This window comes from Pseudoduganella rhizocola (assembly GCF_045984285.3).
In the GTDB taxonomy this organism is placed as follows: Bacteria; Pseudomonadota; Gammaproteobacteria; order Burkholderiales; family Burkholderiaceae_D; genus Rugamonas.
Map to the genome: position 1 here is coordinate 54,356 of NZ_JBJQIK030000001.1, position 112,841 is coordinate 167,196.

Here is a 112,841-nt window from a genome sequence, read left to right on the forward strand (position 1 = left end):
GGGCTGGACCTCATGCGCGAGCGGCGCGGCGTCGAGCAGGAGCGCCTGCTGTGTTCCGGTCCGGGCCGTTTGTGCCAGGCCATGGGCGTTACGCGCGCCAACAACGGCATGCCGCTGTGGCTGCCGCCGTTCGAACTGCAGCCGCGCAGGGGCCGGGTCACGATCGTGCAAGGCCCCCGCATCGGCATCTCGAAAGCGATGGACGTCCCCTGGCGCTTCGGCCTCGCCGGCTCCCCCCACCTCAGCAAACCTTTCAAGTAGAAATTGGGGACAGACGGGGGCGCCGAGCCCCGGATTATATGAACCGTATAATCCGGGGCTCGGCGCCCCCGTCTGTCCCCAATTTATTACGCGGCGTGGGCGCGGCGCATGGGGCTGTTGGGGGCGCGGCGCTCGGCTGCGGGCTTGCGTGGCGGGACCAGGGCGGGCGGCGGTGCCGCCGCTGCCGGCTGTTCGTCCAGTTCGAACAGGGCCACGGCGCGGCTCAGGTTGATGGTCTGCTCCTGCAGGCTTTCGGCCGCCGCCGCTGCCTGTTCCACCAGCGCCGCATTCTGCTGCGTGACGTCGTCGATCTGCCCCACCGCCTGGTTTACTTCCGCAATCCCCTGCGCCTGCTCGGCGCTGGCGGTGCTGATACGGTCGATGATGGCGTTGACCTGCTCCACCGAGGCCACGATGTCGCCCATGCTGTGCCCCGCCAGCCCGACCGAGGCCGCGCCGCTGTCGATGGTGGCGACCGATTCGGCAATCAGCTGCTTGATCTCCCTGGCCGCCGCCGCCGAGCGCTGCGCCAGCGTGCGTACTTCTGACGCCACCACCGCAAAGCCGCGTCCCTGCTCGCCGGCGCGGGCCGCTTCCACCGCTGCATTCAGCGCCAGGATATTGGTCTGGAAGGAGATGCTGTCGATTACTCCGATAATCTCCACGATCTTGCGCGAGCTGGCGCGGATCGAGTCCATGGTGCGCACCGCGTCCGCGACGGCATCGCCGCCTTTCTGCGCCATGCTGCTGGCCGTTGCGGCGAGGCGGCAGGCTTCGTGCGCATGCTCGGCATTCTGCCGCACGGCCGCCGTCAGGCTGTCGATGGCGCTGGCGGTTTCCTCCAGCGAACCGGCCTGTCTTTCAGTGCGCGTTGAGAGGTCGTGATTGCCGCAGGCGATTTCGTGCGATGCCGTGTCGATGGATTGCACGGCGCCACGTATCGTCGCCAGCGTGCGGTTCAGCTGCGCGATGCTGGAATCGAGCACGCGCGCCGTTTCCGCGATTTCGTCCTTGCCTTCATTGGCCGCGCCGCGCGTGAGGCGTCCCGCCGCCAGGCTGCGTACCACGTCGGCAATCGATGCGATATCGCGCAGCAGCGCCGCCCGCACCCGCATGGAGACCAGCAGGGACAGCGCAATCGACAGCAGGCACAGGCCCGCCATCATGCCGCCCAGCGTGCGGAATTCCGCCTTGGCCGCCGCATGCGCCTCCGTGCTCAGGCGCTGCTCCAGCGCCGTGAGCTGCGACAGCTGTTCATTCAGCGTGAGGAACTGGCGCTCCGCCTTGCCCATGGCATTGGTGGCGATGGACTGGTCGACCTGCGCCAGCTCGATGGTTTCCTGCACGCCCTTGCGGTAGGCCGCCAGCGCCTTCGACGACGCGGCCAGCAGTTCTTCTTCCTGCGGCTCGGCCACCCTGGACAGCGCCGCCAGTTCCTGCGCCAACTGGTGGTGCCGCGTGCGGATCTGCTGGGTCAGCGCATCGAGCCGGTTCTGGGCGAAGCTGCCGTTCACCCAGGCCAGCAGCTGGTAGATATTGGCGTGTGCAAAGCGCGCCTGGCCCGCCATATCGGCCGCGGCCTTCAGGCGCGCCGCACGCACCTGCACCAGGTTCTCCATCGACATGTTCTGCCGCACCATGCCATACCAGCCGCTGGCCGCGATGGACAGCAGCAGGACCAGCACCACGGCAGGCGCCAGCAGCAGTTTGGGACCAATTCGCAGTTGTTTCAGCATGGCGGGCTCCAGGGCTATTTCTTGTAGATGCCGGCTTCCAGCACCACATCGCCGACGCGCAGGATGTAGGTGGTCTTGGGCTCGATCTTGCCGCTCTGGGGGTTCTTGTACATATAGTCCACCCAGCCCTTGCCCTTCTTCGCCGCCAGCTCGATGATCTCGCGGCGGTACTTCTTGCCGCTGGCATCCGGCACGTCCGTCAGGTCCTTGCCCACGATGGTAGGGTTGTAGGGATGGGCGAGCACGATGCCGGTGCTGATGTCGCGCATGTCCACATACAGCGAACCCTGGACGAAGTCGGGATCCTTTGCCGTGATGCGCTTCATCATCTCGTCCTTGCCGTGCTGCTTGATGAAACTGGCGCCGCGTTCCGCCATCGCAATCGCGTCCTTCTCGCTCGGTTCCGTCGATGCCCATGCGCCTGCCATCAGCAGGCCTGCCAGTGCTGCCGTCATCAGTCGTTTCATGATCGCGTCCTTTATTGAATGAGGGAAAAACCCACTGCTAATGTAAGACGCTGCTGCTTGCAGGAAATTGCGTTGACGCAAGAGAAGAGTTTTATTTCCGGGTGGATATTGAGTTCGGGCAACGGCCGCGGACGGGCGCTGGCTAGCATGGAATTCCCGCAGCCCAACCTACAGGAGACTGACCATGATTGCCGCGCCAGCCAAGTTCAAGCCTTATACACGACAGAGCATCCGCCAGGCCCGCCAGTGGCAATGGCTGAGCGAAGACCTGCAGGAGGCGGTGCAGGTGGTGTCGCGCGTGCTGCCCTTCCGCACCAATGAGTATGTGCTGGAGCACCTGATCGACTGGAACCGCGTGCCGGACGACCCGATCTACCGCCTGGTCTTCCCGCACCGCGACATGCTGCGCCCCGACGAATATACGCGCCTGCGCGGCCTGGTGCTGTCTGAAAACGAGCCGGCCATCCAGGCCTGCGCCAACGAGATCCGGCGCCGCATGAATCCCCATCCCGCCGGGCAGATGACGCACAATGTGCCGAGCATGAACGGCATTCCGCTGCGCGGCCTGCAGCACAAGTACAAGGAGACCGTGCTGTTCTTCCCCAGCGCGGGCCAGACCTGCCATGCCTATTGCACCTTCTGCTTCCGCTGGCCGCAGTTCGTGGGCATGGACGACCTGAAGTTCGATGCCAGCGAAACGGCGGAGCTGGTGGCCTACCTCAAGCTGCATCCCGAAGTGACGGACGTGCTGATCACCGGCGGCGACCCGCTGATCATGAATACGCGCTCGCTGGCAGGCTTTATCGAGCCGCTGCTGGCGCCCGAGCTGGCCCATATCCAGAACATCCGCATCGGCACCAAGTCGGTGTCCTACTGGCCGCAGCGCTTCGTCAGCGACCGCGATGCGGACGATCTGTTGAAGCTGTTCGAGAAGGTGGTGGCGGCGGGGAAGAACCTGGCCCTGATGGGGCACTACAACCACGCGGTCGAGCTGCGCCAGGAGATTGCCCAGCATGCCGTGAAACGCATCGTCGGCACCGGCGCCACCTTGCGCATGCAGGGGCCGCTGATCCGCCACATCAACGAAGACCCGCACAGCTGGGCCGAGCTATGGCGCACCGGCGTGCGGCTGGGGGCCATTCCCTACTATATGTTCGTGGAGCGCGACACGGGGCCGCGCGAGTACTTCCAGCTGCCGCTGGCGCGCGCGCACGAAATCTTCCAGCAGGCCTACCAGATGGTGTCCGGCCTGGCGCGCACGGTACGCGGGCCTTCCATGAGCGCCTTCCCCGGCAAGGTGGTGATCGACGGCGTGGTGAGCATCGCCGGCGAAAAGCTGTTCGCGCTGCAGTTCCTGCAGGCGCGCAATCCCGACTGGGTGCGCAAACCTTTCTACGCGCAGTACGACCCCGATGCGCACTGGCTGGACCAGCTCAAGCCCGCCTTCGGCAAGGAGCGCTTCTTCTTCGAAACGGCGCCCACGCCGGATGAAGGGATCGGGCGCGTGATTCCGATCTCTCGCGCGCGCAGCTTTGCCACGCACAGCGACGCTGCATAGGGTGCTCCCATGCAGCGCGCCTGGACGCGCATCCTGTGGGCCGGGCGGCAGCGCGTGCCCGGCGAACTGCCGCCACTGGCTGTGCTGTGCCTTGTCTTCCTGCCCTTCGCGCTGGGCCACTATCTGTCTTGCCTGCTGCGCACCATCAATGCGGTGCTTGCGCCGCAATTGGTGGCCGCCGCAGCATTGACCCCGGCGCAGCTTGGCTTGCTGACCAGCGCCTATTTCTTCGCCTTCGCGGCGGCCCAGCTGCCGGTGGGGCTGGCGCTGGACCGCTTCGGTCCGCGCCGGGTGCAGGGCGTGATGCTGCTGGTGGCCGCCACCGGCACCCTGGCGTTCGCGGGCAGCGGCACATTTGCGCAGATGGTGTCCGCGCGCACCGTCATGGGCCTTGGCCTGGCGGGCTGCTTCATGGCGGCGGTGAAGGCGGTATCGACGTGGATCTCGCCCGCGCGCCTGCCCTCGGTGCAGGGCTATATGATCGCGGCGGGCGGCCTGGGCGCCGCTTCCTCCACCTTGCCGGTGCAGCTGGCGCTGCACCATATGGACTGGCGCTGGGTCTTCATCTGGCTGGCCGCGGCCTGCGTGCTGGCCGCCGTGGCCATCCTGCTGCTGGCGCCAACTCCACCGCCCGCACAGGCCAGGCCATTCCACCGCCGCATGCTGGTGGAGATCGCGCAGCATCCTGCCTTCCGTGAGGTGGCCGCGCTGGTGCTGGTGCCGCATATGGTGTTCTTTGGCGTGCAGGGCCTGTGGATAGGCCGCTGGCTGCATGATGTGGCGAAACTGGACGAGCGGGCGGTGGCCTGGCTGCTCTATCTCAGCATGGCGGCCGTTATTTTCGGCGCCATCGCGGTGGGCATGATCACGGAATGGGCAGCCCGGCATGGCGTGCCGCCGCTGACGCTTGCCTCGGTCGGCGTTGCCGTATTTATCGTGGTGCAAAGCGGCTTCCTGTTCGGCTGGGCGCCCACGTTCCCGATGCTGTCGGTGATGTTCACGCTGGTCGGCACCATCACCGGCATCGAGTACGCCATCGTGGCGCAATCCATGCCGCGCACACTGACGGGACGCGCGTCAACCTTCCTCAACCTGCTGATTTTCCTGGGCGCCTCCGCCGTGCAGGCAGGCTTCGGCGTGGTGCTGAGCATGTGGCAGCCGGATGCCGCGAACCGCTTTCCGGCCGCCGCCTACCAGGCTGCGTTCGGCGTGCTGATCGCCGCGCAGCTGCCCGGCCTGTGCTGCTTCGTTTTGCGGCAAAGGAGGCTTGTGCGCGGAACGCTGTAGAATCTGCACTTTGAACATAGCAGCAGCGATGAGCGCGCGTAGGAGATGACATGAAATTGGTGCGTTACGGCCGTCCCGGAAAAGAGAAGCCGGGCCTGATCGATGAAGAAGGCAAGGTGCGCGACTTGTCCGGTGTGATCAGCGACTTCCATGGCGCGAACCTGTCCGACAAGGTCTTGCGCAAGCTGGCCAGGATTCCGCATGACACGCTGCCTCTGGTGCGCGGCAATCCGCGTTTCGGCGTGCCGGTGGCGAAGGTGGGCAAATTCATCGGCATCGGCCTGAATTACGCCGACCACGCGAAGGAAGCAGGCATGCCGATTCCCACCGAGCCGATTGTGTTCATGAAGGCCATCACCTGCCTGTCCGGCCCGGACGATCCTGTCATGCTGCCGAAAGGCTCGAAGAAGACGGATTGGGAAGTGGAGCTGGGCGTGATTATCGGCACCCGTGCGCGCTACGTGAGCGAGGCCGATGCGGAGAAGTACATTGCCGGCTACTGTGTGGTGAACGACCTGTCCGAGCGCGAGTTCCAGCTGGAGCGCGGCGGGCAATGGGACAAGGGCAAGGGCTGCGATACCTTCGGTCCGGTCGGCCCCTGGCTGGTCACGCGCGACGAGGTATGGAACGTCGATAAGCTCGACCTCTACCTCGAACTGAACGGCAAGCGCATGCAGACCGGCTGCACCGACACCATGATCTTCAAGGTGCCGTATATCGTAAGCTACCTGTCGCAGTTCATGACGCTGGAACCGGGCGACATCATCTGCACCGGCACGCCGCCCGGCGTGGGCCAGGGCCGCGACCCGCAGCGCTTCCTCAAGAAGGGAGACTTCATGCGCCTTGGTATCGCCGGCCTTGGCGAACAGCAGCAGGACGTAATCGGCTTCCAGGAATTCTGACTACGCCGGGCGGATGCTGGACAGGGCGCGCGCCAGCGCGTCCTGCAGGCGCGACACCACTTCGCCCAGATCCGCCTCCGTCGCAATGAAGGGCGGCGCCAGCAGGATATGGTCGCCGCGCCTTCCATCAGCCGTTCCGCCCATCGGATACACCATCAGGCCGCAGCGCATGGCCTGCTCCTTGATGGCGGCATGCAGCCGCAAATCGGGATCGAAAGGCCGTTTCGAATCGCGGTCCTGCACCAGTTCCAGTCCCAGCATCATGCCGCGCCCGCGGATGTCGCCCACATGCGGATGCGAGCCGAAAGCCGTGCGCAGCATGCGGCGGAAAGTCGCGCCGTGCACGGTAACGGCCCCCAGCAGGCCGTCACGCTTGATAATCTTCTGCACTGCCAGCGCCGCCGCAGCCGCCACCGCGTGGCCGATATAGGTGTGCCCATGCTGGAAGGCGCCGCTGCCGGCGCGGAGGCAGTCGATGATGTGGCTGCGCACCAGCACCGCGCCAATGGGCTGGTAGCCTGCGCCCAGGCCTTTGCCGAGGGCCACGATGTCCGGCACCACATCGTCCTGTTCGAAGGCGTACAGCGTGCCGGTACGGCCCATGCCGCACATCACCTCATCCTGGATCATCAGGATGCCGTAGCGGTCGCACAGCGCGCGCACCGCCTTGAAATAGCCCGGCGTGGGCGGTGCGGCGCCCAGCGTGGCGCCGGCCACCGTCTCGGCGCAGAAGCCGATGATGTTCTCCGCGCCGATCTCGTTGATCTTCGTTTCCAGCTCGGCCACCAGGCTGCCGGTATAGGCGTGCAGGTCCTGTCCCGCCGGCCGGTGGCGGTATTCGTAGCAGGGCGCCACGCGCGCCACGTCCATCAGCAGCGGCTCGAACACGCGGCGCCGCGCCTCATTGCCGCCGAGGGCCAGCGCCCCCAGCGTATTGCCATGGAAGCTCTGGCGGCGGGCAATGAAGACCTGCCGCGAAGGCTCGCCGCGTTCCACAAAATACTGGCGCGCCAGCTTCATCGCGGTTTCCATCGCTTCGGAACCGCCCGAGACCAGGTAGACATGATCCAGGTCGCCCGGCGCATCGCCCGCCAGCCGCGCGCCCAGTTCCTCCGCCACTTCGGTGGTAAAGAAGCCGCTGTGCGCGTAGGCGGTGGTCTTGAGCTGCGCCTGCATCGCAGCCAGCACGTCCGGGTGGCCGTGACCAAGCGAGGACACGGCCGCGCCGCCGCTTGCGTCCAGATAGGTATTGCCTTCGCTGTCGCGCACGTACATGCCGAAGGCGCAGGCAACGGTGGGGGGCGTGGTATGCAGCTGGCGGTGGATCAGGCTTGTCATGGCATGCGCTCCTGTGGGTTGTGGACACATGACAGTAGCCCGCGCGCGGGCCCGGCTTTTTGATTTTTGCCGAGTCCTGTGCGAATATCGCTCCACCATGACAGACCGCCTCGGCCCCATCCCGCCCGAACAGATGACGCCCCAGCAGCGGGCGGCCGCGCAATCCGTGATCGACGGGCCGCGCGGCGCGCTGTACGGCCCCTTCGTGCCCCTGCTGCGCAGCCCCGAGCTGATGGAGTGTACGCAGCGCATGGGCGAATACCTGCGCTACCGCAGCGCCATCGGCACGCGCCTGTCGGAGCTGGCGATCCTCGTGACGGCGCGCGCCTGGAACCAGCAGGTGGAATGGGCGATCCACGCCCCGATTGCCGCGCAGGCGGGCATTGCGCAGGACGTCATCGACGCAATCGCCACCCGTCGCGAGCCGGCCGGGCTGTCGGTGGAAGAACAGGCCGTATTCGACTTCTGTACCGAGCTTCAGCGCGACAAAGAAGTCTCCGACGCCACCTATGCCGCGGCCGCCCACTGCTTCGGCCAGCACGGCGTGGTGGACCTGATGGGCCTCTGCGGCTACTACACCATGCTGGCAATGGTGATGAACGCGGCGCAGACGGCGGCGCCGCCATCGAGCGCGGCAGCCTTGCCTGTCCATCCCGCGCACGAACAAGCTTAATGATTCCCGGCGTCGCCATCCCTGCGCTGGATTTTCACCGGCTTGCGCTGTCCGGCCGGGCGGGCGATGACAACCCGGCGAAAGCCAAACAGCCTGGCGTCGATCGAAAAGGCTCCCGGTCCGATGAAGGCCAGGGAAAGTGAAGTGGCGGCAAGAAGGATGGAGGGCGGCGCGCAGCATTGAATGCCGATTGCGCCTGCTGCCGCAAGAATGGCCGCTGTGCGGGTCAGGATGCCGAGCAAAAGCGCAAGCCCCAGCATCAGGGAAGCTAATGCTGGCAGGCACACTGCATCGAACGGCATCCCGCAAGCGTCAAAGTATCTCCCGCCCTGAATGATTACGGCTGCGCCGATGGTGAAGCGCAGCAGCAGGAGTCCGGTGCCGGCTAATCCGCGCGGGAATGTCCAGGAAGGCCCAGATAGAGACATACCACTCCATGGATGGACGGATCACTTAATGGGCTTATGCTGGCATATCCGGCCCGCCCTGTGTATCCCTCATCCAGGGAATATCATTGCATGGATCAAAGCTGCATGATGCCGCGCCGTACCGCGATGACCACAGCCTCCGAGCGGTCGCTTGCGCCCAGCTTCTCCAGGATGTTCTTCATGTGCGCCTTGACCGTCTCTTCCGAAATGAACAGCTGGCCGGCAATATCCTTGTTGCGGTTGCCGCGGGCGACTTTGCACAGCACCTCGATCTCACGGGCCGTCAGGCCCGGCTCGCCGGTATAGTGGGCAAGCTGCACGGCTACATTCGGCGGTATGCAACGGATACCCCGGTGAGCCTGCCGGATGATTGCCGTAAGCTCTTGTGGCAGGGTACTTTTGAGGACATAGCCGCGCGCCCCAGCGTGCAGGCAGCGCTGAATGTCCACGTCGCCCTCCGCAGTGGTGAAGATGACGACGTTCGCTTTCGGGTTCTCCGCCCGTATTGCCGCCAGCACTTCGATGCCGGCAATATCGGGCAGGCGGAGATCGAGGAGCGTAATGTCCGGCGTGTGCTCGCGGTACAACGCGATGGCTTCCGCCCCCTTGGATGCCTGCGCTACAACCCGCATGTCGGGCTGATCATTGATCACCTTCGAAACGCCTTCGCGCAACAGCGGATGGTCATCGACGACGAGCAAGCTAATTTTGCCTGATTCGCTCATCACATATTTCCTTTGCATTGGCGTTGGCGGGCAGCCTGCGGGCAAAGATCGCCCTTATCCTGGCCCAGAGCCTTTCCAGAAGGCTTTCGTCTTGCGCCTCGTAGGCGTTCTTTCCCGGAACAAGCAGTTCCACAACCGTTCCCCCGTTGACGCCGCTCTCAATGTTCAGTTTCGCATTGATGCGGCGTGCGCGTTCCTGCATGCCAACCAGACCGAAATGCCCCGGTTTGCCGCTGCTTGCGATATCGGGCGGAATCCCTTTTCCATCGTCGGCGATACGCAGCACCAATTTGTGCGAATAGATTAACGCAATCTCCAGGGATGTTCCGTCCGAATGCCTGAGGCCATTGCGGATAGCCTCATTCCCTATGCGGTAAATCTCTTCGCGGACGATTGGATGCAGGTCGCGCGGCTTGCCTTCAACCGACAGCGTAAGGCGCATTGCAGAGGATACGCCGAACGACTCGGCGCTGCGCTGAAATGCCGTGGCAAGGTCGTTCTTTTCCATGGTCGACAGGCGCAGGTCGGTCAATGCCGCCCGCGCTTCCTGGGTCGCCTGCGCGAGCCAGTTCGAGATACTGACGATGGCTTCGTTAAGCTCTACAGGTTTTTTGGATGCCGCCTCGTGCCGCGCGTGATCCGCAATCAGCTTGGTCGCTTGTATCGACTGCAGGATCGTGTCATGCAGCTCTGCCGCAAGGCGGGTGCGTTCGGCGGTCCGTTCATTGAAACGTGCCGTGAGAGCGGTAGCAATTTGCCGCACCCGCATGCGGTATGCCACATAGAGAAACGTCACAGTCAGGGCGGCGGCTAAAGCATGGAACCAGGCCGTCTGGTAATAGGCCGGTGCGATGCTGAAGCTGAGCGCCGCGCCCGCTTCGTTCCAGACTCCATCGTTGTTACAGGCTATAACGCGGAAGCGGTAACTGCCTGGCCGAAGGTCATTGTAAAAAGCCTGGCGGCGGCTACCCGCTTCTTGCCAGGCGGTGTCGTGGCCCTCGAGCTTGTAACGGAACTTGATCTTCTGGGGCAGTGTATAGCTCAGTGCCACATAGTCGATCTGGATATCTTTCGTCAGCGCGGGCAGCTGCAAGCCGTCTGCCGGTGCATGGCGCCGGCGGTCTGCGACGATGGCTTCGATATGTACGGGCGGCGCGACGCGGTTATCGGGCAGGCGGTGCGGATCGATGACCTGCAAAAGCCGCTCGTTTGCGTACCACAGCCTGCCATCAGTTGACTTTGCGACGACAGGAGAGAAAGGCGTGCTACCGGAAACGTAGCCGTCCAATAAGCCAAACGAGCGTAGCTTTACCTCCATATCCGGACGGGCCCACCATGCGTTCAATTCCGCCGCGGGAATCGAGACAAGGCCGCAGCTTGCATAAACCCAGAGGGTGCCTGCATCGTCCTTGATCAATGAATCGATACTATTGCAGGGCAGTCCATTCTTGCGGTCCATGATCTGCAGGCGCTGGTCTTTCCAGCGCGCGATGCCGTGCGAGGTGGCGACCCACAATGAATCATCCGGTTCGATCCAGATCCCGCCAATTCCATTGTTTTCCCCTACGCTGGTCACTTCCGTCATTTGCCCGCGCGCGTAGCGCTGGAGTTTTCCACGCGCTCCCCCGATCCACACGCCTTGGCGGAGCCCAGCCCTGATTGCCCCGCCTGCCGCGGATTGTGGGATGGGAACGGATTCGACAGCTTTCGCGTCCTGGATCTTATGGAGTGTCTGGGGCCTTCCTGTCGTCACGGCCCAAATGTTGTGCTCCCCATCCTGTACAACGCTGATGACAACCCCGAGGGCGCTGCCATCGGACTTTGTCACCATCCGCGACCGCCCTTTTTCCCTCACCATCAGATTTTCGTCGACCCCATACCAAAGCCTGTCCTGGTCATCGATCAGCAATGCCGTCACTTGCTTTCCCCGAAGGTCATCTGCTGTGAGGGAGTAAACCCGCTTTCCATTTTCGAGATAATCCACCGCATTGCCATTTCCGACCCAAAGCCCGCCGGCGCGGGTGGCAGCCACGCTGGCCACTTTGTCACCGCTTAGCCCTTGCTGGGCAGAGACTGAGATCACCGGCGAATCACGGAAGCGGTCGAGACCTTGCGATGACGCGACCCAGATATTGCCTTCGCGGTCTTCAAAGAAAGCTTCCACAGACTCGCTGGCCAGTCCATCGCGATGGCTGAAATGATCTACCCCTTTGCTTTGCACGTGATAGATCCCGTCACGAACGGTTCCAATCCACAGGCCGCCGGAACGGTCGGTATGGAGCGCGCTGACGGCCCACGCTGTTCCATCGGCATTGTGGGCCCGGAAGTCGGTCCAGCGCCCGTCGCGCAATCGTTGCAGGCCAAGGTGCTGGCCGTTTTGGCCCACGCCGACCAGAACGCTCCCGTCGGGCTGGCGTGCCAGGGCCAGAACACCGGTAGCGCCCGATGCGGTAGCGAGGGATGGCGGTAAATGCCTGGATATCCCGGCCGGCGTCCAATGGTAAACGCCTTGCACCGTGCCTAGCCACAGGCCTCCTGATCCGTCATCGGCAATGGCCGACAAGCCGCTCAGATTGAGTGGGAGGCCTTCATCTGCGCCATAACAGGTGGTAGCAGCCTGCGTGATGCGGCAGAGCGGCGCTTCTTTTGGGCCGGCGAGCCTTGACATGGCGATCCACACGGCCCCGGCACTGTCCTCAATGATGTGATTGATTTGCGAGCGGAAGGGATATTTTTTTGAGACGCCGTTCTGCACACGGTATAGCGAGCGTGGGGTCCCGATCCACAGGCTTCCATCCCGTGCTCCCAGCAAGCTCAATATCGCGCATTCGCAGAGGGCATCTCCCGCCGGCGCTTGCCAGGGCACAAAGCGCACGCCATCAAAGCGGACCAGGCCCCCCTCAGTGCCAATCCAGAGGTAGCCGTCGGCCGTTTGGGTAAATGCATGTGGAATGCCGGGCAGTTCACCATCCGCCATGCGCCATGTGGTGTGGGCATATTGGGAAATGGAGCGGTCGGGATCGAGAGCGCGTGCGGTACGGGGAGCCAGCAGGGACAGAACAAGCATCCCGAGCAGCATCAAGTGTCCGCCTTTGAGCGAAGTTAGCACCATGTTCGCCTCTTCTTATGAAAGTCAGTCTACTGATCCTTGCAGTCTAACATTGAAAATTTGGCTTGTGATATGCCGTCCCACATCTATTCGCCCGCTCCGTGGCTAGCAAAAAATCACCCTTTCTCGGGATAGTCGCCCGCAAACGGCAGTGACATGATCGGCTCAGGTCTTTGCCGATTTTTATGTGTTGCCTAATGATGGAGGCGTACGATGAACAGATGTCTGAGAGCGGTTTTGGTGCTGCTGGCCCTGAGTGGCCCGTATTTTTGCGGCCTTGCCGCAGCGGCGGAGCAGAAGATTCCTTCCCTGCCTTCGAGCTTCAAGGCGCGCACGGTCGCTGCGCCGGATGGTACCTCGATTTATGTCCGGTCGGCCGGCGCCGGGCCTGTGGTGGTGCTCATTCACGGCTATGCAGAGAATAGCGATTCCTGGGCTCCGCTCGCGGCCGACCTGATGCGCGACCATACCGTGGTCGTCCCCGATCTGCGTGGCATCGGGCGTTCCTCGATTCCTTCAGGCGGCTATGACAAGAAAACGCAGGCGGGCGACATCCGCGCTGTCGTCAAGGCCCTGGGTTACGATAAAACAGCCGTGGTGGCGCACGATATCGGCAATATGGTCGCCTATGCCTATGCGGCGATCTATCCGGACAAGGTGGAACGCCTCGTGGTCATGGATGCGCCCATCCCCGGCATCGGCCCCTGGGAACAGGTCCTGCAGCAGCCGGGTATCTGGCATTTCAACTTCAACGGCCCGGAAGCTGAGCGCCTGGTGGCAGGCCGCGAACGGATCTACCTGGACCGCATCTGGAACGCCTTTTCGGCAAGCCCGAGCCAGCCCAATTCCGCCACACGGGACTTCTTCGCCAAGACTTACTCCCGTCCCGGCGGCATGCGGGCCGGCTTCGCCCAGTTCGCAGCATTCCGCCAGGACGCCAGGGACAACCAGGCGTTTGCCAAAAACAAGCTGACCATGCCAGTACTGGCAATGGGCGGTGAGAAATCGTTCGGCGCCCTGCAGGCACAGATCATGCGGGAGGTGGCAAGCAATGTGGAGGAGTCTGTCATCCAGGGTTCCGGCCATTGGCTGATGGAAGAGAAGCCAGCCGAGGCCGTGGCAGTGATCCGTAAATTCCTCACCTCCGCGCAAACCGCAGGGGGACAACCATGAACCTGGAACTGGCGGGAAAAACCGCGCTGGTCACCGGCTCGACAGCCGGGATCGGCCTGGCCATCGCTACGCGGCTGGCAAGCGAGGGGGCGGCCGTGATCGTTAACGGCCGCAGCGAGGAGCGGGTCAGCAAGGCGATCATTGCCAGCGGCGCCGTGCATGGCCTGGTGGCGGACCTGGCCAGCGAGGAAGGGCTGCGCCAGTGCATCGAGCGCTTTCCGAAGGTCGATATCCTGGTGAACAACCTGGGCATCTTTGAGGCCAAGCCGTTTGCCGACATCTCCGACGCCGATTGGCATCGTTTCTTCGAGACCAATGTACTGAGCGGCGTACGGCTGTGCCGCCATTATCTGGGCCCGATGCTGGAGCAGAACTGGGGGCGTATCGTATTCATCTCCAGCGAATCGGGACTGCAGATCCCGACGGAAATGATCCATTACGGCATGAGCAAAACAGCGCAGCTTGCCGTATCCCGCGGCCTGGCGGAGACGACTGCCGGCACCGCCGTGACCGTCAATGCGGTGTTGCCTGGCCCGACCAAATCGGAAGGCGTGACGGCCTTCGTTGAGCAGATGGCCAAAGAGGGCGGTCAGGGCAGGGACGCGTTCGAAAAGGAATTCTTCCAGACCGTGCGTCCGACCTCGATCCTGCAGCGCTTTATCACCCCGGACGAAATCGCGGCTGTCGTCACCTTTGTCTGCAGCCCATTGGCTGCGGCGATCAACGGCACCTCATTGCGGGCCGATGGCGGCGTGGTCCGCTCCATTGCGTAAAGCCATGAAAGTTCTCCACATTATCGCGATAGCCGCGTCGCTGTTTGCTGCGTCCGCGCACGCCACCGAGCCTATCTGGGATGGGAACAAAGTTGACATGGTCAGCGAGAAGCTCTATGAGGGCGTGTATGCCTACTACGCCAGCAACGCGAAGGAGCTGAACGCTAAAGGTGGCGCTGCTGCAACCAGCAGCGGGCTCATCGTCGGCACCAGGGGAGCGCTGCTTGTCGATACCATGCTGAACAAGCGCCTGAACGTCCAGGTGCAGGCCTTGAGCCGGAAGCTTGGCGGCAAAGCTATCCTCTACGCCGTCAACACCAGCTCGCATGGCGACCATACCTACGGCAATATGTATCTGCCGGCTGGAACCCTCATCATCCAGCATGAGCATACCCGCAGTTATATAGCGGGGCACCTGGCCGAGGACAAGGCGTTCATGATCAAGAACTTTGGCGCCGGCCGCGGCATCGAGCAGATCAAGGCGCGCACCGGTGATCTGCTGCTTGCACCTGGCGGCAAGCTGACGATTGACCTTGGCGGGAAGACCGTCGATATCATCGACTTCGGCTTCGCCCAAACCGGCGGCGATTTGTGGGTGTGGGAGCCGGAGGCAAAGGTGTTATGGACCGGTAATCCGATTATCGCCCAAAAGCCCGCGCTGCCCTGGCTGCTGGATGGCCACCTGGTCGCAACCCTGGAAACGCTTCGCCGCGTATATGAATTCCTGCCGGCGGACGCACGGCTTGTTCCAGGGCATGGCGCACCGATGGGCAAGGAGGGCATCAAGTGGCACATCGACTACCTGGATGCTGTGCGCCGCCAAGTGCAGGCTGCCGTGGACAAAGGCCTCGGCCTGGAAGAAACGGTAAGACAGGTCAGCTTGCCGGAATTTTCAGGCTACGTTCTCTTCGACTGGGTGCATCCGGCCCTGAACGTGCCCGCGGCCTACAGGGACCTGAGCGGCAAATGAGGCCGGCAGGAATTCAGGCGGCCAGCACTTTCTTCAGCCAGGCCGAGATATGGACCACTTCTTCCTGGCACAGCGAGTGCTGCATCATGTACTCGTGCCATTCCACCTGGTAGCCCAGCGACACGAGCAGGTCGCGCGAGGCGGTGGCGCGCTGGATCGGGATCACGGGGTCCATGCGGCCGTGGACGAGGAAGATCGGCGTCTGCTGGTTTGCCGCGCTGCGTTCGGCGGCGACCTTGTCGGCCAGCGGCACGTAGCCGGAGAGGCAGAGCAGGCCCGCCAGCTTTTCAGGATGGCGCAGGCCGGTCTGCAAGGTCATCGCGCAGCCCTGTGAGAAGCCGGCGAGGATGATGCGGTTGGCCGGAATGCCGCGCGACTTTTCGCGGGCGATCAGCGCTTCCACCAGCAGCTGCGAGTCGCGCAGGCCTTTTTCATCTTCTTGGCGGCCAAGGTCCGTGTGCACGATGTCGTACCAGGAGCGCATCACGTAGCCGCCGTTGATCGTCACCGGCATGGTGTTCGCATGCGGGAACACGAAGCGGATGCCCGGCAGGCCAGCCAGATCCAGCTCGTCCACCAGCGGCACGAAATCATTGCCATCGGCGCCCAGGCCGTGCATCCAGATGATCGCAACTTCCGGATTGTCCGACGTGGTGATTTCAATGTTGTCGAGGATCTTGGTCACGAGCTTTTCCTTATCGCGGATTTGGGGCGGAATGCCTTGCACACCGCTTCATTGGTTTCGATATACGGGCCGCCAATCAGGTCGATGCAGTAGGGCACCGCGGCGAAGATGCCGCCTGCAATTTGCTTGCCCTCGGCGTCCTTCAGGCCTTCCAGCGTCTCCTTGATGGATTTCGGCTGGCCCGGCAGGTTCATGATGAGGGCCGCGTGGTCCGGCGTTTCGCGGATCACGGCCACCTGGCGCGACAGGATGGCGGTCGGCACGAAGTGAAGGCTGATCTGGCGCATCTGTTCGCCGAAGCCCGGCATTTCCTTGGTAGCCACGGCCAGCGTGGCTTCGGGCGTCACGTCGCGGCGCGAGGGGCCGGTGCCGCCGGTGGTCAGCACCAGGTCGCAGCGCACATTGTCCACCAGGTCCACCAGCGTGGATTCGATCTGCGCGCGTTCGTCGGGAATCAGCCGCGTTTCAACGCGGAAGGGCGTCGTCAGGGCCTGCGCCAGCCAGTCCTGCAAGGCAGGGATGCCCTGGTCCTGATAGACGCCGCCGCTGGCGCGGTCGGAGATCGATACCAGGCCGACGACCAGTTCATTCCTCATCGTCTTCGCCTTCTTCCTCTTCCTCGGCCGCCTTCTTCGCCGCGCCCCTGGCCTTGGCGTCGATATCCTTCAGGATCTGGAAGATCTCGCGGTAAGCCTTGGGCGGCTTGTTCTCGGCCTGCTCCTTGCGCGCATTGCGGATCAGCGTGCGCAGGTGCTGTACGTCCAGCTCGGGATTCTCTTCCAGCAGGGTGGTCAGGGCCTTGTCGTCGGCCAGCAGCTTCTCGCGGCGGCGCTCCAGCGCGTGCAGCGCGGCCGTATCGGCCTTGGAGGCGCCTTTCCAGCCTTCGATGGTCTGGCGGATCACGGCCACTTCCTCATCCGTCAGCGTGCGCATTTTCTTGCCCACGAACTGCAGCTGGCGGCGGCGGCCTTCGTGATTCTTGATATTCTGGCATTCCAGGATGGCGTCGCGCACGTCCTCAGGCATCGGCACGCGTTTCACGCGGTCGCGCGGCTGCTCAACCAGTTCCTGGCCCAGGTCCTGCAGGGCGTCGGATTGGCGTTTGAGTTCGGTTTTGGACGGGCGTTCGTACTTTTCTTCGAATTCGGAAGACTGGAAGCCGACGGCGCCCCGGTTTGCATTTGGCATGATGAGTAGGGCGCGATAGGGAAACCGCGCCTGTAAAAACTGTAAACGGCTGCTATGATACCCGTTTTGAAGCCTTGCCGAGCCAAACACCCCATGAGCGAATCCCATTTCACCCACAGCCAGGACCAGTTGAAACAGCTTGCGCGCGACGTTTTGCAGTATGCGCGCGAGGCCGGCGGCAGCGATGCGGCCGTTGAGATCAGCGAGGGCAGCGGCCTGTCGGTGTCGGTTCGCAAGGGCAAAATCGAGACCATCGAGCAGAACAAGGACAAGGGCATCGGCGTGACCGTGTTCGTGGGCCAGAAGCGCGGCAATGCCAGCACTTCGGACTTTTCCAAGGCCTCGCTGAAGGCGACGGTGGAAGCGGCCTACAACATCGCCCGCTTCACGGCGGAAGACGACTGTGCCGGCCTGGCCGAGGAAGAGCTGCTGGAGAAGAATCCCAAGGACTTCAAGCTGTTCTACCCCTGGGATATCACGACGGAGGAAGCGGTTGAGCTGGCGCGGCGCGCCGAGCAGGCGGCCTTCGATGTGGACCCGCGCATCACCAACAGCGAAGGCGCTGGCGTGCATGTGCAACAGTCGCACTTCGTCTCCGCCAACTCGCGCGGCTTTATCGGCGGCTATCCGTATTCGCGCCACACGCTGTCGGCTACGCCGATTGCGGGCAAAGGCGCCCATATGCAGCGCGACGACTGGTATACCTCGGTGCGCGATCCGAAAAAAATGGCCTCGCCGGAAGCGGTGGGCCGCTATGCCGCCGAGCGCGCGCTGGCCCGCCTGCATGCGCGCCAGATGACCACCCGCACCTGCCCCGTGCTGTTCGAGGCGCCGCTGGCCGCTGGCCTGCTGGGCGCCTTCGTGCAGGCCACCTCCGGCGGTGCGCTGTACCGCAAGTCCAGCTTCCTGCTCGATACGCTCGGCCAGTCCGTGTTCCCTTCGCATATCCAGGTCGTGGAAGATCCGCACGTGATCGGCGGCATTGGTTCCGCACCGTTCGACGAAGAAGGTGTGCGCACCAGCCGCCGCGACGTGGTGAAGGATGGCGTGCTGCAGGGCTACTTCCTGTCCACCTATTCGGCGCGCAAGCTGGGCATGCAAACCACCGGCAACGCGGGCGGTTCGCACAACCTGTCGCTGACTTCCTCGCTCACCGGTCCGGAAGACGATTTCGCGGGCATGCTGAAGAAGATGGGCACCGGCCTGCTGGTGACGGAACTGATGGGCCAAGGCACCAATTACGTGACGGGCGACTACTCGCGCGGCGCTTCCGGGTTCTGGGTGGAGAATGGCGTTATCCAGTATCCGGTGGAAGAAATCACTATCGCTGGCAATATGAAGGAGATGTTCCAGCAGATGATCGGCATTGGCACCGACGTGCTGGTGCGCGGCACCAAGCAAACCGGCTCGATTTTGATTGAGAAGATGGTTATTGCAGGTAATTAAATATTTCCATACACTGTATTCTCCGTAGCGTAGAAAACCAAGGAGACCACAGGTATGGAACGTCGTTCATTTATCAAGAAGGCGGCAGTTGGCGCGGGTGCTGCGACAGTCGTGGCGCCGGCCATGGCGCAAGCCCTGCCGACCATCAACTGGCGCCTGGCATCCAGCTTCCCCAAGTCGCTTGACACCATCTTCGGCGCCGCCGATACCTTCACCAAGCGCGTATCCCAGCTCACCGGCGGCAAGTTCAATATCCGCTCGTTCGCAGCCGGTGAAATCGTTCCCGGCCTGCAGGTCATGGATGCGGTGCAGGCAGGCACCGTGGAGTGCGGCCACAGCGCCTCCTACTACTACTTCGGCAAGGACGCGACCTTCTCCTTCGACTGCGCCGTGCCGTTCGGGCTGACTTCGCGCCAGCACACCGCATGGTTCGACCAGGGCGGCGGCCGCGACCTGACGCGCGCCTTCTTCAAGGACTACAACATCATCAATTTCCTCGGCGGGAATTCCGGCACCCAGATGGGCGGCTGGTTCCGCAAGGAGATCAAGTCGGTGGCTGACCTGAAGGGCACCAAGATGCGCGTGGCGGGCTTTGCAGGCCGCGTGCTGGAACGCCTGGGCGTGGTGCCTCAGCAGCTGGCCGGCGGCGACATTTATCCTGCGCTGGAAAAGGGGACCATCGATGCGGCGGAATGGGTTGGTCCATACGACGACGAGAAGCTGGGCTTCTTCAAGGTGGCCCCGTTCTACTACGCGCCCGGCTGGTGGGAAGCTTCGGCGTCCTTCTCCTTCTACGTGAACATCAAGGAATGGGAGAAGCTGCCGAAGGAATACCAGGCTGCGATTGAAGCGGCCAGCTATGAGGCGCACGTGGGCATGCAGGCCGAATACGACGTGAAGAATCCGGCGGCGCTGGCGCGCCTGCTGAAGAACGGCGTCAAGCTGCGCAACTATCCGAAGGACGTGATGGATGCGTGCTACAAGACCGCACAGGCGGTGATGGACGAAGAGGCTGCGAAGAACGCCAAGTTCAAGAAAATCTATGATCCATGGAAGAGGTTCCGCCAGGACCAGAACCAGTGGGCATCCGTAGCCGAAGCCACGATGCAGAACTACCTGATCAACGCAGGCCGCGGCAAGTAAGTCGCCGCAACGGAGGGCCCCTGATCAGGGGCCCTTCTTTATTTGCAGAGCGCGCTTTTCGGCTCACCGCAGCTGATCATGCGTCCCACATCGGGATTCACCAGATAGTCGACATGTGCGCGGTCCGGCATCTCGATCAAGCCGAACCAGGCAGGCGCATTCGATACCAGCACATTGTGGACCGCCACCCCCTCAGCTGCGTAGCGCGCCTTCAGCAGTGTGTATGTCAGCACGTCGTTCGGGTCGGTGAAGGCCACCAGGGTGAGGCGCTGCGGCGCACGGCGCTGCCTGTCCGATGGGGCGCGCTTCTGCAGCAGCTTTTGCAGGCTGTCGCCGGAGGCGCCGGCGGCCAGCGTGCCGCCATACAGCGGCTTGTCCGCCAGCGACAGTAGCGGAATCTGGTTGGCGCCCATGATCAGGTAGGCGATGCGGTTCACCGTCTGCATTGCCGCGCTCCGGGTGTCGGCGTGCTCCGTCATCTCCAGCAAGGTATCGAACAGAATTTTGCTGCCCAGGCTTTCGGCGATAACGACCAGCGGCGCTGCGGGATCGGCATCGCTGGTGGCCTGCAGGATGGCGTCGCGCATGGCGCTGCGGATCTGGCCGCGCGCCACGCCCTGGTAGATCAGCGCATCGGGGAAGCAGTCGTCCACCAGCCAGTCTTTCACCCGGGCGTTCAGCTTTGCGCGCTTCGGGGTGAAGGCCGGGGCGCCGGTGCAGATGCCGGACTTGGTGGTCTGGTCGTAGCACAGCTGCTGCTTCAGTGGCGTGGTGAGGGGAGACCAGAGCAGCGCCTTGAAACGCAGCTCGCCCGCAGGTGTGTTGACCGACTCCGGAATGACCTCAACGCCGCCCAGCGTGGCGCGCAGGCCAGGGCCCGGTGAGGTGCCCGCATTGGCGCCCAGCTGCTGCGCCAGGATATCCACCGTTTCGGCGGCCCAGCCGGCATCGTGCGTGCACATGCCGTGCACCACGATGACGTCGGCCCGTTTCGATGCGGCTTGCGCCGCGAAGTCGATCAGGCCGGGAAACTGGCCAGGCTCGGTCAAGAGCGCAGGCCGGTAAGGCATGGTGCAGCCGGCGACAAGAGCCAGCAGCGGGATCATGAGCTTGTTCATAGGCGCCTCCTGTACGCCTATCTTGCGACGCTACACGGCGCTGCGCTTGATGCCGCTCAATTCACGGAGATGGTGAGCACGCGCGTGGCGGGATCGGTCTCGCGGACGAAGCGCGCCACGGCGCTGGTGGTGACGGTGTCGATCTGGCCCGCCATGCGGCGGTCAAAGGGATGGTCGTCGAAGGCCACGTTGGCGCGGAACATGCGTGCGCCGAGGCGCGTTGCGGCGTTGATCTCCACCGTGATGGGACGGAAGCGCGCGCTGCGCAGCCACTTCTGCGCTTCCTCGCGCGTTTCCACCTGTCCCTGCGGGCTGGCTGCGGCGGCGTAATTCTCCAGCACCCACTGGTTCGAGTTCTGGTACTGCGTGGAGAAGGCGTAGGACAGCATATTGTATTTGCGCTGGTGCAGGCGCACGGGGGTACGGCTGGCCAGCAGCTGCGCCAGGCGCTGCTGCGTGGCTTCGCTCGGGATGACGATCTCCGCCTCGTAGCGGAACATATCGTTCAGGAAGAAGTTGCCAAGGCCTTCGTTGAAGAGGCCCGATTCGGCGGAGCCGCAGTCATTCAGTTCATGCACCACGCTCCAGCGGCCCTCGGGGTGGTCGCGCCACACTATGCCCATATGCGAATAGCGCTGGCCATAGCGGGACAAGTCCTGTCCCGCGCGCGAGATCAGTGCAACCTGCGCGCCGCTTTCATCCAGCGCCTGGAAGCTGCGGTGTGCGAGATTGAGCGCCTTGACCACATCGGCCACGGCCATCGGTTTCTCGTCGCAGGCCTGGCCGGCCTGCGCGTCCGGCGTCATGCAGGTGAGCAGGAGGACCCAGAATGCGATGGAGCGGATCATGACTGCACGCGGCTGTGGTGGATCAGCGTCTTGCCGATTTCGTTGGGAATGAAGGCCAGCACCTTGCCGGAAGCGACCAGCAGGTGGCCAGTGGATACCGCCGTCACGCTGACCACGGTGCCTGCCGCAATCGACAAGCCTTTGGCCGCTTCGCCGCTCAGGCGGATGGTGGCGGTGCTCGCGTCCGAAGCGCCTTCCAGCACCACCTCCAGCCCGTCGCCGACGGCGTGCACGCTGGTCACTACCATGCTGCCGCCGACAGCGACCGACAGCACGGAACCCGCGACCACGGTGGCCGACAGCTCGCCCAGAGCCCGTGAAGGATTCGAGCCCTGCGAGCCATCGGCGGCGTGGGCAAGGCCTGCGCTCAGGCTCAAAAGGGTGGCGATCAGCAGTCGTTTCATTTTGTTCTCCTTGTTGTTGGTGACGCCATCTTGGCCGCACCTCGCCCTGCTGGCAACGGAAAACGATACCGTCGAAATGTTTTGATGGTTAAGTATCAAAAAATGATACTATCGCGTCGATATGTCGACGACTGCCCAACTAATCGATGCCCTGAAACGCGAGCTGAAAGCCAAAGGCATCACCTACGCCGAGCTGGCGCAGCGCCTCGGCATTTCGGAAGCGAGCGTAAAGCGCACTTTCGCGCTCAGGAGTTTTTCACTGGAGCGGCTGGAGCAGGTGCTGGCCGCAGTCGGCATGGACTTCATGGAGCTGGCGCAGGCCGCCACGGATGCGCCGCAGCTCATCACCCAGCTCACGCTGGCGCAGGAGGAAGAGATCATCGGCGACAAGCGCCTGCTGGTGGTGGCGGTAGCAGCGCTGAACCTGATACCGCTGGAGCACATCGTGGCGACCTACAAGCTGACGGAGGCGCAGGCCCTGGGCTACCTGCTGCGCCTGGACCGCATCGGCTTCCTGATACTCCGGCCGAACAATAAATACCGCCTGCTGGTGGCGCGCACCTTCAGCTGGATTCCCAATGGCCCGATCCAGACCTACTTCCGGACGGAGGCCTTCAGCGATTTTCTTGACAGTGAATTCAAGGCGCAGCAGGAACTGCTGCAATTGGTGAGTGTGATGCTGTCGCCGTCATCCACGCGGGCGCTGCTCGACCGGCTGCGCCAGGTGGCGGACGAATTCTCGCAACAGCACCAGGACGATGCGCGGCTGCCTTACGACCAGCGCCACTCGCTGACCTTCCTGCTTGCCGCGCGGCCCTGGATGCCGAAAGCCTTCCAGGGCCTGATGCGCTAGTCGTCCCCGCGCATGCGGGGAACCCAGGGGAGTAGCCGCGTCAACGATGGCTTCAGCCGCGGCGCAGTTTCTGCAGCACCGGCTGCAGGATGGCGGCGCCCAGCTTGGCGCTGCGCGCGCCGTTCCAGCCATTCACTTCATCCGGGTCGTTCGCGTTGTCCTTGAACGGCATCTCCAGCGTCAGCGACAGGCAGCCGAAGAGGTGAGTGATGTGCGGGGAACCCATGGTCAGCACTTCCGGCGTATAAGGCGCGTCCGGATAACCGAACTCGCTCTGGAAGTCAGGGCTCGCAATCTTGAAGTCGGCGATGAAGCAGTCTTGCTCGGCCTTCTGTTCCTTGGTGAAGTTCTCCAGCGAGTCGCTGCCCGCAACAAAGACATAAGGCAGGCCTTCGTCGCCGTGGATATCGAGGAACAGGTCGCAGCCGATTTCCTTCATCTTCTCCTTCACGAGGAAGACTTCAGGGCTGCGTTCCATGGTTGGCGTATTCCATTCGCGATTCAGGTTCGCGCCGGCGGCATTGGTGCGCAGGTTGCCGCGCACGGAGCCGTCGGGGTTCATGTTCGGCACCACGTAGAACACAGCCTCTTTCAGGCACTGGCTGGCGAAAGGATCGGCCGGGTCGAGCAGCGCTTCCAGCATGCCCTCAACGAACCATTCGGCCATCGTTTCGCCCGGATGCTGGCGTGCGATGACCCATACCTTCTTCTCCGCTTCAGGATCGCCGACGATCAGCATGTTCATGTCGCGGCCATCGATGGTGCTGCCCAGGTCCACGAGCTGGGTCAGTGGCGACAGCTGCGCGCTGTCCAGCAGCGACAGGTGTCGCTCCCACGAATAGGGCTCGAAGTAGGCGTAGTACACGCTGTCGAATTCAGGCGCGTGCTCGATGGTCATCACTTCGCCATCGAAGCTGGTAGGAACGCGGAACCAGGTGTCGCGGTCGTAGCTGGCGACGGCCTGGTAGTCCTTCCAGCCCTCCGCGTAAGTGGCTTTGCCTGCGTTCAGGAAGCGGATCGTCAGCGGCACGGCCTGCGCGCCCTGCACGCGGAAGTAGAACCACTGGATGATATCGGCGGCGTTATCCTTGCGGATATTGAGGTCGATATCGCCGGCGCTGGTAACGCTGACCACATCGATGGCGCCAGCGTCGAACTGGCTGCTGATCTTGATAGACATTGTGTGTCCTGTAAAAATAAACGGATGCGCCGTAGCGCAGAGGCGACATGATAGCGGCTTTGCGTCCGGTCCGCACTTTGCGCCGCACCAAAGCTACAATGCAGCAACATTTTCTTAATTGGGGACAGACCCTGATTAACTACGAGGAGACCCGCCGATGCAACGCCGTTCCTTCCTGAAGAAAACCGCCGCCGGCGCAGGCGCCGCCACGCTGGCCGCTCCCGCACTGGCGCAAACGCATCCAACCGTCAACTGGCGGCTGGCAAGCAGCTTCCCCAAAACGCTGGATACGATCTACGGTTCGGCCGAGCAGTTCGTGAAGCGCGTGGCCCAGCTCACCGGCGGCAAATTCGTGATCCGCCAGTTCGCGGCAGGCGAAATTGTCCCCGGCCTGCAGGTAATGGACTCCGTGCAGAACGGCACCGTGGAAATCGGCCACACGCCTGCCTACTACTACTTCGGCAAGGATCCCACCTTCGCCTTCGACTGCGCGGTGCCCTTCGGCCTGACTTCGCGCCAGCAGACCGCATGGTTCGACCAGGGTGGCGGCCGCGAGCTGCTGCGCGAGTTCTACAAAGGCTACGGCATCATCAACTTCTTCGGCGGGAACACGGGCACGCAGATGGGCGGCTGGTACCGCAAGGAGATCAAGTCCGTGAAGGACATGCAGGGCTTGAAGATGCGTGTGGCCGGTTTCGCGGGCCGTGTGATGGAGCGCATGGGCGTGGTGCCGCAGCAGATTCCCGCTGGCGATGTATATGCCGCGCTGGAAAAAGGCACTATCGACGCCGCCGAATGGGTTGGTCCGTACGACGACGAAAAACTCGGCCTCGCGCGCGTGGCGCCGCACTATTATTCGCCGGGCTGGTGGGAGGCGGGTCCGCAGCTGTCCTTGTACATCAACATCAAGGAATGGGAAAAGCTGCCCAAGGAATACCAGGCCGCGATTGAAGCCGCGAGCTACGAGTGCCACGTCGCCATGCAGGCCGACTACGACGCGAAGAACCCCGCCGCACTGGCCCGCCTGATCAAGAACGGGGCCAAACTGCACAACTTCTCCAAAGACGTGATGGACGCAGCCTGGAAGCATTCCCAGGCCGTGATGGAAGAAGAGGCCGCGAAGAACGCCAAGTTCAAGAAGATCTACGAGCCCTGGAAGAGGTTCCGCCAGGACCAGAACCAGTGGGCCTCCGTCGCTGAAGCCACCATGCAGAACTACCTCATCTCCGCCAGCCGCCGCTGAGATGATTTGCTGAGCTACCGCAATAGCATGGCACTGGGGCGCTGCTACTTTCGCGATTTTGGCGCGGGAGTAGAATATGACACCGACACTGTTCCACGCGAGCGAGGCTTCATCGTAAGGAGACCGAAGATGGTTGGGTTAAGCACTTCGGCGATCAAAGTCCTTGAGTTGAATATGCATGGCTGTATTCTGCAGATCGGAGGCGATACCGTTCCCTTAGCATTTGCAGACTTCCCATGGTTCAGGGGCCTTAGCGCGGTTCAAATCGAGGATGTCAGGTTGACCGGCCGTGAGCACTTCTATTGGCCAGCGCTTGATGTCGACCTCTCGCTTTCCTCGATCAGAAACCCCGCGGATTTCCCGCTGATCGCACGCTGAACTGGCTTAGTGCAGGCCGCCAAAACGGGTGAGGAAGCTGGCGCCGGACGGCGGCGTGAAAGGGGCTTCGCGCTGGAGGGCGGCGAGGATGTGCTCCGATGAGGCACGGTGCGTGCGCTGGTACAGCTCGCGCGCCAGTTCGTAGGCCACAGTGCCCGGCCACGGCGTCGGCAGCAGTTCGATCGGCAACTGCGGATCGTGCAGCTGCACCCGGCGGTAGGCGTGAATCACCAGCGTGCGCAGCATGAAGGCCTGTTGCGGGTTCGGGGTCTCCGCCGCCAGCAGCGCAAGCAGCGGCGAGAAGCGGGCCACGAAGCGCTCGTAGCCCTCAATCACTTCGGACAGATCCCATCCCTCGGCCACCAGGTCCGACAGCGGCTTGCTTTCCACACCGGGCAGTTGCGCCGCCTGGACCACATATACCTTGCCGCGCATGCCCGTGCGGCCCAGCAGCGCATCCAGCGCCTCCGCATCGCCTGCCGGATGGGACGCGATGCCCGGCGCGATCATGCTGTAGCCCTCCCACAGCAGTTCCTTGCGCAGCGCGGTGCGCTCGGCGGCAGAGAGGCTGTTCGCACCGAGCACCAGCGTCCAGCTGCCGTCCCAGTGCAGGTTCAAGGGCGCGTACACGCGGCGGAAGGCGCGCGTGAAACGGCGCATCGCTTCCGGCGTGATCGCGTAGGAACTGCGGCGGCCGTCGCGCTGCGATCCCAGCCAGCCCTCCTGCGCCAGCCGGAATACGGAAGTCCGCAGCAGCCGGTCATTCACGCCGAACGGTTCAAGCAGCTCGATCAGGCTGCCCAGCCATGCTTCGCCACCGTGCGGCGCAATGGCGTCGCCAAAAATCGTCATGACGAGCGACTTCGAGCGGGGCGGTTCCGCAGCCAGGAAGGCGGCGATCCAGCCGTCAAGGGAGTTGATTTTCTGCATGGATAGTATTTTACCCAGCTCAAGGCAAGGGATACGGATTTTTTATATGACACAAAAAAACCGTAGTCAAACAAGATTTTGTATCGTATGATGGACTGATACCAGATTGGAGACAAGCCATGTACGCACAAATGGTGGAGACCGGACTGAAAAACGTCCGTACCGTCGATGACATGAGCGAGGAAGAACGCGCCTTCCAGGCGCGGATCGACGCCGGCATCAAGATCGAAGCAAAAGACTGGATGCCCGAGGCCTACCGCAAAACCTTGATCCGCCAGATCTCGCAGCACGCCCACTCGGAAATCGTCGGCCAGTTGCCTGAGGGTAATTGGGTGACGCGCGCTCCGACCCTGAAGCGCAAGTCCATCCTGCTCGCCAAGATCCAGGATGAAGCGGGCCACGGCCTTTACCTCTACAGCGCCGCCGAAACGTTGGGCGTCTCGCGCGACGAGCTGCTGGCCGCCCTCCATTCGGGCAAGGCCAAGTATTCGAGCATCTTCAACTACCCAACCCTGAGCTGGGCCGACATGGGCGCCATCGGCTGGCTGGTGGACGGCTCGGCCATCATCAACCAGATTCCCCTGTGCCGCTGCTCCTATGGCCCGTACTCGCGCGCCATGATCCGCGTCTGCAAGGAAGAATCCTTCCACGCGCGCCAGGGCTACGACATCATGATGGCGCTCGCCAAAGGCACACCGGAACAGAAGGCGATGGCGCAGGACGCGCTGAACCGCTGGTGGTGGCCGTCGCTGATGATGTTCGGCCCATCCGATGCCGACTCGGTCAACAGCGCGCAGTCCAGCAAATGGCGCATCAAGCTGTTCTCGAACGACGAACTGCGCCAGCGCATGGTGGACCAGACCGTGCCGCAAGCCGAATTCCTGGGCCTGACCATTCCCGACCCCGACCTGAAATGGAACGCGGAGCGCGGCAGCTACGATTTCGGCGAAATCGACTGGTCCGAATTCCACAACGTCCTGAAGGGCAACGGCCCCTGCAACCGCGAGCGCCTGCGCACCCGCGTGAAAGCCTGGGACGACGGCGAATGGTTCCGCGATGCGCTGGTGGCGCACGCAGAGAAAAAACAAGCAAAGAAGGCTGCGGCCTGAGGAGACAAGAATGAGCAAGGAATGGCCACTGTGGGAAGTGTTCATCCGCAGCCAGCACGGCCTGGCCCACAAGCACGTGGGCAGCCTGCATGCGCCGGATGCGGAAATGGCGATCAATAACGCGCGTGACGTCTACACGCGCCGCAACGAAGGCGTGAGCATCTGGGTGGTGCGCGCGGCCGATATCGTCGCCAGCAGCCCTGCGGACAAAGGCGCGCTGTTCGAGCCGTCCAACAGCAAGGTATACCGCCATCCGACTTTCTTCCCGATGCCGGAAGAAGTGAAGAACCTGTAAGGCGGACGCCATGGATCACAAAGTCAATTACCTGCTGCGCCTTGGGGACAACGCACTGGTGCTGAGCCAGCGCCTGTCCGAGCTGTGCGGCAAGGGTCCGGCGCTGGAAGAAGATATGGCGCTCACCAATGTGGCGCTCGACCTGCTGGGCCAGGCGCGCATGTGGTTCACCTATGCGGGCGAACTGGAAGGCAAGGGCCGCGACGAAGACCAGCTGGCTTACCTGCGCGATGCACACGACTTCCGCAATGTGCTGCTGGTGGAGCAGCCGAACGGGAACTATGCCGACACTATGATGCGCCAGTTCTTCTTCGATACCTGGCATTACTTCCAGATCGGTGCGCTCACCAGATCGTCCGACGCGCGCATTGCGGAAATCGCGGAGAAGTCGCTCAAGGAGGTGACTTACCACCTGCGCCGCAGCGGCGACCTGGTCGTGCGCCTCGGCGATGGCACGGACACCAGCCATGCCTATGCGCAGACGGCAGCGAACGAGTTGTGGATGTACAGCGGCGAAGTCTTCAACTACGACGAAACGGACGAAGCGATGGTGGCGGCAGGGGTGGCGCCGGCTGCCGCGCCGCTGCGCCAGCAATGGTTCGACCACGTTGCCGACATCTTCGGGGAAGCCACGCTGACCATGCCCCCGGTGGATGCCTGGATGCAGAAGGGCGGCAAGCAAGGCCGCCACAGCGAGCACCTGGGCTACCTGCTGGCCGAGATGCAGTTCCTGCAGCGCGCCTACCCCGGCGCGGAGTGGTAAGCATGCAAGCCGCGCCTTCGTCGTTGCCGCGCAGGCGGCAACCCAGGAGCGCCGACGAGGTCTGGGCGCTGCTGGCAGAGGTCCCCGACCCCGAAATCCCCGTGATTTCGGTGGTGGACCTCGGCATCGTGCGCAATGTGGAATTCGATGCCGGCGGCTGCACCGTCACCATCACCCCAACCTATTCCGGCTGCCCCGCCATGCAAGTGATCGCCGATGCGGTGAAGGACGCCCTGGCCGCGCATGGCGTGCCGGACGCGCGCATCGTCACCCAGCTCTCGCCCGCATGGACCACGGACTGGATGAGCGAATCCGGCAAGGCCAAGCTGCAGGGCTACGGCATCGCGCCGCCCGCGCAGAAGGTCATCGACATCAGCGGCCTGCGCGGCGGCGCAACGGAGCGCGGCCCCGGCAGGCTCGAAATGCCGGGTGTGGCCTGCCCGAACTGCGGATCGCATCATACGGAACTCACCAGCCAGTTCGGCTCCACGCCCTGCAAGGCCCTCTACAAGTGCCTGGACTGCCGCGAGCCCTTCGACTACTTCAAGTGCCACTGAACACCATGAGCAAATTCTATCCCCTGTCCGTCGCCAAGGTGCACAAGGAAACGCGTGACTGCATCGCCGTTACTTTCGCCGTGCCCCCGGAACTGCAGGACAGCTTCAAGTACCAGCAGGGCCAGCACCTTACGCTGCGCGCCATGGTCAACGACGAAGACCTGCGCCGCTCGTATTCCATCTGTTCGGCGGTGCAGGACGGCGCGCTGCGCGTGGCCATCAAGCGCACGCAGGGCGGCGCCTTTTCCACCTGGGCGAACGACACGCTGAAGCCCGGCGCCACGATTGAAGTCATGCCGCCCATGGGCCACTTCAACGTGCCGCTGGCGGCCGAGCAACAGCGCAACTACCTGGCGTTTGCGGCAGGCAGCGGCATCACGCCGGTGCTGTCGATCATCAAGACCACGCTGCTCACCGAGCCGCGCAGCAAATTCACGCTCTTCTACGGCAACCGCGCTTCATCGTCGGTCATCTTCAAGAATGAACTGATGGAACTGAAGGATAGCTACCTTGAGCGCCTGAACATCGTGTACGTGATGAGCCGGGAGCAGCAGGACATTGAACTGTTCAATGGCCGCATCACCAAGGAAAAAACGCAGCAGCTGCTGCAGCACTGGATCGATATCGAAGACTACGACATCGCCTTCATCTGCGGCCCGGAAGACATGATGCACGGCGTATCGGAAGCGCTGCAGGAAGCAGGCATGCCGAAATCGAACATCAAGATCGAGCTGTTCGCCGCCAGCATTCCGAAGCACCAGCACAAGCCGCGCCCGCAAGCCGATGGCGCATCGCAGCAGACCGAAGTCACCGTTATCCTCGACGGCAATGCCGCCACCTTCACGATGGACAAGGAAAAGGAATCCATCCTCGACGCAGGCCTGAAGGCCGGCCTTGAAATGCGCTATTCGTGCAAGGGCGGCGTGTGCTCCACCTGCCGCTGCAAGGTCATTGAAGGCAAGGTGGATATGGACGTGAACTACGCCCTGGAAGACTACGAAATCGCGCGCGGATTTGTTTTATCTTGCCAGAGCTTCCCCGCAACAGACAAAGTTGTGATCGACTTCGACCAGGCCGAATAAGATCAGGGTCTGACCCCAATTAGGAAATATTACGGAGACGATATGGCTTTCGAGAACATTCTGTTTGAAATCACGGAAGGCGTAGCGCAGCTGACGCTGAACCGCCCGGACAAGCTGAACAGCTTCACCCAGGCCATGCACCTGGAAGTGCGCGAAGCGCTGGCCCAGCTGCGCGCCGATAGGACGGTGCGCGTGCTGGTGCTGACCGGTGCGGGCCGCGGCTTCTGCGCGGGCCAGGACTTGTCCGACCGCGCGGTGGAGCCGGGCGCGAAAGGCGTCGATCTCGGCGACTCCGTCGAGAAGTTCTACGCGCCGCTGGTGCTGGCGCTGCGCGACCTGCCCATGCCCGTCATCTGCGCCGTGAACGGCGTTGCGGCCGGCGCCGGCGCCAACCTTGCGCTGGCGGCAGACATTGTGCTCGCCGCCAAATCGGCCAGCTTCGTGGAAGTGTTCTGCAAACTGGGCCTGATTCCGGATACCGGCGGCACCTGGATCCTGCCGCGCCTTATCGGCCACGCGCGCGCCACCGGTCTCGCCATGCTGGGCGAGAAGCTGAGCGCCGAACGCGCCGAGCAGTGGGGTCTGATCTGGAAGGCCGTGCCGGACGAAGAACTGATGAACGAGGCGCTGGCCATGGCCCGTCATTTCGCCACTGCGCCCACCAAGGGACTTGCCTTCACCAAGAAAGCCTTCCAGCTCAGCTACGGCAACACCCTGGAGGACCAGCTGAAGCTGGAAGGGCAGATGATGCGTGAGCTGGGCAACAGCCACGACTACCGTGAAGGCGTGGACGCCTTCATCGCCAAACGCGCACCTCAATTCAAAGGAGAGTAAGGCATGGCAGCTATCGCACAGGGAAGTGTTGTCGCCGTCATTGGCAGCGGCGCCATGGGTTCCGGTATCGCACAGGTAGCAGCGGTGGCCGGGTATCAGGTCAAGCTGTTCGATATGCGCCCTGAAGCGGTGAGCAAGGCCATTGCCGATATCGGCGCGGTGTTCGGCAAGCTGGTGGAGAAGGGCAAGATGAGCGCCGCCGACGCGGATGCGGCGCGTGCCCGGCTGCACGGGGTGTCCGGCCTGGGCGATGTGGCCGATGCCGCGCTGGTGGTGGAGGCCGTCGCCGAAAATCTCGACGTCAAGCGTTCGCTGTTCGGCGACCTGGAAGGCATTGTGTCGGATGACGCCATACTTGCCACCAACACCTCCTCCATTTCCGTGACGGCGATAGCCGCGAAGCTGCGCCGGCCGCAACGCCTGGCAGGCATGCACTTTTTCAATCCGGTGCCGCTGATGGCGCTGGTGGAAGTGGTGAGCGGCCTTGCCACCGATCCCGCCGTTGCGCAGACGGTCTACGATACGGCTGCCGCCTGGGGCAAGAGCCCGGTGCATGCCAAATCCACCCCGGGTTTCATCGTGAACCGCGTGGCACGCCCTTACTATGCCGAAGGATGGCGCCTGCTGAACGAGCAGGCCGCCGATGCCGCCACCATCGACGCCGTGATGCGCGAGGCCGGCGGCTTCCGCATGGGGCCATTCGAGCTGATGGACCTGATCGGGCATGACGTGAATTTCTCCGTCACCCAATCCGTATTCAGCGCCTATTACAACGATCCGCGCTTCACGCCGTCCGTGCTGCAGCAGGAAATGGTGAACGCGGGCTTCCTCGGCCGTAAAGCGGGCCGCGGATTCTACCAGTATGGCGAAGGCGCCGCCGCGCCGCAGCCGAAAGCGGAAGCACCTCAGCCGAAGCCGGAATACATCGGCTACAGCATCGAACCGGGCATGAGCGGCAAACTCACCGAGCCCATGGTGGAACGCCTGCGGGCACGCGGCATTGCCGTCACAAACCGCAAGTCGGCCGAAGGGCATTCGCACGCAGAAGAGCCGGCATTCCACTGCAATGGCGCCGCCATCTATCTTACCGATGGCCGCACCGCGACCCAGCGTGCCGCAGACAACCGCCACCCGGACACGGTGGTCTATGACCTGGTATTCGACGCGGCATCGTCGCCGCGTATCGCCATCGCCGCGGCGGAGCAGTGCAATCCGCGCGCAGTGGATGCCGCCGTGGGCATGTTCCAGGCCGCGGGCTTCACTGTCACCCGCCTCGATGATGTGCCGGGCCTGGCCGTGATGCGCACCGTCGCCATGCTGGCCAACGAGGCGGCGGACGCTGTGCAGCAGGGCGTGTGCAGCGCGGCGGCGGCCGATACCGCGATGCAGAAGGGCGTCAACTACCCGCGCGGCCCGCTGGCCTGGGCGGACATGGTGGGTGTGAAGCATATCGTGAAAGTCCTCGACAATATGGCGCAGGCTTACGGCGAGGACCGTTACCGCGTGTCGCCGCTGCTGCGCCGCAAGCAGGCCAGCGGGGCGAAGATCCATGCATGACGCAGGCATTCCGGTGACGGCGCAAGCCCTGGCCGAAGCCGCAGGTGCGGCCATGTTCGCACGCGATACGGCGAGCAAGGGACTCGGCATGGAACTGGTTGAGATCCGTCCCGGCTATGCGCGCATGACGATGCAGGTGCGCGCCGACATGCTGAACGGCCACCTGAGCTGCCACGGCGGCTTCATCTTCGCGCTGGCCGACAGCGCCTTCGCCTTCGCCTGCAACAGCCACAACGTGGTGACTGTGGGTGCGGGCTGCACCATCGACTATCTGGCGCCCGGACGCCAGGACGACATGCTCACCGCCGAAGCGGTCGAGCGTGCGCTGGCCGGCAAGACCGGCATCTACGACGTCAACGTCACGAACCAGGAGGGCCGCCTGATCGCCACCTTCCGGGGCAAATCGCACCGGATCGGCGGCGAAGTGGCGCCCCTCCAGAGCTGAGAGGAGACCCGCAATGGTCCAAAGAAGTCCTGCTCCATCGGACCTGGAACCGATCGAGCGCGCCAGCCGCGATGAGCTGCAGGCGCTGCAACTGGAGCGCCTCAGGAAGTCGCTGCGCCACGCCTATGACAATGTGCCGCACTACCGCGCTTCCTTCGACGCGAAGGGCGTTCACCCGGACGACCTGAAAACGCTGGCGGACCTGGCGAAGTTTCCCTTCACCGACAAGAAGACGCTGCGCGACAACTACCCCTTCGGCCTGTTCGCCGTGCCGCGCGAGAAGGTGGTGCGTATCCACGCTTCCAGCGGCACCACCGGCAAGGCCACCGTGGTCGGCTACACGCAGAACGACGTGAATATGTGGGCCGATATGGTGGCGCGCTCGATCCGCGCGGCGGGCGGGCGCACCGGCGATATGGTGCATATCTCCTACGGCTACGGCCTGTTCACGGGCGGACTCGGTGCACACTACGGCGCGGAACGCCTCGGCTGCACGGTTATCCCAATGTCAGGCGGGCAGACCGAAAAGCAGGTGCAGCTGATCCAGGACTTCAAGCCATCCATTATCATGGTCACGCCGTCCTATATGCTGAACATCATCGAAGAGTTCCAGCGCCAGGGTCTCGATGCGGCGGAATCGTCGCTCAAGGTCGGCATCTTCGGCGCCGAACCCTGGACCGGCGCCATGCGCAGCGAGATCGAAAAACGCGCGGGCATCGATGCGGTGGACATCTACGGCCTTTCCGAAGTGATTGGGCCCGGCGTCGCCAGCGAGTGCATCGAGAGCAAGGACGGTCCGGTCATCTGGGAAGACCATTTCTACCCGGAGATCATCGATCCCGAAACGGGCGAGGTGCTGCCGGACGGCTCCGAAGGCGAACTGGTATTCACTTCCCTCACCAAGGAAGCGATGCCCGTTATCCGCTACCGCACGCGCGACCTCACGCGCCTGCTGCCGCCGACTTCGCGCTCCATGCGCCGCATGGACAAGATCACCGGCCGTTCGGACGACATGCTCATCATCCGCGGCGTGAACGTGTTCCCGACCCAGATCGAAGAACTGATCCTGAAAATGCCGAAGCTCGCGCCGCAGTACCAGCTGATCGTGACGCGAGACGGCCACCTGGACAAGCTGGATGTGGTCGGCGAACTGCGTCCCGAGCTGACCGGCAAGCTCACGGAGAATGAAACCGAAGCGCTGGCGCGGGAGCTGGAACACCATATCAAAACCTGTGTTGGCGTGAGCACCAAAGTGCGGCTGCTGGCCGCGAACAGTATCGAACGCACCATGACCGGCAAGGCCAAACGCGTGCTGGACAAGCGCCCGAAATAAAGGAAAAGAACCAATGAACGAAGCATTCATCTGCGACGCCGTGCGCACCCCCTTCGGCCGCTTCGGCGGCGTGCTGGCCCAGGTGCGGGCGGACGACCTGGCCGCCGTGCCGATCGCCGCGCTCATGCAGCGCAATCCCGGCGTGGACTGGTCGAAAGTCGATGACGTCTACTACGGCTGCGCCAACCAGGCCGGTGAGGATAACCGCAATGTGGGCCGCATGGCGGCGCTGCTGGCCGGCCTGCCGGTGGAGGTGCCCGCCAACACCATCAACCGGCTGTGCGGCTCCAGCCTGGATGCCATCGGCATCGGCGCGCGCGCCATCAAGTCTGGCGAAGCGCAACTGGTGATTGCGGGCGGCGTTGAAAGCATGACGCGCGCGCCCTTCGTGATGGGCAAGGCAGACAGCGCCTTCTCCCGCTCCGCCAAAATCGAGGACACCACCATCGGCTGGCGCTTCGTGAATCCGCTGATGAAGGCAAAGTACGGCATTGACAGCATGCCCGAAACCGCCGAGAACGTGGCCGAAGAATTCAACATCAGCCGCGCGGACCAGGATGCGTTCGCGCTGCGCAGCCAGCAGCGCTGGGCCGCCGCCCATGCGGCGGGACACTTCAGCACCGAGATTGTGCCAGTCACCATCCCGCAGAAAAAAGGCGATCCGAAAATTGTGGACACCGACGAGCACCCGCGTCCGGAGACCACGCTGGAACAGCTGGCAAAGCTGAAGGGGGTGGTAAAGCCGGAAGGCACCGTCACGGCGGGCAATGCATCCGGCGTGAATGACGGCGCCTGCGCCGTGCTGCTGGCTTCCGCCGCGGCAGTCGACCGTTACGGCCTGAAACCACGCGCCAAGGTGCTGGGCATGGCCACCGCCGGCCTGGCGCCGCGCATCATGGGCTTCGGTCCTTCGCCGGCTTCGAAGAAGGTGCTGGCCCAGCTGGGCCTTGGCATCGAGCAGATGGATGTGATCGAGCTGAACGAAGCTTTCGCGGCACAAGGCCTCGCGGTCACGCGCGACCTTGGCCTGCCTGACGACGCACAGCATGTGAACCCGACGGGCGGCGCCATCGCCATCGGCCACCCGCTGGGCGCATCCGGCGCGCGGCTGGTAACGGCTGCGGTGAACCAGCTGGAACGCACCGGCGGCCGCTATGCGCTGTGCACCATGTGCATCGGCGTCGGCCAGGGCATTGCGCTGGTGATCGAGCGGGTCTGAAGCCATGGTCAAGGTTTATGAAATCAACGGCGTGCGCCCTGTGGTGCATCCCACTGCCTATGTGCACCCCACGGCGGTGCTGATCGGCGACGTGATCGTCGGCCCCCGATGCTATGTTGGCCCACTGGCCTCCCTGCGTGGCGACTTCGGGCGCCTGATCCTGGAAGAAGGCTGCAATGTGCAGGATGGCTGCGTAATGCATGGCTTCCCCGATTCCGACACGGTGGTCGAAGCGGATGGCCATATCGGCCACGGCGCGGTGCTGCATGGCTGCCGCATCGGCCGCAATGCGCTGGTCGGCATGAACGCCGTGGTGATGGACAACGCCGTAGTGGGCGCGGAAAGCATCGTTGCCGCCATGAGTTTTGTGAAGGCCAATATGGTGATTCCGCCGCGCAGCATGGTGGTCGGCACACCGGCTCGCGTGCTGCGCGAGGTCAGCGACAACGAAATCAAGTGGAAGAGTTCCGGCACTGCGCAGTATCAGGAACTGGCCGAGCGCTCGCTGGCCACCATGCGCGAAGTGGAAGCCCTGGCTGAAGTGGAGCCCGGCCGCCAGCGCATGCAATGGGATAGCGCACTGCCGCTGCACCTGCACAAGAAAGCGTCCGAATAACGCAAGAACCCTGGAGACAACGATGTCCAACGTAGCAACCCTGCAAAGCTTCATCGGCGGCCGCTGGCATGGCAAGGAAGCCGCCACGCCGCTGCACAGCGCCCTGACGAATAGCCTGATCTACCACACGCACGCGGAATCGATCGACTTCGCCGAAGCCGTGAGCTATGGCCGCAAGACCGGCATTCCATCGCTGATGGCGCTCGACTTCCAGCAGCGCGCCGCGCGCCTGAAAGCGCTTGCGCTGTACCTGATGGAACGCAAGGAGGAGCTGTACAAGATTTCCCACCTGACCGGCGCCACGCGCGCCGACAGCTGGGTGGACGTGGAGGGCGGCATCGGCACCCTGTTCGCCTATGCCAGCATGGGCAGCCGCGAACTGCCGTCGTCCAATGTGCTGCACGAAGGCCCGGCCATGCCGCTGGGTAAACGCGGCGGCTTCTCCGGCACGCACATCCTGGTGCCGCGCGGCGGCATTGCGGTGCACATCAATGCCTTTAACTTCCCGATCTGGGGGCTGCTGGAAAAGTTCGCACCAAGCTTCCTCGCTGCGATGCCCTGCATCGGCAAGCCCGCGACGGCAACCAGCTACCTCACGGAAGCGCTGATCCGCATGGTGCACGATTCCGGCCTGCTGCCGGACGGCGCGCTGCAACTGGTGATCGGCAGCACGGGCGACCTGCTGGACCGCCTGACGGGCACTGACGCTGTTACCTTCACCGGTTCCGCCGACACGGCAGCCAAGCTGCGCGCCAACCGCAACCTGATCGCGAACTCGGTGCCCTTCACCGCCGAAGCGGACTCGCTGAACTGCGCCATCCTCGCACCTGACGTCACGCCGGACGATCCGGAATTCGACCTCTTCGTGAAAGAAGTGGCACGCGAAATGACCGGCAAGGCCGGCCAGAAATGTACGGCCATCCGCCGTATCATCGTGCCGCGCCAGCAGGCTGACGCCGTGGCGGAGCGCCTGCGCGAGCGCCTCGCCAAGGTATCGGTGGGCGACCCGTCAATCGAAGGCGTGCGCATGGGCGCGCTGGCATCGAAAGATCAGCAGCGTGACGTGGCGGCGCAGGTAGAGCGGCTCGCCGCCGGCAATGAACTGGTCTTCGGCGCCAATGGCGACCTGAAACTGATCGGCGAAGGCGTGGCGGATGGCGCCTTCTTTGCGCCGACGCTGCTCATGTGCCGCAACGCGATGGACAACGACGCCGTGCACGACGTGGAGGCCTTCGGTCCGGTCAGCACGATGATGACTTATGACGGCATCGACGAAGCGCTGGCACTGGCCGCGCGCGGCAAGGGCAGCCTGGTGTCCACGCTGGTAACAAAAGATCCGAAGACCGCGGCCTACGCGGTGCCGATGGCGGCCGCGCACCATGGCCGCGTGCTGGTGCTGGAACGCGAAGCCTCGGTGGACTCCACGGGCCACGGCTCGCCGCTGCCGCAGCTCAAGCACGGCGGCCCGGGCAGAGCGGGCGGCGGCGAAGAGCTGGGCGGCATCCGCGCCGTGAAGCACTTCCTGCAGCGGGCGGCGGTACAGGGCTCGCCCACCATGCTGGCCGCCATCACCGGCGAGTATGTGCGCGGCGCGGCGGTGAACGAAAGCGACATCCACCCCTTCCGCAAATACTTCGAAGACCTGCAGGTCGGCGACTCGCTGCTGACGCACCGCCGCACCGTGAGCGAAGCGGACATCGTCAACTTCGGCGGCGTATCGGGCGACTACTTCTACATGCACTTCGACGACATCGCCGCGAAGGACACGCAGTTCGGCAAACGCATCGCGCACGGCTACTTCGTGCTGTCGGCGGCCGCGGGTCTGTTCGTCTCCCCGGCGCCCGGTCCGGTGCTCGCCAACTACGGCCTGGACAACCTGCGTTTCATCACCCCGGTCGGCATCGGCGACACCATCCGCGCCCGCCTCACCTGCAAGCGCAAGGTCGACCGCAACCGCAAGGACGACAAAGGCATCGGCCAGGGCGTGGTGGCCTGGGACGTCCAGGTCACGAACCAGAACGACGAACTGGTGGCCAGCTACGATATCCTGACGCTGGTCTCCAAGCGCAGCTGACTTGAGCCAGCCAGCCAAAAAAAACGCGGCCCGAAGGCCGCGTTTTTTATTTCTTCTCCGGCTCCGGTGGAGGCTCCGGTTTCTCGACGTCGGAGGAGAAGTTGAGCTGGGGAGGCGCATCCTCGGCTGGGGTATCGGCTGCCGGGGCAGGGGTGCCGTAATCGGCCGGGGCTTCGATCTTCAGTTCCAGCTGCTCGTTCATATTGGTTTTCTGGTCGACCGATACCAGGCTCGGGAAGGCGATGATCAGCGCCACCATGACGATCTGGATGCAGACGAAAGGTATTGAACCCCAGTAGATGTCCGAGGTCTTCACTTCCTTCGGCGCCACCGAACGCAAATAGAACAGCGCGAAGCCGAACGGCGGGTGCATGAAGGAGGTTTGCATGTTCACGCCCAGCAGCACGCCGAACCAGATCAGGTCGATGCCCAGCTTCTCCGCCACCGGTCCCACCAGCGGCACCAGGATGAAGGCCAGCTCGAAGAAGTCGAGGAAGAAGGCCAGCAGGAAGAACATGATGTTCACCACGATCAGGAAGCCCGTGGTGCCGCCCGGCAGGCTGGAAAGCAGGTGCTCCACCCAGAGGTCGCCGTTCACGCCGCGGAACACCAGCGCAAACACGGTGGAGCCGATCAGGATGAAGATCACGAAGCAGGACAGGCGCGTGGTGGACATCATGGCCTGCTTCAGCAGGCTGAAATTCAGGCGCCGGTTCATCATGGCCAGCAGGATGGCGCCCATCGCGCCCATGCCGCCGCCCTCGGTCGGCGTGGCGACGCCGATGAAGATGGTGCCCAGCACCAGGAAGATCAGGGCCAGCGGCGGAATCAGCACGAAGACCACGCGTTCAGCCATGCGTGACAGCAGGCCAAGCTTGAAGTAGCGGTTGGCCAGCGCGAACACGAAGGCGCCGACAATGGCCAGCGCCGCGGAGAAGATGCCCACTTCGTCCTGGTGCGCCTGCGGATGCGCCGCATCGTAGAAGTGCGCGAAGGCGTAGGCGCCGGCCACCGCCGCCACCAGCAGCACGAACAGCGAACGCACGCCGCTGTCGCCGTTCGGTTCGCGCAGGTTGCGCGCTTCCAGCGGCAGCGCCGGCACATAGGCCGGCTTGAAGATGGACACCGACAGCACATAGCCTGCATACATGGCCGTCAGCAGCAGGCCGGGGATGAAGGCGGCGCGGTACATGTCGCCCACCGAGCGCCCCAGCTGGTCGGCCATCACGATCAGCACCAGCGAAGGAGGGATGATCTGCGCCAGCGTGCCGGAGGCGGCAATCACGCCGGAGGCCAGCTTGCGGTCGTAACCGTAGCGCAGCATCACGGGCAGCGAGATCAGGCCCATGGAAATCACGGAAGCCGCCACCACGCCGGTGGTTGCCGCCAGCAGGGCGCCGACGAAGATCACGGCATACGCTACGCCGCCGCGGATCGGGCCGAACAGCTGGCCGATGGTGTCCAGCAGGTCTTCCGCCATGCCCGAACGTTCCAGGATCAGGCCCATGAAGGTGAAGAAGGGAATCGCCAGCAAGGTATCGTTGGCCATGATGCCGAAGATGCGGTTCGGCAGGGCCTGCAGCAGCTCGGGTTTGAGCAGGCCCAGTTCAATGCCGACCAGGCCGAAGAACAGGCCGTTGGCCGCCAGCGCAAACGCCACCGGGAATCCCGACAGCAGGAAGATGACCAGCGCGCCGAACATGATCGGCGCCAGGTTCGCAATGAGGAAGGCTTCCATGTCTCTTGATCCGTTCTGTTTTAGTTGATCTGGTTAGCGGATTTGATCGCCTCGATCTCTTCTTCGGGCGTGGTAGCGTGCTTGGTGAAGGCGCTGGCATCGAGCTTGCCCTGCAGGTAAGCCACCCGTTTGATGAATTCGGAGATGCCCTGCAGGATCATCAGCGCGAAGCCGACGGCGACCAGGATCTTGGCCGGCCATACGATCAGGCCGCCGGCGTTGCTGGACATTTCGGCGCTGCGCACCGATTCGATGCCGAAGGGGATGCCGTAGTACAGGATGACCAGGGAGATCGGGAACAGGAAGAAGGTCAGGCCGAACAGGTCGATCCAGACCTGCGTGCGGCGCGAGAAGCGGCCTGCGACCACGTCGATGCGCACATGCTCGTCACGCCGCAGCGTGTGCGGCGAGGCGAGCATGAAGACGGCGGCAAACAGGTACCACTGGATTTCGAGCCACGCATTCGAGCTCATATTCAGCGAGTAGCGGATGATGGCGTTGCCGGTGCAGATGACGACGGCAAGCAGCAGCGCCCATGAGACGGCAGTGGCTATCCTGTCGTTCAGGGCATCGATTGCTCGTGAAAGTGGCATGAACATCTGAGAAGTCTCCTGTTATGAATTTTATGTCCCGGAAGTGCTGCTTGCCGCTGATGCTGCGTATTACATGGTGAGCTGCTTCCTCACGCGGGCGATGGCGGCGCGGACCTGGTTCGGGGCGGTGCCGCCCACGTGGTCGCGCGCGGCAACGGAGCCTTCCAGCGTCAGCACCTCGAACACGTCTTCACCGATCAGGGAAGAGAACTGGCGCAGCTGGTCCAGCGACAGGTCAGCCAGGTCGCAGTTCGCATCCACGCAGGAGCGCACGGCGTGCGCCACGGCTTCGTGCGCATCGCGGAAAGGCAGGCCTTTCTTCACCAGGTAGTCGGCCAGGTCGGTGGCGGTGGCGTAGCCCTGCAGCGCCGCGGCGCGCATCGCTTCCGGCTTGACGGTGATGCCGCCTGCCATGTCGGCGAAGATGCGCAGCGTGTCGACCACGGTGTCCACGGTGTCGAACAGCGGTTCCTTGTCTTCCTGGTTGTCCTTGTTGTAGGCCAGGGGCTGGCCCTTCATCAGGGTCAGGAGGCCCATCAGGTGGCCGTAGACGCGGCCGGTCTTGCCGCGCGCCAGTTCCGGCACGTCCGGATTTTTCTTCTGCGGCATGATGGAGGAGCCGGTGCAGAAGCGGTCCGCGATGTCGATGAAGCCCACGCGCGGGCTCATCCAGATCACCAGCTCTTCGGACATGCGCGACACGTGCGTCATGATCAGCGAGGCGGCCGCCGTGAATTCGATGGCGAAGTCGCGGTCGGATACGGCGTCCAGCGAGTTGTGGCACACATCGTCGAAGCCCAGCGTCTGCGCCACGCGCAGGCGGTCGATCGGGAAGGTGGTGCCGGCCAGCGCGGCGCTGCCCAGCGGCAGGCGGTTCACGCGCTTGCGGCAGTCGGCCATGCGTTCGGCATCGCGGCCGAACATCTCGACATAAGCCAGCATGTGGTGGCCGAAGGTGATCGGCTGCGCCACCTGCATGTGGGTGAAGCCCGGCAGGATGGTGTCCGCGTGTTGCTCGGCCAGGTCGGTCAGGGCGCTGCGCAGCTGGTGCAGCAGGCCGGTGATGTCATCGATGGCGGAACGCACGTAGAGGCGGATATCGGTAGCAACCTGGTCATTGCGGGAGCGGCCCGTGTGCAGGCGCTTGCCCGCGTCGCCCACCAGTTCGGTGAGGCGTTTTTCGATATTCAGGTGAACGTCTTCGAGGTCCAGCAGCCATTCGAACTTGCCGCTGTCGATTTCCTGGCTGATCTGCGCCATGCCGCGCTGGATGTCCGCCAGGTCGGCAGCGGGAATGATGCCCTGGGCGGCGAGCATCTCGGCGTGCGCCAGCGAGCCCTGGATGTCGGCCTTGGCCATACGGTTGTCGAAGAAGACCGAGGCGGTGTAGCGCTTCACCAGATCTGAGACTGGTTCGGAAAAACGCGCCGACCAGGCTTCGCTTTTTTTGGAGAGTTGTGCTGTCATGATGGAATCCGGTTGTTTTACCGATTATAAACAAGGTTGGGCGAGGGGGCTAAACCGGCCATTGGGGGGATATTGGTGTTATTGTTGCTTTTTTATCGTTCAAGGAAAAACCGATGAAGAAACTGGCAGTATTGACTATCCTGTGGGCAGCGATGTCCGGCGCCATGGCGCAGACCGCGAAACCGGCCGACGTGGCCACCGTGGACGGCATTATCGCCGCCTTGTACGACACGATCTCCGGCACTGCAGGCCAGCCGCGCGACTGGGACCGCCTGCGTTCCCTGTTCAAGCCGGAAGGCCGCATGGTGGTCCATGGCCCCAACAAGGAAGGCGGCATGACCACCCGCGTCCTGACGGTGGAGGACTACATCTCCCGCGCCGGCGCCAACTTCGCCAAGGAAGGCTTCTTCGAATCCGAGCTGTCCCGCAGCAGCCAGCAGTTCGGCCAGATTGCCCATATTTTCAGCACGTATGAAGCACGCCATGCCAAGGGCGACAAGCCCTTCATGCGCGGCATTAACAGCATCCAGCTGGTGAACGACGGCCAGCGCTGGTGGGTGCAATCCCTGCTGTGGCAAGCCGAGAGCGAGAAGAACCCGCTGCCGGCGGAGTACCTGAAGCCGCGCTGATGGCCACATTCGCCGTCAGCGACGACAGGGCGCGGCTGGACATTGCACTGATCCACCGCTTCCTCAGCGAACAATCCACCTGGGCCATCGGCATTCCGCGCGAACTGGTGGAGCGCAGCATCGCCAATTCCCTGTGCTTCGGCGGCTACCTGGACGGCAGCCAGGTGGCTTTCGCCCGCGTTATCACGGATGGCGCAACCTTTGCGTACCTGGTGGACGTATTCGTGCTCCCGGAACACCGCGGCCGGGGGTATAGTTTAGCCATGATGGATGCGGTCATGGCCCATCCCTCGCTGCAAGGCTTGCGGCGCTTCATGCTGGCCACCAGCACGGCGGCGCCCTTGTATGAGCGATACGGTTTCGCTCCGCCCGCGAAACCGCAGGCGCTGATGGAGCGGAATTTCCCGGACATTTATGAAAAGGGGTAATCCATGGTCAAGCTGCTGCCTGTTCGAACCATTCGTTTCTGGCTCGTTCTTGCTGCAATGTTGACCGTACCCCTGCACGCAAAAGAGGAACAGAAGCAGCCGTCCGCGCGCGCGACCAATGTTCCCCCGGTAGTGCCGCCAGGCCGGCCGGTGCTGCCGCCGGCCGCTGCGGTCCCCGCGACGACGCCGCCTTCCGCCGACACGCCCGCGCCAACGGCAAAGCCGCCGTCGGCCCAGGCGCAAGGGTCCCTGGTCATCATCGGGGGCGGCCTGCGAGGAGACAATGCCGACGTCTGGCAGCGCGTGGTGCAGCTGGCCGGCGGCAAAGGCTCGCGCATCGCCGTGTTCCCGTCGGCCGCGGGCAATCCCGAGCGCGCTGCCGCCACCATCATCTCCTATCTCAGGAAATACGGCGCGGACGCTTTCGCCGTGCCGGTCGCCGTGCGCCTCGCCGGCAGCGACTACCGCAAGGCGGCGGACGACGCGGCGCTGGCCAAGAAAATCCGCGACTCGGACGGCGTCTATTTTGCTGGCGGCGACCAGGGGCGCATCACCAAGGCACTGATCCGCGAAGACGGCTCGCACACCCTGGCGCTGGAAGCGGTGTGGGACCTGTACCGTCGCGGCGGCGTAATCGCAGGCACCAGCGCCGGCGCAGCCATCATGAGCAGCACCATGTTCTACAACCCGAAAGCAGTGCTCTCCATGCTGCGCAGCGGGATTACGGACGGCCACGAAATAGCGCCGGGCCTGGGTTTCATCGGCGACGACGTGTTCGTGGACCAGCACCTGCTGGTGCGCGGCCGCTTTGCGCGCATGATTCCCGCCATGCTGGCCAAGGGCTACCAGCTGGGCCTGGGCATCGACGAGGACAGCGCCATGGTGGTGAACGCGCAGCGCGAGGTGGAAATCATCGGCTACAAGGGGGCGCTGCTGATCGACATGTCGCGCGCCGAGACGGACAAGGACAACCCCAACTTCAACGTCAGCAACGTGGTCATCAGCTATCTGGACCGGGGGGACAAATTCAATATCGCCTCGCGCCGCTTCATTCCCTCGGCCGACAAGGCGGGCGGCCGGCTCGATCCGGCGCGGCCCTTCCTGCGCGGCCCGGTCTACAGCAACGATATCCTGGGCAACAGCGCCGTCATCGACCTGATGGAGCGCCTGATCGACAGCGACCAGCAGGAAGCCATCGGCATCGCCAGTGGCAACCCGCGCAGCGCAGGCCCGGAACTGGGCTTCGAATTCCGCTTTTCCCGAACGCCGGACAGCATGGGTTACGTCTCCAGCGTGGCTGAGGCATACTCCGTGCTCAACGTGCGCCTCGATGTGCGTCCCATTGAAATTGCACGGCCCCTGTACCAGTACAAATAACAAGGAAGACCTGAATGAAGAATGCACTGTTCGCGCTGCTGCTCTCGGCGGCAGCGGCGGGCGCGCTCGCTGCGCAGCCAGCCACCATGCGCCTCGACTATCTCCACACCGGCAATGCCCTCAGCGAAAGCTACGCCATCGAGCGCGTGGTGCTGGAGCCGTTGCCATGGCCCGGCGATATGGACCGCAGCATCGACGACACCAACCGTGGCGTCAACAAGGTGGAAGTGGTGGATATCAAGACCGGCAAGCTGCTGTATTCGCGCGGTTTCTCCACCATCTTCGGCGAATGGCGCACGACGGAAGAAGCATCGAAAACTTCGCGCGGTTTTGGCGAATCGGTGCGCTTCCCGAAACCTGAGCAGCCTGCGCGCGTGCGCATCCTGAAGCGCGATGAACGCAACGAGTTCTCGATTGTGTGGAGCGTGGATGTGGACCCGAATGCGCTGGACGTGGTGCGCAAGCAGCCGCCCGCGCCGGCCAAACCGATTGCCATCCGCGTCAACGGCCCTTCGCCGCAGAAGGTGGACCTGCTGATCATGGGCGACGGCTACACGAAAGCCGACCTGCCGAAATTCGAGCAGAGCGCGCGCAAGCTGGCGGACTACCTGTTCAGCGTGTCGCCGTTCAAGGAGCGCGCGAAGGACTTCAATGTGTGGGCGCTTGCCGTGCCAACCGAGGAATCCGGCGTAAGCCGTCCCTCGACGAACACCCATCATTCCTCCGCACTGAACACGCGCTACGATATCTTCGGCAGCGAGCGCTATGTGCTCACCACCGACAACCGCGCGCTGCGCGATATCGCCCAGCACGCGCCATATGAGTTCATCGAAATCCTCGTCAACAATGAGACCTACGGCGGCGGCGGCATCTACGGCCAGTTCAGCACGGCGGCAGCGAACAACGACTGGGCCAACTACCTGTTCGTACACGAATTCGGGCACCACTTCGCGGGCCTGGCGGACGAGTACTACACCTCGCCGGTGGCCTATCAGTCGACGGGCGAACGTCCGGAGCCATGGGAACCGAATGCCACGGCGCTGAAGGATCCGGCGAACCTCAAGTGGAAGAAGCACGTTCACGCCGGCACGGCGCTGCCGACCGCATGGCCGAAGGACGAGTATGAAACGCATTCGCGCGAATACCAGAAGAAGCGCGCGGCCCTGCGCAAGGAGAACCGTCCCGAATCCGAGATGAGCAAGCTGTTCAGCGAAGACCTGGCATGGAGCAATGCGCTGTTCTCGAAAGCGCCGAATGCGAAAGTGGTGGGCGCCTTCGAGGGTGCAAACTACGAGGCGAAGGGCTACTACCGTCCGCAGCAGCAGTGCGTGATGTTCGACCGCAGCGAGGCCTTCTGCACCGTGTGTGCCGAGGCCATCGGGCAGACCATCGACCTCTACTCACGTAAGTAAAGAAACAAAATGTTTCATGGTGCGGTGGCGCACAGTCCATGCTGCTGAGCGTGACTATTCTGGATGCGTGACAACAACAAAACGCATCCAGACCACTAAAGAAAGGCATCCATCATGAACAAACTGCTCGCAACCCTGATCGCCGGCGTATTCGCCTCCGCTGCTTACGCCCAAACCACTCCTGCAGTGAACCCTGACGTTGCCAAAGAGCAAGCCAAGGCCAACAAGGACATTGCCAAGGCTGAATCGAAGGAAGCGAAGAAAGCGGCTGAAGCCGACAAGGACGTGGCGAAAGCCCAGGCCAAGGCTGACGAAAAGAAAGCCAAGGCCCATGCCAAGGTCGACAAGGAACACGCCAAGGCTGCTGAAAAAGTAGCGAAGGCGGATCCGGAAGACAAGATGAAGGCCGAAGCCAAAGGCGACAAGGAAGTGGCCGAGGCGAACGCCAAAGCCGCCAAGGTTGACGCCAAGCAGGACGCCAAGGTAGCGAAGGAAATGGCCGAAGCCAACAAGGACAAGGCACAAGCCGCCGCCAAGACCGCCGAAGTCAAAGGCAAAGCCGCCGCCGACGTCAAAGCCGAAGCTGCCAAGCACTAATCGCTACGGCCCAGCCCGTGTCCACCTCGGGGTCAGACCCGAAAGTGGACACGAGCCGAACCGTAGTCAAGACAAAGCCCGTACTGCGATGGGGTTTTCCCCAGCAGCACGGGCTCTTTCGTATCTACGCCTGGGTTCGTGTCCACTTTCGGGTCTGACCCCGAGGTGGACACGGGCTCAGCTTTATCTGCTCTTACGAGTTCGGCAGCAGGCCGGTGGGCTTGATGCGGGTCGGCATAGGCTTGCCTTTGCGGGCGCGCTTGCCGATGTGCGGCTGCAGCGCTACCGCACCGAGCTTCTCTTCCTTCGGCTTGGAGGCGTTGCCGATGCCAAGCACCGTCACGCCTTTCTGCGTGATGGCGCGGGCGGCGACCAGTTTTTCCTTGTCGCCCAGGTCCATCAGTGTGACGCCGCGGCCGCCGTTGGATAGCACCTTCATCTCATCCATGCCGAACACCAGCAGGTTGGCTTTCTCCGAAATGACAGCAATCGCGCTGCTGCCTTCCGCAACCACGCTTGGCGGCAGCGGTTTGGCGCCGTCGTCCAGCGTAATGAAGGCTTTGCCGCCTTTGAGGCGGCTCACCATATCGCCAGCCTTCGCAATAAAGCCGAAGCCTGCATCGGATGCCAGCAGCAACTGCGTGCTGGCCGGCCCGGCGAAGTAGTGCAGCAGGCGCGCGCCACCGGACAGGTCCACCAGCGTGGTGATCGGCACGCCATCGCCGCGCGCGTTCGGCAGCGCGGCCACCGGCACGGAATACACCTTGCCGTTGTCGCCGAAGCCGAGCAGGGTGTCCACCGTGCGGCATTCGAAAGCGCCATACAGCGAATCGCCCGCCTTGAAGGTGAATTGCGACGGATCGTGGCCGATGCCGGTACGCGCGCGCACCCAGCCTTTTTCGGAAATAATGACGGTCACCGGTTCATCGGCCACCTTCTGCTCGACCACCGCTTTCTGCGCTTCTTCGATATGCGTGCGGCGCGCGTCGCCGAACTGCTTGGCGTCCGCTTCGATTTCCTTGATGATCAGGCGCTTCATCGACGATGGGTTGTCGAGCAGGTCCTGCAAGGTCTGCTTCTCCTTGCGCAGCTCGGCCAGTTCCTGCTGGATCTTGATCGCTTCCAGGCGCGCCAGCTGGCGCAGGCGGATTTCAAGGATGTCCTCGGCCTGGCGGTCGCTCAGGCGGAAGCGGTCGATCAGCGCCTGCTTCGGTTCATCCGAGTTGCGGATGATGTGGATCACCTCGTCGATATTCAGCAGGATGGTCTCGCGGCCTTCCAGGATGTGGATGCGGTCATCCACTTTCGACAGGCGGAACTGGGTGCGGCGCGTGACGGTGGAGAAGCGGAAGTCGATCCACTCCAGCAGCACTTCGCCCAGGCCCTTCTGGCGTGGACGGCCATCGCCGCCGATCATCACCAGGTTCATTGGCGCCGAGGTCTCCAGCGAGGTGTGCGCCAGCAGCATCAGCATGAATTCGGTCTGGTCCTGGTTCTTGGACTTCGGCTCGAACACCAGGCGCACCGGTGCAGCGCGGCCCGATTCGTCGCGGATGGTGTCCAGCGAACCGAGAATCAGCGACTTGAGCGCCAGCTGTTCCGGCGACAGCGCCTTCTTGCCCAGCTTGACCTTGGGATTGGTCAGCTCTTCAATCTCTTCCAGCACCTTCTGCGCCGAAGTACCCGGCGGCAGTTCGTACACCACGGCCTGCCACTGGCCGCGCGCCAGTTCTTCGATCTTCCAGCGTGCGCGCACCTTCATGCTGCCGCGGCCGGAGGCGTACATATCGGCGATCTGCGCCGCAGGCGTAATCAGCTGGCCGCCGCCCGGATAGTCCGGACCCGGCACAATATTCATCAGCTCCGCATGCGACAGCTTAGGATTGCGGATCAGCGCCACGGCGGCATCCGCCACTTCACGCAGGTTGTGCGAAGGGATCTCGGTGGCCAGGCCCACGGCAATGCCGGATGCGCCGTTCAGCAGCACCATCGGCAGGCGCGCCGGCAGCAGGGCCGGTTCTTCGGAGGAGCCGTCGTAGTTCGGAATGAAGTCCACCGTGCCCTGGTCGATTTCATCGAGCAGCAGGCGCGAGATCGGGGTCAGGCGGGCTTCGGTGTAACGCATGGCAGCCGCGCCATCGCCGTCGCGCGAACCGAAGTTGCCCTGGCCGTCGATCAGCGGGTAGCGCAGCGAGAAGTCCTGCGCCATGCGCACCAGCGCGTCGTACACCGACTGGTCGCCGTGCGGGTGCAGCTTGCCGAGCACGTCGCCCACCACGGTCGCGGACTTGCGCGGCTTGGCGGTGGCGGAAAGGCCCAGCTCATTCATCGAATACAGGATGCGGCGCTGCACCGGCTTCTGGCCGTCGCACACGTCCGGCAGGGCGCGGCCCTTCACCACGGAGATGGCGTAATCGAGGTAGGCGCGTTCGGCGAAGGTGGAAAGGGTCAGCGTTTCGCCGCCCTCGCCACCGTCGTTGCCGCCCGGCTGTTCCGGCTGCGGCTCGTCAAAGAGATTTGCTTGGGTCATAGTGTGTTCTTAAATCAGATATCCGCTTCTACTTCGTTGCCGTGTTCTTCGATCCATGCGCGGCGGGCGGCGGCTTCGCCTTTACCCATCAGCATATTGAAGCGCGCAGCGGCTTCGGTATGCGCGAAGTCGCCCAGCGATACGGGCAGCAGGCGGCGCGTGTCCGGGTTCATGGTGGTTTCCCACAGCTGCTCGGCGTTCATCTCGCCCAGGCCCTTGAAGCGGGAAATCGACCAGCTGCCGTCCTTCAGGCCGTCCTTGCGCAGCTTGTCCTCGATGGCGGTCAGTTCGCCGTCATCCAGCGCGTACAGCTTCTGGATCGGCTTCTTGCCGCGCGCCGGCGCATCCACGCGGTACAGCGGCGGACGCGCAATGCAGATATTGCCGTTCTCGATCAGCGCCGGGAAGTGGCGGAAGAAGAGGGTCAGCAGCAGCACCTGGATGTGGGAGCCGTCCACGTCCGCATCGGAGAGGATGCAGATTTTCCCGTAGCGCAGGCCGGACAGGTCGGGCGCATCGCCCACGCTGTGCGGATCGACGCCGATCGCCACCGCGATATCGTGGATCTCGTTATTGGCAAACAGGCGGTCGCGGTCCGTCTCCCAGGAGTTCAGCACCTTGCCGCGAAGCGGCAGGATGGCCTGGAATTCCTTGTCGCGGCCCATCTTGGCGGAACCGCCTGCGGAGTCGCCCTCCACCAGGAACAGTTCCGTGCGCGCGGTATCGTTCGATTCGCAGTCGGTCAGCTTACCCGGCAGCACAGCCACGCCGGAGGATTTTTTCTTCTCCACTTTCTGCGCGGAGCGCAGGCGGGACTGGGCCTGCTTGATCACCAGCTCGGCCAGCTTCTTGCCGTAGTCGATATGCTGGTTCAGCCACAGCTCCAGCGCAGGCTTGGAGTAGGTGGACACCAGGCGCACCGCATCGCGCGAGTTCAGTCGTTCCTTGATCTGGCCCTGGAACTGCGGGTCCAGCACCTTTGCGGACAGCACGAAGGAAGCGCGCGCGAACACGTCTTCCGGCAGCAGCTTCACGCCTTTCGGCAGCAGCGAGTGCAGCTCGACGAAGTTCTTCATGGCGCTGAACAGGCCTTCGCGCAGGCCGGATTCGTGCGTGCCGCCGTTCGGCGTTGGAATCAGGTTGACGTAGGACTCGCGCACGATCGCGCCTTCCTCCGTCCATGCCACTACCCACGATGCGCCTTCGCCTTCGGCGAAACCTTCCGCATCGGGGCCGGCGAACTGCTCGCCTTCGAACAGCGGCACCACGGTTTCGCCGTTCGAGGTCTGCGCCAGCGCTTCATTCAGGTAGCCGCGCAGGCCGTCGTTGTACTGCCATACCTGCTTGTCGCCGGTTTTGCCGTTGATGAGGGTAACGGTAACACCGGGCAGCAGCACGGCCTTGGAGCGCAACAGGCGCTGCAGCTCGACCTGGGAGATCAGCGGGGAATCGAAGTATTTCGGGTCCGGCCATGCGGTCACGCGCGTGCCGGACTTCTTGCCGTCTTTCGCGGTGGTTTCTGAAGCCAGCGGCTGCACCAGGTCGCCGTTCTCGAAGGCGAGATGGTGGTAGACATTGCCCTTGTCGTCCTTGCGCCATACCGAGATTTCAAGCCGTTTGGACAGCGCGTTGGTCACCGATACGCCCACGCCGTGCAGGCCGCCGGAGAAGGCGTAAGCGCCGCCCGAACCCTTGTCGAATTTGCCGCCCGCGTGCAGGCGGGTAAATACAATCTCCACCGTCGGCACGTTTTCTTCCGGATGCAGGCCGACCGGGATGCCGCGGCCATCGTCTTCCACGGTCACGCTGCCGTCGGCATTCTGCGTGACGATAATATTTTTGCAATGGCCGCCGAGCGCTTCGTCCGAGGCGTTGTCGATCACTTCCTGGATGATGTGCAGCGGATTCTCGGTGCGGGTGTACATGCCCGGGCGCTGCTTGACTGGTTCCAGACCTTTCAGGACCCGGATGGATGATTCGCTGTAATCGGAAACAGGTTTTTTAGTGGCCATACTAGAGAAAGCGGTTCTTGGTTAATGCGGACGCCTGCGCATTCTATCCTCAACGAGGTCAAATGGCCGAATCCGGGCGGGAACTGTGGTTAAATGCCGTAAAAACAACGTCAACATCGCATGTCCGCAGAGCAGACCGAGAAGTTCCCGTTCGCCGTGCGCCTGGTCGGCTTTCCGCCGCAGGCTGCCGCCGCCATCGCCAGCGGCCTGCAACGGGCGCCGGACAAGGGGCCGGCGTATTTTTGCCTGTCCGCGCACTCTTTGCAAGAGCCGGATTTATATTTAGCTAACGGAACCCACCTGTCCACGCTCGCCGCGCTGGATGGGCTCACGCAGGGGGATATTCGTCCCGCCCTGGTGCTGGGGGCGCCGGGCCTGGACCTGGCGCATCCCGATTTCCCCTATCCGAACCTGCGCCTGCCGGTACAGTGGGACAGCGTGTACCACGAGCTGGGCAAGCTGGTAGAGCGCCGAGCCGAAGCGCTGGCCGCGCGCGCCGCCAGCGGCCTGCCGCCCATGCCGGAGCGCCGCCGCGCGCCGCGCGTGGACCTCGACCTGACCGATCCCGCCGAATACATCGCCATGCGCCAGCCGCCGTTGCAGGGCGAGGTGCTGGTGCTGGACCGCAGCGATGCGTTTGCCCAGCACATCACGAGGCTGATGCGCCGCCATGGCGTCACCGCGTCGTGGGCCGCCGGCACTGACGATGCCGTCGCCGCCTGCCGCACGCGCCCCGTTGCCGTGGTGCTGATCAACACCTCGCTGGAGGATATGGACGCCTATGCTACAGCCGAGGCCGTGTCCACCTCGGGGTCAGACCCGAAAGTGGACACGAGCTCGGCTGTAGTGCTGATGCTGTCGGCGGGGGCGGTGTTCGACGAGGCGCGCGCGGCGGCTTGCGGCATCGCGGGCTCGCTGGACAAGCCGGTTTCGGATGCGACATTGCGTTCCGTGCTCAAACGGCTGATGCGTTTGCCCTGATTTTTACATTCCGTTTACGCCCCATCATGAAGTCTTTACGCCCTTTTTAGGCGCGTCCCGATAAGCTCGAATCCATCAAAACAGACCTGAAAGGGATCGCGATGGATGTCGTATTTATTGGCCTGATCGGCGCATTTGCGCTGCTGGCCTGGGCCATGGCCGCGGGCTGCGGCAAGCTGGGAGGGGAGCAATGACTACCTTCTATCTGATCGGCGCGCTGGCCGCCGCGGGCCTCATGGTGTACCTGCTCGTCGCCCTGCTGAAGGCGGAGGAGCTGTAAATGAGCGCACAATCCCTCCTGCTGCTCGCAGCATTCCTCATCGTCCTGCTGGCGCTGGCCTGGCCGCTGGGCGCATTCCTGGCGAAGGTCGGCGACGCGGACATCAAGCCGCTGCCGGGCTTCGGCTGGCTGTTCCGCGCCGAACAGGCGCTGTATAAACTGGCGGGCGTGAAGCCGCAGGAAGGCGGCGGCTGGAAGTCCTACGCCATTGCCCTGCTGCTGTTCAATACGCTGGGCGTCTTCTTCGTCTATGCCGTGCAGCGCCTGCAGGCATGGCTGCCGCTGAATCCCCAGTCCATGACGAACGTCAGCCCGGATTCTTCCTTCAATACGGCCGTGAGCTTCGTCGCCAACACCAACTGGCAGGGCTATTCCGGCGAGCAGACCATGAGCTATTTCACGCAAATGGTGGCGCTGGCCGGACAGAACTTCTTCTCCGCCGCGACCGGCATTGCGGTGGCCTTCGCGCTGATCCGCGGCTTCGCCTCGCGTTCCGGTAAATCCATCGGAAATTTTTGGACCGATATCACGCGCGCCACGCTCTATGTGCTGCTGCCGCTGTCGCTGCTGATGGCGGTGTTCCTCATGGGGCAAGGCGTGATCCAGAACTTCGACGGCTACAGGGAAGTGCAGTTGCTGGAGAAGGTGGACTACAGCGTGCCGAAGCTGGGCGCGGACGGCCAGTCCCTGAAGGATGAACAGGGCCAGCCGGTGATGGAGGCCTTGACGGCCACTACCCAGACCATCGCCATGGGCCCCGTCGCTTCGCAGGAAGCCATCAAGATGTTGGGCACGAACGGCGGCGGCTTCTTTAACGCTAACTCGGCGCATCCCTTCGAGAATCCGACTGCGCTGAGCAATTTCTTGCAGATGCTGGCCATCTTCGTGATCCCGGCCGGACTGTGCTTCGCCTTCGGCCGCATGGTGGGCGACCAGCGCCAGGGATGGGCGGTGTTGGGCGCAATGACCGTTATATTTGTCGTGATGACGCTGGTGATCTTCGCCGCGGAACAGCAGGCGCATCCCGCACTGCAGGCGCTGGGGATCGATCCGGCGGGCGGCAATATGGAGGGCAAGGAGACGCGTTTCGGCATCAGCGCCTCCGCACTGTTCGCTGCCGTGACGACCGCCGCCTCCTGCGGCGCCGTCAACGCCATGCACGATTCGCTGATGCCGCTGGGCGGCGCGGTGCCGCTGCTGCTGATGCAGTTCGGCGAAGTGATCTTCGGCGGCGTGGGCTCCGGCCTGTACGGCATGCTCATCTTCGCCATCATGACGGTGTTCATCGCGGGCCTGATGATCGGCCGCACGCCGGAATACCTCGGCAAGAAGATCCAGGCCTATGAAATGAAGATGACTTCCATCGCCATTCTGGTGACGCCGGTGCTCGTGCTGGCCGGTACGGCGGTGGCCGTGATGTCGGACCTCGGCACGGTAGGCATTGCCAATCCGGCGGCGCATGGCTTCTCGGAGATCCTGTATGCCTTCAGTTCGGCCGCCAACAACAACGGCAGCGCATTCGCCGGCCTGTCCGCCAACACGCCGTTCTACAACACCATGCTGGCCATCGCCATGTGGTTCGGACGTTTCGCCATGATCGTGCCGATCCTTGCCATCGCAGGCTCGCTTGCTTCCAAACCCCGCCTTCCCGTGAACGAGGGCACGATGCCGACCCACGGTGCGCTGTTCATCACGCTGCTGGTTGGCGTGGTGGTGCTGGTCGGCGTACTGAATTACGTTCCCGCGCTGGCCCTGGGCCCCGTGGTCGAACACCTGCAACTTTTCTCGAAATAAGAGGTTCCCATGTCACGCAACAAGCTGACACTTTTCGACAGCAAGCTGGTGGGCCCGGCCCTACTGGAGGCCTTCCGCAAGCTGCATCCGCGCGTACAGCTGCGCAGCCCTGTGATGTTCGTGGTGTACGTCGGCAGCATCATCACCACGCTGCTTGCCATCCAGGCAGTGGATGGCAAGGGCGAAGCGAGCTTCGGCTTCATCCTGGCCACCGCGGTCTGGCTGTGGTTCACCGTGCTGTTCGCGAATTTCGCGGAAGCGCTGGCGGAAGGCCGCAGCAAGGCGCAGGCAGAATCGCTGCGCGCATTGAAGCAGACCGTCATCGCGAAGAAGCTGTCCACGCCTCAGTACGGCACCACCTGGCTGCCGGTGCCGGCCACCGACCTGCGCAAGGGCATGACGGTGCTGGTGGAGGCGGGGGATGTCATCCCGGCCGACGGTGAAGTCATCTCCGGCATGGCTTCGGTGGACGAAAGCGCCATCACCGGCGAATCCGCGCCGGTGATCCGCGAATCTGGCGGCGATTTTTCCGCCGTCACCGGCGGCACGCGCGTGCTGTCGGACTGGCTGGTGGTACGCGTCACCGTCAACCCCGGCGAGGCCTTCATCGACCGCATGATCTCGATGGTGGAGGGCGCCAAGCGCCAGAAAACCCCGAACGAAATCGCGCTGACCATCCTGCTGGTGGCCCTCACCATCATCTTCCTGGTGGTGACGGTAACGCTGCTGCCGTTCTCGCTGTTCTCGGTGGCGGCTGCGGGAGCCGGCGCGCCGGTGACGATGACTGTGCTGATTGCGCTGCTGGTCTGCCTGATCCCTACGACCATCGGCGGCCTGCTGTCGGCGATTGGCGTGGCGGGCATGAGCCGCATGATGCAGGCGAACGTCATCGCCACCTCCGGCCGCGCCGTGGAGGCTGCCGGCGATGTGGATGTGCTGCTGCTCGATAAGACGGGCACCATCACGCACGGCAACCGCCAGGCGGCCAGCTTCCTGCCCGCGCCCGGCGTGAGCGAAGAGCAGCTGGCGCGTTCGGCAAAGCTGGCTTCCATGGCCGACGAAACGCCGGAAGGCCGCAGCATCGTGGTGCTGGCCCGCCAGCGCTTCAATATCCATGAGGCGGATACCGCCGTGGAAGGCGCCACCTTCGTGGAATTCTCGGCCCAAACGCGCATGAGCGGCGCCGATATCGGAGAACGCGAAGTGCGCAAGGGCGCAGCGGATACCGTGAAGCGCTATGTGGAAACGCTGGGCGGCAGCTATCCGGCCGAGGTGGCGCGTAGCGTCGATGCCGTGGCGCGCCGCGGCGCCACGCCGCTGGTGGTGGTCGATAATATGCGTGTAATGGGCGTGGTGGAGTTGAAGGATGTCGTCAAGGCGGGCATCAAGGAGCGCTTCGCGGAGCTGCGCCGCATGGGCATCCGCACCGTGATGATCACCGGCGACAACAAGCTGACTGCCGCCGCCATCGCCGCCGAAGCTGGCGTGGATGATTTCCTGGCCGAAGCCACGCCGGAAGACAAGCTGAAACTGATCCGCAGCTACCAGGCCGAAGGTCGCCTGGTGGCGATGACCGGCGACGGCACCAACGACGCTCCGGCGCTGGCGCAGGCCGACGTGGCGGTCGCCATGAACAGCGGCACGCAGGCGGCCAAGGAAGCCGGCAATATGGTGGACCTGGACTCCAACCCCACCAAGCTGCTGGAGATCGTTGAAATCGGCAAGCAGATGCTGATGACGCGCGGCTCGCTCACCACGTTCTCGATCGCGAACGATGTGGCGAAGTACTTTGCCATCATCCCGGCGGCCTTCGTCGGCACCTATCCGCAGCTGAAGGCGCTGGATGTGATGCAGCTGACCAGCGCCAATTCGGCCATCATGTCCGCCGTGATCTTCAATGCGCTGATCATCGTGGCGCTGATTCCGCTGGCGCTGAAGGGCGTGAAATACCGCGCCATTGGCGCCAGCCTGCTGCTGCGCCGGAACCTGCTCGTGTACGGCCTTGGCGGCATTGTGCTGCCTTTCATCGGCATCAAGCTGATCGACATGGTGCTCGCCGCACTCAATCTCGCATAAAGGAACAACCATGATTTCCCACCTGCGTCCCGCACTGGTGCTGTTCGGCGCCCTGAGCATCGTATGCGGCCTTATCTATCCCTATGCCGTCACCGGCATCGGCCAGGCGGTGTTCCCGGAACAGGCCAACGGCAGCCTGGTTCAGCGCGGCGGCATCACCGTCGGCTCGCGCCTGATCGGCCAGAGCTTCACTTCGCCGCGCTATTTCTGGGGCCGCCCATCGGCCACCGCGCCGATGGCGAACAATGCCGCCGGTTCGGGCGGCTCCAATCTGGGCCCCCTGAATCCCGCACTGGCCGATGCCGTAAAGGGCCGGGTGGACGCGCTGAAAGCGGCCGATCCAGGCAATACCATGCCGATTCCGGCGGACCTCGTGACCGCTTCGGCCAGCGGCCTCGATCCCGAGATCAGTCTGGCCGCCGCGCGCTACCAGCTGCGCCGGGTAGCGGCGGCACGCGGACTGCCGCAATCCGCCGTGGAGACTCTGATTGCACAACATGCACAGGAGGCCCTGTTCGGCATCTTCGGCGAAGCGCGCGTGAACGTGCTGGAGCTGAATCTGGCGCTTGATGCGCTGCACAAGTAAGATGTGAACATGCTTCCTCTCGACAGCCAACGCCCCAACCCGGATGACCTGCTCGCCCAGGTGCAGGCCCAGGAGAAAAAAGCGGCGCGCGGCCGCCTGCGCATCTACTTTGGAGCCTCCGCCGGCGTGGGCAAGACATACGCCATGCTGGCGGCCGCCCACAAGCTGCAGGCCGAAGGACTGCGCCCGCTGGTTGGCATCGTCGAGACGCATGGCCGCAGCGACACGGCGGCCATGCTGGCCTCCCTGGAAGTGCTGCCGCTGAAGCAGGTGGATTACCGCGGCAGGAGCCTGCCCGAGTTCGACCTGGATGCGGCGCTGGCGCGCAGGCCCGAACTGGTGCTGGTGGACGAGCTGGCGCATTCCAATGCCCCCGGATCACGCCATCCCAAGCGCTGGCAGGATGTGGAAGAACTGCTGGAAGCAGGCATCGACGTATTCACCACGGTGAACGTGCAGCATCTGGAGAGCCTGAACGACGTGGTTGGCGGTATCACCGGCATCCGCGTGGCGGAAACCCTGCCGGACAAAGTATTCGACCAGGCCGACGAAGTGGTGCTGGTGGATGTGCCGGCGGATGAACTGCTGGCCCGCCTGCGTCTCGGCAAGGTCTACCGCGCGGCGCAGGCGGAACAGGCGGCGCAGAACTTCTTCCGCAAGGGGAACCTGATCGCACTGCGCGAGCTGGCGCTGCGCCGCACGGCCGACCGCATCCAGGACGACGTACAGGCCTACCGCGTCGAGAAATCCATCAGCCCCCTGTGGAAGACCGGCGCCGTGCTGCTGGCCTGCGTGGGGCCGCGCGCCGGGGCCGAACATGTGGTGCGCAGCGCGGCGCGCCTGGCCGGGCAACTGAACGCCGAATGGCATGCGGTCTATGTTGAAACACCGTCCTTGCAGCGCCTGGCCGCGCCGCGCCGCGAGCGCATCCTGCAGGTGCTGAAGCTGGCCCAGGACCTCGGCGCGACGACTGCGGTGGTGACGGGGGATGATATCGCCGCCTCGCTCACGGCCTATGCCAGCGGCCAGAATATATCGAAACTGATCATGGGCCGCGCCGGCACCAATTATTTCTGGCGCCAGCCCCATCGCCTGCGCATTGCCCAGCTGGCGCCGGAGGCCGACCTGATCGAAGTCGGCGCATCGCCTTTCCAGCCCGGTGAGGCCGTGCGCGGCAATGCCGGTCCCGACATGCCGCGCAGCGAGGGCGAAGTGCTGCCCGGCGAGCACCGCCTGTCGCGCTATCACCGCTACGTGCTCGCGGCGATGGCCAGTATGGTGCTCGGCGTATTCGTGATGCCGCTCGAACGGTATCTTGACCTCACCAATATCGCGATGCTGTACCTGCTGGCCGTATTGCTGGTGGCTTTCAAGCTCGGGCGCGGTCCCGCCACGCTGGCCAGCGTGATCGGCGTGGCATGCTTCGATTTCCTGTTTGTGCCGCCAAAATTCTCGTTCTCGGTCAGCGACCTGCAATACCTCGTCACTTTCGGCGCCATGCTTGCCGTCGGCCTGCTGACAGGCCACCTCGCAGCCGGATTGCGCTTTCAGGCGCGGGTATCCGCGCACCGCGAAACACGCGCCCGCGCCCTGTATGAGTATGCGCGCGAGCTGACCGGCGTGCTGCAGACGGAGCAGATCTTCGAGATCACGCAGCGCTTCCTGCAGCGCTCCTTCCGCGCCCGCGTAACGCTGATGCTGCCCGATGCGGCTGGCCGTTTGCAGGTGGCGCCCGATGCAGGCGTGGATGCCGGGATTGCGCAATGGTCCTTCGACCATGCTGAGCGCGCCGGATTCGGCACCGACACATTGCCGTCTTCGCCGGTGTTCTATTTGCCCCTGATTGCGCCGATGCGCACGCGTGGAGTGCTCGCACTGGAGCCGCAGGACAGGCGCTGGCTGCTGATTCCCGAGCAGCGCCGCCAGCTGGATACCTTTGCCGCGCTGGCCGCGATTGCTCTGGAGCGCGTGCATTACATTGAAGTGGCGCAGGGCGCGCTGGTGCAGATCGAGTCTGAGCGGCTGCGCAATTCGCTGCTGGCGGCGCTGTCGCATGACCTGCGCACCCCGCTTACCTCACTGGTCGGGCTGGCGGAATCGCTCGCGATGTCGAAACCCGCGCTGGCGCCGGAACAGCTGGACCTGGCCCGTTCGCTGCAGGAAGAAACCCTGCGTATGAGCGCACTGGTGGCCAACCTGCTGGACATGGCGCGCATCGAAAGCGGCGCAGTGAAACTGAACCTGCAATGGCAGTCGCTGGAAGAGGTGGCGGGCAGCGCACTGCGCGCCAGCCGCGGCCTGCTGGCGCAGCACCAGGTGGCCACCCGCCTGCCCGCAGGCCTGCCGCTGGTGCAGTATGACGCCATGCTGATCGAGCGCGTGCTGTGCAACCTGCTGGAGAACGCCGCCAAGTACACGCCGGCCGGCAGCACCATCACCATCGCCGCTGCGCTTCCGGGGGAGGAATACTCGCATATCACCGTGAGCGTCAGCGACAACGGCCCCGGCCTGCCTCCGGGCCAGGAAACGGCCATCTTCGAGAAGTTCACGCGCGGTGAACGCGAATCGGCCAAGCCGGGCGTCGGCCTGGGCCTCGCCATCTGCCGCGCCATCGTGCACGCGCATGGCGGCAGTATCCGCGCCGTGCGTTCGGAAGAAGGCGGCGCATCCATCGAATTCACGCTTCCGCTGAGGACTCCGCCCGCGATGCCTGAGGAAACAGAACTATGAATCAAGTCCATAATCCGGCGCCGGTCGCCCTGCTGATCGAAGACGAACCGCAGATCCGCCGCTTTGTGCGCCTGGCGCTCGAAGGCGAAGGCTGGCAGGTGCAGGAAGCGGCCACCATGAACCGTGGCCTGATCGATGCAGGGACGCGCCGTCCCGACCTCGTCATCCTCGACCTCGGCCTGCCCGATGGCGACGGCATCGACCTGATTGCGGACCTGCGCAAATGGTCATCCGTACCCGTCATCGTGCTTTCGGCCCGCGTGAGCGAGGAAGAAAAGATCCGCGCCCTGGACGCAGGCGCGGACGACTACCTGACCAAACCTTTCGGCGTCGGCGAGCTGCTGGCCCGTGTGCGGGCTGCGCTGCGCCGCCAGCGCAAGCCGGGCGCCGATGCGGCGGGCGTGGTGCAATTCGGCGAGGTGAAAGTCGACCTGCCGAAGCGCCTCGTCACACGCGGCGGCCAGATGGTGCACCTGACGCCGACCGAATTCCGCCTGCTCTCGGTGCTGGTCAATAACGCCGGCCGTGTGGTCACGAACCCGCAGCTGCTGCGCGAAGTGTGGGGACCGTCGCACTCCGAAAGCGGCCATTACCTCCGCATCTACATGGGGCATCTTCGACAGAAGCTGGAAGAGGACCCCGCCCAACCTGCTTACCTGCTGACTGAAACCGCAGTCGGCTACCGCCTCCTGCTGCCGGCCTAGACGACAGCAGACCCACGCAGCAATGAAGCCAGCTGCGCCTCCCTCGCGGGCGGCGAAGGCTTCGCTCATCCCAACACTTTGAAAGCACATCATGAAACATTTGATTCTTGCCACCGCCATCTCCGCCGTTTTCGCCGCGCATGCGCATGCCGGAGACTTCAGCCTCAATGCCGCCGCCGTTTCCGACTACCGCTATCGCGGCATCTCGCAAACCCGCCTGCAGTCCGCACTGCAGGGCGGTGCGGACTGGGTGGACAGCGGCTCCGGCCTGTACGTGGGCGTATGGGCGTCCACCATCAAATGGACGAAGGACGCGGGCGGCGGCGGCAGCACGGAATGGGACATCTATGCAGGCAAGCGTGGCGACATCGCCGAAGGCGTGAGCTACGACGTGGGCGTGCTTGGCTATGCCTATCCGTCGAATGGCCTGAACCCCAGCGCGAACACCCTGGAGCTGTATGGCCAGATCGGCAGCGGCCCGTTCACGCTGAAGTACTCGCACTCCACCACCAACCTGTTCGGCTTCGCCGACAGCAGGCATAGCGGCTACATCGACGGCACTTTCAGCAAGGAGATCGGCGAGGGCTATGGCGTCAGCCTGCACGCCGGCCACCAGCAGGTGAAGCACAACAGCAAGGCAAGCTACAGCGACTGGAAGGCTGGCATCAGCAAGGATTTCGGCGTCGCTACAGTGACGCTAGCCTACGTTGGAACCAACGCGGACAGAAATGCCTATGCCTCGCCGGCGAACGGCAAATTCACAGGCAGGAACGCCCTGCAGCTGATGGTTGCCAAAACTTTCTGAGCGCTTATTTGCTCAGCGTGCGCATGGCCCGCTCAAGGCCTTCGATGGTGATCGGATACATGCGGTTGTTCATCAGCTGCCTGATCACGGAGATGGACTGGCGGTACTGCCACAGCCCTTCCGGCTCGGGATTCAGCCAGATGAATTTTGGGAAGGTGGAGGTGAAGCGCGCCAGCCATTCGGAGCCCGCCTCCTCGTTGTTGTATTCCACAGAGCCGCCCGGCTGCAGGATCTCGTAGGGACTCATGGTGGCGTCGCCGACGAAGATCAGCTTCGTATCGGGCGGGTATTTGCGCAGCACGTCCCAGGTGGGGAAGCGTTCCGAATTGCGGCGGCGGTTGTTCTTCCACAGGTAGTCGTAGACGCAATTGTGGAAGTAGTAGAACTCCATGTTCTTGAATTCGGTCTTCGAAGCCGAGAACAGTTCCTCGGTGCGTTCGATATGGTCGTCCATGGTGCCGCCCACGTCGAACAGCATCAGCACCTTCACGTTGTTGCGGCGCTCAGGCTGCATCTTGATGTCGAGGTAGCCCGCGTTGTTGGCGGTGGCGCGGATGGTCTGGTCCAGCGCCAGTTCCTCGGCGGCGCCTTCGCGCGCGAACTTGCGCAGCCGGCGCAGCGCCACCTTGATATTGCGGGTGCCCAGTTCGCGGTCGCCGTCGTAGTCCTTGTAGGCGCGGGCTTCCCACACCTTGACTGCCGTGCGGTTGCCGCCCTTGCCGCCGATGCGGATGCCTTCGGGATTGGTGCCGCCGTTGCCGAAGGGCGAAGTCCCGCCGGTGCCTATCCACTTGCTGCCGCCTTCGTGGCGTTCCTTCTGTTCCTTCAGCAGCTCGTTGAGGCGGTCCATCAGCTTGTCGTAGCCGAATTTCTCCAGCGCGGCCTTCTGCTCTTCGCTCAGTTCGCGCTCCATGCGCTTCACCAGCCATTCCAGCGGAATCGCGCTGCTGGTTTCGAAGGCGCCATTGATTCCTTTGAAATACTGCGCGAAGGCGCGGTCGAACTTGTCGTAGTTGGCTTCATCCTTCACCAGCGTGAGGCGGGAGAGGTAATAGAAGTCGTCCATCGACGGCGCGATGACGTTCTTTTCCATCGCTTCCAGCAGCGTGAGGAATTCCTTGATCGTGACGGGAATCTTCGCGTCCTTCAGCGTGAAGAAGAAATCGATCAGCATCAGCGTTCCTTGGTCAACAGGTAGTTCAGCTGCGCCTTCACTTCCGGCCATTCGCCGCGCGCGATGCTGTACATGACTGTGTCGCGCACCGTGCCGTCACGCCGCATCATATGGTGGCGCAGCACACCGTCTTTCTTCGCGCCGAGGCGTTCGATGGCGGCCTGCGAGCGGTGGTTGTAGTTATCGGTGCGGAAGCCGACCAGCGCGCAGCCCAGCGTTTCGAAAGCGTGCGTGAGCAGCAGCAGCTTGCAGGTGGTATTGACGTGGCTGCGCTGGCGGCTCTGGCCGTACCAGGTGTAGCCGATTTCGGCGCGCGAGATATTGGGTACGATGTCGTGATAGCTGGTGCTGCCGATCACTTCATCGGTGGTGGCGTCGATCACGGCGAAGGCGAGGCGGGCAGGGCGCATCTCCAGCGCGGTGGCGATATAGGCCTCCGCCTGGTCCGGCTCGGGAACGGAGGTGATGCGCAGCTTCCACAGTTCGCCGTCCTGCGCGGCGGCGCGCAGGCCGTCCGCGTGGCGCGGCGCCAGCGGTTCGAGGCGGATGCCGTTCAGCTCCAGCGTGACGGGCAGGGCGTCTTTCATCAGCGGTTGGTCCTCGACATGAACATCAGGCGTTCGAACAGATGCACGTCCTGTTCGTTCTTGAGCAGGGCGCCGTGCAGCGGCGGCACGGCGGCCTTGTTGTCGGGATTGCGCAGCGCTTCCGGCGGAATGTCCTCGGCCATCAGCAGCTTGAGCCAGTCCAGGAATTCGGAGGTGGAGGGCTTTTTCTTCAGGCCCGACACCTCGCGCACCTGGTAGAAGGTGTCCAGCGCCTGGGCCAGCAGCTCGCGCTTCAGGTTCGGATAATGGACCTGGACGATGGCCTCCATCGTGTCCTTGTCAGGGAATTTGATGTAGTGGAAGAAGCAGCGGCGCAGGAAGGCGTCCGGCAGCTCCTTCTCGTTATTGGAGGTGATGATGACGAGAGGGCGGTGCTTCGCCGTGACCATTTCGCGCGTCTCGTAGACGTAGAACTCCATGCGGTCCAGCTCACGCAGCAGGTCGTTGGGGAATTCGATATCGGCCTTGTCGATCTCGTCGATCAGCAGCACGACCGGCTCCGGCGCGGTGAAGGCCTGCCACAGCACGCCCTTGACGATGTAATTATGGATATCGCGCACCCGCTCGTCGCCCAGCTGGGAGTCGCGCAAACGCGACACTGCGTCGTACTCGTAGAGGCCCTGCTGGGCCTTGGTGGTGGACTTGATATGCCACTGCATCAGGGGCATGTTGAGGGCGGCCGCTACTTCCTCGGCCAGCATGGTCTTGCCGGTGCCCGGCTCGCCCTTGATCAGCAAGGGGCGCTGCAGCGTCAACGCCGCATTCACGGCCAGTTTCAGGTCATTGGTGGCGACGTAATTCTCGGAGCCTTCGAAGCGTGGCGCAGGCGATTGCATGGACGGATTTCCCGGTGAAAGTGGAAACTTCCGAGTATAAGACAGATCGCCAAACGGGGTCCTTGGCATGGAAGAAACAATGTGGACTTCCGGAACCTTCTCAGGTTAGAATCGCAGGTTGATAGTGCAAAAGTCAACTTTTGCGACGGCAGTATCCGATTACCATTGATGAAGCTAGCCAACATGATCAAAAATCTCTTCGCACTGCTCGCGCTCGCCGGTGCTGCTCAGGCAGTGACTGCGGCCGAAATCGTCGGCAAGGCCGAGGCCGCACCGAACAAGATCGAAATGTGTATCGGATGCCACGCCATTCCCGGCTACAAAGCGACCTTCCCTGAAGTGTTCCAGGTGCCGAAGATTGGCGGCCAGTCTGCCAAGTACATCGAAAACGCGCTGCGCGGCTACGCCAAGGGCGAGCGCAAGCACCCATCGATGAAGGGCATCGCCGTGAGCCTGAGCGACCAGGACATCGCCGACATCGCCGCTTACTACTCGAAGCAGAAATAAGGGACACAGCATCATGAAGAAAATCGTATTCGCTCTGATCTGCTCGGCCCTGTCCTTCAGCGCTGTTGCCGGCGGCAATGTTGCTGCGGGCAAGGCCGTTGCCGACAAATACAGCTGCTTCGCTTGCCACGGCAAGGACTACAACACCCCGATCGACCCGAGCTATCCGAAGCTGGCCGGCCAGCACAAGGACTACCTGGTGCACGCCCTGACCGCCTACAAGCGCGGCGACGGCGCCAACGGCCGCAGCAACGCCATCATGACCGGCCAGGTCAAGCCGCTGAGCAACCAGGACATCCAGGACCTGGCAGCCTACCTGCACAGCCTGCCTGGCACCCTGGTCAACCACCGCTGATCTTCAGCCGGTCCCAGCAAAAAGCCCGCAGCCGCGGGCTTTTTTGTTGCCGGAAAATGTTGCCTAGAAATTGGGGACAGGCGAGGGCGCCGAGCCCCGAACTGGAAAAATAGGGTCTGTCCCCAATTTCTAAAAAATAGGGTCTGTCCCCAATTTCTAAGCAACATTTCCTAGAGGCGGCGCTTGATGGACTCGATGTAGGCTTCGCCGTCCGGCGGCAGGCCGCTGCGCTGGGATTTCCAGATCATCTCGCCCAGGCATTCCATGATCTGGTGGTGGGCTTCGTGCGCGGAGTCGTATTTGCGCGTCAGCGCTTCGCTGGCGGCGCGGATGCCGCGCGGGGAGTCGATCGAGACCTGTTCGCTGATCGACAGGTGCATCGCCAGGTGCAGGAAGGGGTTGGCCTGGCCGCCTTCCACCGAATAGTCGCGCGCCAGCGCCGCTTCCACGTCGCTCAGCGCGTCGTCGTATTCGGGATGCTGCAGCACCCAGTCCAGCGCCATGGCTTCGAGCGGAGTGAGGACTTCTTTGGCGCGGTGCTTGCGCTGTACGTCGCAGAAGAAGCGCCGTACGTCGTGGGAGGAGGGTGTGAACATAGGGGCGCTATTGTACAAAAAAAAGGCAGCCCATGCAGGCTGCCTCTCTTTTATGGCTTGGTGGCCAGTTGCGCTTCGCCGCAATCGGCTTCCGGCGCCGGTGCTGCTGCCACCGCCGGCGGCGGCTGCCGGTTGGCGGGCGTGCCGGGCTGGCTGCGCGGCTGGCGCAGGTAGCGCGAGTTGTGGCGCCGTTCGCCATGCGGCGGCCAGCTCAGGAATCGTGATAATTCCTGCAAGGCGCGCTGGTAGACCTCACGCTTGAATTCAATCACCACGTCCAGCGGCACCCAGTATTCATGCCAGCGCCAGGCGTCGAATTCCGGATGGTCGGTCACCCGCAGGTTCACATCGCAATCCCGGGCGCACATGCGCAGCAAAAACCAGATCTGCTTCTGGCCACGGTAATGGCCGCGGATCTCGCGCTTGATGAAGTGGTCCGGCACCTCGTAGCGCAGCCAGTCGCGCGTGCGGCCCACGATTTTCACGTGTTCCGGTTTCAGGCCGATCTCTTCTTCCAGCTCCCGATACATTGCCTGTTCGGGTGTTTCGCCGTACTTAATGCCCCCTTGCGGAAACTGCCATGAGTGCTCGCGCACCCGTTTGCCCCACCACACCTCATTGTGAGAGTTGAGCAGGATGATGCCGACGTTGGGGCGGAACCCTTCCCGATCGAGCATATTGCACCTCAAACTTTCTGCGGCCGAGCGATCCTCTTACATTTTTGCCCACAAATCTGCCTTCCGGCTGCGTTTTCGGGGTACGAAAACGGCCGGAATGCCCGCAATTGAACGCATTTGTATAAAGTATGGACGCATCAGCCAGCTAATCCTTTAAAATTAGGTTGATTATAACCCTCTCTTTTTAAAAAGAATTCACTGTTATGCGTGCTTCCCGTTTTTTTATTTCCACTCTTAAAGAAGCGCCTTCCGACGCCGAAATCGTCAGCCACAAGCTGATGATGCGTGCCGGCATGATCAAGCGCCTGGGTTCCGGCATCTATACCTATATGCCGATGGGCCTGAAAGTTATCCGCAAGGTGGAAGCCATCGTCCGCGAAGAAATGAACACGGCCGGCGCCATCGAGCTGCTGATGCCGCTCGTGCAGCCGGCGGAACTGTGGCAGGAAACGGGCCGCTGGGACAAGATGGGCCCGGAGCTGATGCGCGTGAAAGACCGCCATGGCCGCGAGTTCGCCATCCAGCCGACTTCCGAGGAAGTGATTACCGATGTGGTGCGGTCGGAGATTAAATCCTACCGCCAGATTCCGTTGAATTTTTACCACATCCAGACCAAGTTCCGCGACGAGCGCCGCCCACGTTTCGGCCTGATGCGCGGCCGCGAGTTCACCATGAAGGATGCCTATTCCTTCGACCGCGACCTGGAAGGCATGCAGAAGTCCTACCAGATCATGTTCGACGCCTACACGAAGATCTTCACGCGCTTCGGCCTGAAGTTCCGCGCCGTGGCGGCCGACAACGGCGCCATCGGCGGTACCGGTTCGCATGAATTCCACGTGATCGCCAGCACCGGCGAGGACGCGCTGGTCTACTGCCCGACTTCCGATTTCGCGGCGAATATCGAGGCTGCGGAAGCCATTGCCACCGGCACCCGTCCTGCGGCATCGGCAGCGCTGGCCAAGACTTCCACGCCGAAGGCGTCGAAGTGCGAGGACGTGGCCAAGCTGCTCGGCATCGACCTGAAAAACACCGTCAAGACCATTGCGCTGACCGTGGAGCAGGAAGAGGGCAAGAAGCAGCACTTCATGCTGCTGCTGCGCGGCGACCATGAGCTGAACGAGATCAAGGCAGGCAAGGTTGCCGGCCTGGCCAACCACCGTTTCTCGACCGAAGCGGAAATCGAAGAAGTCTACGGCTGCAAGCCGGGCTACCTCGGCCCGATCGGCACCAAGGCTCCTGTCACCGTGGTGGCCGACCGCACCGTGGCGCTGATGGCGGACTTCGTCACCGGCGCAAATGAAGTGGACTACCACTACACCGGCGCGAACTGGGGCCGCGACATGGCCGAACCTGCCATCGTGGCCGACCTGCGCAATGTGGTGGAAGGCGATCCGTCGCCGGACGGCAAAGGCGTGCTGGCGATTGAACGCGGCATTGAAGTGGGCCACGTGTTCCAGCTCGGCACTGCGTATTCGGAATCGATGAAGGCCACCTTCCTCGACGAGAACGGCAAGCCTGCGCCGCTGCAGATGGGCTGCTACGGCATCGGCATTACCCGTATCCTGGGCGCGGCCATCGAGCAGAACTTCGATGACAAGGGCATTATCTGGCCAACTTCGCTGGCGCCTTTCGAGCTGGTGCTGTGCCCGATGGGCTACGACCGCAGCGAAGAAGTGAAAACGGAAACGGACAAGCTGTACGAAGCCGCCGTGGCGGCGGGCATCGACGTGATCGTGGATGACCGCGGCCTGCGTCCGGGCGCAATGTTCGCGGACTGGGAGCTGATCGGCGTGCCGCACCGCGTGGTGATCGGCGACCGTGGCCTGAAAGAAGGCCAGCTGGAATACATGGGCCGCCGCGATGCCGAGGCGACCAACGTTCCGGTGGCGGACATCCTCAGCTTCATCAAGGGCAAAGTGCAGCAATGAGCACGGCGCGTGCACATCAGCAATCCGGCGGCCGTGAGCGCCGCCGCTGGTGGGCGCGTCCCCTGCGCTGGTGGTACACCTTCGCCTTTGCCACCGGTGTGCTGAGCGCACCGCTCGGCTTTGCGGGCAACCAGAAGGAGGAGGCGCTGGCCGACTCCGTCCGCGTTGCCCTGCACAACGTCATCATGGATGCGCGGCCGCCCAAGCCGCGCTTCACCGATCCCGCCGAGCAGCAGCGCTATAACGCCTGGCTGGCGGAGATGTCGCAGCGCCTGAAGCGCAAGCTGCCGGATGAACAGGTGCGCACCGAGTTCCTCGAAACCGTGTGGTATGAATCGCGCCGTGCCGGCCTGGAACCGGGCCTCGTGCTGGGACTGATCCAGGTGGAATCTGCCTACCGCAAATACGCCGTCTCCATCGTGGGCGCGCGCGGCTATATGCAGGTGATGCCTTTCTGGACCAATGTGATCGGCGACAGCGACCGCCGCAAACTGTTCAATATGCAGACCAACCTGCGCTACGGCTGCGCTATCCTGCGCATGTATATCGATATGGAGCAGGGCAACCTCTATCTCGCGCTGGGCCGCTACAACGGCAGCCGCGGGCGCCCGGAGTATCCGAACGCCGTCCTCAAGGCCTGGAACAACTGGAAGTAATCAGGCTGTCATGGATTTTCGGCTAAGATGGCCGCTTTCCATAGCAGGAGCAGGTATGCGTTTCAGGATTGCGGCACTGGCCATCGCCGCCGCCATGACAGCAGGTTGCGCAGGCGTCCCCACGGCGGCGCCAGCCCCTTCGGCGCCACGCAACATCATCCTCTTGGTCGGCAGCGGCATGGGCTTCAATACACTGACCGCTGCACGTATTTATGCCGTGGGCGAGTCGGGCGACCTGGCGATCGATACCTTGCCGGAATCGGCTTTCGTAAAAACCTATTCGAACGACCGCCAGGTGACGGATGAAGCCGCGGCCATGTCCGCCTTCCTCAGCGGCCGGAAGACCAATAGCGGCGCATTCTCCGTGGAGGGCTGCCCCGACGGCAAGCCGGCGCCCACGCTGCTGGAGCTGGCGGCGCAGCGCGGCATGCGGACTGGCCTCGTCACCAACGTGCCGGTGACGGATGCGCTGGTCGCGCCCGCGTTTGTGCATGGTTGCTCGCATCCCGGCGGTGCGGTTGCTGCTGCCGCGCTGGTGCCGGGCGGCGCCGGCTTCAACGCAGCGCTGGGCCAGGGCATCGACGTGCTGCTGGGCGGCGGTGCTGCAGACTTCACGCAGCGTGCAGATGGCCGCGACCTGCTCGCGGAATTGCGCGCGCAGGACTACGCGCATGTGCAGAACCTCTCCGAGCTGGATATGCCGCAAGCCGCACGCAGCAAGCGCCTGGTTGGCCTGTTCGCGCCACGTGACATGGCTGGCGATACGGCGCGCGACGTAGCCAGGCAGCCCAATATGGCGCAGATGACGGGAGAAGCCATCGAGCGTCTGTCGCGCGGCGGCAAGGGCTTTGTGCTGGTGGTGGCGAATGGCCTGATCGACCGCGCGGCGCACCAGTCGGATGCGCGCATGGTGCTGGAAGAAGTGACTGCATTGGACAAGGCCCTGCGCACCGCCATCGAGGCGATGCAGCAGCGTGATCCGGGCCTGAAGAACACGCTGATCGTCGCCACCGCGAGCCATGACAGCACGCTGGTGATGAACGGCTATTCCATCATCACCGGCAAAACCACGCCTGCGGAACCGGGCGTGCTCGGCCTGCTGCGCTCCTACTCGAACGGCAAGATCTACAAGGACGGCGACGGCGCGCCATTCACCATTATCGGTTTCGGCAATGGCCCGAACCGCGTGGACGGCAAGCGTCCGGGCACGCTGGATGCGGCAACGGTCGCCGCTCCGCACTATCAATACGAATCGGTCATCCGCATGGCGCCCGATGCCAGCACCCACGGCGGTACCGACGTGTATCTTGGCGCCATCGGCGCGGGCGCGGAAAACTTCCGCGGCACCATCGACAATACCGAAGTGTTTAAACTGATCAAGGCGGCAGCAGGACTATGAAGCAGCTCATTCTGGCAATCGCGATCGCGGCCATCGGCGGCCAGGCCGCTGCGGCCGACGCAAAGAACATCATCTTCTTCCTCGGCGACGGCATGGGACCCACCGTGATTACGGCAGCCCGTATCCATGGCTATAAGGAAGAGGGCCTGCTCAAGTTCGAACGTCTCGAACGCGTGGCGCGGCTCAAGACCTATTCGCACGACGCGCAAACCACCGACAGTGCGCCGTCCATGGGTTCCTATATGACGGGAGTGAAGATCAATAATGAAGTGATCTCCATGTGGGACTCGAAGCCCAGCGCGCCGAAGAAGGACGCTAACGGCAACTGGGGCATCGATACCTGCGCAGCCGGCAACGGCAAGGCGGTGCCGACCATCCTCGAACTGGCGAAGGCGCATGGCAAGTCGGTCGGCGCAGTCACCACTACGGAAGCGACGCACGCCACGCCTGCCTCCACCTACGCGCACCACTGCCACCGCAATTCCGGCTTTGCCATTGCGGTGCAGGCCGTGCCGGGCGGCGCCGGCTACAACCCGGCGCTGGGCGATGGCCTCGATGTGCTGATGGGCGGAGGCGCCGCGCACTTCACGCCGTTTGACAAGGCGGCGAACCCGAAGGGCCGTCCTGATGGGCGCGACCTGCTGGGCGAAATGGCGGCGCATGGCTATGCCGTCGCACGCAGCCGCAGTGAGATGCTGGCTGCGAAACCGGGCCGCAAGTTCGTGGGCCTGTACGGCGACGGCCACCTGGAGTATGAGCTGGACCGCACCGCGACGCCGCCGCGTGGCGAGGGCGCGAAGCAGCCCAGCCTGTCCGAAATGACGAGCAAGGCCATCGAACTGCTGGCGCTGAATCCGAAGGGTTTCTTCCTGATGGTGGAAGGCGGCAAGATCGACCACGGCCTGCACGGTTCCAACGTCAAGCGCGCCGTCGTGGACCTGCTGGCCTTCGATGACGCGATCCAGACCGCGATCGACCGCATGCAGGAGCGCGATCCCGGCCTGCGCAACACGCTGATCGTCATCACGGCGGACCATGACCATACGCTGGCCTTCAATGGCACCGCCAAGCGCGGCAGCCCGGTGCTCGATATCGTGCGCGGTGCGGATGGCTCGCCGGCGCGCGATGCGGACGGCCATACCTACACCACGCTGGTGTTTGCGAACGGCCCGAACCGCAAGCTGGAGCGCGCCGATATCAGCAGCGAGGAAGCCCTGGCGGACGACTACCAGCAGGAGACCAGCATCCGCCGCAGCGGTGAAACCCACGGCGGCGGCGATGTGAAGCTCTATGCCGTGGGCGCCGGTTCCGCGGTGTTCAAGGGCACGATGGAGAACACCAGGGTGTTCGACCTGATGAAGGCTGCCTACGGCTTCTGAGCGGCGCCATGGCGCAGCGCGTCCGGCACCAGCGCTGCGCTGCCGAGAACCAGCGCCGTCAGCAGCAGCGCAACCGGGAGCAGGCCGCGTTCCAGCAGGGGCGCGGCGGCCATCGTGGCTGCCGAGGTAGCTGCGAAAGCCAGGAACATCAGCAGGCCTGCGGCCTTGCCCGCATGCTGCTGCGCCAGCGACAGTGCGCGCGACATCGTGGATGGCCCGCGCACGCCAAGGCCGCAGCAGAACAGGGCCCAGCAAACAATCAATCCGATGATCGATTTCAGGCCGAGCAGCGCAAGCGCCGTCATGCCTATGCCGGATGCGAGCTGCATCAGCACGCCGGTGCGCACCAGCGTTTCAACGCCGTAGCGCTGCACGGCCTTCGCGCCACGGGTGGCTCCGAGCATGAAGCAGGCCACGCCGCATATCTGCAGCGCCGCAAAGGAACTGACCTCCTCGCCGATCCAGTGCGTGACGAGGTAGGGCGCACTGGCCACGAACATGAGCAGGGCGCCGAACATCAGCGCATAGCTGAAGGCATAGCGCAGGAAAGGACGGTTGTGCAGCAGGGCTTGCGGGGCCTGGGCATCGGCGTCCGGCGGCGCCGCATGCGCTGCATGGGTGCTGACGATGCGTGAGACCATCGGCGCCAGCGCGAGGGCGAGCAAGGCAATAATCCAGAAGGCGTAGCGCCAGTCGGCCAGCATCACCAGCGCGGCGCCCGCGACCGGGCCAAGCGCGGGAATCACCGATTCGGCCATCGCCACCACGGCCATGGCGCCTACGCCTTCCGTCTCGCTGAAACGGCGGCGTATCAGCGCAGGCACGGCGACCGTTGCGGCGCCGGCGCCCAGGCCTTGCAGCAGGCGGCCGGCAAGCATCAGCTCAATGCCGGAAGCGAGTGCGCACATCACGCTGCCAATCGCCAGAAGCGCCGTGCCGGTGATGATAGTGCTGCGGTCTCCGAAGCGGTCCGCTGCCCAGCCCCAGGCCAGCTGCGAAGCGGCCAGCGCGAGCATGAAGACGGCCATCGTGGCCTGGGCTGCCGTCACGGAGGCGGCGAGCTGCTGCTGCATGGCGGGCAGCGCGGGCAGGTAGAGATCGGAAGCGAGGAGGCCGACTGCGGTCAGGCTGGCGAGGGGCAGGGCGAGGCGGTATTGTGGCGTCATATAAAAAAAATGCCCCGATCGCCAGGCGTCGGGGCCTTCGGCCGGCACTGCGGCCGGGAGAGCTTATTTCAGGTGATCGGAAATCAGCTTGGTCATTTCGAACATGGACACTTGGGCTTTGCCGCCGAAAACGGCTTTGAGCTTGTCGTCTGCATTGATCATGCGGCGGTTCGCTGCATCCTGCAGATTGTGCTTCTTGATGTAGTCCCAGACTTTCTTGGTCACTTCGGTGCGTGGCAGGGCGGAGGAGCCGACCACGGCGCCCAGGGCTGCCGATGGGGTCATCGCCTTCATGAATGCTGCGTTGGGCTTGCGTGCTGCGGGTGCTGCTTTCTTTGCTGCCGGCTTAGCTGCTGCCTTTGCTGGTGCTGCTTTTTTTGCCGGTGCCTTTGCGGCGGCCTTCTTTGCTGGTGCTGCTTTCTTGGCTGCTGTTGCCATATTCGAGCCTCCCTAAACAAACAATGGAAAATTGCGCAATACAATCGCACGGCTAATATTGGTGGGGTTTTTCGCACTATGCAAGTGTTTTTCGCGATTTTTCAAGGAAACGACGCGTAAAGCCCGCCAACAAAGACAAAAAGCCGCATCGGAGCGGCTTTTTGGTGCATTGCCGCAGACCCTCAGTGCGGCACGACGAGCTTCAGAATCGTTTCGCCGGCGATCACGCCGACCGTATACGGTCCCGCAGGCGCCAGCGAGACCCGGCCTTTCAGCCCGCTGGCAACCACGGTTTCGCTACCGTTTGCGGCAGTGCGGACCACGTCCCAGACATTGGTCCAGCCGTTCGGGTCCGTGCGGCGCGTTGTGTACCGGCTGCCGTCCGGCGCCACGCCGATGCCCGGCGGCAGGGCGGCGATGGTGGTGGTGCTGCCGTCGGCGGAGATCTTCCTGATGATGGTACTGCCGTTTTTCGTGTCCTCTGCATACAGATTGCCGTCGGCGTCGACGCCGAGCAGGCGCGCGGCGGCGAAACGCGCTTCGGTGGCGGAACCGTCCACCGGGCTCAAGGTGCAGCTGCGGCTGGGAGGGCAGCCTGCCAGCACGGAGAATTTGCCGTCTGCCGTGATCTTGTAGACGGCGCTGCCGCTGTTGCTGCCGCGCGGGCCGAATTGCTGGATATCGCTGAAATAGACCGTGCCTGCGCGGTCCACGGCCATGCCGTTCGGCGTGCCATTGTCTTCGCCGGCGCCGAGCGTCGTCACCTGGCCTGATGCCGAGATCTTGCGCAGCGTGGAGCCGCGCGTGCCGATTACACAGAGGCAGTCGGCATAGGCCGTGCCGGGATGGTCCAGCACAAACAGATTGCCCTGGCGATCGGCGGCGATGGCGTTGGGCTGGGCGAAGCGCGCTTGCGTTGGCGGTCCGTCCAGCGCCAGGCCGCTGCCCTCCTGCAGGCCGGCGAAGGACTGCGCTTTGCCGTCCGCGCCGATGTGCAGGATTTCGCCGGTGTAGGCCAGCATCAGGCGCAGGTCGCTGCCCAGTGCCATGTACAGGGGCCCGCCCACGGTTCTCGGCAATGATGCGTTGTCGGTGTTGAACACGACGCTGACGTCATTGGACGCACTTATCCTGTAAAGCGTGCGGCCAGCAGCGTCGGGCGGCGCCAGCATGTAGAAGGCGCCGTCCGGGGCGGCCAGGAGGCCCAGGACAGACCGCTCTTCGGGGAACGGAAGGTCTACCGTGGTCACGACGCCGGCCGCCGACATGCGGCGGAAGAAGATGCTGTCCTTGATGAGCAGGTTGCCTTCGTCATCCGCGCCCGCCGCAGTGATGAAATTGAAGCGCGCGGCGCTCCCGGTGCCGTCGGCCGGCTTGGCCGAGCCCGACGGAGCGGCGGCCGGATCGCCCGCCACCGTGCTCAGTGCGCCATCGGCTGCCAGTTTGAGTACGGCCGTAGGCTTGAAAAGATAGACCGCACCGTTGGGGGCCTTCTGGATATTGAAGACCATATCGAGCGCCGCACCGGAGAGCGCGACGCTGGCCGTGCCGGCGGGGCCGATGCGAAGCAGCTGGTGGCCGGAGTTCAGGTGGGTCATCACATACAGCGCGCCGTCGCTGGCGATGGCCAGGCGCGAATACTGGCTGTGCGGGAAGTCGTTGTAGCTGGCGCTGTTGCTGTAGATGGTGCTGACGTCGCCGGCAGCGTTGATCTTGCGGATCGTGAGCCGCTGCCAGTTCCCATCATATACATAATAGCCGCCGGCCTTGTCGGCAACGATGGACTGGATCGAGGTGAAGGACGCGGCTGCACCCTTGCCATCATCGAAGCCCTGCTGGCCGGCGCTCCCCGCCACAGGGTATGTGCCGGGCGCGCCAGGATCCGGATAAATGGTGAGCGTAAGGGCCTTGCTGCCGCCGCCCGCGCTGGCCGTCACCACGACATCGGTATTGGCGCCAACGCCGCTGGCGGGGGGCGTGTAGCTGACGCTGTTGCCGCTGGTGGCTGACAGGCTGCCGGGTGCCCCGGCGGCGAGCTGCCAGCTGATGGCGGCGCCGTTGCTGGCGCTGGCCGTCAGGGCAACGGCGGCGCCGCCAGCGAGGACCTGGTCGGCAGCGGCGCTGGCGGTCACGCTTACAGGCGGCGGCGGTGGTGGCGGCGTTTCGGGCGCACTGCCGCTACCGCCGCCGCACGCGGCGAAGAGGCAGGCGAGAAAAACGGTTGCGAGGATATTTTTCATACCGATGATCTTAGCGAACATGCAGGCTGAAAAATTCTCCATTTGTAACGGGAGCATGAAAAAAGCCGCCCGCAGGCGGCTTTTTCGTTACCGGCTGTAACAGCTCAGCGCAGGCCCGGCATCATGCCCTTCATGCTGCGCATCATTTTCATCATGCCGCCGCCGGACAGTTTTTTCATCATGGTCTGCATCTGCTCGAACTGGTTCAGCATGCGGTTCACTTCCTGCACCTGCACGCCGGCGCCGGCCGCGATGCGGCGCTTGCGGGATGCCTTGATCAGCTCAGGCTTGGCGCGTTCGGCCGGCGTCATGGAGTCAATGATGCCGACCATGCGGCGCACCTGCTTGTCCGCCTGGTCCATATTGGCGCCGCCGGCGGCCTGCTGGAACTGGGCCGGCAGCTTGTCCACCAGGCCGGCCATGCCGCCCATCTTCTTCATCTGTCCCAGCTGCGACTTGAAGTCGTTCATGTCGAACTTGCCGCCGGACTTGACCTTGGCCGCCAGCTCGGCTGCCGCTTTCGCATCCACACCTTTGCGCGCTTCTTCCACCAGCGCCAGGATGTCGCCCATGCCCAGCACGCGGTTGGCCATGCGCGACGGATCGAAGGCTTCCAGGCCGTCCAGCTTTTCGGACACGCCGGCAAACTTGATCGGCTTCCCCGTGATGTGGCGCACGGACAGCGCCGCGCCGCCGCGCGAATCGCCATCGAGCTTGGTCAGTACGATACCCGTCAGGGGCAGGGCATCGTTGAAGGCCTTGGCGGTATTGATCGCATCCTGGCCGAGCATCGCGTCGACCACGAACAGGGTTTCCACCGGCTTCACCGCGCCGTGCACGGCGGCGATTTCCTTCATCATCTCTTCGTCGATACCGAGGCGGCCGGCGGTGTCGATGATCAGCACATCGTGGTAGTGCTTCTTCGCCCAGTCCAGCGCGGCCAGCGCGATGTCGACCGGCTTGTCGGCGGCTGTGGACGGGAAGAAGTCGGCGCCAACCTGCTGCGTTACCGACTGCAGCTGGGCGATAGCGGCCGGACGATACACGTCGGCGGACACCGTCAGCACCTTTTTCTTCTTCTCTTCCTTGAGGTATTTGGCCAGTTTGCCGGTGGTGGTGGTTTTACCCACACCCTGCAGGCCGGCCATCAGGATGATGGCGGGCGGCTGCTGGGCAAAACTGATCTGGGACGCTTCCGGTCCCAGGTCGGCGCCCATCAGGGCGGCCAGTTCGCGCTGCACCACGCCCACTAGGGCCTGGCCCGGCGTCAGCGAGGAAATCACCTCTTCGCCGAGTGCCTTTTCCTTCACCTTCGCGATGAATTCACGCACGGCGGGCAGGGCCACGTCGGCCTCCAGCAGCGCCATGCGCACTTCTCGCAGCATCTCGGCCGTGTTGGCCTCGGTCAGGCGTGCCTCGCCGCGCATGGTCTTGACGACTTTGGCAAGGCGTTGGGTCAGATTGTCTAGCATGTGGCCTACCTACTAATATAAATATGGCGGAAACCTGCCATTTTACCCGACTGCCGGGCCCCATGCGGCACCGCTTGGGCGGCCGCACCCTCACACATTGTCACAATGGTGCACACTTTCAAGCCCCGCGGGCGCCGATTGTTTGACAAGCCGCGGCCGGGCCGTCATCTTGCTGGCTGGTCCCATACAGGAGAGATGAGTGTTCAACGAAGCCACCGCAGCAGCGCCGGCGCCGGTCGAAACGCGCGAGGAAATCACCTTCAGCGCCACCGGCGGCGAATATTTCCGTATCTGGATCGTCAACCTGCTGCTGACGATCGTCACGCTGGGCATCTATTCGGCCTGGGCCAAGGTGCGCCGCAACCAGTATTTCTATTCCAGCACCCGGCTGGCGGGCAGCAGTTTTGAATACCACGGCACGCCGGTGGCCATCCTCAAGGGACGCCTGATTGCGCTGGCGCTGTTCGGCGTCTATAACCTGGCCTTCCGCATTTCGCCGGCGGCCGGGCTGGCGATGTTCGCCGTGATGGCAGCAGCGATGCCATGGCTGCTGTGGCGCAGCCTGCAGTTTTCGCTCCATAACAGCAGCTACCGCGGTATCCGCTTCGGTTTCGACGGCAGTGCGCGGCAGGCTTACGTGGCCTTCCTGGGCATGGCCGTGCTCAGCGCGATCAGCTTTGGCCTGCTCGCCCCCTTCGCCCACCAGCGCCTGAAGAAATTCCAGCATAGCGAGGCGCGCTATGGCGCCTCGAAGTTCTCCTTCGACGCACCGGTAAGTGGTTTCTACAAGATCTACCTGGTGCTGTTCGGCTTGATGGTGCTGGGTACCGTGGTGTTCTTTGGCGTGATCACTGCCCTGGTGGTAGGGGCGAGCGACCGCGCACAGGCCGCGAACTACGGCTCGATCGTCGGCATACTCCTGATTTACCCGTGGGTTCTTGCCTCGACCTGGCTCTTCATGGCCATGCTGCAAAACCTGGTCTGGAACCATACGCAGCTTGGCGCGCACCGCTTCCAGTCGGCCATGCGCTGGGGCCGGCTGGCCTTTATCTATGCGACCAATACGGTCGGCATCATTTTCACGCTGGGCTTCTACACGCCCTTCGCCAAGGTGCGCGCCATGAAGTACCGCCTGGAGTCGATTTCGCTGCAGGTATCCGGCGGATTGGATGATGTGGTGGCGCAAAGCACGCCGGACGTGAACGCAACCGGTGAGGGCATGGCCGACTTCCTGGGCGTGGATCTCTCGATGTGATGGAAATTGTCAGCGGGCGCTATTTTGACGGCAAAACCTCGCGTGCGCATCAGGCCAGCCTGAGTGTGCGCGATGGCGCGGCGTGGCTGGAGGGGGATGTGACGCGCCATGCGCCACTGTCTTCCTTGCGCGTGTCCGAGCGCACGCGGCATGCGGCGCGCAAGGTGACCTTCGACGACGGCGCCTTTTTCGAGCCGGACGACATGGCCGCCTTCAACCGGCTGCTGGATGCGAGCGGCCACCGCGACAGCGGCGTGGTGCGGGCCCAGCAAAGCTGGAAGCTGGCGCTGGGGGCACTGGCCGCCACGGTCATTGTGCTGGCGCTGGCCTACCGCTATGCTCTGCCGGGTGCGGCGGCGGCCGTTGCGCGCGTGCTGCCGCAATCGGTGGAGCGGCAGATGGGCGAGGGCGTGCTGGAGCTGCTGGACGAGCGCCTGCTCGCGCCCAGCAAACTAAGCGCCGAACGGCAGCGGCAGATTGCGGCGGAATTCGCGGCGCTGCGCCAGCCGCACGAGGACCGTCAGCCCTACCGCCTGCTGTTCCGCAAGAGCCGCCTCGGCCCCAATGCCTTTGCGCTGCCATCCGGCGACATCATCCTGACCGACGAAATGGTGAAGCTGCTGGATAACGACCGGGCCGTGGCCGGCGTGCTGGCGCACGAACTGGGGCACCTGCACGAACGCCATATGTCGCGCCGCCTGATCCAGACGTCGGCCGTCGCCGCCGTCACCACGCTGCTGTTCGGCGACGCCAGCGGCTTTATCGCCAGCCTGCCGGCCGTGGCGCTGGACATGCACTATTCGCGCGATGCGGAAACGGAGGCGGACGATTATGCGGCGCGCATGCTGCGCCACAACGGGCGGCCGCTGGCCGACCTGGAAGCCGTGTTCACGGCGCTGGACAAGCTGGAGAAGGAGAATGCCATGTCCATCCCCTACCTGAACAGCCATCCCCCGAGCGCGGAGCGGCTGCAAAGAGTGCGCCATCTGGCGTCCGCGCCCTGAAACCTTGTATGATCTGAACAGAACACCCCGCTATTTTCTTTTTCAGGAGACGCTCATGAAACTGAAGTTGATCGGCAAGTCGGTGGCGCTGTTGGCAGCGCTGGTGATGGCAGGCGGCGCGCAGGCGCAGGAAGTGGTCAGGCTGGGGAACCTCAAGTTCGCGCATTATGGCGCTGTGTCGTATATCAAGGAGATCGCGCCGAAGTGCGGGATCAAGGTGGAAGAACATGTCTTCGCCAAAGGCCTGGACGTGATGCAGGCCATCATCGCCGGGGAGCTCGATGTGGGCACCACGGCATCTGAAGCGGCCATCTCGGGCCGCGCCGGCAACGCCCCCATCGTGGTGGTGGCAGGCTTCGCCAAAGGCGGGGCGCGCCTGGTGGGCCGCACCGACCTCAAACTCAAATCCGTGAAAGACCTGAAGGGTAAAAAGGTCGGCGTAACGCGCGGCGGCATCCAGGAAGTGCTGCTGCTGGCGGAACTGCAGCAGAACGGCATGACGGCTTCCGAACAGCCGGGCAAGGATGTGCAGCTGGTCTTCCTCGCCTATGCAGACCTGAACCAGGCGCTGCTCGGCAAGAACATCGACGCCATGATGCAGTCGGAGCCGCAGTCCTCGCAGGCCATCAACAAGGGCTTCGGCACCGAGATCCTGAAACCGTACGACACGCCGATCGGCGAACCGGTGCGCACCATGGTGATGACGGAGAAGTTCTACAAGGAGCGCCGTCCGGTGGCGGAGAAGTTCATGCGCTGCTTCGTGGAGGCCACCAAGACCTTTATCGAAAACCCGGCCACGGCGGAAAAATACGTGCGTGAAGTGGTGTTCAAGAACCAGATCACCAAGGACGATTTCGAAGACGCCATCGGCAACTCGCCCTATTCCTACGACATCACGCCGGAGCACATCCAGATTACGACCGACGTGATGGTGAAGACCGGTGTGGGCCGCATGAGCAAGCCGCCCGTCGCCAAGGACTGGGTGCGCACCGACCTGCTGGAGCAGGCGAAAAAAAGCCTGGGCGTGAAGTAAGGAGCGCCCATGGCACGAATCGCCTGGCGTGAAGTGGGTGTCGGCCTGGTTGTGCCGGCGGTGGTGATCGCAGTGTGGCAGCTGGTGGCGCAGAAGGGCTGGGTCAATCCGCAGGTGCTGCCGTCGCCGCTGGCGGTGGTGACGAAGTGGATCGAATACCTGCTGCCATTGCAGGCGCGCGACCCGGCGGCCCAGAGCTGGCTGGCCTGGGCGCTGTCCGGCGAGCTGATTCACGATTCGCTGGGCAGCCTGTACCGCGTGGTGGTCGGCTTCCTGATCGGTGGCGGGCTGGCGCTGCCCATCGGGCTCGCGATGGGGGCCAGCGCGCGGGTCTATGCCTGGCTTAATCCGCTGGTGCAGCTGCTGCGGCCCATTCCGCCGATTGCCTATATACCGCTGTCCATTCTCTGGTTCGGACTGGGGAATCCGCCTGCCGTATTCCTGATTGCGCTGGGCGCCTTCTTCCCGGTGCTGATGAATACCATCGCGGGCGTGCGGCATGTGGACGGCATCTACCTGCGGGCGGCGCGCAATCTCGGCGCTTCCGGCCTTACCCTGTTCGTGCGGGTGATTCTGCCGGCGGCCGTGCCTTATATATTGTCGGGCGTGCGGATCGGGATCGGCACCGCGTTCATTGTGGTGATCGTGTCCGAGATGATCGCGGTGAACAATGGCCTGGGCTTCCGCATCCTCGAAGCGCGCGAGTACTTCTGGTCCGACAAGATCATTGCGGGCATGATCACGATCGGCATGATCGGGCTGGCCATCGACATCATCATGAACCGCATCAATAACTACCTGCTGCGCTGGCACCGTGGACTGGAGAACTGAGATGAGCGACGCGCATATCGTTGTATCGCAGGTCAGCAAGGTATTCAGCACGGGCGAGCGCGATGTGGTGGCGCTCCAGGACATAAACCTGGAAATCCCGCGCGGGCAGTTCGTCTGCCTGCTGGGGCCATCGGGCTGCGGCAAGTCCACCTTGCTGAATGCGGTGGCGGGCTTTGCGCCGCCCTCCAGCGGCGAGATCCGGGCCGACGGTGCGCTGGTGACGGCGCCGGGGCCTGAGCGCGGCATGGTCTTCCAGGAGTACGCGCTGTTCCCGTGGATGACGGTGGCGGACAACGTCGCCTTCGGGCTCGAAATCAAGGGGCTGCCGAAAGCGGAGATCCGCGAAACGGTGGACAAGCTGCTGAAAATGCTGTCGCTGGGCGACTTCCGCAACCGCTTCCCGAAGGACCTGTCGGGCGGCATGCGGCAGCGGGTAGCGATTGCGCGGGTGCTGGCACTGGACTCGCCCATCATGCTGATGGACGAACCCTTCGGCGCGCTGGACGCGCTCACGCGGCGCAACCTGCAGGACGAGCTGCTGCGCATCTGGTCCGAGTTGAAAAAGACCATCATCTTCGTCACCCACAGCATCGAAGAGGCGATCTACCTGGCCGACCGCATCGTGGTGATGACCTACCGCCCGGGCACGGTCAAGCGCGACATCCTGGTCGACCTGCCACGGCTGCGCGACCCGGCCGCCCCCGAGTTCAACGCCCTGAAGCGCGAGCTCGGCCAGCTCGTGATGGAAGAACAGCAACGTCACCACAACGACGAACTCCGCCTCGCCGCCGTCGACTGAGGCCGCCTGCGACACCATGGGGTCAGGCCCCATCTGTCATGTACAGTTGTAGTTTGCCGCACACTCGGTTGAAACTGTACCTGACAGCGGTGCCTGGCCCCATGGTGTCGCGAGCTCGGCTGTGAGGTGGGGCGCGGTTGGTGTAAACTGGGCTGATGCAGACTTATTTCCTGATTGCGGCAGTGGCGCTTTACCTGGCTTGCGCCGTGCTGCCGTCCCGTAGGACGACCTTGATTGCGGCCGTCACCGCCGTGGCGTGGCTGCTGCATGGCGCTGCGCTGTGGTCGGATGTGATCGCGCCCGGCGGCTCCTTGCGGCTCGGCTTCGCTGCCATGCTGTCGTCCGCGCTGTGGATCTCCGTTGCGGCTTACTGGATCGAGAACCGCAACTATCCGCTCGATGGCCTGCGCCGCATGGTCATGCCCTGCGCAGCGGCGGCCGTGGCCCTGCAAGCGGTGTTCCCCGGCGCGCTGGTATCGCTGGAGGGACGCTCGGTGACCTTCGGCTGGCATATCGCCGTGGCCACGCTGGCCTACAGTACCCTCACCATCGCGGCCTTCCATGCCGTGCTGATGGCGCTGCAGGAGTCGCGCCTGCATACGCGCAATGAGCGCGCCGGTTTCCTGTGGGCCGCGCTGGATCAGCTGCCAGCCCTGCTGACCATGGAGAAGCTGCTGTTCCGCCTCATTGCCTTCGGCTTCGCGCTGCTCAGCCTTACCGTGCTGTCGGGGATCGTGTTTTCCGAAGAATTGTTCGGCCAGGCCCTGAAGTGGGACCACAAGTCCGTGTTCACGCTGCTGTCCTGGCTTCTGTTTGCGGCGCTGCTGGCCGGCCGCCACTTCCGTGGCTGGCGCGGCAAGACGGCGCTGAGTTTTACGCTGGCCGGGTTCGCAACCCTGCTGCTGGCTTATGTGGGCAGCCGCTTCGTGCTTGAAGTGGTGCTGCATCGAGGATTTGCATGACACGTATTCTGTTCTGGCTGGCCCTGGCCTTCCTGGTCGTTGCCGCCATCCGTTCCAAACTGAAGAGCAACAGCCGCCCCCCGAAGCAGCAGCCGCCGGTGCGCCGCGCGCCGCCGAAGGAGGCCGAGACCGAGCCGATGCTGCAGTGCGCCCACTGCGGCGTGCATTATCCGGCGTCGGAAAACGTGCCGGCCGCGGGCCGCAATTACTGCAGCGCCGCCCACGCGCCGACTGCCTGAGCGGTGATCGCGCGCCTGCCCACCCTGTCGGCTGAATCGCGCGAGACCTTCTGGCGCTCGCTGCAAACCCTGAACGGGACGCGGGTCGTCATCGCCATGGTGCTGCTGGCCTACCTGGCCTTCGATACGCGCGGCCAGCGCAGCGACAGCACCATCGTCAATATTCAGCTGTGCGCGGGCTACCTGTTCCTGGCGCTGGCCTTCATGCTGAGCGCTGCCTGGTGGCGCAAGCGCTTCATGGTGCAGCTGGGCGTGCAGGTGGCCTGCGACCTGATTTTCATCTCGCTGCTCTATCTGGCCGCCGGCGGCGTGCGCAGCGGCCTCGCCATTCTTTACCTGTTCCCGCTGGCCGGCTGCGCCATCCTGGCGCCGCTGATGCTGTCGCTGTTCGCCGCGTCGCTGGCGGCGCTGTTCATGCTGGCCGAGAGCACTTACCGCATCTTCCTGTCCGACAGCGAGGCGGCCGTGCTGCAGGCCGGCCTGTATGGCGCGGCCTTCTTCGCCGCCGTGCTGGTGGTGAACCGCATGGCGGCAAAGCTGATCGGCCAGGAGGAACTGGCGGTACAGCGCGGCATCGAGGTGGGCGTGCAGCAGGCGGTGAACCGGCTGGTGATGTCGCATGCCGGCGACGGCATTATTGTGCTGGGCGCGCAGGGCCAGGTGTATGCCAGCAATCCGGCGGCACAGCAGATGCTGGGGCTGACCGAATCGATTGCCGATTTCCGCCTGAGCGACAATCCCTCGCTGCTGCCGGTGGCGCTGGCCTACGATGAGTGGCGCGCCAATCCCGTGCAGTCCAGCGCCTTCATCAATGTGAAGCCCTATACCGACCCGGCACTGCAGGAGATGACGGCGGCATGGAGCGCGCGGCGCGATGTGGTGGCGCACCTGAAAGTGCGCTTCGCCGCAGCCGATACCGCGCCGCTGGGCACCGAGCGCAATGTGATTTTCCTGCAGGACGTGACGGCCATCGAAAACCAGGCGCAGCAGCTCAAGCTGGCTTCAATGGGGCGCCTCACGGCCAGTATCGCGCATGAGGTGCGCAACCCGCTGTCGGCCATCGGCCATGCCACGTCGCTGATGGCGGAGGACCTGAAGGAGCCGGTGCACCTGCGCCTGCTGAAGATCGTGGGCGACAATGTGGCGCGCGTCAACCGCATGGTGGAGGATATCCTGCAGCTGTCGCGCAAGGCCCAGAGCCACAGCGAACCGCTGGCGCTGGACCAGTTCCTCACCGAGCTGAAAGCGGAGTTCGACGATACCCACGCCATTGCGCCGGAGGTGCTGTGCCTGGGCGGCGTGGCCCGCCATGAGGTGCGTTTCGATCCCCTGCACCTGCGTGAAGTGGTGCTGAACCTGCTCAACAACGCGGTGCGCTATGCCAGCGGCGGGCCGGAAAGCATTCGCATGTTCGTGGTGAGCTCGCGCGGCCGGCCGCTGGAGCTGCACGTGCAGGACGATGGTCCCGGTATTTCGGCCGAAGTGCGGGCCCACCTGTTCGAGCCTTTCTATACCACGTCCAGCAAGGGCACCGGCCTCGGTTTGTACCTGGCGCGGGAACTGTGCTTGAATAACGAGGCCATGCTGGACTATGAATACCGTTTCGACAAGGATGTGCTGCCGGACGGCAGCCGCAAGTCCAGCGGCCGTTTTGTGATCACTTTTGCACGCCCGGCGCCGCGCTGAGCCAACACACACTATATATATGAGTTCTCCCCGCGTTCTGGTAGTGGATGATGAAGCCGACCTGCGTGAGCTGCTGGAAATCACGCTGCTCAAGATGGGCCTCGACGTGGACAGCGCCGAAACCCTGGCGCAGGCGCGCAGCTTCTTCGCTGGCGGCGACTACCAGCTGGTGCTGACGGATATGCGCCTGCCCGACGGCCTTGGCCTGGAGCTGGTGCGCGAGGTGGCGGCCAGCGGCCGCAATACGCCGATTGCGGTGGTGACGGCTTTCGGCAGCGCGGATAACGCGGTGGTGGCGCTGAAGGCCGGGGCTTTCGACTACGTGAGCAAGCCGGTGCAGCTGGACCAGCTGCGGGTGATGGTGCAGTCGGCGCTCAAGCTGAACGCGGCGGAGGCGCCGTCCGCCCCGCGCAGCGAACCGGTGGACAGCCGCCTCAAGGGCCAGTCGGCCTCCATGCAGGCGCTGCGTGCGCAGATTGCCCGGCTGGCGCGTTCGATGGCGCCCATCTCCATTACCGGCGAGTCGGGCAGCGGCAAGGAAGTGGCGGCGCGCGAAATCCATGCTCAGAGTTCGCGCGCGGACAAGCCCTTTATCGCCGTGAACTGCGGCGCCATTCCGGAAGCGCTGATGGAGGCCGAGTTCTTCGGCTACCGCAAGGGTGCCTTCACCGGGGCGGCCGATGAGCGCGACGGTTTCTTCCAGGCGGCCAACGGCGGCACCCTGATGCTGGATGAGGTGGCGGACCTGCCGCTGGCCATGCAGGTGAAACTGCTGCGCGCCATCCAGGAGCGCCGCGTGCGCAAGATCGGCGCCACTGCCGAGGAACCGGTGGATGTGCGCATCATCAGCGCCACGCACCAGGACCTGGCGCGCTGCGTGGAGCAGGGCAAGTTCCGGCAGGATCTGTTCTATCGGCTGAATGTGATCGAGCTGTCGCTGCCGCCCTTGCGCGAGCGGCTGGACGATTTGCCCGTGCTGACCGGTGCCATTCTTGAGCGCCTTGCCCGTGGCGGCGAAAAGCCGGTGCTGGGGCCGGGCGTGCTGGAACAGCTGTCCTGCTACAGCTTCCCCGGCAATGTGCGGGAGCTGGAGAATGTGCTGGAGAGGGCGCTGGCGTTCTCGAACGATGGGGTGATCGAGGCGGCCGACCTGTCCTTGAAAGGGGCGCAGCTTGCAACGCAGGCGCCCGCGCCACAAACCGCCGCTGCATCGGCGCCCGCCGCCGAAGCGCTGACCTCCGCTTCGCTGGCCGCCGCCGCATTGGCCCCGGCGGCTGCGCCCATGGCGGCAGCCCCCGCGCCCGGGCCGGTGGACGCAACGCCACAGGCATACGGCAGCCCGGGCGCTGCGCATGCCGCACCGGCGACGGAGCCGCGCCCGGACGGCGGCACGCGCATGCCGCCGCTGCCGGACCTCAGCATCCTGCCGGACGACCTGCCGGCCTACCTGGAAATGGTCGAGCGCGAGATCATCCAGCGCGCCCTGGTGCAGACCCAGTACAACCGCACCCAAGCCGCCCAGCTGCTCGGCATCAGCTTCCGCCAGCTGCGTTACCAAATGCAGAAACTGAACATCTCGGCCCCCAATTCCTGAACTCACACGTCCGCGCCGCATCGACTATAATGCCGCTCCGCCGCGCGGACCCCACCGCATTGCTGTGGCGAAATCGCCAATTCCGGCGCTTCGCGAGACCACTGTTGCCCAAGAAAACGGCAAGTAAAAAACCAGTGTTAGCGCTTGCTAACGGGAAGCGCCTAGCGCTTTCGGGGGGTCTCAAAAGTCAATAAAAAAATTGGCTAAAAATCTAAATTTTTTTACGGTGAAGTCCTTGTCACCTCTGAAGTGCGTCACTACAATTAGTGGATCACTTTGAGCTTCGCACTAAATCTAGTGGTCTTAGTGGCTTTACACTACAAGTTGCTTTTTTACAATAAGAGCACAAACTCCAACCTTCGCATGCTGTTCTCAGGGAGCTGAAATGCAATCTACTCAAGACATGACCATCAATCCAGCGGCGCCGCTAGCGGGCGCAGCAGGCGTGCCTGCCGGCGGCCTGACGACGCCGGCCAGCGCGCTGGGCGACTACCGCATCATCCGCCGTAACGGCGCCGTAGTTGCGTTCGAACCGTCGAAGATCCAGGTCGCGATGACCAAGGCCTTCCTCGCTGTGAATGGTGGTCAGGGTGCCGCTTCCGCGCGCATCCGTGAACTGGTAGAACAGCTCACTAATAGTGTGGTCACGGCGCTGGTGCGCCGCCAGCCGTCCGGCGGCACCTTCCATATCGAAGACGTGCAGGACCAGGTGGAGCTGGCCCTGATGCGCTCCGGCGAACATGATGTGGCCCGCGCCTACGTGCTGTACCGCGCCAAGCATATGGAAGAACGCCGCCTGAAAAAGGAAGCGCAGGGCGCCGGCGCCATCGCCGAACCGCAGCTGCATGTGACCGAGAACGGCGCGCGCCGTCCGCTGAACATGCAGGAAGTGCGTGACCTGATCAACGCCGCCTGCTCCGGCCTGGAAAAACACGTCGATGCCGACGCCATCCTGGCCGAAACCGTGAAGAACCTGTACGACGGCGTGCCGGTCGAGGAACTGCACAAGTCCGCCATCCTGGCTGCCCGCGCGCTGATGGAAAAGGATCCGGCCTACTCGCAAGTGACCGCCCGCATCCTGCTGCACACCATCCGCAAGGAAGTCTTCGAAAAGGAAACGCCGCAAGCGAAGGCGGCTGCCGAGTACGTGGAGTACTTCCCGAAATACATCGCCAAGGGCATCGAGAACGAGCTGCTGAACCCTGAGCTGGCCAAGTTCGACCTGGCCAAGCTGGCCAAGGCCCTGGTGGCCGACCGCGACCTGCAGTTCGGCTACATCGGCCTGCAAACCCTGTACGACCGCTACTTCCTGCACGTGCGCGATGTGCGCATCGAAATGCCGCAGGCTTTCTATATGCGCGTTGCCATGGGCCTGGCGCTGGAAGAAGCCAACCGCGAAGCGCGCGCCATCGAGTTCTACAACCTGCTGTCGACCTTCGACTTCATGTCGTCGACCCCGACCCTGTTCAACTCCGGTACGCTGCGCTCCCAGCTGTCTTCCTGCTACCTGACCACCGTCTCGGACGACCTGGAAGGCATCTACGACGCCATTAAGGAAAACGCACTGCTGGCGAAATTCGCCGGTGGCCTGGGCAATGACTGGACCCCGGTGCGCGCACTGGGCGCCCACATCAAGGGCACCAACGGCAAATCGCAAGGCGTGGTGCCGTTCCTGAAAGTGGTGAACGATACCGCCGTGGCGGTGAACCAGGGCGGCAAGCGCAAGGGCGCGGTCTGCGCCTACCTGGAAACCTGGCACATGGACATCGAGGAGTTCCTCGACCTGCGCAAGAACACCGGCGACGACCGCCGCCGCACCCACGACATGAACACCGCGAACTGGATTCCGGACCTGTTCATGAAGCGCGTGATGGAAAAAGGCGACTGGACCCTGTTCTCGCCATCGGACTGCCCGGACCTGCACGACAAGGTGGGCAAGGCCTTTGAACAGGCTTACCTGGGCTATGAAGCCAAGGCTGCCGCCGGCGAAATCCGCGTATTCAAGAAAGTGGCTGCGCTGGACCTGTGGCGCAAGATGCTGTCCATGCTGTTCGAAACCGGCCACCCATGGATCACCTTCAAGGATCCTTGCAACATCCGTTCGCCGCAGCAGCATGTGGGCGTGGTCCACAGCTCGAACCTGTGCACCGAAATCACGCTGAACACCAATGAGACCGAAATCGCGGTCTGCAACCTCGGTTCCGTCAACCTGCCGGCCCATATGAAAGAGGGCAAGCTGGATCACGTGAAGCTGCAGAAGACCATCCGCACCGCGATGCGCATGCTGGACAACGTGATCGACATTAACTACTACGCCGTGGACAAGGCCCGCAATGCGAACATGCGCCACCGTCCGGTGGGCCTGGGCATCATGGGCTTCCAGGACTGCCTGCACATGATGCGCGTGCCATACGCTTCGCAGGAAGCGGTGAACTTCGCCGATACCTCGATGGAAGCGGTGTGCTACTACGCCTACCTGTCCTCCACCGAGCTGGCGGAAGAGCGCGGCCAGTACGAGTCCTACAAAGGCTCGCTGTGGGACCGCGGCATCCTGCCGCAGGACTCCGTCAAGCTGCTGGCCGAAGAGCGCGGCGGCTACCTGGAGCAGGACATGTCGTCCTCGATGGACTGGACCCCGGTGCGCGAGCGCATCAAGCAGTTCGGCATGCGTAACTCGAACTGCGTGGCGATCGCTCCGACCGCGACCATTTCGAACATCATCGGCGTGTCGGCCTGTATCGAACCGACCTTCCAGAACCTGTATGTGAAGTCCAACCTGTCGGGCGAGTTCACCGAAATCAACGCCTACCTGGTGCGCGACCTGAAAGCGCGCGGCCTGTGGGACGAAGTGATGATCGCCGACCTGAAATACTTCGACGGCTCCCTGTCCAAGATCGACCGCACCCCGCAAGACCTGCGCGACATCTACGCAACGGCCTTCGAAGTGTCGCCAAGCTGGCTGGTGGAAGCTGCTTCCCGCCGCCAGAAGTGGATCGACCAGGCGCAGTCGCTGAACATCTACATGGCCGGCGCATCGGGCAAGAAACTGGACGAGACCTACAAGCTGGCATGGCTGCGCGGCCTGAAAACCACCTACTACCTGCGCACCATCGCAGCGACGCACATGGAGAAATCGACCTCCAAGACCGGCGCGCTGAACGCTGTGCCGGTGGATGGCGGCCTGTCCGCCGCTGCGTCGGCAGCTTCCTCGACCGCCGTGCCAACGGCCGCCGCACCGACCACGGTGCAAGAGATCCAGGAAGGCGCCGCCTGCTACCTGCGTCCGGGCGACCCAGGCTTCGAAGAGTGCGAAGCCTGCCAGTAAATAAACGACGCCGCCCTTCGGGGCGGCTTTTGACCCCTTAAGAGGAAAAAGAAGATGCTGTCTTGGGACGATGAAACCGCGGCCGCGCCGCGCCAACCACAGATGCCAGCTGCCGCCGCCGAAGGCGAATCCACTGCCGAGCAGGTCGCGCTGCGCGTGAATGCCGATGACAAGCGCGTCATCAACGGCCAGACCGACGTCAACCAGCTGGTGCCGTTCAAGTACAAATGGGCCTGGGACAAATACCTGGCCGGCTGCGCCAACCACTGGATGCCGCAGGAAGTGAACATGCAGCGCGACATCGAGCTGTGGAAGAACCCGAACGGCCTGTCCGAAGACGAGCGCCGCCTGGTGAAGCGCAACCTGGGCTTCTTCGTCACCGCCGACTCGCTGGCCGCCAACAACATCGTGCTGGGCACCTACCGCCACATCACGGCGCCGGAATGCCGCCAGTACCTGCTGCGCCAGGCCTTCGAGGAAGCGATCCACACCCACGCCTACCAGTACATCGTGGAGTCGCTCGGTCTGGACGAGCAGGAGATATTCAACGCCTATAACGAAGTGAAGTCGATCCGCGACAAGGACCAGTTCCTGATCCCGTTCATCAACACGCTGACCGACCCGGCCTTCACCACCGGCACCATCGAAAACGACCAGAAACTGCTGAAGTCCCTGATCGTGTTCGCCTGCCTGATGGAAGGTCTGTTCTTCTACGTGGGCTTCACCCAGATCCTGGCGCTGGGCCGCCAGAACAAGATGATGGGCGCCGCCGAGCAGTACCAGTACATCCTGCGCGACGAGTCGATGCACTGCAACTTCGGCATTGACCTGATCAACACCATCAAGCTGGAAAACCCGCAGCTGTGGACCGCCGCCTTCAAGGAAGAGATCAAGGCGCTGTTCCTGGAAGCCGTGGAACTGGAATACCGCTATGCGGAAGACACCATGCCACGCGGCGTGCTGGGCCTGAACGCCACCATGTTCAAGGGCTACCTGCGCTTCATCGCCAACCGCCGCGCGGTGCAGATCGGCCTGGAGCAGCTGTTCGACCAGGACGAGAATCCATTCCCATGGATGAGCGAAATGATCGACCTGAAGAAAGAACGTAACTTCTTCGAGACCCGCGTCACCGAATACCAGACGGGCGGCGCGCTGAACTGGGACTAAAAACCTAGCAAGCCACAAACGAATGTTTGTGGCTTTTTTTTGAGCACAACGTTTTTGAATACGTATGCAAGACTTAAGATTCTTGTATAAAACCCGATACGAAAAAAGCCGAGCTCTAGTTATCGGTATCAATAGATATAAAAACGCGAGTCCACTCTCATTTGCGGTGAATGACGCGGAAGCTGTCAGAGACGCGTTGGTTGAGCACTTGTCTTTCGACTTGGAAGACATTGTCTTGCTAACTGACACCGCAGCAACTAAGGCAAATATTCTGAAAACGTATCTCGACCTAGCCGATGCTCATGTTGGACTAGATGATCGAGTGATTGTTTTCTTTGCAGGCCATGGACATACGCGCACGGGTATTCGTGGCGAAATAGGCTTTTTGGTCCCCTATGATGCCGACCTGGGGGATATGTCCACATTCATCCGATGGGATGAACTTACCCGGAACGCAGAGCTTATCCGAGCGAAACACATACTTTTTATCATGGATGCGTGCTACGGTGGCCTAGCGCTAACTCGAGCTGCAAAGGCGGGAACCGCCCGCTTTTTGAATGATATGCTGCACCGTACCGCGCGCCAAGTCCTCACTGCAGGAAAGGCTGACGAAGTTGTCGCTGATTCCGGAGGGCCTTTACCTGATCATTCGGTATTCACAGGCCATCTTCTGGAAGGTTTAGGCGGAAAAGCGGCCACTCCTGATGGCATTATCACCGCAAGTTCCTTAATGTCATACGTATACAACAAAGTATCGTCAGACAAAAACTCTCATCAAACACCGCACTATGGTTACTTTGAGGGCGACGGCGATATGATCTTGCTGGCGCCAGACCAGCAATACAGCGCAGCAGAGGGGACAGTAGTATTGGATCGCCTCGTAACCATACCTTATGCAGACATAGGGGAAGAATTAACTTCCACCTCAGCAAAGTTAAATCGTGCAAAAAAGTTGTTGGCCTCGGAAACCGGTGCGATCCAACTTCACGATATGTTGATCGAGGAAGTACGCAAGTACCTAGCCGCGACTACCGACGAAGAATTCGCACTTAATGACGCATATGCAGAAGAAGAATTGCTGTCTAGATTGGACCACTATGAGTCGGCGGTGAAGGATATCAGTATTACGCTAGCCTGTACGGCTTACTGGGGCAAGTCTAGTCACATCACAACTTTGCAAAAGTGTTTGGCGCGTGCGACCGACCGTTTCAGTGCCGGATCAGGCACGCAATTTTGGCTCGCGTTACGGTTTTATCCATTGATTCAGATGCTGTATGCAACAGGCATAGCAGCCGTAGATGGAAACAACTATTTGTCGTTAGCTGCGATCTTCAATGCGCCGGCAATCGAGGCAAACCATAGCGGAAAAACGGTAGGGTTGGGGGCGTTCGCGGCAGATGCGATCTTGTCACTCAACCGAGCCAACGTATTTGAGCAAGTTCCCGGGCACGAGAGAAATTACACTCCATTGAGTGAGTATCTCTTTAAGAGATTGCAACCGCTTTTAGATGACGCTTTCTTCTTAGGCCAGAGCTATGAGTCTTCGTTTGATCGATTCGAGATCATGTTTGCATTGGTTACGGTAGATGCTAGGTTGGTCGCTGACGATGGGGTGTGGGCTCCAATTGGTCGATTTGGATGGAAGTCTCGGAGACATACTTCGCCAGTTGCAGAAATCGTGAACGAATTTACGGCACAGAAAGAGGATTGGCCTCCATTACGCGCTGGGTTATTTGGCGGGAGCTATGAGCGTGCGGCCACCGCATTCACCGAATTTCAAGCCTTTATCGCACGGCTACGGTGGCATTGATTTTATCTGTGCTTTCTATGGCAGTGAGGGGAAAAACATCTCTACGAGCGTGCCCTGAGCGGGATTAGATGAGATCTTCAAGGTCCAGCCGAAGCGTTCGCAGATGCGGCGGGTGAGGAAGAGGCCGAGGCCCTGGCCGCCGCGGGATGGGTTGCGCAGGGCTTGGGTGTAGCGGCGGGCGGCGGCGACGGTGTCGAAGCCGGGGCCATGGTCCTGGATGCTGAGGCATCCGTTGGCCAGTTTGACTTCGATATCGCCGTCGTAGCTGTTCTCGGCGGCGTTGCGCAGCAGGTTGCCGACCACGATGCGCAGGAGGGCTTCCGGACTGTTGACCCAGAGCGGCTGCAGTTCGCCCACCACAAATTTGGCCGGTTTCCCGTCCAGCAGGTGCTCGTGATCCTCGACCAGTATCGCCACCAGGGCATCGAGCCGGGTGGTTTCAACGGCTACCTTGCCGTCTTCGCGCGAAAGGAAGAGCAGGGCCGACATGATCTCAGTCAGCTGCCTGGTGGTGGATTCGATGCGTTCCAGCGGCGCATTGGCGGCCGGCGGCAGGTCGTAGAGCTTCAGCAGGTCGACGGCGCCTGAGATGACCGCGATGGGCGTGCGGAACTCGTGGCTGGCCTGGTCGAGCAGGCTGCGCTCCCTTTCGATGAAGCGTTCCACGCGGCCGAGGTGGCGGTTCACCAGCACGGCAATGTAATCCAGCTCGCGCAGCGCGAAATCGGTTGGCAGGCGCTGCGCCGGCTGGGCGGGGTCGAGTTCGTCCATCCGCTGCGCCAACTGCTGGATGGGGCGCCGCATGCTGCGGTAGAGCCAGAGGATGGAAGCGACACTTATCAGGGCGCTCAGCAGGGCGACGTAGGCGCTGATCCGGGCACTCATGTTCTGGAAGTCCTCCAGGTCCGAAATGTCCATCGCCATGACTACCCGCCCGCTGCCGGCTGTGGATACAAGCACCGCGTAGCTCTGCTCCAGCTCGTACTCATCCATCATCTCTTCGTCATAGTAGCCGGGAGCCAGCGCCGCAAACTGGCGCGGCATGCCCGGCGGGAGCTCGCCGCCGTGCAGGTACCAGCCGCGCACGCGGCCTTCGGAAGGCAGGGGCTTGCCGGGGACCGGCTGGCCGTGGCTGAGGTACTGGGCCATGCTCGTTCTCAGAAGGTCTTCCCAGATCGGATGGGTGATCAGGTGCTGGCTCAGCTTGCCCTGGACCGTGAGCACGGCCGTCAGCAAGATGCCTGACAGGATGAACAGGGCGCTGATCTTGTACTGCAGGCTGCGCGTGCGGAAGGGGCGTTTATTCATCGGAGGCGCAGAGGCGGTAGCCGCTGCCGGCAATAGTCTTGATCAGTTTGCGCGCGGAGTTGCCGTCCACCGACTTGCGCAGCATGTGCATGTGGGAGCGCAGCACGTCGTTGTCGGGTACATCGTCCTGCCAGATCAGGGTTTCCAGTTCTTCGCGGCGCACGAGGGCGGGTGATTTCCGCATCAGCAGTTCCAGCAGCTGGCGCCGGACCGGCGTCATGGCCAGGCGCTTGCCGGCGCGGGTGACTTCCAGCGTGCCGAGGTCGAAGCGCAGGTCGTCCACCTGCAGCACCGGGGCGCTGGCCTGAGCGCCGCGCGCCCGCTGCGCCAGCACGCGCAGGCGGATTTCCAGTTCCGGGAGGGCCACCGGTTTGACGATATAGTCGTCCGCGCCGGTCTCGAAGCCCTGGAGCTTGTTCTCCAACTGGTCCTTCGCAGTGACCACGATGACCGGGATAGTGGACTTCAGGGCGCGCAGGCGCGCCAGCATCGCCATGCCGTCCATGCGCGGCATCATCCAGTCCAGCACCACCACATCGTACTGGTTGATGGCCAACAGGCTGAGGCCGGACTCGCCATCGGGGGCTGCGTCGGGATGGTGGCCGCAGGCCTCCAGGTAGTCGTAGATATTCGCGGCCAGGGCCGCGTTATCTTCGATAATGAGGACGTTGAGTGCCTGCGTGATCATGGAGCTAGTATCGCACCAATCAGAAGCCGCGGGAGACTCCGAAGAAGGCCGAGACGCTGCCATTCTTGTCCTTTTCCACCAGCGGACTGTCGGACATTTTGGACGGCAGCTTCTTGTACGACACGCCGCCGATGAACATCCAGCGCCCCGCAAAGGGCCGCATCACATCCACCCCGACGCGAGGCACGGCTGCGCTGCCGGGCTGGTAGCTCACCACGCCGCGCGCCACTTCTTCGGGCAGGGTGCCGTAGTAGTAGTTCGCCAGTTTTTTGGACATGTGCGAGATGCCGACATTGGGCACGATCCGCGCACCGCCCCACTGGAAGGGATAACCGTACTTCAGGCTGGCCTCGTAGCCTTTGCTGGCGCTGGTGACGTCTTGCCTGAGTCCCAGTTCCAGCTGGCCCATGCTGCCGCGCCAGGTGGCGGCCAGGCCGAGGTCCAGGCCATCGTCGCGGTCTTCGAGCAGCGCGCGGTTGATGCCGCGTTCGGCCAGTTCGCGGGTGCCGAAATCCTTGCGGTCGATGCCGTCCATGCGGCCCGACAGGGTGGCGTCGAGGGACAGGCCGTCCTGTTGCAGCAGATGGACGCCGCCGCCGATGCCGCGCCAGAAGAAACGCTCCCCTTCATAGGTGAGCAGGGGGACGGGTTTGACGCGGGTGCCTTCGCCCGCATAGACACTGTCGGAGACGGCGGCGCCGAGACCGAAGGCCCAGCGCGGCTTCTGGGCCGGTGAGGAGGCTGGGGACTGGGCGGCGGCGGCACCGCAGGCGAGGGACAGGATGGTGAGGGTGAATAAGGAAGACTTCATGAGAGTACCTGGGCAAGTTATAGGGGCAGGCGGCCACATTGCCGCCTGCAGGGCGAACTATGAAGCAAGCATGTCGTTGGAATGTCGCTGGCCTGCTCATTTGCCGGCATGCGCCGTCGGCACGACGGTGGTGTGGATGGCGCCCAGGTAGTTGCTCGTATAGCGCACCTCATTGCCGGGCTGGAGATAGATGCCGCGCGCGATCTCGCCCGCCACATAGCTGTCGATCACGGCGAGCTGCCCGGACCTGTACTTCTCCGCCATCAGCTTCCCGACGAGGGCTGCATCCGGCTGCTGGAAGATGACGCCATCGCCGGTGCCGGTGAGGATGGCGCTGCCGGTGCCGATGGCGGCACGGTTCACCATGGGGATACGGCCGCCCGCGTAGGGCCAGGTGCGGGTGCCGGCCTCGTCCAGGGTTTCCCTGACGATGGTGCGCAGGTCCTTCAGCATGTCGCGTGCGTGCGCCTGCTGCCGGCGGCGGCCGTCCACCCAGGTTTCGATGGTGAGCTCCCTGAGGAATGCCTGCCAGTCGCGCGGCACCACCAGCAGGGGACCGGCGGGGAAGCGGTCACGCCCGCTCTTTGCATCGGGGAAGCCGTCGCCCGATGTGAGGTTCCTGAGGTTGATGTTCCGGACCAGGGTGGCCCGGTCGGTGAAATCGCCGCACAGGAAAAAGCCCTTGCGGGCCTGTTCGAAGTCGGACAGGGAACGCAGCTCGCGGTCGAAGCGGGCGCAGACTTCCACTTCATAGTCGAGCATCATGCCCGGTCCGGCGGCGATGGCGGAACGCGGACCCGTGGCCTGCGACAGTTTCGGGAACAGGAAGGCCTCCTCCATGCCGACTTCCGTGCCGTGCGCAGGGTAGTTGGTGCCCGCGGCGATGTGCGCTAGCCCGCGCGGTCCCATGCCGAGCAGGCGGCTGGCCGGGTAGCTCTGCGCATACTGCGCGCCGCGCGCGAGCGCATCGAGGGTGGCCGGGTCGAAGCGGCTGATGACGTCGAAGGCATCGGCGCTGTAGAGGCCACTCAGTTCGCTCAGGTCGATGGCCTGCACCCGGTCTTCGGAGAGCGCGAGCACCAGCAGGGTGGCCGCATTGTCCCCCTGGCGGACCTGGGCGAAGGTGTGGGCCATGTCGATGGGAGCGAGGGCGCCGGCGGCGGCATGTGAAGTGAATGCGGCGGCCAGCGCAAGGCAGAGGGCGGGGAGAAAGTTTCGGTGAAAGGGCATGATGAGCTCCGGAAGTGAAAGACCCGGCATCGTAGCGATGGCATGTCATGCGATTGTCGTCCCCTCTCTATAATAGATGGATGACTGAACGCACCGAACTGTTCCCGCCGCTGGCGGCATCCCGCACCGGCTTCCTGCCGGTGGACGGCCTGCACATCCTGTACTGGGAGGAGGCGGGCAAGCCGGATGGCCTGCCGGTGGTCGTGCTGCACGGCGGACCGGGCGCCAACTCTTCGCCGCTGTGGCGGCAGTTCTTCGATCCCGCCTTCTACCGCGTGATCCAGTTCGACCAGCGCGGCTGCGGGCAGTCGCAGCCCACCGGCGAGCTGCGCGACAACACGACCGCCCACCTGGTCGCCGACATCGAAGCCCTGCGCCGCCACCTCGGCATCGAACGCTGGCTGGTGTTCGGCGGCTCCTGGGGTTCGACGCTGGCGCTGGCTTACGGGCAGGCCTACCCCCGGCAATGCCTCGGCTTTATCCTGCGCAGCATCTTCCTCTGCTCGGCCGAAGAGATAGCGTGGTACTTCGAGAACGGCCGCAAGTTTCACCCCGACCTCTATGCGGGGATGGCGGGCCTGCTGCCGCCGGAAGAGCGCGGCGACCTGCCCGCTGCGTACATGCGCCGCTTGGTGCACGGCGAACGTGCGGCGGCGATTCCCTTCGCCCAGGCCTGGGCAAACTTCGAATGCGCGCGGGCAAGCATCGCGGGCGGCGCGCCGCCGCTGCCCGACGACTTCGCGTGGACGCTGGCGCGTATCGAGGCGTGGTACTTCAGCCGCCATGGCTTCCTCGCGCCGGGTGCGCTGCTCGCCAATATGTCCCGCCTTGCCGGACTGCCGGCGGTCATCGTGCATGGAAGGCTGGACATGCTGTGCGCGCCACTGACCGCCTTCCAGGTGGCGGGCCATTACCCCGGCGCGCGGCTTCACATCATTCCCGACGGTGGACATACGGCCTTCGATCCATCGATGCGCGTCGCTTTGCTGCGTGCGGCAGATCAATTCCGGCGCAATCAGCGTTTTGATTGAGGACTTCAGTGCTTTGTTGTCTCTTTATGGCGACGGAGCTGAACGTGCGCTGCGCGCAGTCCGCCTGCGTTCATCGCATTGCCGCGTCGCTTTGCATACGCCCTTTAGATAAAGGCGCTATGCGAAGCATGACAAAACGGTGAATGCGAAAATCGAGGCTTCAGAGTGCTCCGCCGGGTACTTTGCGGGCTCGCTTATGTGCGCTGGTTCGCTGATCATGCAAAAAAAAGAGTAAGAAAATGATGCGTGCCCGTTGCGCAGTTGTAAGGTTTTCGTGTACTTTACGAACTTGAAAACGCGTGAATTTGCAAGCGCTCTTTTTTTGAGTGTGTTGTTACCGCAAAAAACGAACAAAAAATAGGACACAAGCTCGCACACATATGCTTAAGACCACACCGTATTCCGGCTGAACCGCCTCGCCTGACCCGTATCAGGCCGGGCGGTTTTTTCTTTGCGCCGATGTGACGTGATGTGGCAGTGGTTCCTGTCGACCGGAGCTGAGTACACGCCCTCGACCCGCCGCTATCTCTATATATATTCCCAGCCGCGGCTGCCAGCATCATCGCTGGAGCGGCGGTCAAGATGGCTGAAGTGCTGCAAAAGTGAGGAGTTGCAGCAGTTCAGCCGGTACCGAATTCATTAGCGCAAACATCGCTTTGCTTGTGCCGATGAATAATTCGCCCGGCGTCTTCGCGAAGGCCCGGACGGGTTTCAACTTATGTAAATCATCCGGATGAAGGAGAATTAAACATGGCAACTGCAGCAAAAAAACCAGCAGCCAAGGCTGCTACCAAGACCGCCGCTAAACCAGCAGCCAAGAAAGCAGCAGCTAAACCAGCAGCCAAGAAAGCTGCCGCTAAGCCAGCAGCTAAACCAGCCGCCAAGAAAGCAGCCGCCAAGCCAGTCGCTAAAAAGGCAGCAGCAAAGCCAGTAGCGAAAAAAGCAGCCGCCAAGCCAGCAGCGAAGAAGACCGTCGCCAAGGCAGCAGCCAAGCCAGCAGCAAAAAAAGTCGCAGCGAAAAAGCCAGTAGCGAAAAAAGCAGCAGCTAAACCAGCAGCCAAGCCAGCAGCAAAGAAAGTCGCTGCTAAAAAGCCGGCCGCTAAAAAAGTCGCCGCTAAAAAGCCGGTAGCTAAAAAAGCTGCAGCTAAGCCAGCAGCGAAAAAGACCGTAGCTAAAGCTGCTGCCAAGCCAGCCGCCAAGAAGCCAGCTGCGAAAAAAGCCGCTGCCAAGCCAGCTGCTAAAAAGCCAGCCGCCAAGAAAGCTGCTGCCAAGCCAGCTGCCAAGAAAGTAGCTGCCAAGAAGCCTGCTGCGAAGAAGGCCGCTGCTAAACCAGCCGCCAAGCCTGCTGCGAAAGCCGCTGCCAAGCCAGCTGCCAAGCCTGCCGCGAAGAAGCCAGCTGCCAAGAAAGCCGCTGCCAAGCCAGCTGCTAAACCAGCCGCTGCTCCTGCTGCTGCCGCCAAGCCAGCTGCTAAACCAGCACCGAAGAAAGCCGCTCCGAAGAAAGCTGCTGCCAAGCCAGCCGCTAAACCAGCTGCTGCCCCAGCACCAGCTGCCGCTGCTTCGGCTCCAGCCGCTGCACCAGCCGCGAAAACCGTGCTGGCTCCAGCCGCTGCCTGGCCTTTCCCAACCAGCACCCGTCCTTCCTAAGCTCGCGCTGAAGGCCTGATGGGCTGAAAAGCCGCTGTGTGAGACAATCGCACAGCGGCTTTTTTTATGGAGAATGCTCGTGTTTGATATCGTGAGGCTGATCGTCGATACCGTTGCCGGCCTGCTGGGCGGCGTGCTGCTGCTGCGTTTCTGGATGCAGGCGATCCGCGTGCGTCCGCCGTCGAGCGTGGCGCAGTTTACCTTCCAGCTGTCGGACTGGCTGGTGCGTCCGCTGCGCCGTATCGTGCCGGGCGTGGGCGGCTATGACTGGGCGAGCCTGATCGGGGCGCTGCTGGTGGTGCTGCTGGCGACGTCGATCCTGTTCGTGGTGGGCATGCCCGCCGAGATGGTGGGGCTGCTGGCGCTGCGCCGCTTCCTGCAGTGGATTATTTACGGCTTCATGTTCCTGCTGGTGATCGAGGCGGTGTTCAGCTGGATCAACCCGCATGCGCCGCTGGCGCCTTTCGTGCGCGCGCTGAATGAGCCGCTGCTGCGGCCGATCCGCCGCGTGGTGCCGCTGGTGGGGAATCTGGACCTGTCGCTGCTGGTGGCGCTGATCCTGCTGCAAATTGCCAACCTGGTGTTGGACAAACTCTTCCCGTTCTAATGTAGTCGTCCCCGCGCAGGCGGGGACCCAGGAGCTCCGCCAACGAAGCTCACCTGGGTCCCCGCCTGCGCGGGGACGACGGATGCCCCTCAGAAGCGGTAGCCGAAAGCCGCCTCGAAGCGGTCCGCAATCTCTTCCTTCGTCAGCACGTGGTTCTGGGCGCCCTTGTGGGCGATCTTGATCGCGCCCAGCAGGCTGGCCAGGCGGCCGGTGGTTTCCCAGCCCAGTTCATGGGTCAGGCCGTACAGCAGGCCGGCACGGTAGGCGTCGCCGCAGCCGGTCGGGTCCAGCACGGCTTCGGCCTGCACCGCCGGGATGTCGATGCGGGCGCCCTTGGTGTAGATCTCGGAGCCCTTCTCGCCACGCGTGACGATCAGCGCGTCCAGGCGGCCGGCGATATCCGGCAGCGTCAGGCCGGTGCGGTCCATCAGCAGCTCGATTTCATAGTCGTTGGTGGTGACGTAGGTGGCCTTGTTGATGAAATCGATCAGCTGGTCCGGCGTGAACATCGGCATCTGCTGGCCCGGATCGAAGATGAAGGGGATCTTCAGCTTGGACAAGGTGTCGGCGTGCTGCAGCATGCCCAGGTGGCCGTCCGGCGAGATGATGGCGATGCCGGCAGGGCCGGCCTTGGCCACGTCGTTTTCGTGGGCGAAGGACATGGCGCCGGGGTGGAAGGCGTTGATCTGGTTATTGTCCGAGTCGGCCGTCACAAAGCACTGGGCGTTGTAGGCGTCCTTCTTGATCATGATGTTTTCGGTGGAAATGCCCAGCTTCTGGAAGCGTTCCAGGTAGGCTGCGCAGTCCTGGCCCATGACGCCGACGATGCGCGGTTCGCCGCCCAGCAGTTTCAGGTTATAGGCGATGTTGCCGGAGCAGCCGCCGAACTCGGTGCGCATGGTGGGCACCAGGAAGGAGACGTTCACCTTGTGCAGCTGGTCGGCCAGCAGCGTGTCGCCGAAGCGGCCTTCGTACTGCATGATGATGTCGATGGCGAGCGAGCCGCAGATCAGGGAAGTCTTGTTCATGGTGCCTTCTTAAGGATAGAAAATTGCGATGTGGTAGCCGGATGCCTTGACCTGGCTGAGTTCAAAATAGAGCTTGATGGATTGTTCGCTGCGCGGTGCGAAGCCCTTGTCCACGTCGGCCTGGCTGGGCAGGTAGTCGCGCGGCGTGAACACGCGGCGCACCAGCGCCTTGTCGCTGGCGTCGTTCAGCGTGAGTTCGATCGAGGGCCAGCTTTGCGCGCTGCGTGCCTGGTTGCGCAGCACCGTGGCGAAGCTGAAGGTGTTGTCGGCCAGGGTTTGCAGTTCGCCCTGTTCAATGGCCAGCATGTCGATCTGCATCGGCAGGTTGACCTTGCAGCCCAGCGGTTCGCACAGGGCGTTCAGCGTGGGTTTCAGCGCCGGGAAGGCGGCGGCCAGCGGATTGCGGAAGGTGGTGACGCCTTGCGCGACGAGGGCGGCCAGCAGGATCGGGCTGCCGAAGGCCATCACGGCCTTGCTGATGCGGTGCAGGCGCTGGCGGCGGTTGGCGCGCTTGACGAAGCCGGGTTCCTCGGCGCTGCCATCATCTTCCGTGTCCACGGCGGCGGCCGCTGTCGCCGCTGCTGCTGCGCTGCCGGTAGCCGCCAGCGAGGCGCTTTCCGGGGCGGCGCCGATCAGGTCCGCAGCCGCAGCTTCGTCGGCGTTGCGGTTGGCCTCTTCATCCTGCTGGGTATCTGTTTCCTGTTCCTCGCTGGCGGCCGGCACGCCTTCGGCCGGCATAGCCTGCGATTCGTCAACTGACGCGGGAACGTCGGCGCCTTCGACAGGCAGGTCGTCGAAGTGATGGGCTTCATCGAGCGCTGCGGCGACCAGGTGCTCGCGTGCGGTGTCCTGCGCTTGGGGACTGGCCAGCGGATCGGTGAACTCGTCGGGGTCCACAATGAAGTCGAGCGATCCGGCAGGCTCCTCAGCGCTCGGTGCGGCTGCGTCGTCGGGATCGCGCGCTGCGGCCAGCTCTTCATCGACAGGGTGCACTGGCTCTTCGCCGGGCGGCGCTTCGTTATCGGCCGGCGTAACTTCGGGCGACGGCGCGGCAGCAGCCGCTTCGGCTGCTGAGGAAAAGTCGTCGGCGACCGCTTGGCCGTCAGTTGCGGCGATGGATTCGGCTTCTGCCGGAGCGAGCGAATCGGCCTCGGTCGGGGTGGCGGCGTCGACATCAAGAGGCGCGCCGGGCTGCTCATCGGCCATGGCGCTGGCCTCGGCATCCGCGGTGGGGCCTACGTCGGTGTCAGTCGCCGTGAAGGATTCCTCATCGGCTGGGGCAGAGCTTGCGGGTGGGGTATCTTCGTGGTCCGGCATGGCCGGTGCGGATTCGGCGAAGACGTCCTGCTCTACCAGCGGTAGCTCAGCGGCGGCTCCGTCATCGGCGGACGGCATCGCGTCTAGCAGCTGGGAAGTGGCAGGCGCTTCGTCCTGCGAATGCTCTTCGGCCAGCGCACCGGCAACAGTTTCGGGATCGAGATGATGCGGCGGTTCAACCGGCGCGAACGCCACCGGGACCGATGGCATGACAGGGGACGGTTTGGCGGCCGGTTCCACCAGCGCCGCATTACCGTCGAAGACTTCGTTACAGGCGCCGCAGCGGACTATGCCCCCGCGCAATTTCAACTGGTCGTGAGCGACCCGGAAGATCGTATTGCAGTGGGGGCATTTGGTGGCGAGCGCCATCGCGACAGGCGGGCCTTATCGCGCAGGCGGTACGGTATCGCTGCCCAGACGGCCGTGCAGCGCGACCCACCCATCATGTTCCGCCCACACGCCCATCTTGATGAAGGGAGCATAGGCCGCCGCCACTTCCTCCGCCTGGCGCGCCAGCACGCCGGACAGGATCAGGGAACCGCCATCGGCCACGCGGCCGGACAGCATCGGCGCCATCAGTTTCAGCGGCGACGACAAAATATTCGCCACCACCACATCGAAGCGCTGCTCCGCAAAGGCGGACTGCGCGAAGTCTTCGGGCACGAAGTATTCGATATCGGCGACGGCATTGCGTTCGGCGTTATCGCGCGCCGATTCGATGGCCTGCGGGTCGATATCCACGCCCGCTACCGGGGTGGAACCCAGCTTGCGCGCCACCATGGCCAGGATGCCCGAACCGCAGCCGTAGTCCAGCACCGACTTGCCGGGCGCGGGATGCGCCTCCAGCCATTCCATGCACAGGCGGGTGGTCGGGTGCGAACCGGTGCCGAAGGCCAGGCCCGGATCCAGTTCCAGCACCAGCGCCGAGGCGTCCGGCACTTCGTGCCAGCTCGGCACCACCCAGATGTTCTTGCCGATGTGGATAGGCTCGAACTGGGATTGCGTCAGGCGCACCCAGTCTTCATCTTCCACCTTGCGGGTTGTGAATTTGGGGACGGACGGCAGCTTCACGGCTTCCGCCGCGGCAGCCACGATGGCTGCCTGGTCGGCATCGACGTCGGTCAGGGCCACCACGCGGCTATGTTCCCACGCGGCTTCCTTCGGCTCCATGCCGGGCTCGCCGAACAGCGGTTTCTCCGCGTCGGTGCCTTCATCCGCATCCTCCACGGACACGGACAGGGCGCCCGCCTCCATCAGCGCGTCGGACAGGGCCTCCGCGTGATCGAGTGCGACTTCGATGACGATTTCAGTCCAGCTCATGAACCAGCCTTCGGCATTTCGGACAGGCGCTGCTCCAGGTAGTGGATGTTGGTGCCGCCTTCGATGAAGCGCGCGTCCACCATCAGCTCGCGGTGCAGCGGGATATTCGTCAGGATACCCTCAACCACCATTTCCGACAGCGCAATCTGCATGCGGCGGATGGCCTGCTCGCGGGTGGCGCCATAGGAAATGACCTTGCCGATCATCGAATCGTAGTTCGGCGGCACGAAATAGCCGGCGTAAGCATGCGAATCGACGCGGATGCCGGGACCGCCCGGCGCATGCCAGGAAGTGATGCGGCCTGGCGACGGCGTGAACTTGAACGGATCTTCGGCATTGATACGGCACTCGATCGAGTGGCCGGACAGCATCACGTCGCGCTGGCGGAAGCGCAGCTTCTCGCCGCAGGCGATGCGGATCTGTTCCTGCACGATGTCGATACCGGTGATCATTTCGGTGACAGGGTGTTCCACCTGCACGCGGGTATTCATCTCGATGAAGTAGAACTCGCCGTTCTCGTACAGGAACTCGAAGGTGCCCGCGCCACGGTAGCCGATCTTGCGGCAGGCTTCGGCGCAGCGGTCGCCGATCTTTTCGATCAGCTTGCGCGGAATGCCCGGCGCCGGCGCTTCTTCAATCACTTTCTGGTGGCGGCGCTGCATCGAGCAGTCGCGCTCACCCAGCCACACGGCGTTCTTGTGCTCATCGGCCAGGATCTGGATTTCCACGTGGCGCGGATTCTCCAGGTACTTCTCCATATAGACTTCCGGATTGCCGAACGCTGCGCCGGCTTCCGATTTGGTCATGGTCACGGCGTTCAGCAGGGCCGCTTCGGTATGCACCACGCGCATGCCGCGGCCACCGCCGCCGCCCGCCGCCTTGATGATGACCGGGTAGCCGACCTTGCGCGCAATTTGCACGATCGCCTTCGGATCGTCGGGCAACGCGCCGTCCGAACCGGGCACGCAAGGCACGCCGGCCTTGATCATGGCCTGCTTGGCGGAGACCTTATCGCCCATCATGCGGATCGCTTCCGGACGCGGGCCGATGAACACGAAGCCGGATTTCTCCACGCGTTCGGCGAAGTCCGCGTTCTCGGACAGGAAGCCGTAGCCGGGGTGGATCGCTTCGGCGTCGGTCACTTCAGCGGCGCTGATAATGGCCGGCATATTCAGGTAGCTCTGTGCCGAAGCGGCAGGGCCGATGCAGACGGATTCGTCGGCCAGCTTTACGTATTTCGCGTCCTTGTCCGCTTCGGAGTGGACCACGACCGTCTTGATGCCCATTTCGCGGCAGGCGCGCTGGATACGCAGCGCGATTTCTCCACGGTTGGCGATGAGGATTTTTTCAAACATGGCTTTTCTATGTTTGCGGGCGCCTGGCAGGGTAGGCAGGGCGCTCTTTGATAATGAGGGAATGCGCAGGCGGCACGGGGTGCCGCCCCTACGGCCTTAGCCGATCACAAACAGCGGCTGGCCGAATTCGACCGGCTGGCCGTTCTCGACCAGGATCTGGGTAATGGTGCCGGATTTGTCGGCATCGATTTCGTTCAGCAGCTTCATCGCTTCGATGATGCAGAGGGTGTCGCCTTCCTTCACGGTGGCGCCCACTTCGACGAAGGGCGCGCTGCCTGGAGCGGAAGAGCGGTAGAAGGTGCCGACCATCGGCGACTTCACGATATGGCCGGTTGGCGCTGCCGGTGCGGCGGCGACGGCGGCCGGGGCGGCAACAGGAGCGGCGGCGGCAGGTGCGGCCGGCGCGTAATGGGCCGGAGCGCCTTGCGGCTGCATCATCACGACCTGGTTCTGCGGCATTGCGGAGGATTTGACGATACGGACTTTGCTTTCACCCTCGGTTACTTCCAGTTCGGCGATATCCGACTCGGCAACCAGGTCAATCAAGGTCTTGAGCTTGCGTAGATCCATCTGAGACTCCGTTTATAGCTTGTTTTGAGAATTATATGCGGCGCGGCCAGGAAGCTTTTAATAGTCAAAATGCGCGCAGATCGCGTAGATTAACTGCTTTTTAAGGCAAAGTCGATGGCAAAACGATATCCGTCGATGCCCAGGCCGCAGATTGTGCCCCGCGCGATAGCGCTGAGGTAAGAGTGGTGGCGAAATGCTTCGCGCTGATAAATATTCGAGATATGGACTTCAATAAAGGGAATGGCCACACCCGCCAGCGCATCGCGCAAGGCAACGCTGGTATGGGTATAACCGCCCGGATTGATGACGATGAAATCCACACCTTCGCCGCGTGCGGCGTGGATACGGTCGACCAATGCACCTTCGTGGTTGCTCTGGAAGCAGGCCAGGCTTGCGCCTGCCGTGGCAGCCTGCGCTTTGGCAGCCGTTTCCACATCCGCCAGCGTGCTGGAACCGTAGACCTCAGGTTCCCGCGTGCCCAGCAGATTCAGGTTCGGACCGTTCAGCAGCAGCAGGTTTTTTGCCATATCTTCCTGACCAATTTCCGCGAAAGTTTCGCATTTTGCCGCTAAGCGCAGGCATTGGCAAGAAAAAAGAACTTGCCAAAAAGCCTACAAACTTGAGAGGTCGTTACGCAGCTGGTCGAATTTCAGTCGTCCGAGATAGGTCTTTTTCACCTGGCCGTCGGCGCCGATCAGCACCGTAAACGGCAGTCCGCCCTGGGTATTGCCGAAGGTGCGCGACAGGTCGCTGCCGCCGATGCCGCCCACATACAGGGGGTAGGTGATCTTCATGCGCTGGGCAAATTCGGCGATATTGGCTTGCGAATCGATACCGATGCCGATGATCTGCAGGTTTTTGCCCGCGCTGGCGGTCTGCAGCTCGGACAGTTCGGGCATCTCTTCCACGCATGGCGCGCACCATGGCGCCCAAAAATTCACCAGCAGGTTCTTGCCCTGCCACTGGGCCAGTTGCTGCTCCACGCCGTTCACGTCCATCATGCGCTGGCTGTACAGGGCTTTGGACGGGCCGGTTACATTGGGAGCGACGGTGGCGGTAATGGGCGGCGGCGCTTCCGCCTTGTGGCGGGTGCCGTACCAGGCGCCGATGGCGCCGAAGATAATGGCCACAAGGCCGTAGATCAGGAGTTTATTCTTCTTCATCAGGTTGGGAGCTGGTAGTTAATAGAGCGCGGACTTCCGCGATGCCGGCGCGGATTGGCTTGTCGCCCGCCCGCTGCTTCTTTGCGCCGCGCAGGTCGTCCTGTTCATACAGTTCGACATGCACGCCTTCCTTCTGCCAGATAAAGCTCACCGTCTCCACCGGTTCGTAGCGCGGGCCCTTGAAATGGTCGGATTCGGAGATCTCTATATTAAGGTTCTGATTCAGCAGGAAGATTTCCACATCTTTCGCGCTGTCGGCGAACACCTGCAGGCGAATATCGTCATGCTCGCCGGCGCTGCCATTCAGCACGGCGCCGGTGAGGTGGGGCTGGTACTGCTCCAGCATTTCCATGACCTGCAGCGCCACGGTGCGCAGGCGGAACAGGCGGGCCGGCTGGGTATCGGCGTTGAACAGGGCGTGGTAGAGGCGCACTTCCTCCTCCACCTGGGCATCGTCCGGCAGCAGGTCGCGCTTGGCGTTGGCCTGCGACTCGCCGAGGATCTGGCGCGCGGCCTTGCGCTTGGCGCTGCCGTAGTCGGCGCCGTCCTGCGCAACCATGCGCGCGGCGGCGGCCGCAATCTCGGCGCGCAGCTGCTGCACTTCGTCGTGGGGGTTCTGCATCATGGACGTGATGATACTCTGAACCGGATAAATCCAGCGCGTCAGGTAAAATCTCGTTCCTGACCAATTGCGATACTTACCATGCATATTCACATCCTCGGCATTTGCGGCACTTTCATGGGCGGTCTCGCCGTGCTGGCAAAAGAGGCGGGCCACCGCGTGACGGGCTGCGACGCCAACGTCTATCCGCCGATGAGCACCCAGCTGGAGGCCCAGGGCATTGAGCTGATCCAGGGCTTCGGGCCGGAACAGGTGGAGCTGAAGCCGGACCTGTATGTGATCGGTAATGTGGTGTCGCGCGGCAATCCGCTGGTGGAAGAGATCCTGAACCGCAGCCTGCCCTATGTCTCCGGCCCCCAGTGGATGGGCGACCATATCCTGCGTAATAAATGGGTACTGGCCGTCGCCGGTACGCATGGCAAGACCACCACCTCGGCCATGCTGGCATGGATCCTGGAAGATAACGGCTACGCGCCGGGCTTCCTGATCGGCGGCGTGCCGATGAACTTCGGCATTTCGGCCCGCCTCAGCGGCAAGGGCGCTGAGTCCGAATTCTTCGTCATCGAGGCGGACGAATACGATACCGCCTTCTTCGACAAGCGCTCGAAGTTTGTGCACTACCACGCCAAAACGGCGATTCTCAACAACCTGGAATACGACCACGCGGACATTTTCCCCGATATCGGCGCCATCGAAACCCAGTTCCATCACCTGGTGCGCACCGTGCCGGGCGTGGGCCGCCTGATTGTTAACGGCGACGAGGAATCGCTGCAGCGCGTGATGAAGCGCGGCTGCTGGGCCGAGAAAGAGACTTTCGGCAGCGCGCCGGACGCGCACTGGAAGATGCTGGAGCATCCGGACGGCTCCTTCGATGTGCTGTTCAACGACAAGCGCGAAGCCACTATCCACTGGAAGCTGACCGGCAAGCACAATCGCTCCAACGCGCTGGCCGCGATTGCCGCTGCGCGCAATGTGGGCGTGCCGATTGCGCAGGCGGCGAAGTCGCTGGAGAGCTTCGAAAGCGTGAAGCGCCGCATGGAAGTGCGCGGCGTGGTGAACAACATCACCGTGTATGACGACTTCGCGCACCACCCGACCGCGATCGCCACCACCGTGGGCGGCCTGCGCCAGAAACTGGGCCAGACGGGACGCATCCTGGCCGTGCTGGAGCCACGTTCCAACACCATGAAGCTGGGCGCGATGAAGGACGCGCTGCCGGGCAGCCTGTCCGAAGCGGACCTGGTATTCGGCTTCGGCAGCGAAAAGGCACTGGGCTGGAGCCTGGGCAAGGCGCTGGCGCCGATGGGCGATATCGCCTCGGCCTATGAAGACATCGACGTCATGGTGCAGGCGATCAAGGCAAAAGCCCAGCCGGGCGACCATATTGTAGTAATGAGCAACGGCGGCTTTGGCGGCGTGCATGGCAAGCTGCTTGAGGCGCTGAAGTAATGATCCTGTACCTGCACGGCTTTCGATCCTCGCCGCTGTCGATGAAGTCCCGCCTCACGTCGGAGCGCATGGCGCAGCTGGGCCGCAGCGCGGAATTCATCGCGCCGCAATTGCCCGCCTCGCCGAAGCAGGCGATGGAACTGGCGGAGAACCTGGTGCGCGGCGTGCCGCCTGAGCAGCTCACCATCATCGGCTCCTCGCTGGGCGGCTACTACGCCACCTGGCTGGCCGAGAAGCTGGGCTGCAAGGCCGTGCTGCTGAACCCCGCCATCGTGCCGCGCCTGGACCTGGACAAGCACGTGGGTATGACCAGCGAATACCACTCGGACAAGCCCTTCGAATTCAAGCGTGAATATATCGACGAGCTGCGTGCCTTTGAAGTGGAACGCATCACCATGCCGGGCCGCTACTTCCTGCTCGCCGCAACGGGCGACGAAGTGCTGGACTACCGCGACATGGTGAAGCACTACGAAGGCGCCCGCCAGCACGTGATCGAAGGCAGCGACCACGCCATCAGCGAATACGCGCAGTACGTGGACAGCGTGCTGGCATTCTGCGGGGTGGCATGAGAGAGCAGTCCCTGCGCCAGGCGAACTGGCATGGCCATGTACTGGCCGTGAACGCGCCTCAGCCGCTGCGCCACTGGCTGACCGGCGGTGGATCGCTGACGGCGAAGCTGAAAGCGCACAGCGGAACCTTCCGGGTGCAAAGGCTGCACCAGGAGACGGCGATCTGCCTGCGCGACGAAGCGGCCGCCATCGGCCTGCACCGGCCCGGCCGGGTGTGGGAGAGAGAAGTGCTGCTGCGGTGTGATAATACGCCCGTGGTGTTCGCGCACACCGTGGTGCCGATGTCCGCCGACGCATCGGACTGGCCCCTGTTCAGCGCCCTCGGCGAACGCTCGCTGGGCACCACGCTGTTCGGCGACCCCATGGTGCGCCGGGGCGAACTGGAATTTGCACGGCTGCGCGCGAGCCATCCGCTGGTCCAGCGTGCACGGGCCGCGCTGGAACGGAACGGCATTGCGCCGCCGGACGAACAACTGCTGTATGCGCGGCGCTGCCTGTACAAGCGCCGCGAGGGCACATTGCTGGTGACTGAGGTATTCCTGCCCCAGGTGCTGGCGCTGCGTCCCAACAAGATGATGAATACGAGATAAATAATGAACGTCTTTTTTGAAGAATCCGGCGATTTCAAAGTCGGTACCGTGCTGTCGCAGGCTGGCGAGGCTTATCAGGTGGAGCTGGCCAGCGGCAAGCGCAGCAAGGTCAAAGCCAAAGACGTGCTGCTGCAGTACGAGAAGCCCGACCCGGCCACGCTGATGGAGCAGGCCAAGGCCATCGCCGCCGACGTGGACCTGGACTTCCTGTGGGAAGTGGCCGGCGAAGAGGAATTCGGTTTCGCGGAACTGGGCGCCGAATATTTCGGCCACACGCCGCTGCCGCATGAGGCGGCGGGGCTCATCCTCAGCCTGCACTCGTCGCCGATCTACTTCTACAAGAAGGGACGCGGGCGCTACAAGGCGGCGCCGGAGCAGTCGCTGAAGGCTGCGCTGGCGGGCATCGAGAAGAAAAAGCAGCAGGCCATCATCCAGCAGCAGTATGTGGACGAGCTGAAAGAGAACAAGCTGCCTGCCGCGATGCAGAACATTGTGCAGCAGCTGCTGTTCAAGCCGGACAAGAACACCATCGAATGGAAGGCCCTGGAAGCAGCCTGCGACGAGCTGCATACCTCGCCGCAGCGCCTGATGCTGGCGGTCGGCGGCGTGGGCTCGCCGAAAGACCTGCACATGGCGAAGTTCCTGTTCGAGAACTTCCCGAAAGGGCATGGCTTCCCGGACGTGGCGGTGCCGGCTGCGCCGGCCAATTTGCCGGTCGCTGCGGTGGAAGCCTTCTCCATCGACGATGTGACCACGACCGAGATCGACGACGCCTTCTCGATCACGCACCTGGACGGCGGCAAGGTCCGCGTCGGCATCCACATTGCCGCGCCGGGCCTGGGCATCAAGCCGGACGATGCGCTGGACAAGCTGGCGCGCAGCCGCATGTCCACTGTCTATATGCCGGGCGATAAGATCACCATGCTGCCGGATTCGGTGGTGAATGCCTTCACGCTGGCGGAAGGGAAAACCTGCCCGGCGCTGTCGCTGTACGCCACGCTGGATACCTCCAGCTGGGAAGTGATCTCCACCGAAACGCGCGCCGAGCTGGTGCCGATCGCGAACAACCTGCGCCACAACGACCTGGATGACGTGGTCAACGAAGAAACCCTGGCCAGCGGCGAGGGAGACTATCCGCGCAAGGCCGAGCTCACGCTGCTGTGGGGTTGGGCGCAGCACCTGGAAGCGGGCCGCATGGTCAAGCGCGAAGCCTTCGGCCTGAAGCCGGAGCAGAACAACCGCGTGGACTTCAACTTCTACGTCGAGGACGACGTGGTGACGATTTCGCGCCGCAAGCGTGGTGCGCCGCTGGACAAGATCGTGGCCGAGCTGATGATCTTCGCCAACAGCACCTGGGGCAAGATGATGCATGACCATGGCGTGCCGGGCATCTACCGCAGCCAGGGGCAGGGCGTGGGCGGCTGGAACGCCAAGATGCAGGTACGCATGGTGACGCACGCCGCGCCGCACCAGGGTCTGGGCGTGGACCAGTACGCGTGGAGCACCTCGCCGCTGCGCCGCTACACCGACCTGGTGAACCAGTGGCAGATCCTGGCCTGCGCCGAGAACGGCGTGACGGCGCCGCTGGTGGCGCCGTTCAAGCAGAAGGACGCCAACCTGTTCGCCATTGTCTCCGCCTTCGATGCCGCTTACGCGGCATACGCCGACTTCCAGTCCAATATGGAACGCTACTGGTGCCTGCGCTGGCTGGGGCAGGAAGACGCGAAGCAGGTGGAAGCTGTGGTGCTGAAGGACGAAGTGCTGCGCCTGACGGAGATCCCGCTGATCATCCGCCTGCCGGGCATGCCGTCGGTGGCGCGGGGGGCGCACGTCAAGCTCGACATCCTGCGCTGGGACGAAGTGGACCTGTCGATCGAAGCCCGCCTGCTGGAAATCCCTGAAGATCAGGTGCCGGACGCCGACATCGACTTCGACGACGAAGAAGCCCCGGCCGACCCGGCGCAGCCGACGGAAGCCGAAGCCGAAGTCGCCGACCTCGCCAGCGAAACCGCCGTCACCGAGCCCGGCCCACAATAAAGTTGCCTAAAAATTGGGGACAGACCCGGATTTCCAAAATCCGGGTCTGTCCCCAATTTTCTGCCTCATAGGGCAGGGCGGCACGCGCCCTGGCATGCGCGCCGACTTCGTCCCTTATCCGGCGTCGCTGCCATAGGTGCGCCAAAAATTGGGGACGGACCCTAATTAAATAAATCAGGGTCTGTCCCCAATTATTCAATTGCCTTAAAATGCGGCAATGTCTGTTAAAGAAAACCGGTTCCTGATCATTGCCATGGCTGTTTCCGTGGCGGCGCACGCGGCGATGCTGATGGTGCATTTCGTGGCGCCCAAGGAATTCAAGGTCGAGCCGACCGATCCCAGCCTTGAAGTCATTCTCGTCAACGCCAAGCATGCGCAGAAGCCGCTGAAGGCGGAGGCGCTGGCGCAGGCGAACCTGGACGGCGGCGGCAATGCCGATGCGGGCCGCGCCAAGTCGCCGCTGCCCGATATGCGCAAGATGGAAACCGGCGACAGCGTGAAGGCCGCCCGCCGCCGCATCGAGGAGCTGGAACAGCTGCAGAAGAACCTGCTGACCCAGGTGACGAAGACCACGCCCTACCGCGCCGCGCCCGTCACCGAAAAGAACAAGCCCGATCCCACCCCGACCGGCGCCGACCTGATCGAGAGCAGCAAGGCCATCGCGCGCATGACCGCCGAGATCACCCAGACCATCGACGACCAGAACAAGCGCCCCAAGCGCACCTACATCACGCCCAGCACGCGCGAAGTGGGTTACGCCATGTATTACAAGCAGCTGCAGCGCCGTATCGAGGAGATCGGCACGCTGAATTTCCCGCAGAAGAACGGCCGCAAGCTGTACGGCGAACTGGTGGTGATGATCCCGATCTTCCAGGACGGCAGCATCTATATGGCTGAAGGCGGCGTCCGCATCCAGCAGAGCTC

The 112,841-nt window shown here is 63.3% G+C and carries 104 protein-coding genes (2 of these 104 running past the window's edge); 64 read left to right on the forward strand and 40 right to left on the reverse strand.

All coding sequences use genetic code 11. The annotated features are described in order from the left end of the window. Positions 1 to 261 carry the 3' portion of a DNA-3-methyladenine glycosylase gene (locus ACJRPG_RS00275; RefSeq protein ID WP_407998032.1) on the forward strand. Its footprint begins 303 nt before the window's first position, so only the last 261 of its 564 coding nucleotides appear in the window; the start codon falls outside the window, past its left edge; the stop codon is at positions 259 to 261. Between the two features lie 86 nt (positions 262 to 347). On the opposite strand, the gene ACJRPG_RS00280 is transcribed toward ACJRPG_RS00275, so the two are convergent. Then, positions 348 to 1,997: a methyl-accepting chemotaxis protein gene (locus ACJRPG_RS00280; protein WP_407998033.1), complete on the reverse strand. Its 1,650-nt coding sequence runs from the start codon at positions 1,995 to 1,997 to the stop codon at positions 348 to 350. Positions 1,998 to 2,011: 14 nt separating this feature from the next. Continuing rightward, a complete protein-coding gene (locus tag ACJRPG_RS00285) occupies positions 2,012 to 2,464 on the reverse strand; it encodes a cache domain-containing protein (protein ID WP_407998034.1) in 453 nt (150 codons plus the stop codon). A gap of 184 nt (positions 2,465 to 2,648) precedes the next feature. Between ACJRPG_RS00285 and ACJRPG_RS00290 the strand changes: the two genes are divergently transcribed. From ACJRPG_RS00290 to ACJRPG_RS00300, 3 genes are read left to right on the forward strand one after another with little or no spacing between them, the layout of a single operon-like run. Continuing rightward, positions 2,649 to 4,022 (forward strand): KamA family radical SAM protein, encoded by a 1,374-nt coding sequence (locus tag ACJRPG_RS00290; protein ID WP_407998035.1) that lies wholly within the window; start codon positions 2,649 to 2,651, stop codon positions 4,020 to 4,022. Positions 4,023 to 4,031: 9 nt separating this feature from the next. Then, positions 4,032 to 5,309, forward strand: coding sequence for an MFS transporter (locus tag ACJRPG_RS00295; RefSeq protein WP_407998036.1), 1,278 nt, complete (start codon positions 4,032 to 4,034; stop codon positions 5,307 to 5,309). Positions 5,310 to 5,359: 50 nt separating this feature from the next. Next, complete coding sequence (locus ACJRPG_RS00300) at positions 5,360 to 6,211, forward strand: fumarylacetoacetate hydrolase family protein (RefSeq protein ID WP_407998037.1); 852 nt, start codon at positions 5,360 to 5,362, stop codon at positions 6,209 to 6,211. Here ACJRPG_RS00300 and ACJRPG_RS00305 read toward each other — a convergent pair whose 3' ends face one another. Then, positions 6,212 to 7,549 (reverse strand): aspartate aminotransferase family protein, encoded by a 1,338-nt coding sequence (locus tag ACJRPG_RS00305; protein ID WP_407998038.1) that lies wholly within the window; start codon positions 7,547 to 7,549, stop codon positions 6,212 to 6,214. A gap of 97 nt (positions 7,550 to 7,646) precedes the next feature. On the opposite strand from ACJRPG_RS00305, the gene ACJRPG_RS00310 reads away from it, so the two are divergent. Continuing rightward, positions 7,647 to 8,222: a carboxymuconolactone decarboxylase family protein gene (locus ACJRPG_RS00310; protein ID WP_407998039.1), complete on the forward strand. Its 576-nt coding sequence runs from the start codon at positions 7,647 to 7,649 to the stop codon at positions 8,220 to 8,222. On the opposite strand, the gene ACJRPG_RS00315 is transcribed toward ACJRPG_RS00310, so the two are convergent. The 3 genes from ACJRPG_RS00315 to ACJRPG_RS00325 form a co-directional block, all read right to left on the reverse strand. Continuing rightward, positions 8,219 to 8,650 carry a DoxX family protein gene (locus tag ACJRPG_RS00315; RefSeq protein ID WP_407998040.1) on the reverse strand — a complete coding sequence of 144 codons (432 nt, stop codon included), beginning with the start codon at positions 8,648 to 8,650 and terminating at the stop codon, positions 8,219 to 8,221. The genes ACJRPG_RS00310 and ACJRPG_RS00315 overlap by 4 nt on opposite strands. A gap of 95 nt (positions 8,651 to 8,745) precedes the next feature. Next, complete coding sequence (locus ACJRPG_RS00320) at positions 8,746 to 9,375, reverse strand: response regulator (protein ID WP_407998041.1); 630 nt, start codon at positions 9,373 to 9,375, stop codon at positions 8,746 to 8,748. Next, positions 9,353 to 12,487 (reverse strand): ligand-binding sensor domain-containing protein, encoded by a 3,135-nt coding sequence (locus ACJRPG_RS00325; RefSeq protein ID WP_407998042.1) that lies wholly within the window; start codon positions 12,485 to 12,487, stop codon positions 9,353 to 9,355. Before ACJRPG_RS00325 ends, ACJRPG_RS00320 begins: the two co-directional genes overlap by 23 nt. Before the next feature lie 210 nt (positions 12,488 to 12,697). On the opposite strand from ACJRPG_RS00325, the gene ACJRPG_RS00330 reads away from it, so the two are divergent. From ACJRPG_RS00330 to ACJRPG_RS00340, 3 genes are read left to right on the forward strand one after another with little or no spacing between them, the layout of a single operon-like run. After that, positions 12,698 to 13,657, forward strand: a complete 960-nt coding sequence (locus ACJRPG_RS00330) for an alpha/beta fold hydrolase (RefSeq protein ID WP_407998043.1) — start codon at positions 12,698 to 12,700, stop codon at positions 13,655 to 13,657. Next, positions 13,654 to 14,430, forward strand: coding sequence for an SDR family NAD(P)-dependent oxidoreductase (locus tag ACJRPG_RS00335; protein WP_407998044.1), 777 nt, complete (start codon positions 13,654 to 13,656; stop codon positions 14,428 to 14,430). Before ACJRPG_RS00330 ends, ACJRPG_RS00335 begins: the two co-directional genes overlap by 4 nt. A 4-nt stretch (positions 14,431 to 14,434) precedes the next feature. Then, positions 14,435 to 15,400 (forward strand): MBL fold metallo-hydrolase, encoded by a 966-nt coding sequence (locus tag ACJRPG_RS00340; protein ID WP_407998045.1) that lies wholly within the window; start codon positions 14,435 to 14,437, stop codon positions 15,398 to 15,400. Between the two features lie 13 nt (positions 15,401 to 15,413). On the opposite strand, the gene ACJRPG_RS00345 is transcribed toward ACJRPG_RS00340, so the two are convergent. The 3 genes from ACJRPG_RS00345 to yjgA are packed head-to-tail and all read right to left on the reverse strand — an operon-like array spanning position 15,414 to position 17,273. Further along, positions 15,414 to 16,085 (reverse strand): alpha/beta hydrolase, encoded by a 672-nt coding sequence (locus ACJRPG_RS00345; protein WP_407998046.1) that lies wholly within the window; start codon positions 16,083 to 16,085, stop codon positions 15,414 to 15,416. Further along, complete coding sequence (gene mog / locus ACJRPG_RS00350) at positions 16,082 to 16,681, reverse strand: molybdopterin adenylyltransferase (RefSeq protein WP_407998047.1); 600 nt, start codon at positions 16,679 to 16,681, stop codon at positions 16,082 to 16,084. Before mog ends, ACJRPG_RS00345 begins: the two co-directional genes overlap by 4 nt. Further along, positions 16,671 to 17,273: a ribosome biogenesis factor YjgA gene (yjgA, locus tag ACJRPG_RS00355; protein WP_407998048.1), complete on the reverse strand. Its 603-nt coding sequence runs from the start codon at positions 17,271 to 17,273 to the stop codon at positions 16,671 to 16,673. Before yjgA ends, mog begins: the two co-directional genes overlap by 11 nt. A gap of 93 nt (positions 17,274 to 17,366) precedes the next feature. Between yjgA and pmbA the strand changes: the two genes are divergently transcribed. Beyond that, positions 17,367 to 18,719: a metalloprotease PmbA gene (gene pmbA, locus ACJRPG_RS00360; protein ID WP_407998049.1), complete on the forward strand. Its 1,353-nt coding sequence runs from the start codon at positions 17,367 to 17,369 to the stop codon at positions 18,717 to 18,719. Positions 18,720 to 18,773: 54 nt separating this feature from the next. Beyond that, positions 18,774 to 19,862 carry a TRAP transporter substrate-binding protein gene (locus ACJRPG_RS00365; protein ID WP_407998050.1) on the forward strand — a complete coding sequence of 363 codons (1,089 nt, stop codon included), beginning with the start codon at positions 18,774 to 18,776 and terminating at the stop codon, positions 19,860 to 19,862. A gap of 38 nt (positions 19,863 to 19,900) precedes the next feature. Here the strand turns inward: ACJRPG_RS00365 and ACJRPG_RS00370 are convergent, their stop codons facing one another. From ACJRPG_RS00370 to ACJRPG_RS00380, 3 genes are read right to left on the reverse strand one after another with little or no spacing between them, the layout of a single operon-like run. Continuing rightward, a complete protein-coding gene (locus tag ACJRPG_RS00370) occupies positions 19,901 to 20,980 on the reverse strand; it encodes a hypothetical protein (RefSeq protein ID WP_407998051.1) in 1,080 nt (359 codons plus the stop codon). A gap of 56 nt (positions 20,981 to 21,036) precedes the next feature. Continuing rightward, positions 21,037 to 21,828, reverse strand: coding sequence for a DUF2145 domain-containing protein (locus tag ACJRPG_RS00375; protein WP_407998052.1), 792 nt, complete (start codon positions 21,826 to 21,828; stop codon positions 21,037 to 21,039). Next, positions 21,825 to 22,232: a hypothetical protein gene (locus tag ACJRPG_RS00380; protein ID WP_407998053.1), complete on the reverse strand. Its 408-nt coding sequence runs from the start codon at positions 22,230 to 22,232 to the stop codon at positions 21,825 to 21,827. Before ACJRPG_RS00380 ends, ACJRPG_RS00375 begins: the two co-directional genes overlap by 4 nt. A 121-nt stretch (positions 22,233 to 22,353) precedes the next feature. On the opposite strand from ACJRPG_RS00380, the gene ACJRPG_RS00385 reads away from it, so the two are divergent. Beyond that, the gene (locus ACJRPG_RS00385) at positions 22,354 to 23,085 is read left to right on the forward strand and encodes a helix-turn-helix domain-containing protein (RefSeq protein ID WP_407998054.1); all 732 of its coding nucleotides are present in this window, start codon (positions 22,354 to 22,356) and stop codon (positions 23,083 to 23,085) included. Between the two features lie 52 nt (positions 23,086 to 23,137). Here ACJRPG_RS00385 and ACJRPG_RS00390 read toward each other — a convergent pair whose 3' ends face one another. Then, complete coding sequence (locus tag ACJRPG_RS00390; RefSeq protein ID WP_407998055.1) at positions 23,138 to 24,265, reverse strand: M14 family metallopeptidase; 1,128 nt, start codon at positions 24,263 to 24,265, stop codon at positions 23,138 to 23,140. A 157-nt stretch (positions 24,266 to 24,422) separates the two neighbouring features. Here ACJRPG_RS00390 and ACJRPG_RS00395 point away from each other — a divergent pair, with 157 nt between their 5' ends. Beyond that, entirely contained in the window at positions 24,423 to 25,508 is a 1,086-nt protein-coding gene (locus ACJRPG_RS00395) for a TRAP transporter substrate-binding protein (RefSeq protein WP_407998056.1), read from the forward strand. Positions 25,509 to 25,514: 6 nt separating this feature from the next. Further along, complete coding sequence (locus tag ACJRPG_RS00400) at positions 25,515 to 25,886, forward strand: DUF2442 domain-containing protein (RefSeq protein WP_407998057.1); 372 nt, start codon at positions 25,515 to 25,517, stop codon at positions 25,884 to 25,886. A 6-nt stretch (positions 25,887 to 25,892) separates the two neighbouring features. Here ACJRPG_RS00400 and paaX read toward each other — a convergent pair whose 3' ends face one another. After that, complete coding sequence (paaX, locus tag ACJRPG_RS00405; protein WP_407998058.1) at positions 25,893 to 26,816, reverse strand: phenylacetic acid degradation operon negative regulatory protein PaaX; 924 nt, start codon at positions 26,814 to 26,816, stop codon at positions 25,893 to 25,895. 119 nt (positions 26,817 to 26,935) lie between these two features. Here paaX and paaA point away from each other — a divergent pair, with 119 nt between their 5' ends. The 12 genes from paaA to paaZ are packed head-to-tail and all read left to right on the forward strand — an operon-like array spanning position 26,936 to position 38,700. Further along, complete coding sequence (paaA, locus tag ACJRPG_RS00410; RefSeq protein ID WP_407998059.1) at positions 26,936 to 27,925, forward strand: 1,2-phenylacetyl-CoA epoxidase subunit PaaA; 990 nt, start codon at positions 26,936 to 26,938, stop codon at positions 27,923 to 27,925. A 10-nt stretch (positions 27,926 to 27,935) separates the two neighbouring features. Then, positions 27,936 to 28,220, forward strand: a complete 285-nt coding sequence (gene paaB / locus ACJRPG_RS00415) for a 1,2-phenylacetyl-CoA epoxidase subunit PaaB (protein ID WP_231766605.1) — start codon at positions 27,936 to 27,938, stop codon at positions 28,218 to 28,220. Positions 28,221 to 28,230: 10 nt separating this feature from the next. Beyond that, on the forward strand, positions 28,231 to 28,983 hold the full coding sequence (paaC, locus tag ACJRPG_RS00420) for a 1,2-phenylacetyl-CoA epoxidase subunit PaaC (protein WP_407998060.1): 753 nt from the start codon (positions 28,231 to 28,233) through the stop codon (positions 28,981 to 28,983). Between the two features lie 2 nt (positions 28,984 to 28,985). Then, complete coding sequence (gene paaD, locus ACJRPG_RS00425) at positions 28,986 to 29,540, forward strand: 1,2-phenylacetyl-CoA epoxidase subunit PaaD (RefSeq protein ID WP_407998061.1); 555 nt, start codon at positions 28,986 to 28,988, stop codon at positions 29,538 to 29,540. A gap of 5 nt (positions 29,541 to 29,545) precedes the next feature. After that, entirely contained in the window at positions 29,546 to 30,622 is a 1,077-nt protein-coding gene (gene paaE / locus ACJRPG_RS00430; protein WP_407998062.1) for a 1,2-phenylacetyl-CoA epoxidase subunit PaaE, read from the forward strand. Between the two features lie 42 nt (positions 30,623 to 30,664). Next, positions 30,665 to 31,456 (forward strand): 2-(1,2-epoxy-1,2-dihydrophenyl)acetyl-CoA isomerase PaaG, encoded by a 792-nt coding sequence (gene paaG / locus ACJRPG_RS00435; protein ID WP_407998063.1) that lies wholly within the window; start codon positions 30,665 to 30,667, stop codon positions 31,454 to 31,456. A 3-nt stretch (positions 31,457 to 31,459) separates the two neighbouring features. After that, on the forward strand, positions 31,460 to 33,013 hold the full coding sequence (paaH, locus tag ACJRPG_RS00440; protein ID WP_407998064.1) for a 3-hydroxyacyl-CoA dehydrogenase PaaH: 1,554 nt from the start codon (positions 31,460 to 31,462) through the stop codon (positions 33,011 to 33,013). Continuing rightward, positions 33,006 to 33,458: a hydroxyphenylacetyl-CoA thioesterase PaaI gene (paaI, locus tag ACJRPG_RS00445; RefSeq protein ID WP_407998065.1), complete on the forward strand. Its 453-nt coding sequence runs from the start codon at positions 33,006 to 33,008 to the stop codon at positions 33,456 to 33,458. Before paaH ends, paaI begins: the two co-directional genes overlap by 8 nt. Before the next feature lie 13 nt (positions 33,459 to 33,471). Continuing rightward, positions 33,472 to 34,791 (forward strand): phenylacetate--CoA ligase PaaK, encoded by a 1,320-nt coding sequence (gene paaK / locus ACJRPG_RS00450; protein WP_407998066.1) that lies wholly within the window; start codon positions 33,472 to 33,474, stop codon positions 34,789 to 34,791. A 13-nt stretch (positions 34,792 to 34,804) separates the two neighbouring features. Beyond that, complete coding sequence (gene pcaF / locus ACJRPG_RS00455) at positions 34,805 to 36,010, forward strand: 3-oxoadipyl-CoA thiolase (protein WP_407998067.1); 1,206 nt, start codon at positions 34,805 to 34,807, stop codon at positions 36,008 to 36,010. A 4-nt stretch (positions 36,011 to 36,014) separates the two neighbouring features. Further along, the gene (gene paaY, locus ACJRPG_RS00460; protein ID WP_407998068.1) at positions 36,015 to 36,626 is read left to right on the forward strand and encodes a phenylacetic acid degradation protein PaaY; all 612 of its coding nucleotides are present in this window, start codon (positions 36,015 to 36,017) and stop codon (positions 36,624 to 36,626) included. A 22-nt stretch (positions 36,627 to 36,648) separates the two neighbouring features. Beyond that, on the forward strand, positions 36,649 to 38,700 hold the full coding sequence (gene paaZ, locus ACJRPG_RS00465) for a phenylacetic acid degradation bifunctional protein PaaZ (protein ID WP_407998069.1): 2,052 nt from the start codon (positions 36,649 to 36,651) through the stop codon (positions 38,698 to 38,700). Positions 38,701 to 38,746: 46 nt separating this feature from the next. Here paaZ and ACJRPG_RS00470 read toward each other — a convergent pair whose 3' ends face one another. The 3 genes from ACJRPG_RS00470 to argH all read right to left on the reverse strand — a co-directional run bounded on the left by ACJRPG_RS00470 (position 38,747) and on the right by argH (position 42,498). After that, the gene (locus ACJRPG_RS00470) at positions 38,747 to 40,438 is read right to left on the reverse strand and encodes a TRAP transporter large permease (RefSeq protein WP_407998070.1); all 1,692 of its coding nucleotides are present in this window, start codon (positions 40,436 to 40,438) and stop codon (positions 38,747 to 38,749) included. Positions 40,439 to 40,458: 20 nt separating this feature from the next. Continuing rightward, the gene (locus tag ACJRPG_RS00475; protein ID WP_407998071.1) at positions 40,459 to 41,031 is read right to left on the reverse strand and encodes a TRAP transporter small permease subunit; all 573 of its coding nucleotides are present in this window, start codon (positions 41,029 to 41,031) and stop codon (positions 40,459 to 40,461) included. A gap of 69 nt (positions 41,032 to 41,100) precedes the next feature. Continuing rightward, positions 41,101 to 42,498: an argininosuccinate lyase gene (gene argH / locus ACJRPG_RS00480; protein WP_407998072.1), complete on the reverse strand. Its 1,398-nt coding sequence runs from the start codon at positions 42,496 to 42,498 to the stop codon at positions 41,101 to 41,103. Positions 42,499 to 42,611: 113 nt separating this feature from the next. Between argH and ACJRPG_RS00485 the strand changes: the two genes are divergently transcribed. The 5 genes from ACJRPG_RS00485 (at position 42,612) to ACJRPG_RS00505 (ending at position 46,941) form a co-directional block, all read left to right on the forward strand. Then, positions 42,612 to 43,127: a hypothetical protein gene (locus ACJRPG_RS00485; RefSeq protein WP_407998073.1), complete on the forward strand. Its 516-nt coding sequence runs from the start codon at positions 42,612 to 42,614 to the stop codon at positions 43,125 to 43,127. Further along, complete coding sequence (locus ACJRPG_RS00490) at positions 43,127 to 43,555, forward strand: GNAT family N-acetyltransferase (RefSeq protein WP_407998074.1); 429 nt, start codon at positions 43,127 to 43,129, stop codon at positions 43,553 to 43,555. Before ACJRPG_RS00485 ends, ACJRPG_RS00490 begins: the two co-directional genes overlap by 1 nt. A gap of 57 nt (positions 43,556 to 43,612) precedes the next feature. Beyond that, complete coding sequence (locus tag ACJRPG_RS00495; RefSeq protein ID WP_407998075.1) at positions 43,613 to 44,932, forward strand: cyanophycinase; 1,320 nt, start codon at positions 43,613 to 43,615, stop codon at positions 44,930 to 44,932. A gap of 14 nt (positions 44,933 to 44,946) precedes the next feature. Beyond that, positions 44,947 to 46,344: an IgA Peptidase M64 gene (locus ACJRPG_RS00500; RefSeq protein ID WP_407998076.1), complete on the forward strand. Its 1,398-nt coding sequence runs from the start codon at positions 44,947 to 44,949 to the stop codon at positions 46,342 to 46,344. 114 nt (positions 46,345 to 46,458) lie between these two features. Next, entirely contained in the window at positions 46,459 to 46,941 is a 483-nt protein-coding gene (locus ACJRPG_RS00505; protein WP_407998077.1) for a hypothetical protein, read from the forward strand. Between the two features lie 193 nt (positions 46,942 to 47,134). Here the strand turns inward: ACJRPG_RS00505 and parC are convergent, their stop codons facing one another. Both parC and ACJRPG_RS00515 read right to left on the reverse strand, forming a co-directional pair. Further along, on the reverse strand, positions 47,135 to 49,471 hold the full coding sequence (gene parC / locus ACJRPG_RS00510) for a DNA topoisomerase IV subunit A (RefSeq protein ID WP_407998078.1): 2,337 nt from the start codon (positions 49,469 to 49,471) through the stop codon (positions 47,135 to 47,137). A 14-nt stretch (positions 49,472 to 49,485) separates the two neighbouring features. Next, positions 49,486 to 51,483 carry a DNA topoisomerase IV subunit B gene (locus ACJRPG_RS00515; RefSeq protein WP_407998079.1) on the reverse strand — a complete coding sequence of 666 codons (1,998 nt, stop codon included), beginning with the start codon at positions 51,481 to 51,483 and terminating at the stop codon, positions 49,486 to 49,488. A gap of 120 nt (positions 51,484 to 51,603) precedes the next feature. On the opposite strand from ACJRPG_RS00515, the gene ACJRPG_RS00520 reads away from it, so the two are divergent. From ACJRPG_RS00520 to ACJRPG_RS00555, 8 genes are all read left to right on the forward strand, one after another. Then, complete coding sequence (locus ACJRPG_RS00520) at positions 51,604 to 52,464, forward strand: response regulator (RefSeq protein WP_407998080.1); 861 nt, start codon at positions 51,604 to 51,606, stop codon at positions 52,462 to 52,464. Positions 52,465 to 52,654: 190 nt separating this feature from the next. Continuing rightward, positions 52,655 to 52,744: a potassium-transporting ATPase subunit F gene (locus ACJRPG_RS00525; protein WP_407998081.1), complete on the forward strand. Its 90-nt coding sequence runs from the start codon at positions 52,655 to 52,657 to the stop codon at positions 52,742 to 52,744. Beyond that, positions 52,745 to 54,538, forward strand: a complete 1,794-nt coding sequence (kdpA, locus tag ACJRPG_RS00530) for a potassium-transporting ATPase subunit KdpA (protein WP_407998082.1) — start codon at positions 52,745 to 52,747, stop codon at positions 54,536 to 54,538. A gap of 9 nt (positions 54,539 to 54,547) precedes the next feature. Next, entirely contained in the window at positions 54,548 to 56,614 is a 2,067-nt protein-coding gene (kdpB, locus tag ACJRPG_RS00535) for a potassium-transporting ATPase subunit KdpB (protein WP_407998083.1), read from the forward strand. A 10-nt stretch (positions 56,615 to 56,624) separates the two neighbouring features. Continuing rightward, complete coding sequence (kdpC, locus tag ACJRPG_RS00540; RefSeq protein WP_407998084.1) at positions 56,625 to 57,200, forward strand: potassium-transporting ATPase subunit KdpC; 576 nt, start codon at positions 56,625 to 56,627, stop codon at positions 57,198 to 57,200. Positions 57,201 to 57,209: 9 nt separating this feature from the next. Then, positions 57,210 to 59,930: a DUF4118 domain-containing protein gene (locus ACJRPG_RS00545; protein ID WP_407998085.1), complete on the forward strand. Its 2,721-nt coding sequence runs from the start codon at positions 57,210 to 57,212 to the stop codon at positions 59,928 to 59,930. Further along, positions 59,927 to 60,634, forward strand: coding sequence for a two-component system response regulator KdpE (kdpE, locus tag ACJRPG_RS00550; protein ID WP_407998086.1), 708 nt, complete (start codon positions 59,927 to 59,929; stop codon positions 60,632 to 60,634). The genes ACJRPG_RS00545 and kdpE overlap by 4 nt, the downstream gene beginning before the upstream one ends. A gap of 91 nt (positions 60,635 to 60,725) precedes the next feature. Continuing rightward, positions 60,726 to 61,439, forward strand: coding sequence for a TorF family putative porin (locus ACJRPG_RS00555; protein WP_407998087.1), 714 nt, complete (start codon positions 60,726 to 60,728; stop codon positions 61,437 to 61,439). Between the two features lie 4 nt (positions 61,440 to 61,443). On the opposite strand, the gene ACJRPG_RS00560 is transcribed toward ACJRPG_RS00555, so the two are convergent. From ACJRPG_RS00560 to ACJRPG_RS00570, 3 genes are read right to left on the reverse strand one after another with little or no spacing between them, the layout of a single operon-like run. Beyond that, positions 61,444 to 62,613: a vWA domain-containing protein gene (locus ACJRPG_RS00560; protein ID WP_407998088.1), complete on the reverse strand. Its 1,170-nt coding sequence runs from the start codon at positions 62,611 to 62,613 to the stop codon at positions 61,444 to 61,446. Then, on the reverse strand, positions 62,613 to 63,200 hold the full coding sequence (locus ACJRPG_RS00565; RefSeq protein ID WP_407998089.1) for a GNAT family N-acetyltransferase: 588 nt from the start codon (positions 63,198 to 63,200) through the stop codon (positions 62,613 to 62,615). Before ACJRPG_RS00565 ends, ACJRPG_RS00560 begins: the two co-directional genes overlap by 1 nt. Beyond that, positions 63,200 to 64,057 (reverse strand): AAA family ATPase, encoded by an 858-nt coding sequence (locus ACJRPG_RS00570; RefSeq protein WP_407998090.1) that lies wholly within the window; start codon positions 64,055 to 64,057, stop codon positions 63,200 to 63,202. Before ACJRPG_RS00570 ends, ACJRPG_RS00565 begins: the two co-directional genes overlap by 1 nt. Positions 64,058 to 64,243: 186 nt before the next feature. Here ACJRPG_RS00570 and ACJRPG_RS00575 point away from each other — a divergent pair, with 186 nt between their 5' ends. Both ACJRPG_RS00575 and ACJRPG_RS00580 read left to right on the forward strand, forming a co-directional pair. Next, positions 64,244 to 64,564, forward strand: coding sequence for a c-type cytochrome (locus ACJRPG_RS00575; RefSeq protein WP_407998660.1), 321 nt, complete (start codon positions 64,244 to 64,246; stop codon positions 64,562 to 64,564). 13 nt (positions 64,565 to 64,577) lie between these two features. After that, positions 64,578 to 64,919 (forward strand): c-type cytochrome, encoded by a 342-nt coding sequence (locus tag ACJRPG_RS00580; protein WP_407998091.1) that lies wholly within the window; start codon positions 64,578 to 64,580, stop codon positions 64,917 to 64,919. A gap of 170 nt (positions 64,920 to 65,089) precedes the next feature. On the opposite strand, the gene ACJRPG_RS00585 is transcribed toward ACJRPG_RS00580, so the two are convergent. Together ACJRPG_RS00585 and ACJRPG_RS00590 are read right to left on the reverse strand one after the other, a co-directional pair. After that, positions 65,090 to 65,515, reverse strand: a complete 426-nt coding sequence (locus tag ACJRPG_RS00585) for a DUF1841 family protein (RefSeq protein WP_407998092.1) — start codon at positions 65,513 to 65,515, stop codon at positions 65,090 to 65,092. 50 nt (positions 65,516 to 65,565) lie between these two features. Beyond that, positions 65,566 to 66,192: an RNA pyrophosphohydrolase gene (locus ACJRPG_RS00590; protein WP_407998093.1), complete on the reverse strand. Its 627-nt coding sequence runs from the start codon at positions 66,190 to 66,192 to the stop codon at positions 65,566 to 65,568. 203 nt (positions 66,193 to 66,395) lie between these two features. Between ACJRPG_RS00590 and ACJRPG_RS00595 the strand changes: the two genes are divergently transcribed. Genes ACJRPG_RS00595 through ACJRPG_RS00610 form a run of 4 tightly spaced genes read left to right on the forward strand, consistent with a single transcriptional unit; the run spans position 66,396 to position 71,554 of the window. Continuing rightward, a complete protein-coding gene (locus ACJRPG_RS00595; protein WP_407998094.1) occupies positions 66,396 to 68,120 on the forward strand; it encodes a proline--tRNA ligase in 1,725 nt (574 codons plus the stop codon). Then, positions 68,117 to 68,776, forward strand: coding sequence for a lytic transglycosylase domain-containing protein (locus ACJRPG_RS00600; protein ID WP_407998095.1), 660 nt, complete (start codon positions 68,117 to 68,119; stop codon positions 68,774 to 68,776). The genes ACJRPG_RS00595 and ACJRPG_RS00600 overlap by 4 nt, the downstream gene beginning before the upstream one ends. A 55-nt stretch (positions 68,777 to 68,831) precedes the next feature. Then, complete coding sequence (locus ACJRPG_RS00605) at positions 68,832 to 70,175, forward strand: alkaline phosphatase (protein ID WP_407998096.1); 1,344 nt, start codon at positions 68,832 to 68,834, stop codon at positions 70,173 to 70,175. After that, entirely contained in the window at positions 70,172 to 71,554 is a 1,383-nt protein-coding gene (locus ACJRPG_RS00610) for an alkaline phosphatase (protein WP_407998097.1), read from the forward strand. The genes ACJRPG_RS00605 and ACJRPG_RS00610 overlap by 4 nt, the downstream gene beginning before the upstream one ends. On the opposite strand, the gene ACJRPG_RS00615 is transcribed toward ACJRPG_RS00610, so the two are convergent. The 4 genes from ACJRPG_RS00615 to ffh form a co-directional block, all read right to left on the reverse strand. Beyond that, a complete protein-coding gene (locus ACJRPG_RS00615) occupies positions 71,542 to 72,720 on the reverse strand; it encodes an MFS transporter (protein ID WP_407998098.1) in 1,179 nt (392 codons plus the stop codon). The two genes, ACJRPG_RS00610 and ACJRPG_RS00615, sit on opposite strands and share 13 nt — an antisense overlap. Positions 72,721 to 72,783: 63 nt before the next feature. Next, on the reverse strand, positions 72,784 to 73,158 hold the full coding sequence (locus ACJRPG_RS00620) for an SWIB/MDM2 domain-containing protein (RefSeq protein ID WP_407998099.1): 375 nt from the start codon (positions 73,156 to 73,158) through the stop codon (positions 72,784 to 72,786). A 182-nt stretch (positions 73,159 to 73,340) separates the two neighbouring features. Next, positions 73,341 to 75,398, reverse strand: coding sequence for an NHL repeat-containing protein (locus tag ACJRPG_RS00625; RefSeq protein WP_407998100.1), 2,058 nt, complete (start codon positions 75,396 to 75,398; stop codon positions 73,341 to 73,343). Positions 75,399 to 75,502: 104 nt separating this feature from the next. Next, positions 75,503 to 76,870, reverse strand: a complete 1,368-nt coding sequence (ffh, locus tag ACJRPG_RS00630) for a signal recognition particle protein (protein WP_407998101.1) — start codon at positions 76,868 to 76,870, stop codon at positions 75,503 to 75,505. Positions 76,871 to 77,069: 199 nt separating this feature from the next. Here ffh and ACJRPG_RS00635 point away from each other — a divergent pair, with 199 nt between their 5' ends. The 12 genes from ACJRPG_RS00635 to ACJRPG_RS00690 all read left to right on the forward strand — a co-directional run bounded on the left by ACJRPG_RS00635 (position 77,070) and on the right by ACJRPG_RS00690 (position 92,575). Beyond that, positions 77,070 to 78,125, forward strand: a complete 1,056-nt coding sequence (locus ACJRPG_RS00635) for a YjgN family protein (protein WP_407998102.1) — start codon at positions 77,070 to 77,072, stop codon at positions 78,123 to 78,125. Then, positions 78,125 to 79,129 carry a M48 family metallopeptidase gene (locus tag ACJRPG_RS00640; RefSeq protein ID WP_407998103.1) on the forward strand — a complete coding sequence of 335 codons (1,005 nt, stop codon included), beginning with the start codon at positions 78,125 to 78,127 and terminating at the stop codon, positions 79,127 to 79,129. The genes ACJRPG_RS00635 and ACJRPG_RS00640 overlap by 1 nt, the downstream gene beginning before the upstream one ends. Before the next feature lie 55 nt (positions 79,130 to 79,184). Beyond that, positions 79,185 to 80,162: an ABC transporter substrate-binding protein gene (locus ACJRPG_RS00645; protein ID WP_407998104.1), complete on the forward strand. Its 978-nt coding sequence runs from the start codon at positions 79,185 to 79,187 to the stop codon at positions 80,160 to 80,162. A 9-nt stretch (positions 80,163 to 80,171) separates the two neighbouring features. Continuing rightward, positions 80,172 to 80,993 carry an ABC transporter permease gene (locus tag ACJRPG_RS00650; RefSeq protein WP_407998105.1) on the forward strand — a complete coding sequence of 274 codons (822 nt, stop codon included), beginning with the start codon at positions 80,172 to 80,174 and terminating at the stop codon, positions 80,991 to 80,993. A 1-nt stretch (position 80,994) separates the two neighbouring features. Continuing rightward, positions 80,995 to 81,792, forward strand: a complete 798-nt coding sequence (locus ACJRPG_RS00655) for an ABC transporter ATP-binding protein (protein WP_407998106.1) — start codon at positions 80,995 to 80,997, stop codon at positions 81,790 to 81,792. 155 nt (positions 81,793 to 81,947) lie between these two features. Then, positions 81,948 to 82,754, forward strand: a complete 807-nt coding sequence (locus tag ACJRPG_RS00660; RefSeq protein ID WP_407998107.1) for a cytochrome C assembly family protein — start codon at positions 81,948 to 81,950, stop codon at positions 82,752 to 82,754. After that, entirely contained in the window at positions 82,751 to 82,993 is a 243-nt protein-coding gene (locus ACJRPG_RS00665) for a PP0621 family protein (RefSeq protein WP_407998108.1), read from the forward strand. Before ACJRPG_RS00660 ends, ACJRPG_RS00665 begins: the two co-directional genes overlap by 4 nt. Before the next feature lie 3 nt (positions 82,994 to 82,996). Then, positions 82,997 to 84,679: a two-component system sensor histidine kinase NtrB gene (locus tag ACJRPG_RS00670; RefSeq protein ID WP_407998109.1), complete on the forward strand. Its 1,683-nt coding sequence runs from the start codon at positions 82,997 to 82,999 to the stop codon at positions 84,677 to 84,679. Between the two features lie 19 nt (positions 84,680 to 84,698). Then, the gene (locus ACJRPG_RS00675) at positions 84,699 to 86,273 is read left to right on the forward strand and encodes a sigma-54-dependent transcriptional regulator (RefSeq protein WP_407998110.1); all 1,575 of its coding nucleotides are present in this window, start codon (positions 84,699 to 84,701) and stop codon (positions 86,271 to 86,273) included. A gap of 385 nt (positions 86,274 to 86,658) precedes the next feature. Next, the gene (locus ACJRPG_RS00680) at positions 86,659 to 89,598 is read left to right on the forward strand and encodes a ribonucleoside-diphosphate reductase subunit alpha (protein ID WP_407998111.1); all 2,940 of its coding nucleotides are present in this window, start codon (positions 86,659 to 86,661) and stop codon (positions 89,596 to 89,598) included. 54 nt (positions 89,599 to 89,652) lie between these two features. After that, positions 89,653 to 90,765, forward strand: coding sequence for a ribonucleotide-diphosphate reductase subunit beta (locus ACJRPG_RS00685; RefSeq protein WP_407998112.1), 1,113 nt, complete (start codon positions 89,653 to 89,655; stop codon positions 90,763 to 90,765). Positions 90,766 to 90,829: 64 nt separating this feature from the next. Further along, complete coding sequence (locus tag ACJRPG_RS00690; protein WP_407998113.1) at positions 90,830 to 92,575, forward strand: caspase family protein; 1,746 nt, start codon at positions 90,830 to 90,832, stop codon at positions 92,573 to 92,575. Between the two features lie 15 nt (positions 92,576 to 92,590). Here the strand turns inward: ACJRPG_RS00690 and ACJRPG_RS00695 are convergent, their stop codons facing one another. From ACJRPG_RS00695 to ACJRPG_RS00710, 4 genes are all read right to left on the reverse strand, one after another. After that, complete coding sequence (locus ACJRPG_RS00695) at positions 92,591 to 93,883, reverse strand: sensor histidine kinase (RefSeq protein WP_407998114.1); 1,293 nt, start codon at positions 93,881 to 93,883, stop codon at positions 92,591 to 92,593. After that, complete coding sequence (locus tag ACJRPG_RS00700) at positions 93,876 to 94,571, reverse strand: response regulator transcription factor (RefSeq protein WP_407998115.1); 696 nt, start codon at positions 94,569 to 94,571, stop codon at positions 93,876 to 93,878. Before ACJRPG_RS00700 ends, ACJRPG_RS00695 begins: the two co-directional genes overlap by 8 nt. Before the next feature lie 19 nt (positions 94,572 to 94,590). After that, positions 94,591 to 95,382, reverse strand: a complete 792-nt coding sequence (locus tag ACJRPG_RS00705) for a MipA/OmpV family protein (RefSeq protein ID WP_407998116.1) — start codon at positions 95,380 to 95,382, stop codon at positions 94,591 to 94,593. A 96-nt stretch (positions 95,383 to 95,478) separates the two neighbouring features. Continuing rightward, positions 95,479 to 96,612 carry a fumarylacetoacetate hydrolase family protein gene (locus tag ACJRPG_RS00710; protein WP_407998117.1) on the reverse strand — a complete coding sequence of 378 codons (1,134 nt, stop codon included), beginning with the start codon at positions 96,610 to 96,612 and terminating at the stop codon, positions 95,479 to 95,481. Between the two features lie 80 nt (positions 96,613 to 96,692). Between ACJRPG_RS00710 and pip the strand changes: the two genes are divergently transcribed. The 3 genes from pip to ACJRPG_RS00725 all read left to right on the forward strand — a co-directional run bounded on the left by pip (position 96,693) and on the right by ACJRPG_RS00725 (position 99,897). Beyond that, positions 96,693 to 97,643 carry a prolyl aminopeptidase gene (gene pip, locus ACJRPG_RS00715; protein WP_407998118.1) on the forward strand — a complete coding sequence of 317 codons (951 nt, stop codon included), beginning with the start codon at positions 96,693 to 96,695 and terminating at the stop codon, positions 97,641 to 97,643. A 750-nt stretch (positions 97,644 to 98,393) separates the two neighbouring features. Continuing rightward, positions 98,394 to 99,290 (forward strand): transcriptional regulator, encoded by an 897-nt coding sequence (locus ACJRPG_RS00720; RefSeq protein WP_407998119.1) that lies wholly within the window; start codon positions 98,394 to 98,396, stop codon positions 99,288 to 99,290. A gap of 73 nt (positions 99,291 to 99,363) precedes the next feature. Next, positions 99,364 to 99,897 carry a YggT family protein gene (locus ACJRPG_RS00725; protein ID WP_407998120.1) on the forward strand — a complete coding sequence of 178 codons (534 nt, stop codon included), beginning with the start codon at positions 99,364 to 99,366 and terminating at the stop codon, positions 99,895 to 99,897. A gap of 89 nt (positions 99,898 to 99,986) precedes the next feature. Here ACJRPG_RS00725 and ACJRPG_RS00730 read toward each other — a convergent pair whose 3' ends face one another. The 8 genes from ACJRPG_RS00730 to ACJRPG_RS00765 form a co-directional block, all read right to left on the reverse strand. Beyond that, the gene (locus tag ACJRPG_RS00730; RefSeq protein WP_407998121.1) at positions 99,987 to 100,925 is read right to left on the reverse strand and encodes a carbohydrate kinase family protein; all 939 of its coding nucleotides are present in this window, start codon (positions 100,923 to 100,925) and stop codon (positions 99,987 to 99,989) included. A 9-nt stretch (positions 100,926 to 100,934) separates the two neighbouring features. Then, positions 100,935 to 102,611, reverse strand: a complete 1,677-nt coding sequence (locus ACJRPG_RS00735; protein WP_407998122.1) for a DUF3426 domain-containing protein — start codon at positions 102,609 to 102,611, stop codon at positions 100,935 to 100,937. A gap of 15 nt (positions 102,612 to 102,626) precedes the next feature. Continuing rightward, positions 102,627 to 103,562 (reverse strand): 50S ribosomal protein L11 methyltransferase, encoded by a 936-nt coding sequence (gene prmA, locus ACJRPG_RS00740; protein WP_407998123.1) that lies wholly within the window; start codon positions 103,560 to 103,562, stop codon positions 102,627 to 102,629. Next, positions 103,559 to 104,917: an acetyl-CoA carboxylase biotin carboxylase subunit gene (accC, locus tag ACJRPG_RS00745; protein ID WP_407998124.1), complete on the reverse strand. Its 1,359-nt coding sequence runs from the start codon at positions 104,915 to 104,917 to the stop codon at positions 103,559 to 103,561. Before accC ends, prmA begins: the two co-directional genes overlap by 4 nt. 96 nt (positions 104,918 to 105,013) lie before the next feature. Further along, a complete protein-coding gene (gene accB, locus ACJRPG_RS00750) occupies positions 105,014 to 105,487 on the reverse strand; it encodes an acetyl-CoA carboxylase biotin carboxyl carrier protein (RefSeq protein WP_407998125.1) in 474 nt (157 codons plus the stop codon). Positions 105,488 to 105,576: 89 nt separating this feature from the next. Next, positions 105,577 to 106,014 carry a type II 3-dehydroquinate dehydratase gene (gene aroQ / locus ACJRPG_RS00755; RefSeq protein ID WP_407998126.1) on the reverse strand — a complete coding sequence of 146 codons (438 nt, stop codon included), beginning with the start codon at positions 106,012 to 106,014 and terminating at the stop codon, positions 105,577 to 105,579. A gap of 84 nt (positions 106,015 to 106,098) precedes the next feature. Continuing rightward, positions 106,099 to 106,650, reverse strand: coding sequence for a TlpA family protein disulfide reductase (locus ACJRPG_RS00760; RefSeq protein ID WP_407998127.1), 552 nt, complete (start codon positions 106,648 to 106,650; stop codon positions 106,099 to 106,101). Then, positions 106,637 to 107,275, reverse strand: coding sequence for a hypothetical protein (locus ACJRPG_RS00765; protein WP_407998128.1), 639 nt, complete (start codon positions 107,273 to 107,275; stop codon positions 106,637 to 106,639). The genes ACJRPG_RS00760 and ACJRPG_RS00765 overlap by 14 nt, the downstream gene beginning before the upstream one ends. A gap of 78 nt (positions 107,276 to 107,353) precedes the next feature. Here ACJRPG_RS00765 and mpl point away from each other — a divergent pair, with 78 nt between their 5' ends. The 5 genes from mpl to ACJRPG_RS00790 form a co-directional block, all read left to right on the forward strand. After that, complete coding sequence (gene mpl / locus ACJRPG_RS00770; RefSeq protein WP_407998129.1) at positions 107,354 to 108,721, forward strand: UDP-N-acetylmuramate:L-alanyl-gamma-D-glutamyl-meso-diaminopimelate ligase; 1,368 nt, start codon at positions 107,354 to 107,356, stop codon at positions 108,719 to 108,721. Further along, positions 108,721 to 109,290, forward strand: coding sequence for a YqiA/YcfP family alpha/beta fold hydrolase (locus ACJRPG_RS00775; protein ID WP_407998130.1), 570 nt, complete (start codon positions 108,721 to 108,723; stop codon positions 109,288 to 109,290). Before mpl ends, ACJRPG_RS00775 begins: the two co-directional genes overlap by 1 nt. Continuing rightward, entirely contained in the window at positions 109,287 to 109,880 is a 594-nt protein-coding gene (locus ACJRPG_RS00780) for a chorismate--pyruvate lyase family protein (protein WP_407998131.1), read from the forward strand. The genes ACJRPG_RS00775 and ACJRPG_RS00780 overlap by 4 nt, the downstream gene beginning before the upstream one ends. A gap of 3 nt (positions 109,881 to 109,883) precedes the next feature. After that, a complete protein-coding gene (locus ACJRPG_RS00785) occupies positions 109,884 to 111,917 on the forward strand; it encodes a ribonuclease catalytic domain-containing protein (RefSeq protein ID WP_407998132.1) in 2,034 nt (677 codons plus the stop codon). Positions 111,918 to 112,134: 217 nt separating this feature from the next. After that, positions 112,135 to 112,841, forward strand: partial view of a TonB family protein gene (locus tag ACJRPG_RS00790; RefSeq protein WP_407998133.1) — the 5' portion only. It continues 175 nt past the right edge of the window; only the first 707 of its 882 coding nucleotides appear in the window; the start codon lies at positions 112,135 to 112,137; its stop codon lies beyond the right edge, outside the window.

Coding starts and splice junctions, on each gene's coding strand:
- ACJRPG_RS00280 (WP_407998033.1), bottom strand. CDS start 1,997: ATGCTGAAACAACTGCGAATTGGTCCCAAACTGCTGCTGGCGCCTGCC.
- ACJRPG_RS00285 (WP_407998034.1), bottom strand. CDS start 2,464: ATGAAACGACTGATGACGGCAGCACTGGCAGGCCTGCTGATGGCAGGC.
- ACJRPG_RS00290 (WP_407998035.1), top strand. CDS start 2,649: ATGATTGCCGCGCCAGCCAAGTTCAAGCCTTATACACGACAGAGCATC.
- ACJRPG_RS00295 (WP_407998036.1), top strand. CDS start 4,032: ATGCAGCGCGCCTGGACGCGCATCCTGTGGGCCGGGCGGCAGCGCGTG.
- ACJRPG_RS00300 (WP_407998037.1), top strand. CDS start 5,360: ATGAAATTGGTGCGTTACGGCCGTCCCGGAAAAGAGAAGCCGGGCCTG.
- ACJRPG_RS00305 (WP_407998038.1), bottom strand. CDS start 7,549: ATGACAAGCCTGATCCACCGCCAGCTGCATACCACGCCCCCCACCGTT.
- ACJRPG_RS00310 (WP_407998039.1), top strand. CDS start 7,647: ATGACAGACCGCCTCGGCCCCATCCCGCCCGAACAGATGACGCCCCAG.
- ACJRPG_RS00315 (WP_407998040.1), bottom strand. CDS start 8,650: ATGTCTCTATCTGGGCCTTCCTGGACATTCCCGCGCGGATTAGCCGGC.
- ACJRPG_RS00320 (WP_407998041.1), bottom strand. CDS start 9,375: ATGAGCGAATCAGGCAAAATTAGCTTGCTCGTCGTCGATGACCATCCG.
- ACJRPG_RS00325 (WP_407998042.1), bottom strand. CDS start 12,487: ATGGTGCTAACTTCGCTCAAAGGCGGACACTTGATGCTGCTCGGGATG.
- ACJRPG_RS00330 (WP_407998043.1), top strand. CDS start 12,698: ATGAACAGATGTCTGAGAGCGGTTTTGGTGCTGCTGGCCCTGAGTGGC.
- ACJRPG_RS00335 (WP_407998044.1), top strand. CDS start 13,654: ATGAACCTGGAACTGGCGGGAAAAACCGCGCTGGTCACCGGCTCGACA.
- ACJRPG_RS00340 (WP_407998045.1), top strand. CDS start 14,435: ATGAAAGTTCTCCACATTATCGCGATAGCCGCGTCGCTGTTTGCTGCG.
- mog (WP_407998047.1), bottom strand. CDS start 16,681: ATGAGGAATGAACTGGTCGTCGGCCTGGTATCGATCTCCGACCGCGCC.
- yjgA (WP_407998048.1), bottom strand. CDS start 17,273: ATGCCAAATGCAAACCGGGGCGCCGTCGGCTTCCAGTCTTCCGAATTC.
- pmbA (WP_407998049.1), top strand. CDS start 17,367: ATGAGCGAATCCCATTTCACCCACAGCCAGGACCAGTTGAAACAGCTT.
- ACJRPG_RS00365 (WP_407998050.1), top strand. CDS start 18,774: ATGGAACGTCGTTCATTTATCAAGAAGGCGGCAGTTGGCGCGGGTGCT.
- ACJRPG_RS00370 (WP_407998051.1), bottom strand. CDS start 20,980: ATGAACAAGCTCATGATCCCGCTGCTGGCTCTTGTCGCCGGCTGCACC.
- ACJRPG_RS00375 (WP_407998052.1), bottom strand. CDS start 21,828: ATGATCCGCTCCATCGCATTCTGGGTCCTCCTGCTCACCTGCATGACG.
- ACJRPG_RS00380 (WP_407998053.1), bottom strand. CDS start 22,232: ATGAAACGACTGCTGATCGCCACCCTTTTGAGCCTGAGCGCAGGCCTT.
- ACJRPG_RS00385 (WP_407998054.1), top strand. CDS start 22,354: ATGTCGACGACTGCCCAACTAATCGATGCCCTGAAACGCGAGCTGAAA.
- ACJRPG_RS00390 (WP_407998055.1), bottom strand. CDS start 24,265: ATGTCTATCAAGATCAGCAGCCAGTTCGACGCTGGCGCCATCGATGTG.
- ACJRPG_RS00395 (WP_407998056.1), top strand. CDS start 24,423: ATGCAACGCCGTTCCTTCCTGAAGAAAACCGCCGCCGGCGCAGGCGCC.
- paaX (WP_407998058.1), bottom strand. CDS start 26,816: ATGCAGAAAATCAACTCCCTTGACGGCTGGATCGCCGCCTTCCTGGCT.
- paaA (WP_407998059.1), top strand. CDS start 26,936: ATGTACGCACAAATGGTGGAGACCGGACTGAAAAACGTCCGTACCGTC.
- paaB (WP_231766605.1), top strand. CDS start 27,936: ATGAGCAAGGAATGGCCACTGTGGGAAGTGTTCATCCGCAGCCAGCAC.
- paaC (WP_407998060.1), top strand. CDS start 28,231: ATGGATCACAAAGTCAATTACCTGCTGCGCCTTGGGGACAACGCACTG.
- paaD (WP_407998061.1), top strand. CDS start 28,986: ATGCAAGCCGCGCCTTCGTCGTTGCCGCGCAGGCGGCAACCCAGGAGC.
- paaE (WP_407998062.1), top strand. CDS start 29,546: ATGAGCAAATTCTATCCCCTGTCCGTCGCCAAGGTGCACAAGGAAACG.
- paaG (WP_407998063.1), top strand. CDS start 30,665: ATGGCTTTCGAGAACATTCTGTTTGAAATCACGGAAGGCGTAGCGCAG.
- paaH (WP_407998064.1), top strand. CDS start 31,460: ATGGCAGCTATCGCACAGGGAAGTGTTGTCGCCGTCATTGGCAGCGGC.
- paaI (WP_407998065.1), top strand. CDS start 33,006: ATGCATGACGCAGGCATTCCGGTGACGGCGCAAGCCCTGGCCGAAGCC.
- paaK (WP_407998066.1), top strand. CDS start 33,472: ATGGTCCAAAGAAGTCCTGCTCCATCGGACCTGGAACCGATCGAGCGC.
- pcaF (WP_407998067.1), top strand. CDS start 34,805: ATGAACGAAGCATTCATCTGCGACGCCGTGCGCACCCCCTTCGGCCGC.
- paaY (WP_407998068.1), top strand. CDS start 36,015: ATGGTCAAGGTTTATGAAATCAACGGCGTGCGCCCTGTGGTGCATCCC.
- paaZ (WP_407998069.1), top strand. CDS start 36,649: ATGTCCAACGTAGCAACCCTGCAAAGCTTCATCGGCGGCCGCTGGCAT.
- ACJRPG_RS00470 (WP_407998070.1), bottom strand. CDS start 40,438: ATGGAAGCCTTCCTCATTGCGAACCTGGCGCCGATCATGTTCGGCGCG.
- ACJRPG_RS00475 (WP_407998071.1), bottom strand. CDS start 41,031: ATGCCACTTTCACGAGCAATCGATGCCCTGAACGACAGGATAGCCACT.
- argH (WP_407998072.1), bottom strand. CDS start 42,498: ATGACAGCACAACTCTCCAAAAAAAGCGAAGCCTGGTCGGCGCGTTTT.
- ACJRPG_RS00485 (WP_407998073.1), top strand. CDS start 42,612: ATGAAGAAACTGGCAGTATTGACTATCCTGTGGGCAGCGATGTCCGGC.
- ACJRPG_RS00490 (WP_407998074.1), top strand. CDS start 43,127: ATGGCCACATTCGCCGTCAGCGACGACAGGGCGCGGCTGGACATTGCA.
- ACJRPG_RS00495 (WP_407998075.1), top strand. CDS start 43,613: ATGTTGACCGTACCCCTGCACGCAAAAGAGGAACAGAAGCAGCCGTCC.
- ACJRPG_RS00500 (WP_407998076.1), top strand. CDS start 44,947: ATGAAGAATGCACTGTTCGCGCTGCTGCTCTCGGCGGCAGCGGCGGGC.
- ACJRPG_RS00505 (WP_407998077.1), top strand. CDS start 46,459: ATGAACAAACTGCTCGCAACCCTGATCGCCGGCGTATTCGCCTCCGCT.
- parC (WP_407998078.1), bottom strand. CDS start 49,471: ATGACCCAAGCAAATCTCTTTGACGAGCCGCAGCCGGAACAGCCGGGC.
- ACJRPG_RS00515 (WP_407998079.1), bottom strand. CDS start 51,483: ATGGCCACTAAAAAACCTGTTTCCGATTACAGCGAATCATCCATCCGG.
- ACJRPG_RS00520 (WP_407998080.1), top strand. CDS start 51,604: ATGTCCGCAGAGCAGACCGAGAAGTTCCCGTTCGCCGTGCGCCTGGTC.
- ACJRPG_RS00525 (WP_407998081.1), top strand. CDS start 52,655: ATGACTACCTTCTATCTGATCGGCGCGCTGGCCGCCGCGGGCCTCATG.
- kdpA (WP_407998082.1), top strand. CDS start 52,745: ATGAGCGCACAATCCCTCCTGCTGCTCGCAGCATTCCTCATCGTCCTG.
- kdpB (WP_407998083.1), top strand. CDS start 54,548: ATGTCACGCAACAAGCTGACACTTTTCGACAGCAAGCTGGTGGGCCCG.
- kdpC (WP_407998084.1), top strand. CDS start 56,625: ATGATTTCCCACCTGCGTCCCGCACTGGTGCTGTTCGGCGCCCTGAGC.
- ACJRPG_RS00545 (WP_407998085.1), top strand. CDS start 57,210: ATGCTTCCTCTCGACAGCCAACGCCCCAACCCGGATGACCTGCTCGCC.
- kdpE (WP_407998086.1), top strand. CDS start 59,927: ATGAATCAAGTCCATAATCCGGCGCCGGTCGCCCTGCTGATCGAAGAC.
- ACJRPG_RS00555 (WP_407998087.1), top strand. CDS start 60,726: ATGAAACATTTGATTCTTGCCACCGCCATCTCCGCCGTTTTCGCCGCG.
- ACJRPG_RS00560 (WP_407998088.1), bottom strand. CDS start 62,613: ATGCTGATCGATTTCTTCTTCACGCTGAAGGACGCGAAGATTCCCGTC.
- ACJRPG_RS00565 (WP_407998089.1), bottom strand. CDS start 63,200: ATGAAAGACGCCCTGCCCGTCACGCTGGAGCTGAACGGCATCCGCCTC.
- ACJRPG_RS00570 (WP_407998090.1), bottom strand. CDS start 64,057: ATGCAATCGCCTGCGCCACGCTTCGAAGGCTCCGAGAATTACGTCGCC.
- ACJRPG_RS00580 (WP_407998091.1), top strand. CDS start 64,578: ATGAAGAAAATCGTATTCGCTCTGATCTGCTCGGCCCTGTCCTTCAGC.
- ACJRPG_RS00585 (WP_407998092.1), bottom strand. CDS start 65,515: ATGTTCACACCCTCCTCCCACGACGTACGGCGCTTCTTCTGCGACGTA.
- ACJRPG_RS00590 (WP_407998093.1), bottom strand. CDS start 66,192: ATGCTCGATCGGGAAGGGTTCCGCCCCAACGTCGGCATCATCCTGCTC.
- ACJRPG_RS00595 (WP_407998094.1), top strand. CDS start 66,396: ATGCGTGCTTCCCGTTTTTTTATTTCCACTCTTAAAGAAGCGCCTTCC.
- ACJRPG_RS00600 (WP_407998095.1), top strand. CDS start 68,117: ATGAGCACGGCGCGTGCACATCAGCAATCCGGCGGCCGTGAGCGCCGC.
- ACJRPG_RS00605 (WP_407998096.1), top strand. CDS start 68,832: ATGCGTTTCAGGATTGCGGCACTGGCCATCGCCGCCGCCATGACAGCA.
- ACJRPG_RS00610 (WP_407998097.1), top strand. CDS start 70,172: ATGAAGCAGCTCATTCTGGCAATCGCGATCGCGGCCATCGGCGGCCAG.
- ACJRPG_RS00615 (WP_407998098.1), bottom strand. CDS start 72,720: ATGACGCCACAATACCGCCTCGCCCTGCCCCTCGCCAGCCTGACCGCA.
- ACJRPG_RS00620 (WP_407998099.1), bottom strand. CDS start 73,158: ATGGCAACAGCAGCCAAGAAAGCAGCACCAGCAAAGAAGGCCGCCGCA.
- ACJRPG_RS00625 (WP_407998100.1), bottom strand. CDS start 75,398: ATGAAAAATATCCTCGCAACCGTTTTTCTCGCCTGCCTCTTCGCCGCG.
- ffh (WP_407998101.1), bottom strand. CDS start 76,870: ATGCTAGACAATCTGACCCAACGCCTTGCCAAAGTCGTCAAGACCATG.
- ACJRPG_RS00640 (WP_407998103.1), top strand. CDS start 78,125: ATGGAAATTGTCAGCGGGCGCTATTTTGACGGCAAAACCTCGCGTGCG.
- ACJRPG_RS00645 (WP_407998104.1), top strand. CDS start 79,185: ATGAAACTGAAGTTGATCGGCAAGTCGGTGGCGCTGTTGGCAGCGCTG.
- ACJRPG_RS00650 (WP_407998105.1), top strand. CDS start 80,172: ATGGCACGAATCGCCTGGCGTGAAGTGGGTGTCGGCCTGGTTGTGCCG.
- ACJRPG_RS00655 (WP_407998106.1), top strand. CDS start 80,995: ATGAGCGACGCGCATATCGTTGTATCGCAGGTCAGCAAGGTATTCAGC.
- ACJRPG_RS00660 (WP_407998107.1), top strand. CDS start 81,948: ATGCAGACTTATTTCCTGATTGCGGCAGTGGCGCTTTACCTGGCTTGC.
- ACJRPG_RS00665 (WP_407998108.1), top strand. CDS start 82,751: ATGACACGTATTCTGTTCTGGCTGGCCCTGGCCTTCCTGGTCGTTGCC.
- ACJRPG_RS00675 (WP_407998110.1), top strand. CDS start 84,699: ATGAGTTCTCCCCGCGTTCTGGTAGTGGATGATGAAGCCGACCTGCGT.
- ACJRPG_RS00680 (WP_407998111.1), top strand. CDS start 86,659: ATGCAATCTACTCAAGACATGACCATCAATCCAGCGGCGCCGCTAGCG.
- ACJRPG_RS00685 (WP_407998112.1), top strand. CDS start 89,653: ATGCTGTCTTGGGACGATGAAACCGCGGCCGCGCCGCGCCAACCACAG.
- ACJRPG_RS00690 (WP_407998113.1), top strand. CDS start 90,830: ATGCAAGACTTAAGATTCTTGTATAAAACCCGATACGAAAAAAGCCGA.
- ACJRPG_RS00695 (WP_407998114.1), bottom strand. CDS start 93,883: ATGAATAAACGCCCCTTCCGCACGCGCAGCCTGCAGTACAAGATCAGC.
- ACJRPG_RS00700 (WP_407998115.1), bottom strand. CDS start 94,571: ATGATCACGCAGGCACTCAACGTCCTCATTATCGAAGATAACGCGGCC.
- ACJRPG_RS00705 (WP_407998116.1), bottom strand. CDS start 95,382: ATGAAGTCTTCCTTATTCACCCTCACCATCCTGTCCCTCGCCTGCGGT.
- ACJRPG_RS00710 (WP_407998117.1), bottom strand. CDS start 96,612: ATGCCCTTTCACCGAAACTTTCTCCCCGCCCTCTGCCTTGCGCTGGCC.
- pip (WP_407998118.1), top strand. CDS start 96,693: ATGACTGAACGCACCGAACTGTTCCCGCCGCTGGCGGCATCCCGCACC.
- ACJRPG_RS00720 (WP_407998119.1), top strand. CDS start 98,394: ATGGCAACTGCAGCAAAAAAACCAGCAGCCAAGGCTGCTACCAAGACC.
- ACJRPG_RS00725 (WP_407998120.1), top strand. CDS start 99,364: ATGCTCGTGTTTGATATCGTGAGGCTGATCGTCGATACCGTTGCCGGC.
- ACJRPG_RS00730 (WP_407998121.1), bottom strand. CDS start 100,925: ATGAACAAGACTTCCCTGATCTGCGGCTCGCTCGCCATCGACATCATC.
- ACJRPG_RS00735 (WP_407998122.1), bottom strand. CDS start 102,611: ATGGCGCTCGCCACCAAATGCCCCCACTGCAATACGATCTTCCGGGTC.
- prmA (WP_407998123.1), bottom strand. CDS start 103,562: ATGAGCTGGACTGAAATCGTCATCGAAGTCGCACTCGATCACGCGGAG.
- accC (WP_407998124.1), bottom strand. CDS start 104,917: ATGTTTGAAAAAATCCTCATCGCCAACCGTGGAGAAATCGCGCTGCGT.
- accB (WP_407998125.1), bottom strand. CDS start 105,487: ATGGATCTACGCAAGCTCAAGACCTTGATTGACCTGGTTGCCGAGTCG.
- aroQ (WP_407998126.1), bottom strand. CDS start 106,014: ATGGCAAAAAACCTGCTGCTGCTGAACGGTCCGAACCTGAATCTGCTG.
- ACJRPG_RS00760 (WP_407998127.1), bottom strand. CDS start 106,650: ATGAAGAAGAATAAACTCCTGATCTACGGCCTTGTGGCCATTATCTTC.
- ACJRPG_RS00765 (WP_407998128.1), bottom strand. CDS start 107,275: ATGATGCAGAACCCCCACGACGAAGTGCAGCAGCTGCGCGCCGAGATT.
- mpl (WP_407998129.1), top strand. CDS start 107,354: ATGCATATTCACATCCTCGGCATTTGCGGCACTTTCATGGGCGGTCTC.
- ACJRPG_RS00775 (WP_407998130.1), top strand. CDS start 108,721: ATGATCCTGTACCTGCACGGCTTTCGATCCTCGCCGCTGTCGATGAAG.
- ACJRPG_RS00780 (WP_407998131.1), top strand. CDS start 109,287: ATGAGAGAGCAGTCCCTGCGCCAGGCGAACTGGCATGGCCATGTACTG.
- ACJRPG_RS00785 (WP_407998132.1), top strand. CDS start 109,884: ATGAACGTCTTTTTTGAAGAATCCGGCGATTTCAAAGTCGGTACCGTG.